Here is a 106,741-nt window from a genome sequence, read left to right as displayed (position 1 = left end):
GGCGGCGGAAGACGCCGTGCCAGCGGGGGGCGTGCTGGCGGCATGGGTGTTGTCGGTCTGCTGATCGTGCTGGCGATCGGGTATTTCACCGGCATTGATGTCAGTTCCCTGTTGCAGGGCGGCAATGCGCCACTCACTCAGCAGAGCCAGCAATCAAGTGCTGCTGATGACAAGGCCACGCAGTTCTCGGCGCAGGTGCTCAGCACCACGGAGGATGTCTGGGCCAAGATCTTTGCCGAACAGTTGGGGCGCGAATATGTGCCGCCAAAGCTGGTGGTGTTCAAGGGTGTCACGCAAAGCCCCTGCGGCGGCGCAAGTGGCGCGACGGGGCCGTTCTACTGTCCGGCAGACAGCAAGGCCTACCTGGATACATCGTTTTTTGTGATGCTGGATCAACGTATGGGCGCAGGCGGCGATTTTGCAGCCGCCTATGTGATTGCCCATGAGGTGGCCCATCATGTGCAGAACCAGCTGGGCATCCTGCCCAAGGTCAACGCCGCCCGCCAGCAGGCCAGCCAGACAGAGGCGAATGCCCTTACGGTCAGGCTGGAACTGATGGCCGATTGCCTGTCGGGGATCTGGGCGGCGAACGTGCAGTCCTTGATGGAGCGGGGCGATTTGCAAGAGGCGTTAAATGCCGCGCGCAAGATCGGGGATGATCACCTGCAACGGCAGGCAGGCCGCGTGCCGCAGCCGCATACCTTTACCCACGGCACATCCGAACAACGCGCCCGCTGGTTCGCGCGCGGCTGGGAGACCGGGCAGGTAGGTCAATGCGATACCTTTGCGGCGGCACGGCTTTAGATCTGTCTGTTGGGGAGCATGTGTGTCGGAGCGTTAGTAGTACAAGAACGCCTCGAAACACTGGTGAGAGATTGATAACGACCCAAGCGGGACTCGTTGTGGCTGCTTCCTTCCGGATCTGACCAGGTTGGCGAGGCGCCTGCCCGCACCAACCTCTCACGCAGCGATATAAGACGGCATTCAGCCAAGCGCAAGCGTCAGAGCGTGATCTGCACTTCAAGAAAGCCCGCATCATCAATGCCGAGTGGCTTTGGCGCAAAGTCGGCCAGATCGTGCAGGAATGGCGTGGCATCGGGTGAGGTGGTCAGCACAGCCGTTGTTGATCCGGTGCAGGCCAGTCTCCATGGCGTCGGTTGTGGCCATGCCAGATCTTCTGGGTGGTTCAGCGCATCCACCAGCGCCTCTGTGAGGGACACAGGGGTGCAGCGCATGATCTGGTCCGCGCAGGCCGGACTGTATCCGCCACCCCCGGCGATCCTGAACTGGTTCGTGGCGAGGATGAACGGCTGGTCGTCTTCCACCCGCTGGCCGCCATAGTGCAGGCGGGTCACGCGCTGACCAACCCGGCGGGTGGGGTCGACGGTGTAGTCCAACCCATAGACGGTATCAAAATCAAAGCTGGGTATCCGGGCATCTACAAGCCTTTGCGCCTGCGCACCGGGCTGGAGCGGCGCATAGATCCGGGATGTGTGTTCCAGCAATCGTCTCAAGTCTGCGCCGGTCACGCGCTGGGCCCAAACCTCGTTCAAATAGGGGTCGAGGCCCGCCACATGCCGCCGCAGCACCGGACCTTGCAGGATATTGAGGTAGTGATCGGCCCCTTCGCGCCCCCCCGCGGTATGGGCAGAGGCCGTGGCCAACAGGGGCAAATCCGCCTCGGGCCGTCCCGACAGCGCATCGCGGATTACTCTGGCCTTGGCGCGGGCAACAAGGGCCGCAGTAGCGGTTGGTGTGGCGAGAGAGAAGTAGTTCTGAAGCCGGGCCGCAGTGGTGGCAACCGGAGTTGCCAGATGCGCGCGCGTGGCCTCATGCGCCGGGGCACAGGCGGCGTGAACGGCCGGGCAGGCCGGTGTGTCAGCACCGTTGCGCACAAGGCGGCTGATGTGGCCGATCACCTGCCATCGCCCACCTTCCACCCGGTTCAGCGTCAGATCAAGGATCGCCAGATCAGAAGCGGCATAGCCTGGCATGCTGGCCGGGCATTGCGCCAATGTCCCCCCTTCCGTGTCGATATCCGCACCGGCTGGGTGGTCACTGCCTGGAAACCGGCGATGGGTGTGGCCGGTTATGATGGCGTCAATGCCGGGAACCTTTGCCAGCGGCAACGCGCTGTCCCGTGTGCTGCGCCCGGTCACAGGTTCCTCGATCCCCATGTGCGCAAGCAGTACAATCAGATCGGCACCCTGCGCGCGCAGAACCGGTACGGCGGCCTGCACACACCCCAATGCAGGTGAAACGCTGGCCGATCCTTGGAGCACATGACGGTTCCACACAGCTGTCTGTTCCGGCAGCACAGACAACACACCGACCCGCAGGACCTCTCCCCTGCTGCCGGGCAGTGGGCAGTCGATCAGCGCGAATGGGTGCAACGGGGATGGCCCCGTCTGATGCAGGTTGCTGCTGATCACCGGCATCCTCAGATGCCTGGCGAGTTGGTTGAGGTAGAAAAGCCCATAATCCAGATCATGGTTGCCCAGCCCGACGGCATCATACCTCATCAGGTTCAGTGCTTTGGCAACGGGATGGGCGGCGGTAACGGCGCGCCCGGACAGCCAACTTCCAAGCGCCGTGCCCTGCACCAGATCACCGTTGTCCAGCAGCAGTGTCGCGCGTCCCTGTGCGGATGCTTCGCGCCGTGCGTCCTCCACCAGCGTGGCGATGCTTGCCAGTCCGCTGTGAGCCATTGGCCGATCAGAAACATAGGCATGTCCCAGCATCTGCATGTGCACATCTGTTGTCGCCAGCACGCGCAGCTGTGCGGAAGTGTCATCCCGCGGATGGGCGTGGTTCAGAGCATTCGCTCTCCCCTCGTTCACAGCGACTCCCTCTAAAATTGTGCTCACGCAACCTTTAATTGAGCAGACAATGACAAGTGAGACAAGCCCACACGGGATTGCCCCGGCGTCACGGATCAGGCACACCCATGGCAAAAGACGGCACGCACACAGGTTGAGGGCTGGCAGATGAAACATGCAGAAGACGTCACGTTCGGGGGCTCCGCGCTGGACCGCGCAGGAGAGTTGCGCAGCGATCCCGAGGCTGTTGCCGCATGCAAGGCAGACCCGGAAGCCCGTGCGATCCTGTTGTGGCGTGGCAAGCCGCTGATCCTCAAGCAGCGCCCCGCGTCCCTGGTCCGACTGCACATGGATCACCCCATTTTACGCGATGCGGAGGAGGAACCAATTCTGCTGGGCCGCGAAGAGGGTGCTGCGCGTTTTGCGTTTGATCTGGGGGGCTGGACGCCTGAAAACATTGATCATTCTCAATTGGGCGCGTTTCTGGACCCAAGCGAGCAGCAGCATCCTGAACTGCCGGACGGCATGGTGTTCGCGGAGCTGCGCCGCGTGATGACATGGCTGTCTGCCCGTGATGCCGAATTGGCCGCGACCGCCAAGGCCATTCAGGGCTGGCACCTGTCGCATGGGTTTTGTGCCCGTTGCGGCGCCCCAAGCGACATCACCCAGGCCGGATGGCAGCGGGTCTGTCCGGCATGTAACGCAGGCCACTTTCCTCGCACGGACCCGGTTGTGATCATGCTGATCACCCATGGCAATTCCGTTCTGATGGGCCGCTCGCCGGGATGGCCCGAAGGAATGTACTCCCTGTTGGCCGGGTTTGTGGAGCCGGGAGAGACGCTCGAAGCCGCCGTGCGCCGCGAGGTCTTCGAAGAATCAGGCATCGAGGTTGGTGAAGTCAGCTATCTGTCGAGCCAACCCTGGCCGTTCCCCGCCTCGTTGATGTTTGGGTGCCAAGGCAAGGCACTTAGCCATAAAATCACCATAGACCCGGTAGAGATTGAGGACGCAATGTGGGTCAGTCGGGAGGAGATGATGGAGGTTTTTGCAGGCAACCACCCTGATATTCTGCCGGCACGCAAAGGTGCGATCGCGCATTTCCTGCTCGAAAACTGGCTTGCAGACAGATTGGATTGACCACAGAAGAAAAGCCCGCTTTTGCGGCCGTGATCGTGTATGATCCTCTTAGGCACAGGTGACATGAATGAAGTTTAGCACCAAGGAAGATATCGAAGCGCCGATAGATGCGGTCTTTGAGATGCTGTGCGATTTCGAAAGTTTTGAAAGGGCAGCGATGCGCCGGGGCGCGGAGGTGCAACGCCTTGATAACCGGGAGGAACCGGGGGTCGGCGCAATGTGGGAGGCGTCCTTCACGATGCGGGGGAAACGCCGGGAACTGCAACTGGAACTGGTAGAATTTGACCGGCCCAACGACATGGCTCTTGAAAGCACTTCACCGGGTGTTCTGGGCCGCACCAGTTTTGAGTTGATTGCCTTGTCGCGCACCCAGACGCGGATCATGGTGTCCCTAGAGCTCAAGCCGCTTAACCTCAGTGCACGTCTGCTGGTGCAATCGCTGAAGCTGGCCAAAGGCACATTGACACAGCGGTTCAACAAGCGGGTGGCGGAGTATGCCTTGGGCATGCAAGACCGCTACGCGCTGGAAAGCGGGAAAAGCAACGCGGGTCAGGGCCTCAGCTAAGTGCTTTCGGCGCGGCCGGGATGGGCAGGGTAGACGCCAAGAATGTCCACGCGGTTGGTGAAATAGGAGAGCTCCTCCAGGGCGCGGCGCACCGGCGCGTCGTCGGGGTGCCCTTCGATGTCTGCGTAGAACTGTGTCGCGGTGAAGGACCCGCCCACCATATAGCTTTCCAGCTTGGTCATGTTCACGCCATTGGTCGCAAATCCGCCCATCGCTTTGTACAGAGCGGCCGGAATGTTGCGCACTTCAAAAACGAATGTGGTCAACATCGTTTCCGCCCGCGGGCTCAGATCAATCTGGGGAGCCATCAGCAAGAAGCGGGTGGTGTTATGCGCCTGATCCTCGATATCGCTGGCCAGCACTTCAAGCCCGTGAATGTCAGCCGCGACAGCGCTTGCCAGTACGCCTTCGTGGGTCAGGTCGGATGCGGCAAGGTCTGCTGCGGCACCGGCGCTGTCCGCGGCGGGTTCGGATGTGATACCGTGCTGATCCAGAAACTTGCGGGCCTGCGGCAGCAGCACCAGATGCGCCCGCACGTGTTTGACATCCGCAAGCGGCACTCCGGGGCGGGCCATCAACGCAATGCGCACCCGGACAAACGCTTCACCAATGATATGCAGTCCACTTTCGGGCAGCAGGCGGTGGATGTCTGCAACCCGGCCATAGGTCGTGTTCTCAACCGGCAGCATCGCAAGGTCCGCGTCGCCGTTGCGCACAGCGCGGATCACCTCTTCGAAGGTTGTGCAGGGCACGGGGATCATGTCTGCGTTGGCCTGCAGGCAGGCTTCATGACCATACGCCCCCAAAGCACCCTGAAATGCGATACGTGGGGCAATTTCTTCAGACATCTGGGTTACCTTTGAAAGAATGTCACCCATAAGGGCGATTGGTCGCGGTAAGTACACCTTGCCTGTGCCAAGGGAAAGCAATAGATACGCGCCAGCAAGCGCAACCAATGCCAGTAGGACCCAAAGATGTTCGACACAATGACAATGACAAAACTCGCCGCAGGTCTTTTCGGGGCCTGGCTCGTCCTTTTGTTGGGCAAGTGGGTCGGCGAAGAACTGTACCACGCCGAAGCCCATGGCGAACAATCCTATGCTATTGAAGTTGAAGGCGCCGAAGAAGCCGAGCCGGAAGAAGAGATCGATTTTGCAGCATTGATGGAAGCCGCTGATCCCGCAAGTGGCGAACGCGTGTTCCGCAAATGCTCCGCCTGTCACAAGGTTGCGGCGGGCGACAATAACGTTGGTCCGTATCTGCACGGTGTCGTCGGACGCCAGATCGCCGCCGCTGATGGGTTTGGCTATTCCGGCGTATTGGCCGGGATGACAGATGTCGCCTGGACCCCGGAAGAGCTGAGCGCGTTTCTTGAAAATCCAAAGGGCTACGCACCCGGCACGACGATGGGGTTCGCTGGCCTCAAAAAGCCGGAAGACCGTGCAAACGTCATTGCCTACCTCGACAGCCTGGACGACTGATCCAGCGCTGCGCGAACAGACAGGCCGCCCACAACCGGGCGGCCTTTTTCGTTTCTGACCCCAGATCACATATTCGCAACTTGTGTCTTGGCAGAGCGCGTCGTTAGCTTACATGGTGAAAAACGCCGAACGACGCTTAAGAAGGATGTGCCTGATGACACCACCCCGGACCCGCGCCAAAACCTCAACCCGACTGCCAGCAAAAGACGCCATGCGGATAGGGTGGAGCGCCTTACTGGTTCTGGGACTGTCGCTTGTCATCGCCACGGCTGCCTGGGCTGAGGAAAAAACCATCAAGAGCCACGGCTACAGCTTCTTCGGCGACCTGACCTATGGGCCGGACTACCCGCATTTCGACTATGTGAACCCGGATGCCCCCAAAGGTGGCGAGATTTCGATAGCGACTCTGGGCACATTCGATTCGATGAACCCCTACACCCGCAAGGGCAGGGGCGGTGCGCTGTCCACCGTCATGTTCGAAAGCCTGCTCGGGGAAGGGGTGAACGCCCCTGCACCTGCGGATGTCTACGCTGAATACTACTGTCTGCTGTGCGAAACGCTGGAGTATCCGCCCAGCAAGGATTGGGTCATTTTCTACATGCGGCCGGAGGCCCGTTTCTCTACCGGGGATCCGGTCACGGCCCATGACATCGCGTTTTCTCACAACCTGCTGCTGGATCAGGGCCTGCAAAGCTATGCGCAAGCCGTGCGCCGCCTCATCCCCAAGGTCGAGGTGATCGATGATCACACCATCAAGTTCTACTTCGCCGAAGGTGTATCACGGCGCAGCTTGATCGAGCAGGTGGGCGGCGTGCCTGCGTGGTCCAAGAAATGGTACGACGAAAGCGGCGCGCGTCTCGACGAAAGCCGTCTCGAAACCTCACCGGGATCAGGGCCTTACATGATCGACGATGTCGATGTGAACCGCCGCATCGTCTATAAGCGGAACCCGGACTACTGGGGCGCAGACCTGCCGTTCAATCAGGGACGGGGCAATTTCGACAAGATCCGGATTGAGTACTTTGGTGACGAGAATTCAGCGTTTGAGGCCTTCAAAGCCGGTGAATACACCTTCCGCAACGAAGGCAATTCCAAACAGTGGGCCAGCAACTACGACTTCCCCAAGGTGCAGAGCGGGCAGGTGGTCAAGAATGAATTGCCCGATGGCTCCCCGCCGACGCCCAACGGGATCGTATTCAATCTGGGCCGCGAGGTGCTTCAGGACAAGCGCGTCCGGCAGGCCGTGGCGCTGGCCTACAACTTCGAATGGACAAACGAATCCTTGCAGTATGGCTTGTTTGAGCAGCGCGCTTCTTTCAGTCAGGACACCCCGCTGATGGCGATGGGTGCCCCGGAAGGGGGCGAATTGGCTTTCCTGAAAAGCCTCGGCGATCTGGTGCCCCCTGAGATGCTGACAGACGACGTCACCGTGCCGCATACCTCCAAACCTGACCGTCTGCTGGACCGCCGCAACGCGCGCCGCGCCATGAAGCTGCTGGACGAAGCGGGCTGGGCCGTGGGTGATGATGGCGAACGCTACAACGCGGATGGCGAACCCCTCCGCCTGACATTTCTCTTGAACTCCGCAGGGTCGGCAACACTGTCTGCGGTAGTGGAAAACTTCATGTCCAACCTGACCGCCATGGGCATTGATGCGGTGCTGGAGAAGGTGGATGCCTCCCAATACACCTCACGAGAGCGGGACCGCGACTACGATCTGGTATTCGATTCCTACGCGGCATTTCTGGGAACGGGCACCGGTCTGATCCAGCGCTTCGGATCCGAGGACGCGGCGTATTCCCTGTTCAACCCCGCCGGTCTGGCCAGCCCGCTTGTCGATGCGATCATCGAGGCATCATTGCGGGCGGAGGATTCTGAAACCGAAGCGGCGACCCTGCGGGCGCTGGATCGGGCCCTGCGGTACGAATTCTTCATGATCCCCGTCTGGTACAAGGCGGTGCATTGGACCGCCTACTATGACCAATATGAACATCCCGAAACGATCCCGCCTTACGCTTTGGGTTTCCTCGACTTCTGGTGGTACAATGAAGAAAAAGGTGCCGCTCTGCGCGCCGCTGGTGCGTTGAGGTAATCCGCCCATGGGCGCCTATATTTTTCGACGGCTGCTGCTGATCATTCCCACGCTGATCGGCATCATGCTGATCAACTTCACCCTCGTGCAATTTGTCCCCGGTGGGCCGGTGGAGCAGGCCATTGCCCGTATTCAGGGCGGCGGGGATGTCTTCGAAGGGTTTGCCGGAAACGGCAATGATGCAGGCGCGACGGAGGTCACAGCAGGTGCTGAAACCTACGTTGGCGCAAGGGGATTGCCGCCGGAGTTCATTGCAGAGCTTGAGAAAGAGTTCGGCTTCGACAAACCCCCTGTGGAGCGGTTTTTCAACATGATGTGGAACTACATGCGCTTCGACTTCGGGGAAAGTTACTTCCGCTCCATCAGCGTCATCGAGTTGATCAAGGAAAAGCTGCCTGTTTCCATCACGCTGGGCCTTTGGTCGACCCTTATTGCCTATCTGGTATCGATCCCGCTGGGCATCCGAAAAGCGGTGAAAGACGGCACCAGTTTTGACACCTGGACGTCAGGTGCGATCATCGCCGCCTACGCGATCCCCGGCTTCCTGTTTGCGATCCTGCTGCTGGTGTTGTTCGCGGGCGGTTCATATTGGCAAATCTTCCCCTTGCGGGGTCTCACGTCCGACAATTTCGATCAACTGAGTCCGCTGGGCAAGGTCGCGGATTACTTCTGGCACATCGCCCTCCCGGTGCTGGCTTCCACCATTTCCGCCTTTGCGACGCTGACGCTGCTGACGAAGAATTCCTTTCTGGATGAGATCAAGAAACACTACGTGATGACCGCCCGTGCCAAGGGCCTGGCGGAGAGCCGTGTGCTCTATGGTCACGTCTTCCGCAACGCGATGCTGATCGTCATCGCAGGTTTCCCGGCGGTGTTCATCGGGGTCTTCTTCGGCCAGTCGCTGTTGATTGAGACGATCTTCTCCCTCGACGGGCTGGGGCGGCTGGGCTTTGAAGCGGCGGTGGCGCGGGACTATCCGATTGTCTTTGGCACGCTGTTCATCTTTGCGCTGATGGGGCTGGTGGTGGGCATCATTTCAGACCTGATGTACGTGCTGGTCGATCCACGCATCGACTTTGAGCGGAGGGAAGGCTGATGGCGCTTTCCCCTCTCAACCAACGTCGCTGGCGCAACTTCAAACGTAACCGGCGGGCCTATTGGTCCTTGTGGATCTTCGCGATCCTCTTCGGCATCTCCTTGTTTGCGGAGTTTGTGGCCAACGACAAACCCATCGTCGTGAACTATCGCGGCGAATATTACGTGCCGATTTTCAACTTCTATCCTGAGACGGCCTTCGGCGGCGATTTCCAGACCGAAGCGGTTTATCGCGATCCGGAGGTGAAGTGCCTGATCGCCACCGGTGGGCTGGACCTGTGCTTTGATGATCCCGAGGGCTACATCGAAGATGCGCAGGACGGCATGATTGAGGGCGAGGCGATTGAGCAGGGGTGGAGCATCTGGCCCATCATTCCCTATTCCTTCAACACCGCCGTCGACCGGCCCGGTGCGGCACCGTTGCCCCCAAATGAGCAGAACTGGCTGGGCACGGATGGCACCAAACGTGACGTGATGGCGCGGGTGATTCATGGGTTTCGGTTGTCGATCTTCTTCACCCTCATGGTCACCGGGCTGGCCAGCCTGATCGGCATCATTGCAGGCGCGGTGCAGGGTTTCTTCGGCGGTTGGACAGACCTGATCTTCCAACGGATCATCGAGATATGGTCCTCCACCCCGTCGCTCTATGTGATCATCATCATGTTCGCGATACTGGGGCGAAGTTTCTGGCTGCTGGTCTTTTTGCTGGTCCTTTTCAGTTGGACTGCCCTTGTCGGCGTTGTGCGTGCGGAATTCCTGCGGGCGCGCAACCTTGAATACGTCCGGGCTGCCCGCGCGCTGGGTGTCAGCAACACCACAATTATGTTCCGCCACATGCTGCCTAACGCCATGGTCGCCACGCTGACCATGCTGCCTTTCATCATCACCGGGACCATCAGCACACTGGCGGGTCTGGACTATCTGGGCTTTGGCCTGCCGTCCTCCGCCCCGTCGCTTGGCGAACTGACACTTCAAGCCAAGCAGAACCTGCAAGCGCCATGGCTCGCCTTCACTGCATTTGTGACTTTCGCTGTGATGCTGTCATTGCTGGTGTTCATCTTCGAAGGCATCCGTGACGCCTTTGATCCCAGAAAGATCTTCGCATGACCGCGCTTCTGGACGTCAAAGACCTGCGGGTTTCCTTCCGGCAGGATGGCCAACTGACTGAGGCCGTCAAAGGCGTCAGCTTCGCAGTGGAGCGGGGAGAGACCGTGGCGCTGGTGGGCGAATCTGGTTCAGGCAAATCCGTTTCTGCGCTGTCGACCGTGGCGCTGCTGGGGGAAAGTGCGGAAGTTTCCGGTTCCGTCACCTATGACGGGCAACAGATGATCGGCGCGGATGAAGCGATGCTGCGCAAGGTGCGCGGCAATGACATCAGCTTTATCTTTCAGGAACCGATGACCTCGCTCAACCCGCTGCACACCATCGAAAAGCAGTTGAACGAAAGCCTCGCCCTGCATCAGGGGCTGACCGGTGACGCCGCGCGCGCGCGCATTCTGGAACTGATGGACAAGGTAGGGATCAACGATGCCGAAAGCCGTCTGGGGGCCTATCCGCACCAATTGTCCGGCGGGCAGCGACAACGCGTGATGATCGCGATGGCGCTTGCGAACAAACCCGATGTCCTGATTGCGGATGAACCGACAACCGCGCTGGACGTGACCATTCAGGCGCAGATCCTTGAACTTCTGGCGGAACTGAAAGCCAGCGAAGGTATGGGATTGCTGTTCATCACCCACGATCTGGGGGTGGTGCGCCGCATCGCTGACCGCGTCTGCGTCATGCAGCACGGAGAGATCGTGGAGCAGGGGCCAACCGCGCAGATCTTTGACAATCCCGCACACCCCTATACGCAAAAGCTGCTCGCGGCTGAGCCCTCGGGCACGCCCGAGCCTGTCCCGGAGCGGGCTGAAGTGATCGCTGAGACGCAGAACCTCAAGGTCTGGTTCCCGATCCAGAAGGGGCTGCTGCGCCGCACGGTCGGCCACGTCAAAGCCGTCAACGACGCAACCTTTAGCGTCCGCGCCGGGGAAACGATTGGCATCGTCGGCGAAAGCGGATCAGGCAAGACCACGATGGCATTGGCAATCATGCGGCTGATTGCATCCGAAGGGGGCATTACCTTCATGGGGCAGGACGTGCGCAAATGGTCGACCCGGCAATTGCGCAAGCTGCGGGCAGAGATGCAGATCGTGTTTCAGGACCCCTTCGGCTCCCTCTCCCCGCGCATGACCTGCTTCCAGATCATCTCCGAAGGGCTTGGCGTGCATGGCATCGACAAAGGCCAGGATCAGCGCGTGCTGGTGCAGGACGTGATGTTGGAAGTGGGCCTCGACCCCACAACAATGGATCGCTACCCGCATGAGTTTTCCGGCGGCCAGCGCCAGCGGATCGCCATCGCCCGCGCGATGGTGCTGCGCCCGAAACTGCTGGTACTGGATGAACCGACATCGGCGCTCGACATGACAGTACAGGTGCAAATTGTGGAATTGCTGCGGGAATTGCAACGGAAGTACGGGCTGGCCTACCTCTTTATCAGCCATGACCTGAAGGTCGTGCGGGCCATGTCGCATCAGGTTATCGTGATGAAACGCGGCGACGTGGTCGAACACGGCGCGGCGGATGATCTTTATGAGCGACCCAAGTCTGACTACACGCGCACCTTGTTACAGGCCGCCACCTGAGACTGGTCCTTGCAACACCGGTTTGATTTCCTCGGAATAATTGCAATACTTACGCCATGACAGAAAGACCCCATGGCGTTCCCACAATACGCGCACCACATTTTGCCGACATCCGCAGCAGTCTGACCGCCGCCTTCGGCGATTTTGCAGCAGCCCCAATGGCCGATCTGTTCTTCGCCAGCTTCTTTGTGATTGCAGGGCTGCTGATGACGGGCATCACCTATGCAACCGGCCACACCTTCTGGCTGATCCTCGCGGTGATGGGCTTTCCGCTGGTAGGGGCCTTGGCGGCGCTTGGCTTTTATGAAGTCAGTCGTCGCCGCAGCTTGGGCGAACCCTTGGCCCTGTCGCAGGTCATGGGCGTGGTCTGGCGCGCGCGCACGGGGCAATTGCCATGGCTGGCCGTGATCATCATCGTGGTATTCCTGTTCTGGTTTTTCCTTGGCCACATGATCTTTGCCCTGTTCTTGGGCCTCTCGCCGATGACCAATGTCTCGTCCTCCCTCGACGTATTCTTCACGTCGGAGGGGCTGAGCATGCTGGCCTTCGGCACAGCAGTCGGCGCGGTCTTTGCGATTGTTGTCTTCTCCATCAGCGTGTTGGGGATGCCGATGCTGCTGGACCGGGATGTTGATTTCATGTCTGCGCTCCTGCGGTCAATCGTGGCTGTGCAGGAGGCGCCGGTGGTCTATCTGTTCTGGGGCGTGCTGATTGCAGCCGCCACGCTGGCTGCCATGGTGCCGTTGTTTCTGGGCTTGTTTCTGGTGATGCCGGTGCTGGGACATGCGACCTGGCATCTCTACAAGGCGGTGACAGCGCCGGAGGAAGCTCCTTAACTTGCGGCCCCCAGCAATCCGGCAACCATGGCACCAAAGGCCACCACATGGATCAGCATGATTGCCCGGTCCTGCCAAAGAACCCCGACAATGAACCACCCAATCAGGCCGGCGAAGAACAGATAGATGTTCAACGGGGTCATGCCAAAGGCAGTGGCTCCATATCCCATGATCTGAAAGATCGAAGCAGCCCATTTGATCAGGGCCGTCCCGGTCATACGTTCCCCGGCCTGAGGGGAGAGGTCTTGTGTAAGTTCAGCCATGTGCCGACTCCAGCATTGAATTTGTGAGATCAGAGTTTTGTCAGATCAACGCAGACCTGCCTGCGCGACTGCCACCAGCGCCGACGTTTCTCAGCATTGGCAGGCGGCACATCGTGGAGCCTTGTGCAGTTGGTTCTTGTGGCGGTCATGAACGAGTGTGCATAGATGTTCAGCATGGTGTCTCTCCTGCTCTGATTGTGTTGGTGAACCTATCATTGACCTAAGACGGCGTTATATGCGACTCATGGATCCTGATATTATGTAAGCTGAGGTTTAATATGGATTGGCGTGATCTACCGCCCCTGTCATCCTTGCGCGCCTTCGCGGCCTTTGCCGAAGAAGGCTCTGTCGTGGCTGCGGGTGATGCCCTTGGCGTCAGCCATGCCGCGATCAGTCAGCAGTTACGCAGCCTCGAAGCGCATCTTGATCTTGTCCTGCTCGATCGCAGCGGTCGGGCACTTGCCCTGACCCCTGACGGGATACAGATGGCAGATGCGGTGCGACAAGGCTTTGGCGGGATGATCTCCATGGCGCAGGTGCTGACGGGCGCACGGGCGGCCCAGCCTTTGCATATCTCGCTGACACCAACCTTTGCGGCATCCTGGCTGATGCCCCGCCTGCCGCGGTTTCGTGAGAAATTCGCCAATGTCGACCTGATGCTGAACCCAACCCCGAAGCTGGCCGATCTTGGCCCGGACGGTGTGGATCTGGCGATCCGCCATGGCACCTGCGATTGGCCGGGGCTGGAGTGTGAGATGCTGGTCCAATCCCCGATTGTGGTGGTGGCAGCACCTTCCCTTGTAGGTACAGATGGCCCGGTGCCGAAACCGGCCGATCTGGCGCGTCTGCCCTGGCTCGAAGAGCTGGGCCGATCAGAGGCGGACAGCTGGCTGGAGCAACAGGGCGTTCATCGCGAAGCCGGCTTCGGCATGACGCAGTTGCCCGGAAACCTGCTGCTGGAAGGCGCGCGTTCCGGTCAGGGGATCGCCGTGACTGTGCGCTGCTTTGTGGAGGATGATATCGCCGCAGGCCGCCTGCGGGTGGTCGCGCTCGAGGATGCGCCGGGTGCGGGATACTACCTTGTCACGAAACCCGGTGTCATGCGGCCTGCACTGAAGTCTTTTGTGCAATGGTTGCGCCGGGAGGCAAAAGCTGACCTCAACCGGGACCAATCATAAAGCAGCTGACATTGCGCGCGGCCAAGCGACGGCATGCCAGATCCGCGCTTTCACGGGTCATGCCAAGGAAGTTGGCATCAAACCCCTGTGGACGTTTCACGACCTTGCGCAGGCTGCCATCCAGCGTTGCCATTTCAGCCAATGCGGTCTTCAGCAGGATCTTCTCAGCCGCAAAGCGGTTGGGGAACCGGCCCACATTGACGCCCCAGTGCCGCCCGCCGGAGGTCGAGACGCGGGTTACGACTTCCTGCTCAACGGGTTTGGCGGCGCGGGCCTGCACTGTCTTGGGCCGTGCTGCGGGGCGGATTGATGTGGTCGCTGCCGCCAGTTTCACACTGCCGTCCGATGCAGCCACCGGAACGGTCGCGGGTTCAGGTGCGCTTGCAACAGCCTCTTTCAGTGCGGCGGTCACGTCGGCATTGGTCACAGCAGGCGTGCTTTCTTGTGCGACAAGAACCGGCACCATCGCGCCCGGTCTGACCTTGGGCCGCTTCGATGTCTTCACAGCACCCACAAGCCGAATGGTCTTGCCTGCGCCTCCCACCGTCCCGGCAGAGGCGATGCGGGGTGAATCGTCAGGGATATACGCCGGTGGCTTGGGCTTGCGCAGCGGTGCACGGGATGGCGCACGACGGAATCCCAGATCCATCAGTTCCGCCACCTTGGCATTGCGCGACGTGGTTGATTTGCCACCAAAGACGGTCACGATGATCCGCTCATTCCCGCGCTCTGCTGACGCGGTGAGGTTAAAGCCTGCGGCACGGGTATAGCCCGTCTTGATGCCGTCCGCGCCTTTGTAGGCGTTCAGAAAGCGGCGGTTGGTATGGCTAACCTTGCGCACGCCTGCATCTGCCGTCTTGCGGGAGAACAGGTTATAATACTCAGGAAAATCATAGAGCAGATGCCGACCCATGATCGTCATGTCGCGTGCGGTGGACAGGTGCCCGGCTTCGGTCAGCCCGTGCATGTTCTTGAAGGTGGTGCGGGTCATGCCAAGCTGCTTGGCCGTGCGGTTCATCCGGCGCGCGAACTTCGCCTCCGACCCCGAAATGGCTTCACCAATCGCGGTGGCGGCATCATTGGCAGACTTCACCGCAGCCGCGCGAATGAGGTAGCGCAGAGCAATGCGCTGCCCCGGACGCAGGCCCAGCTTGCTTGGTGGCTCTGCTGCGGCTTTCTTGGAGATCGTCACCTTGGTATCCAGCGAAATCTCACCCCGTTCCACCGCCTGAAAGGCGATGTAAACCGTCATCATCTTGGTCAGGGATGCCGGATGCAGGCGGGTATCGGCATTCCGCGAATGCAGAACCTTCCCCGTGCGCGCATCAATCACATAAGCCGCATAGGGCGCTGCCATCGCGCTCAGCGGCACCACCACCAAAAGCCAAATTGCCGAAAAAATAAATAGCCCCAATCGGGCCGGCTGCACGCGCCGCACCTTCATTCTAAACCTGCCTTTTTCTGCCTCAGATCGTCGATTTTTCGACTGACCACTTTTATTTATTACAAATACCGTAACATACCCGGCGTTTTCAATAAACCCACGGCAGGAGCTATGTTGCGGAAAAAACGCGCTTTTCGCTGTCCAGATATTGCGGTGCAGCATGGGCTTCCCACAACCTGCGCGATTAAGGCGAGAATGAGGCGAAATTCAGGCAGTCTGCCCAGATTCGAAGACAGACTCAGACGGCGGTGATCCGCTCAATCAGATCAGGCAGTGCACCCAGACCTGCGATTTCATGGAACCGATCGCTGTGCGGGGCTGGCGCGGTTTCCAGTGCCCATGTCAGGTCATGCGGCACATGCACCCCGACACCCCCCGCTTCGATCATCGGCACCACGTCGGAAGCAAGCGAATTGCCCACCATCAACCCCTGATCCACGCCCGTGCCGTGGTGCGCAAAAAGTGTGCCGTAGACTTGGGTGGTCTTGTCCGACACAATCTCAACCGCGTCGAAGTGATCTCGCAACCCCGATTGCGCCAACTTGCGCTCCTGATCCAGCAGATCCCCCTTGGTGATCACGATCAACTTGTGATCTGCCCGCAGCTTCTCCAGGACCGCCACCACATCCGGCAGAATATCCACCGGATGAGACAGCATATCCCGCCCTGCATCCAGCAATTCTGCAATGACGGTGCCTGATACGCGCCCTTCTGTCACCTCTATCGCGGTTTCAATCATCGACAGGGTGAAGCCTTTGATTCCAAATCCATAATGCGGCAGGTTCCGACGCTCTGCCGCTTCAAGACGGGCCATCAGGGTGGCGCTGTCGGTGTAGTCCGCCAAAAGGGTCGCGAAATGCGTTTGGGTCGGGGCAAAGAACCGTTCATTGTGCCAAAGCGTATCGTCGGCATCAAAGCCGATCGTGGTCAATGCGACGCTCATTTCAGGCACCCTCTTTTCTAACGCCCTGCACAGGTTATATAGACAACCCATAGCACAACAGATTCCCTTCACCCGATGGAGCAGCAATGCGCCCTGAAGACAACATGACACAAGACGATATGGACAGCCTTTGGGCCGCCCTGACCCCTGTGGCGATGTCGGAAGACGGCTCGGACGGGGAGGATCAGACCGATCTGCTGACCAAGACCAAACCCAAGACCAAGCGCCCGCCGCTCTATAAGGTGATGTTGTTGAACGACGACTTCACCCCGATGGAATTCGTCGTTCATGTGCTTGAGCGTTTCTTTGGTCTCAACCACGCGCAGGCGTTTGAGATCATGCTGACCGTACACAAGAAAGGTCTGGCCGTGGTCGGTGTCTTCAGTCACGAGATTGCGGAGACCAAGGTCGCGCAGGTGATGGATTTTGCCCGCCGCCACCAGCATCCGCTGCAATGCACCATGGAAAAAGAAGAATAGCGTGATCGACGCACGATTGCAGTTGGCGATCAGCGGCGGTGCAATGGACCTGGCCGACGAAGGGCTGATTGCCATTTTCAATCCGCCTGACGACGCGGATCTGCCGGGGCTGCCGCCGGAGCGCTGCCACATTATCCACGATTTCAAACCCAGCTTTGACGCCTGGTCTGCACGCGGCTTTGAAGTCATGCACAGCCCCAGCGCCCGCTACGCCGCCACCATCGTTTGCCTGCCTCGCGCCAAGGCCGAAGCCCGCGCCATGGTGGCAGAGGCCTGTACACTGAGCGATGGCATTGTCGTCATCGACGGACAAAAGACCGATGGCGTCGATTCAATCCTCAAGGCGATGCGGGCGCGCGTCAGTGTCGAAGGGCCGATCTCCAAGGCACATGGCAAGCTTTTCTGGATCAAAGCACCGGCTGCAGATTGCTTTGCCGATTGGGAAGCGGGCCCGGCGCTGACCGATGGCGGGTTCTGGACCGCGCCTGGCGTGTTTTCCGCCGATGGGGTCGATCTGGCTTCGGCCCTTCTGGTGGACGCGCTGCCCGACAAGATGAAGGGGGAGGTCGCCGATCTTGGGGCGGGCTGGGGATACCTTGCCGCCCATGTGCTGACCCGTGACGCCGTCACCAAGGTGCATCTTGTCGAAGCGGGGCACATGGCGATGGCCTGCGCCCGCCACAATGTGACCGATGACAGGGCCGTTTTCCACTGGGAAGACGCAACCACCTGGGCGCCGCCGCACCGCATGGATGCCGTGGTGATGAACCCACCGTTTCACCGTGGGCGCGCGTCAGAGCCGCAGATCGGACAGGCTTTCGTTGCGTCAGCCGCGCGGATATTGTCCTCTCACGGGGATTTATGGATGGTCGCGAACCGCCATCTGCCCTATGAAGCCGAGCTGAAAAAGCGTTTTGCAGAGGTAAGCGAGATTGGCGGCGACGCCCGGTTCAAGCTTTTTCATGCAACACGACCTTTGCGCCCCCGGCGCTGAGCATTTGCAAGGGACAGGTCCATGGCATTTTCGATCAAGGGCAAGACAGCAATTGTAACCGGTGCCGCGGACGGTATCGGATTGGCCATCGCCCGTCATCTGGCGGATCGCGGGGCCAACGTCATGGCCGCCGACATGAATGAGAAAAAGCTGATCGAAGAACTGGGCAGCGAACCCGAAGACGGCAACATCCGCGTTTTTGCGGGCGACCTTCGGCAACGGCTGACCATTGCCAATCTCATCTCTGCGACCATTGATGCCTATGATCAGGTGGACATTCTGGTCAATGCGTCCCGGCAGGTCATGGTCACGGACGCGCTTGATATGGAAGATACCTCTGTCTCCACCCTGCTGGATCAGAACCTGATGACGGCGCTGACACTGTCGCAGCTGGTCGCCAAACGCATGATGAAGCAGGCAGAGAAACAAGCAGACGGACAGGTCGGCGCAATCGTCAATCTCAGCTCTATCGCCGCGCGACAGACACGGCCTGATCTGATGGGATACGCCATCGCGGCGGCCGCCGTGCAGCAGATGACCCGGTCGATGGCCATGGTCCTTGCCGAACACCGCATTCGCGTCAACGCCATCGCATTCGGATCGGTGATGAGCGCGTCGCTGCGCACCGCTGTGGCAGAGAATCGCGAATGGCGCGATGACATCCGCCAAAACACCCCCCTTGGCCGCATCGCCGCCCCAACGGAGCTGTGCGAAACCGTGCAGTTCCTCGCGGCAGAGAGTTCGTCTTTCATGACCGGCGAAGTGATCACCGTGGACGGCGGGCGCAGCCTCCTGGATGTTGTGGCCTCGCCTGCGCATTGATCTGGACAGATTGCACTGGTTTAGGGCTTGACGGATCGTCGGTGCTGGCCTAATCCACGCGCTCACGGCGTTATAGCTCAGTTGGTTAGAGCGAACGACTCATAATCGTTAGGTCCCTGGTTCAAATCCAGGTAACGCCACCACCTCCCCCTTTCCATCTCTGTTCAGGTCGCTGAGGCTGTGCGTTTCCGCCCATTTCTGGCAGGAATGCGGCTGATGGCACATTTTTCACCCATTCCCGCCTCAGCTTGATTGACGCGGCACGGCAGGTGCTGTCTGATTACAACCTGAACACGATGATGCACGCCCGATAACGGGGTGGCACCACGCTCATATCAAAGGGAGAGACCAATGATTTTTCGCCGCACTTTGCTGGGCCTTGCGGGCGCCACTGTTGCCGCTGCGCTGACGGCGACGACAGCCATGGCGCAGGACGTGACGCTGCGCATGCACCAGTTCCTGCCACCACAGGCCAATGTGCCCAAGCTGGTGTTGGATGTCTGGGCCGACAATGTTGAGAAAGACAGCGAAGGCCGGATCAAGGTCGAACGCTACCCGTCGATGCAGTTGGGCGGCAAGCCACCGGAGCTGATGGATCAGGCAATCGACGGCGTGGCCGACATCGTCTGGACCGTGGTTGGTTACACGCCCGGTCGGTTCCCGCGCACCGAAGTCTTTGAATTGCCGTTCCTTGTGACCGACGCCAAAGCGGCAAGCGCTGCCTACTGGCAGATGTTCGAGACGCACATGAAAGACACCGAATTCAAGGATGTGCACATTCTTGGCACATGGGTCCATGGCCCCGGCCTGATCCACGCCAACAAGGAAATCCGCACACCTGCGGATATGACCGGTATGAAACTGCGCGGCGGCTCCCGGCTGGCGTCCAAGCTGATCGAGCAATTGGGCGGCACGCCCGTTGGCATGCCCGTCCCCGCGATCCCTGAAGGCCTGTCCAAAGGCGTGATTGACGGCGCGACGATCCCTTGGGAAGTCACCAAGGCCCTCAAGGTGCCGGAACTGGTCACCAACCACACCGAATTCACTGGCAACATGCTCTATACGCTGACCTTTGTGCTGGCGATGAACAAGGACCGCTACGAAGGCCTGCCCGATGACCTCAAGAAAGTGATCGACGACAACTCCGGGCTGGAGTTCTCGGTCTTCGCAGGCGGCACGATGGAAGCCTCTGATGGACCTTCACGCAAGCTGGCGGTGGATGCGGGCAACAACATCGTGGCGCTGAACGCAGAGGAAACGCAGGTCTGGATCGACGCGGCTGCACCCATCTATGACCAGTGGCTGGCGGATATGACCGAAAAGGGCATCGACGGTCAGGCGCTCATCGATGAGGCGCGCGGGCTGATCAACGGCTACGACGGCGGCTGATCCTTCGTGCGTTAAGAACGACTGGTGCGCGCGAACGTGCGCACCTGACCTGGCAGGCAGGGACAACAGGACATATCATGCACCGCTTTATCCACGCGCTGGCGCGGCTCACGGCACTTGTGGGTGGTCTGGTTCTGATCGCGCTGATCGCGCTTGTGAGCATTTCCATCACGGGCCGCTGGTTTGGTGTGGGGGAAATCACCGGCACCTACGAACTGCTTGAGGCAGGCGTTGCCTTTGCCATCTTTTCCTTCCTGCCGATCACCCAGTTCTACGGCGCCCATGCAACGGTGGATGTCTTTACCATGGCTCTGCCGGACCGCGTCACCCGCTGGATCAAGGCGTTCTGGGAAGTGGTGCTGGCATTGGTGATCCTGCTGATCATCTGGCGGCTCTTTGAAGGGATGCAGCGTTATATCGGCAATGGGGAAACCACGTTCTTTCTCCAGTTCCCGGTCTGGTGGGGTTATGCGGCCAGCTTCGCCTCGGGCCTTGTGGCCTGCACGATCGCCATCTACTGCGCATTCGCGCGCATCAAGGAAGCGGTGCTGGGCCAGAACATCCTCCCCTCCGAGCAAGAGAGCGCCTGAGCATGAGCAACCTTGAGCTTGGGTTCTACTCCTTCCCCGTCCTGCTGCTGCTGATCTTCCTGCGCGCGCCGATTGGTCTGGCAATGCTGCTGTGCGGCTTTGGCGGCTGGTACTGGGCGATGGGCGGCAACCCGACGCCGCTGCTGGCCAAGTTGAAGTCGGAAACCTACACAACGTTCTCCAGCTACTCGCTGTCGATCATCCCGCTGTTCCTGCTGATGGGTCAATTCGCAACGCTGTCAGGCATGTCGCAATCGCTGTTCCGCGCGGCCGAAGGCTTCCTTGGCCACCGCCGCGGCGGTGTGGCAATGGCGGCGGTAGGTGCCTGCGCTGGGTTTGGCGCGATCTGCGGATCGTCACTGGCCACGGCAGCCACCATGTCGAAAGTCGCCCTGCCGGAGTTGAAACGCTACGGCTATTCGGGGGGGTTCTCCACCGCCACACTGGCGGCAGGGGGGACGCTGGGCATCCTCATCCCGCCGTCTGTCATTCTGGTGATCTACGCCATCCTGACCGAACAGAACATCGCCAAACTGTTCCTTGCCGCCTTTGTTCCCGGCTTGCTGGCTGCACTTGGCTACATCATCACTATTTCCATCTATGTGCGCCTGAACCCCGAGTCCGCAGGCACCCGCCCACCGGTCCCGATGGTCGAACGGTTCACGGCGCTGCTTTACACACTTCCGGTTCTGGTGATCTTCCTGCTGGTGGTGGGCGGTATCTACCTAGGCGTATTCACGCCCACCGAAGGGGCAGCCGTTGGGGCCGCAGGAACGGGTCTTGCCGCGCTCTTTTCCGGACGCCTCACATGGGCGGGCCTGCGTGACAGCCTGCTGGGCACCGCGCGCACCACGGCGATGATTTTCTTCATCGTGCTGGGGGCGGGCTTTTACAACGGCTTTCTCGCGCTTTCGGGCGTGCCGCAATTCATGGCCGACTGGGTGGTGGGGCAGGCCTTCAGCCCGTGGTTCGTGCTCAGCATCATCCTGCTGTTCTATCTTATCTTCGGCTGCCTGATGGACAGCCTGTCGATGATTCTGCTGACCGTGCCGATCTTCTTTCCGGTGATCACCGCGATGGACTTCGGGATGAGCCCGGAACACGTGGCGATCTGGTTCGGCATTCTGGTGCTTATTGTCGTCGAAGTGGGGTTGATCACGCCGCCGGTGGGGATGAACCTGTTCATCATCAACTCCATGGACCGTGAAACGCCGATGACCCAAACCTACCGAGCGGTTCTGTGGTTTGTCGGTTCCGATATCGTGCGGGTGGTCATCCTTGTGATGTTCCCCGCCATTACGTTGTTCTTACTGCCCTGACCCCGCGTGAGCGCTTGAACGCCGATCCGGGATAAGCTACGCGCCATAGTTGAAATTACCTGTTAAAGGGGCAAACTGGTCTGAGTCGAAGGGGGAACTATGCTATCTGTTCATGCCAATGCCGCCACATTTTTTGTGGACCGCCACCCGTCGGAGGGTCGCGGAGACAAATGCGCCTACCTTGAAGTCCAGACAGGCCGCAGCCTGACCTATGCCCAGATGGCTGAAGGCAGTGACCTTGTGGCGGGTGCGCTTGCCCGCGCGGGTATTCGTCCCGAAGAACGGATGGCACTGCTGGTGCTGGACCAGATCGAGTTTCCACAGCTCTTCTGGGGTGGTTTGAAAGCGGGCGTTGTCCCGATCCCCCTGAACACGCTGCTGGCCACGCCGATCTATGACGCGATCCTGCGCGACAGCCGTGCAGCCATTCTGGTCGTCTCAGCCGACCTCTGGCCCGTGGTCGCGCCCATCGTGGCCGACAACCCCTACCTGCGCGAGATTGTCGTGATCGGTGAAGCCCCCGACGGCACCCGGTCGTTTGATGATTTCACCGCAGGTGCCACCCCTCAACCCACCCGCGCGGTCAGCCCTGATGAGGTGGCGTTCTGGCTCTACTCCTCCGGCTCCACCGGCAGGCCAAAGGGTGTCACGCATGTGCATTCCGCGCTCAAAGCATCGGCGGATACCTATGGGGCGCATATCCTCAACATCCACGAAAGCGATCTTGTCCTGTCCGCTGCCAAGTTCTTCTTTGCCTATGGCCTTGGCAATGCGCTGACCTTCCCGCTGTCCGTTGGGGCCAGCGTGCTGCTTTATACCGGACGGCCCACGCCGCAGGTGATGCTGGAGACGATTGAGCAATACAAACCCACGCTCTTTTGCGGGGTGCCGACGCTCTATTCCGGGATGGTTGCGGAAATGGATCGCACCGGCGCGCCGGACGCGCTTCTGCGGTTGTCCATCTCTGCCGGTGAGGCGCTGCCTGCCGATATCGGCAGCCGCTGGGCGGAACATATGAACGTGACGGTCCTCGACGGTGTGGGCTCGACTGAGATGTTGCACATCTTCCTGTCCAACCGGGAAGATGACTTTGAATATGGCACGTCTGGCATTCCGGTGCCGGGCTATGACATGCGGCTGGTTGATGAAACCGACCGCGAAGTGGGCGCGGGAGAGATTGGTGAACTGCTGGTCAACGGCGCCTCCTCCGCGCAGGGCTATTGGAACCAGCGTGACAAAACCCGCAGCACCTTCGAAGGCGTCTGGACCCGCACGGGCGACAAATACGAACGCCGTGCGGATGGGCGGCTGATCTATTGCGGGCGCACGGATGACATGTTCAAGGTCTCCGGCATCTGGCTGTCCCCGTTTGAGGTCGAAGGCGCGTTGGTCAGCCATCCGCAGGTGCTTGAGGCCGCAGTGGTTGCGGCGCGGGATGAGGACGGGCTGGAAAAGCCAAAGGCCTACATCATCCTCCAGAACGGCACCGCGGATGATGCGTTCAAAGAAGCGTTGAAGAGCCACGTGAAAGAACGGATCGGGCTGTGGAAATACCCCCGCTGGATCGAAGTGGTGGATGAGCTACCTAAGACAGCGACTGGCAAAGTGCAGCGTTTCCGCCTGCGCGAAGCCAGCTGACAATGAAACAACCGACAAGACAGGGCGTCCTGAAATGGGTGAACTGAGAGAACTCCCCCCCGGCGTGCCGGTGCCGCCCATGGCCTATTTGCCAGGGATCGGAGAAGATGAGCCCGCCAAGGAGTGGTTCGCGCCGATCAAGGCCAGCGTCACGGCCACTGTTGATGTGCAGGATCTGCCCCAGACTCAGGCCTGGATTGCAGGACGTGCCTATCTGCAAGCAGGGTATTTCTGGGAATGTCACGAGGTGCTGGAAGCCGTCTGGACCCGCACGCCTGAAGGATCGGCAGAACGCGACATGGTGCAGGCCTTGATCCAATTGGCCAACGCCCGGATGAAACACCGCATGGACCGCCCCCGGGCGGCGGCACGGCTTTGCGCGATGGTGCGGGCGCAATTGGCGCGATGCCCGTCAGATCGGGTGATCCTGGGTCTGACCCTGCCGCAGGTCCGCGCTTGGGTGTCCCAGACCGAGACAGCCTTGAAAATCCGCTGAACGCCAACAAAAAGGGCCACGCAGATGCGCAGCCCTTTGTTGATTTCCACTGACAGACAGTGTCGCTTAAGCGGACCAAGCCATCCGTGCAGGGTGATACTCGAACGAGATATGGTGCGCTGAGCCCAGCAGTCCGTCTTTGGTGTGGTTGTAGAGCGACCGCCAGTACGGCTGGATCGTCACACCATCTTCCTGCAGCAACGCCTGGCCTTCGGCCATCAGCGCACGACGCTTTTCAACATCTGCTGTGGCAAGGGCTTTGGTCAGAATGGCGTCGAACGCTTCGCTGGAATATCCAAACTCGTTCCATGCTTCGCCGGTGCGATAGGCCAGCGCCCAGATCTGCACGCCCAGCGGGCGGTGGTTCCAGTTGGTGGAGCTGAACGGATACTTCGCCCAGTCGTTCCAGAAGGTGGAGCCGGGCAGAACTGTCCGTTTCACCTTGATGCCTGCGTCGCGCAGCTGTGCGGCCACCGCGTCTGTGGTGTCCTTGCGCCATGCGTCGTCGATGGACATCAGCTCATGCTCGAAATCTGCCATGCCGGCTTCTTCCATCAGCGCCTTGGCCGCTGCGGGATCAACCTTGCGTGGGGGCAGTTCAGCATACTCAGGGTGCATGGGACCGACGTGGTGGTTTTCTGCCACGATCCCGCGCCCGGCATAACCCAGCTCAAGCAGGATCTCATTGTCCACGGCCATGCCGATGGCCTGACGCACACGCTTGTCCGCATAAGGCTGCATGCCATCCACTTCGGCCAGCTGGTTGGGACGGATCACGATGGTTGCCGCTGTGGCAATCTCATGCTCGACCCAGCCGTCCAGCGTGGACATGATGTCGATGAATTCACCTTCCATGGAATAGAACGCATCCACTTCGTCCGCTTCCGCCGCCGCAATCCAGGCAGAGGGGTCGGTGCCGTAGTCGATGTATTCCAGACGGTCGATGTAAGGGCCGCCGAACACATCTGTGCCCCACCATGCGTGGTCAGGGTTCTTGACCAGCACACCCTTGACGCCCACTTCGAGCGATTCAGGCAGGTAAGGGCCGGTGCCGATGGGGTTGTCCATCATGGTCGCCGGATCAAACGAACTGTGCACAATCGCCGCAGGATAATCCGCCATGCCCGCAATCAGCGTGATGTCGGAGGCTGGCAGCTTCAGCTTGACGGTATGGCTGTCTACAACCTCAATCGCGCCTTCAATGGCCTTGTTGGTGTCCGCATCAATCAGTGTTCCGAAACGACCTGCCATGGAATTGGCTTCGACGTCCTTGTCACACCAGCCCGCGATGTTCCGCGCCACGTCATCGGCGGTGAAGTCGTCGCCGTTGTTCCACTTCACGCCCTTGCGGACGTTCAATGTGTATTCTGTCGCGTCTTCGTTGATCTCCCAGCTTTCCAGAAGCGCAGGAGAGAACGTCCCGTCGTTCTCATAGATCGCCAGATACTCCAGCCAGCCGCGTGAGAAGTTCGCGATCTGGGACCAGTCGTAGGTCCGTGGGTCCTTCAGCGCGCGCACTTCCATCTGCATGCGGACAGTGCCGCCTTCGGATTTGTTGCCGTGGCCATCCGCATGCGCGGGGGGCGCCATGCCGATCATGGCATAGGCGGTTGCCGTTGTTGCACCAAAGGCGCTGGCAAGGGCCAGGAACTCACGGCGGTTGACCGGGTCCTTCTTGGCCGCTTCCGCGGAATTCAGCACTGCTTGGGGCAGTGGCTTACCGGTACGTGTCAAATAGTTCATGTTCTTCCTCTCTGTTGAGCCGCGGGCTCTTGTGGCCCTGTGCAGCGTCCCTCGTATCGCTCACGGGGGTTTTGGTGTACTCTCCGTCATGCGCCCTTCTTTCAAAAACAGATCAGGTAGAAGCTGCCATGAAGAGCGCCCGTGCAGCCTAGGTGAATGACCTAGACGATAAGGTCGAATAACGGCACAAATGAGCGAAAAACGCCACCCCTTTCGAAAGGTAAAAATAACCGCGAGGGGTCTGCCATGGGTGAGCCAGCTTTACTTGTACCCGGAATGGGGGCAGGTAAAGCCATGTCTGATCAAGCAAAAGGCCTGTTGATCACCTTTCTGGGGGTCTTGTTTGTGGTCCCGGATTCCCTTTTTGTGCGCCTGATCGATGCCGAGGCGCTGACCATCGCCTTCTGGCGGTTGTTTCTGGCAGGCGGCCTCTCCGGTCTTTTCCTGTTGGTGACGCAAGGGACGGCGCCGTTCCGCGCGGTGTTGGGCACGGGAAGCTACGGTGTGGTGTACCTGATCGGAGTGGGCGCCAGTGGCGTCTTGTTCGTCATGGCTGTCAGCCTGACATCCGTTGCAAACGTGGTTTTCATCATCGCCTCCCTGCCGGTCTTTGCGGCGATTCTCAGCCGGGTGTTTCTGGCTGAACCCTTCACGCTGCGAATGCTATTGACGATGGCCGCCGTCGCACCGGGTCTCGCGGTGATTGCCTACGGATCAGGAGAGACCGAAGGCGCGCGGTTGGCAGGCGATCTGTTGGCCTTGGGGGTCTCTGCCCTGTTTGCTGCCGCTCTGACGGCGGCGCGCAAGGTGCGTTCTGTCTCCATGGTGCCGGGTGTGTCGATGGCCTACCTTGGTGCGGCGATCCTGATTGCACCCTTTGCAGCGCCTTTGTCGATGCCGGTGTCTGAAACGGGGCTTGTCCTGGGGCATGCGGCGGTGATTCTGATCAGCTCCGTGCTGATCTCCATCGGGCCGCGTTACATCACGTCGGCGGAGGTCGGGCTGCTGGTCTTGCTGGAATCCGTTCTGGCGCCGCTTCTGGCCTGGGCGGTGATCGGCGAAAACCCCGGCGTCTACACGCTGATCGGTGGTGCCATTGTCATCGGGGCGCTGGTCGTCTCGAACACCGTCCTGCTGTTGCGGCAGAAGGTCCGCTAGAAATCCACCGTCACACCGGGCAGTTTCAGCGCTTTGATCAGATCGCGCAACTCCTGACGCGCCGCCACGTTCGAGATGTTCAGCTGTTTGACGCCAATGTCCTTGAGATCCAGCAAGGTCAGCCCGCGTGGGAACAGCTCCCGGAAGATCACCCGCTCGTTAAAGCCTGGCGCCACGCGGAAACCGATACGTTTGGACAGGTTGTTGATCACCCGCTCCATCTTCTCCTTGTTGACCATGCGCTGCGCACCCAGACGGTTGCGCACCACGATCCAGTCAATCGGTGGCAGTTCGGCGCGGGCGCGCAACTGGCGGGCATTCCAGACCATTTCGGAATACACCGACGGGCCGGTGATCTCTTCCCCGGTGGGGTCTGTGTGGGCCAGCAGATCAAAGTCGATGAAGCTGTCGTTCAGGGGTGTGATCAGCGTGTCGGCAAGCGAATGCGCCACTTGACTGAGCCGCGTATGCGAGCCAGGGCAGTCGATCAGGATAAAGTCGTTGCTGGCTTCCATCGCTGCCACCGCAGCGCTGAGCCGATGGTCATACACGTTCTCACCCGGCCGCAGGGAGGAGACGTCAATCTCAGGCAGTTCATTGATGCCGGGGCAGGGCAGCGCCAGTCCGGCGTCCTTGTTAAAGGCAATGCGGTTTTCGATGTAGCGGCCGAATGTGCGTTGGCGCAGGTCCAGATCCAGACCGCTGACCTTGTGGCCCATGCGCGACAGGGCAGTTGCGACATGCATCGACACCGTCGACTTGCCCGCACCGCCCTTTTCGTTCCCCACGACGATAATATGCGCCATCTCAAGCCCCTTTGCCTGCCCTGCTCATAGTCAGGTTGTTGTTGAACGGCACTATATGTGGGGTTTTATCCTTTGGGAAGGGACCCAATCCTTGCAATGCGCCACCCGCAGTGACGGGCAAAACTTATGACTTTTTTGCAACGGGAGGTATAACCTGTCTGGGATTCCGCCGATGCGCCGCCCGGCCCGTTGTGGCGTGCCCGGGGGAGGGCCATATGACGTCCCAAAGGCGACGCAGGAAAGGAACCGCAGATGGACACATCACGCTCAAATGGCAATCGCCTGCTCTGGACCGCGCTGGAGTTTGTGCTGCTGTGTCTGCTGCTCGCTGCGGTGCCTTTTGTGGTCTATCTTGATACCAACGTTCTGGGTCAGGAGATGAGTGAAGAATCCCTCACGGAGCTTCTGCACAACATTGGCGCGTTCATAGCGATGGTCTGCTTTTACCGGGGCGCACAGACCCACCCGGACAAACGGGCATTTCTGGTCCTGGGCGGCACCCTGTTTGCCATCCTGAGTATTCGGGAGCTCGATTTCCTGTTCGACTACATCACACACGGTTTCTGGCTGTATCCGGCCTTGGCTATGCTGGCGCTGGGTATCATCATCGCTTTGCGCAACAAGGGCACCTTTGTGGCGCCCATGCTGCAATATCTGACCGGGCGGGAGGCGACGTTTGTCTATCTGGGGTTCGCTTTGCTGATCATCTTCACCCGGCTGTTCGGCACCGGCGACCTCTGGGAAGGTGTCATGAAAGAAAACTACCAGCCCGGCGTCAAAGCCGCCATTCAGGAAGGGCTGGAACTGCTGTCCTACATGCTGATCGCCTATGGTGCGGTGGCGTCCCTGCGGGCGGGTTTTGCCGGGGCAGAGCGACAGCCGACCTAAGGTGCTGCCTCAGCGTTTGTTGCGCACCCGCACAAGGGCCAGACCGCTCAACCCCAGCAGCAACAGGGGCAGACCCGCGGGCAAAGGCACAGGCGCGGTCACGCGCAGGGTATCAATATCGGTCTCGAAATTCGCATCACCCACGAAATAGCCATCTGACAGCCCGGTAAAATCAATCTCGAGGGTTGAGAACAGATCCCCCTGTACAGGTGCAGCACCAATGCTGACGCTGCCGGAGTAGCTGGCGGTCACGCTGCCCTCTGGCGCGACGGTGGTTTCACCAAAAGGCAGAAGCGCCCCGAAAAAGCTCACCTGTGCAAATGACTTGTTGTCGAACCGCACCGGGAACCCAAAAGCGGAGCTGGGCGTGTTGCCGGGCTGTCCCGTGTCAGCGGTGAGCACATCGAAGACCGACCGTCCGGACCCATCCACGATCGAGAAAGACAGGCTCAGATCGATGCGCAACTGCGTGAGTTGCTTGGTGGCGCGGATGTCGAAGCCTTCGAAGTCCATGTAAATCGCGAAATCCGTGCCGCGCGCCTCTCCGGCGGTGAAGGCGTCAAGCGCCCCCCAGGTCATGACTTCGCGCGTGGTGTCCGCGTAGGTCGCGGTGACTTGAGCGCCCGCCAGATCCACACCGCGCGACCCGGTATCAGCCCGTACCTCAACGGGCGACACATACGGTGTGCCGGTCTGCGTCGTGACATGGACTGTCGTGGCTGATGTCGTGGTAACCGATCCAATAATCGCCGCCATGCTGAGGGCTGCTGTCAGGCTGATGTTCATAGTTGTCCCCGGTCAATCAAACGAAACACATATTTTACAATAACTTGGGGCACTGTCACATTCCTGTGTGTGCCAAACAAGGCGGTGCTTCAGCTAATATCTGACCTTTGATGCGCGCTTGGATACGGGCTGCGGACATGCCGGTGAATTGGCGCGAGATTTGCAACAATGGCGGACACCTTGCACCAAAGCAGCCCCTGACCAACACAAAAAGCGCCCCGGAACCGAGGCGCTTTTCCATGTGATTCTGTGACGGAGGGAGGGTTTAGAAACCCAGACCTGCGTACTTGTTCTTGAACTTGGACACGCGGCCACCGGTGTCCATCAGGCGGGAACTGCCGCCGGTCCATGCAGGGTGCACGGTAGGATCAATGTCCAGCGCCAGTGTGTCGCCTTCCTTGCCCCAGGTTGATTTCATTTCCACCATGGTGCCGTCGGTCATCTTGACGTTGATGGTGTGATATTCGGGATGTGTCTCGGCTTTCATCGCACCGCTCCTTTAGGCTTTTTTGGGCTTGTAGTTGGCGTTCTCTGCGATCCGCGCGGACTTGCCGCGGCGGGCGCGCAGATAGTACAGCTTGGCACGACGCACGCGACCGCGGCGGACCACGGTGATGCTGTCGATGTTGGTGGAATGCAGCGGGAACACACGTTCCACACCTTCACCAAAGCTGATTTTGCGCACGGTGAATGACCCGGCAATGCCATGGCCATTGTTGCGCGCGATGCACACGCCTTCGTAATTCTGCACACGGGTGCGGGTGCCTTCGGTCACGCGAAAGCCTACGCGGATGGTGTCGCCGGCGCGGAAATCAGGGATTTCCTTGCCCAGTTCGGCGATCTGTTCCGCCTCTAGTTCTGCGATCAGGTCCATTGACCTTACTCCTATGATGCTCGTGGTATGCCACGAAGTTGTTTACGCGATCAGAGCTTCGGTCTGTATGTCGGGCTTCACCGCAGTGGCCCACCGGAGGGTGCATCGTCATTCCTTGTGCCTTTGCGAAAAACGCAAAGCACCGGAGCCGCGACAAAGCGATTCCGGATGGGCGGGGTATAGGCAGGATTGCTGCGGGGATCAAGCTCCGTCATCCCTGCGCAAAATTGATTCAAATCAAAGTGCGACAAGCTGCCGCTGGTGTAGTGTTGAAGCGCTCAAAATCATCCCAAATGGAAAAGAGGCTACTGATGCTCAAAAAACCCGATGTGTCCGAAAGCGCACCTGAAATCGAAGAGAAAGTGAAAGAGGTCACCGGGTTTGAAAAAGGGACCTATCCCTACAAGACAAAGCTCGACACCAAGACATATGAGGCAGAGAAATCTGCCCTTCAGGTGGAATTGCTGAAAGTGCAGCACTGGGTGCAGGAGACAGGTCAGAAATACGTGCTGCTGTTCGAAGGCCGGGATGCAGCGGGCAAGGGCGGCACGATCAAGCGGTTCACCGAACACCTCAACCCCCGCGCCGCACGGGTGGTGGCGCTGAACAAGCCCACGGACGAAGAGCGCGGCCAATGGTTCTTTCAACGCTATATCAAACATCTGCCCACGGCGGGTGAAATGGTTCTGTATGACCGTTCCTGGTACAATCGGGCAGGTGTCGAACGGGTGATGAACTTCTGCGCCCCTGCCGAATACCTCGAATTCATGCGCCAGACGCCGGAGTTCGAGCGGATGCTGACCCGGTCGGGCATCAAGCTGTTCAAATACTGGTTCTCCGTCACGCAGGATGAGCAGAAGAAACGCTTTGCCTCCCGCGAGACTGACCCGTTGAAGCGCTGGAAGCTGTCCCCGATCGACCGCGCCAGCCTGGATAAATGGGAGGACTACACCGAAGCCAAGGAAGCGATGTTTTTCTATACCGACACCGCCGATGCGCCCTGGACGGTGATCCGCTCCAACGACAAGAAACGCGCGCGGCTGACGTGCATGCGGCACTTCCTGTCCCAATTGGACTACCCCGGCAAGGACCCCGAGGTCGCCACACCGCCCGACCCGCTGATCTACCATCAGGCACAGGCGGTTCTGCAACAAACCGATCATATCCTCGCGTCATCTCTGCATCCCAAGCAGTGATCCACGAGAGCCCCACACAACAACAAGGAGTTACCCACAATGTCACACACCCCTCATGAACTGGCCGAAGAGTTCCCGGAGATGGCAGACCAGATGGCGCAGCTACGCCAGACGGATCAGCATTTCGCCAATCTGGCGGACCGCTACCACACCCTGAACCGCGATGTGCACCGGGCAGAAACAGACGTCGAGCCGACGTCAGACACGCATATGACCCAGATGCGCCGGGAACGTATGGCGCTGAAGGATGAGATCTACGCCTATATCAAGGCACATGCTGAAAGTGTCTGAGCAAATGCGTCGGGTTCAGGCCCGACGCTCGGGTTGCTTCAGCTGGCGGTTGTGTCTGGTGGAGGGGGCGGAATCTCGGGGGGCTCGCCCCCCGGACCCCTGAGGTTTTTTGAACCATTTGGAAGGGGGTCAGTCGGTGTCCTGGAGGCGCTCCCACAAATCCGGCCGCCGTTCCTGCGTCAGTGCCTCGGATTGCGCGCGCCGCCATTTCTCAATCTCGCCGTGGTGGCCGGACATCAGCACTGGGGGGATTTCGCGGCCTTGCCATTCGGCGGGTCGGGTATATTGCGGATGCTCCAGCAGCCCCGCCGCATGGCTTTCCTCAACGGTGCTTTCGGCATTGCCCAGCACACCTGGCAGCAGGCGCACAGTGGCGTCGATCATCGCCTGCGCGGCCAATTCGCCGCCCGTCATCACGAAGTCACCCAGTGACACCTCTGTCATGCCGTAGTGTTCAATCGCGCGTTCATCCACGCCCTCGAACCGTCCACACAGCACCGTCACCCCGTCGCAGCGCGCCAGATCGCGGGCCATCGCCTGATCAAACCGCCGTCCGCGTGGCGACATGTAGAGGATCGGCCATTGCCCGCGTGCATGCGCCTGCGCGGCTTCTATCGCGGGGCCAACCACATCGGCGCGCAGCACCATGCCAGCGCCCCCGCCTGCAGGGGTGTCGTCCACGTTGCGGTGTTTGCCGATCCCGTATTCCCGCAGATCATGGGTGTGCACCTGCCACTTCCCGTCTTGCAAGGCCTTGCCAGTCAGGCTGGCCCCCAGCGCGCCGGGAAAGAGGTCGGGAAACAGCGTCACGATCCGCGCCTGCCAGACGTCGACATACTCCGGCGGATCGTCCATCAGCGCGCGCGGTTGCAGCGTGGGGCGGATGGCCTGCCTGCCGTGGGAGCGGGTGGGTTTCATGGCGTGCCCGCTGTCCGGCGGAGCGCCTCTTTGGCCGCTTGCCGGGCTTTCGGATCCGCGTATGTGCGGTTCGCATCGAGCAGGGCGTGCAACAGCGCGGGATCCTCCGCAGGCGGCGGTGGCGCGGCGGGGTGGAGCCCCTTGCGCATCGCGTCAGGCAGTTTGCACAGATCCAGCAGCGGACCCGCGGGGCCAAGCGGCAGATCGGCACAGGCCTCAAGGGCTGCATGATGGACGGGCGCGGGCACCCGGCTGGCAATCTCTGTCACCATCCCGGCAAGGTCTGCGCTGGCGGCGTATTGCGCGGCATAGGCGCTGTACTCCAGCGTCAGGTCAGAGGCGGCCAAATGTTGCGCATAGACCGACGCCAACCAGGCCTCGGGCGCGCGGGTGGTCAGGAAAAATTGAATGTCTGCGGCGGGATAGTGCTTCTTGGCAAGCTCCCAATAGACATAGAAAAGCTCCGGCGCGGCCGCGTAATCCATCAGTCCGGGACGTCCGGGCATATGGCCAGCAAGCTCCGGTGCAGACAGGATAAGGGTGCGGCGCGGCATGCCGGGAAGGTCGGTCATGAGCGTGTCGAACTGCGCCTGCACGGCTTCCAGCGCGTTTGCGTCGCGGGCGTTGGAATAGGCATGGGCTGCGGCAATCAGATCCTTGAGATGCCAGCGCAGGCGCAGGGCAATCTGGGTTTTCATCGCCACGCGGTTGTCCCGAAGGGTGCTTTGAACGGTGGAGGTGCCGGTTTTGTGAAAGCCGCCATGGATGATGATGCGGCGCGGCATCAGTCCTGCTCTGCTTCGGGCAAAACGCCCAGCGGCGGATCCGCGACAATGCGGCCGGAGGCCAGATCAACCGTCGGCACCGCGGCTTTGGTGAAGGGCAGGAAGGTGGTGTCCGAACTGCCTGCAAGCTGGAGTTCCAGCAGGTCGTCCGCACCATGGTTCTGCACGGATTTGACACGGCCCAACAGGGTGCCGCCCGTGTCATGCACTGCAAGCCCGATCAGATCCGCGTGGTAGAATTCATCATCCGGCAGCGCAGGCAGCTGGTCGCGGTGGGCATAAAGGGCGGTGCCTTTGAGGGCATCGGCCTCTTCCTTGGTTGCGACCTCCGCGATGCGGGCGGCAAAGCCGTTCTTGATGGGATGCAGCAGGGCCAGCGTGAAGGCTTGCGTGCCGTCTTCGCGGCGCAGCGGGCCGTAGGTGGCCACGTCTTCGGGTGCGGCGCAGTAGCTTTTGACCCGCACCTCACCGCGCACACCGTAGGCGCCGGCAATTGCGCCCACACAGACCATATCGCTCATCAGGATCCCTCCGCATTGGCGCAAATGGTGCCGTTCCAATCGCCCGACATGGCATCACATACGCGCTGCATCTGCCCGTCCTTATAGCTGATCCCAAGATAAAAACCGAAGCCCACCAACACCGAAACACGCAGAATGAGAAACATCAGACAGCCCCCGTCATTGCGCCAACTCGGAATTGAGGCAAATCGTGACGCGCCATTCGCCTTCGCCGTTGGCGCATTCGATCTGCATTTGTTGGCGGTCGTACCAGATGCCTGTGCCGAAGCCGACGGAAAAGATAAGCAAGGCTATGATCAGGCGCAGCATCAGCGGGTCTCTATGTGCAGGGCGGGGGCGCGGGCCTCCCAGCCTTTGGTTTCAAGTTCAGGGGTCAGGGTGTGCGCGCGCGGCCACCCCAGACAAAGGTACGCCACCAGCGTCCACCCCTTTGGTATCGCAAGATCAGCGTTGAGACGCAAAGGGTCAAGCACGGAGACCCAGCCAACCCCCAGACCCTGCGCCCGCGCGGTGAGCCACATCAGCGTGATGGCCCCGACCACGGAGTAGCGGCGCATTTCGGGCATGGAGCCGGCCCCAAGGCCTGCGCCTTTGTCGGTGCTGTCATCGCAGTAGATCGCCAGATGCTCCGGCGCCTCCTGCATGCCCGAAAGCTTCAAGCTGGCATAAAGTGCGGCCTTGTCGCCATCATAGCCTTCAAGGGCTTTGGCATTGGCGGATTTGAAATTCTCGATCGCCTGCGCCCGCGCGGCGTCAGAGGTGACCCGGATGATGCGCCAGGGTTCTGACAGGCCCACGGAGGGGGCCAGGGTGAAGGTGTTAAGGCATTGATCCAGAAGGGTTTGATCAACCGGATCGGTGCGAAAATGGCGCACGTCGCGGCGCCATCGCATCAGGTCGTGCAGCCCGGCACGGAAGTCGTCAGAAAAGGTATCCATGCCGGGCGCTGTCTTTTGCTTACTCGGAAGCGGCTTCTTCGGCGGGGGCCTCTTCGGCTGCGGGTGCCTCTTCGGCAGGGGGGTTTGCAGCTTCCTCAGCGGCGGCAGCCTTGTCGGCTTTTTCCTGCGCGCGCTCCTGGGCTTTCTTGCCCGGTGTGCCTTTGTTGGGGTTGTTCCGTTCAGTCTTGGGCAGGGCGCCTGCGGCTTCGAGCATGCGGCGCACGCGGTCTGTGGGCTGCGCGCCTTTGGAGATCCATTCCTGAACCTTTTCGACGTCCATTTTCACCCGCTCTTCGCTGTCTTTGGGCAGCAAGGGGTTGTAAGTACCCAGTTTTTCGATGAAGCGGCCGTCGCGTGGCATGCGGCTGTCCGCTGCAACAATACGGTAGAAGGGGCGTTTTTTGGAGCCGCCGCGGGCGAGACGAATTTTCATAGCCATGGTGTGTAGTCCTTTAGGTTTGTTGGGTGTGAAGGTGGGTTTCACCCACCCTACGATTGGTGTTTTTTGTGGTGCTGAATGACTTCAGCGATGATGAAGTTGAGAAACTTCTTGGCAAATTCGGGGTCGAGATCGGCCCGGTTTGCCAAATCTTCTAACCGCGCGATCTGATCCGCTTCGCGGGAAGGATCGGACGGGGGAAGGTCGTGTTCGGCTTTGAGTTTCCCCACAGCCTGAGTGTGTTTGAACCGCTCGCCCAGCGTGTAGACGAGGATCGCATCAAGGCGGTCGATGGACGCGCGGTGATCTGACAGGACATCAGCGGCACGTTTTACGGCATCGGTCATTTTGGCCTCCGAAAGGTCTGTGAAGGGCGGGCACAGCCTGTGCACAGGCTGTACACAACCTGTACACCGCCGCAGCGCAGCATTTGGTTTTTTGGAAGTGAGCGCGTCATGCGGCCTCCTTCGGGTGGCGGTAGACGTCGCAGGGCGCGCCGCGCCAGTCGTCATGTGTTGTCTCAAGCGTCGCACCCAGACGTCTGGCCATTGCGGCCGAGCGGGTGTTCGTCGGGCGGATGTAGCTGATCACCCCGTTCAGGCCCAGATGGCGCGCGCCGTAGCTGCGGGCGGCAAGCGTGGCTTCGGTTGCGATGCCTTTGCCTTCGGCCTCGGTGGTGACGGCCCAGCCCAGTTCGGGCTCTTCCCAACCGGGCGCCATGATGAACCCGGTGCGGCCCAGATAGGCGTCACTGTCCCGCTCTGCTATGAACCATGAGCCAAACCCGTAAAGCACCCATTGGCCGAAGGTGGCGTTCATCGACATCGCACTGCCCAGATCATCACGCGGGCCGCCAACCGTGTGGCTTTGCGCGGAGGCAAAGAAAGCGGTGACCGCAGGCAGATCGTCCAGCTTGGGCGCGCGCAGGATGAGGCGGTCTGTCTCCACCGTGGGGATCAGATCAATCGAGGCGGTCATGCCAGATCCTCCGGGGCGGGATGGCGGTAGACCTCAAGGTGCAGGCCGTCGCGGGTGGTGAAATCCTCTTCCCGTGTGCAGCCCAAGCGGCGCGCCAGCGCCACCGACCGGGTGTTGCCGGGGCTGACGCAGCTGATGGCGGTGGTCCAGCCCAGCGTGTCATAGGCATAGCGCCGCGCGGCAAGGGAGGCTTCATAGGCCACACCGCGGCCTTCGGCGGCTTCAAAGACGGACCATGCGATTTCAGGCTCTGGCCAGTCGTCGGGGAAGAACAGGCCAACCACGCCAAGCGGCGCATCGGTTGTCTTGTCCGCGACCATCCAGCGGCCATAGCCACGCAGGTGCCAGTGGCCGATGATCTCACCCAGTTTGTCGAAGGCCTGCGTGCGGGTGCAGGCACCGCCCACATGTTCGGCGCGGTTGCTCATCCGGAAGGCGGCGAAGGCGTCGAAATCCGACCAGTCGGGGCACCGCAGGCGGAGGTTTTCCGTCTCCACCGTGGGGATGGTGAGGGTGGTGGTCATCCGGCCCTCCGGTGTCGGTAGACAAAGGTGTCGCTGTGGGTGTCGCCATCGGGCAGGGCGGCGTTGGGGTCCTGAACCGCGCCGAGTTTGGTGGCCAGTGCGATGGAACGGGTGTTTTGCCGGTCAATATAGCTGACCAGCGTATCATGGCCATTGGCCCAGGCCCAATCGAGGCCTGCGCGCGCGGCCTCAGCGGCGTATCCCTGACCTTCGAAGTCTTCCAGCAGCACCCAACCCATTTCCACTTCGGGAAAATGATGGGGTTTGTTGATGCCCAACTGCCCCATGAAAGCGCCATCGCTGCGCCGTTCGATGCCCCAGCTGCCAAAGCCCTGAAGCGACCAGCTGCCGACTTCCGACGCGATCCAGTACCACATCTGTTTGGGGCTGAAAGGGCCATCCATGAACCGCGCGCGGGCGGAGCCAAAGAGCGCGTAGAGCGGCGCGAAGTCCGCCATCACATGGGGCCTCAGGGTCAGGCGGTCTGTGGTGAGGGTGGGGGCTGTGGTCATGGCGTGACCGCGCGGCCGCCCTGAAGGGCGACGACATTCCGGGTGCGGGTTGTGGGGTGAGCCAATCGCGGAGAGGCTGTGTGTGGCGTGAAGGGAGCCCTTTTTGCTGAGAGGTGATTCAGCGCCAGGTCTGCGCTGAATGCACCTGTGCCAGGGTGGGATGCGATTCCATCCGGCCTCAAGGACAAGCCAATCGAAGATTGGTCGCTGCGCGATCCTTGACCCCGGATAGAATCACGGGTTGGCGTATGGGGGAGCGGGTGCGTCATATCAGGCCCAGTTCCGCCGGGGTCGCGCCGTCCAGGACGGGGCGGGTGAAGCTGCGGTCATAGCTGAGGATGCAGCGGGTTTTTTGCGCGTGCGCGAAGGCGGCCTGGCATTCGGCGTCTTGTGCCATTTCGGTGCGGTAGGTCTCATAAGCGGTGAGCGAGGGGAAAGAGAACATCGCCCAGGCCACATCGTTGGCCCCTTCATGGGGCAGGAAATAGCCGTGATGCTGACCACCCATCCGGTTGACCAGATGGATCCAGACCCTTGCATAGGTCTCAAACGCGGCGACCTGATAGGGGTCGATGCGATATGTCAGCGTGCAGGTGATCACTTCTTCTTACCAAAGCCCGACAACCCGGAAGGCAGTCCCATACCGCCGCCCATGCCGGGCATCTTGCCGCCCATCTGGCGGGCAGCCGCTTCCAGCGCCTTGGGGTCCATACCCTGCGCCATGGCTGCCGGGTCCATCCCGCCTTTGCCCATCATGCCTTTCATGGCTTGCTTGAGCATCCCGCCTTTGCCCATTTTGCCCATCTTCTTCATCATGTCGGACATTTGACGGTGCATTTTCATCAGCTTGTTGAGGTCAGACACCTCCATGCCCGCACCGCGCGCGATGCGTTTCTTGCGGGAGGCTTGCAGGAGCGCGGGGTTGGCGCGTTCCTTCTTGGTCATGGACTGGATCAAAGCGATCTGCTGTTTGAGGATCTTGTCATCAAGGCCCGCGTCCTCGACCTGTTTGGCCATTTTGCCCATGCCGGGCATCATGCCCATCATGCCCTGCATGCCGCCCATCTTGATCATCTGTTCCAGCTGCATCTTGAGGTCATTCATATTGAAATGACCCTTCGCCATGCGCTTCATCATCTTTTCGGCTTGCTCAGCCTCGATGGTTTCCTGCGCTTTTTCCACGAGGGCCACGATGTCGCCCATGCCGAGGATGCGGCCCGCGACGCGCTCAGGCTCGAAGGTTTCCAGCGCGTCCATTTTCTCGCCGAGACCGACGAATTTGATGGGTTTGCCGGTGACAGCACGCATGGAAAGCGCCGCACCGCCGCGGCCATCACCGTCCATCCGGGTGAGGACCACGCCCGTGATGCCGATGCGTTCGTCGAAGTTTTCAGCCGTATGCACGGCATCCTGACCGGTCAGGCCATCGACCACCAGCAGGGTTTCACGCGGGTTGGCCACGTCACGGACGGCTTCGACCTGGGCCATCAGTTCTTCATCGATGGAAAGGCGACCGGCCGTATCCAGCATATAGACGTCATAGCCGCCCAGACCCGCCTGCGTTTTGGCGCGTTTGGCGATGGCGACAGGGTCTTCGCCTTTGACAATCGGCAGGGTGTCGACGCCGATCTGCATACCGAGGATGGCGAGTTGTTCCATCGCAGCGGGGCGGTTCACGTCCAGTGACGCCATCAGCACGCGTTTGCCTTCCTTTTCGGTCAGGCGTTTGGCGAGTTTCGCGGTGGTGGTGGTTTTGCCGCCGCCCTGAAGGCCGACCATCAGGAGGGGTGCGGGTGGATTGTCGATCTTCAGCGATCCGGGCTCACCTTCGCCTTTCAGCACGTCAATGAGCGCGTCGTGGACGATCTTGACGACCTGCTGGCCCGGTGTGATGGATTTGGTGACGGCCTGGCCGGTGGCCTGTTCCTGCACCGCTTTGACGAAATCACGCGCGACGGGGAGGGAAACGTCCGCCTCCAGCAGGGCCACGCGGACCTCGCGCAGGGCGGTTTTCACATCGTCTTCAGACAGCGCGCCTTGCTTGGTCAGGCGGTCAAAGACGCCGGAGAGGCGTTCGCTGAGGTTCTCAAACATGGGCCAGGCCCTTTCGTCGGTTCGGTTGCGGGGATGCCTCCAATGTAGGAAGCGCCGCGTGAATGCACAAATGCCAAGACCCCAACTGGACGGGGCAAAGCAGGTTTGCCCGCCCTTCGTTTCGGAAGGGGCAAAGCAGGTTTGCCCCAGTGGGCGCAACGCGCTGACTGAGGGCGATCCCGGCTGAATGCCAAGGGACCGGAAGGCTGTGCTTCCGGGAATTAGGGGCCGTTTAGGCCCTTCGCGCGGGTCTGTCAATCACGGGCGGGTCTGATTGAGCCAATCGTTGATCAGTGTCACGGCCTGCGCAGGACCCGAGCCAGAGGTATAGACCAGTGTCACCGGATGAACTTCGTCACGGCCATAGATATGCACGTTCAGCGCGGCCCGGTGGGTGGGGCTGTCGCCGCTCATGCTGGTTTGCACCGTGGCACCCGTGACGTCCGCGATGGTCCAGATCTGGCGGTAGTAGGCCAGCAGCGACCGGCGGCGCAGCTCAATCCGGTTGGCGGGACGGTCGAGGATCAGCTGGGTGCGGCGCGCGAAGGCAAGGTTGAACGCGACCGCGATCAACAGACCGCCAAGGGTAAAGGCGATGCCGATCAGCAGCGCGTCCGGGAGCATGAACAGGCCCACGGCGATGAAGATCAGCGCAAAGGCGTTGATGAAGACCACCAGCCAGATCGGGTTGTTTTCAAGGATCAGCTGATCAGGAGTGTTGCGGGTGGCTTTCATGGCGTGTCCTCCGGACGAGGGCCGTGGCTGGCCAGCCACGTATTGATCACGGTGGCGGCACGGCGCGGCCCGTCGCCTGCGAAGCTGCGCTGGGTGACGGGCCAGGGCGGGCGGTCTTCGAACATCAGGAGCACCCGTTTCATGGCGTAAGGGCTTTGGGGGTCGGTTTCTTCCTCCGCTCCATGCAGCATCGCCAGAGGTGCGCTGCGCACCCTGCGGCGGGTCAGCGGGCCATTGTGGACATGCACGATGCCGAGCGGGGCGTCGAGGATCAGCGTCACCCGGCGGGTCGTGACGGCGCAGATCGCAAAAGCGGGCAGGGCAGCCATCAGCAGCACGGCGGCGCCTTCCAGAACAGCGCCCGACACCAACCGATCCACCCCGGCGAAGAGCAGCGCAGCCCCCACGATCCCGATCAGGACACCGGGATACCATTGCAGATAGGTCAGGCGCAGCCGCTCCGGGCTGCGCTCACTCACTTTCATCTTGCCGAAATCACTGCGCATCCCGGCAGTATGCTTCGCCCTTTTTGAGGGCTCAAGCCGCCTCTTGCCGCGCAGGCAGGGCCGCAATCGCGGCATGGGCGCGGGCAAGGGTGCCATCCGCGTCCCTGGCCAGCGCATCGGCGGCAACCAGCGTGACATCGGTGATGCCCACAAAACCCAGCACATGGCGCAGATAGCCGCTGGCGAAATCAATGTCGGACCCGGCTGCCGTGCCACCGGAGGCCATCGCGATGATCGCGCGCTTGCCTTTGAGCAACCCTTCGGGGCCGTCTTGCGTATAGCGGAACGTCACACCGACGCGGGCGACCAGATCAATCCACGCCTTCAGCGACGCAGGCACGGAGAAGTTGTAGACCGGCAGTCCGATCACCAGCGTATCGGCCTGCATGATCTCTTCCACCAGCGCGTCCGAAAGGGTCAGTTCAGCCCGCTGGGCTTCGGTGCGGTCAGCCTCGGGCGTGGCGCGGGCTGTGACCCAGTCTTCGGTGATCTGCGGCAGGGGCGTCAGGGCCAGATCACGGGTGGTGATCTCCGACGAGGCCAGCATCGCGATGATGCGATCGGTCAGATCACGTGTCACGGACCCTTGGGTGGCAACGGAGCTGTCAATGCGAAGAAGTTTCATGGCGTGTCCTTTCCTAATGTCTGCCCTTGATATTGACCCTTGCATTTATGAACGCAACGGCGACAATAGCGCAGCTTATGTTGAAAATTGCACAGGTGCCCAAATGGAAAACTGGGATGAAATTCGAACCGCCTATCAGGTTGCCCGCAATGGCACCGTCAGCGGTGCGGCGGAAGTGCTGGGCGTGCATCATGCCACGGTGATCCGCCATATCGATGCGCTGGAAGGGCAGTTGGGCGTCAAGCTGTTCCAGCGCCATGCGCGCGGGTACACGCCGACCGAAGCCGGTCAGGACCTGTTGCGGGTGGCGCAAACCACGGATGACCAGTTCAGCCAGCTGGCCGGGCGCATCAAGGGGCGCGGCGCCGATGTGTCGGGAGAGCTGGTGGTGACCTCGCTTGCGTCGATGTCGCGGATGATGGTGCCGCTGCTGACCGCGTTTCAAGACGCTTACCCGGACGTGATCCTGCGGTATCTGACCGGGGACCGCCTGTTCCGGCTGGAATACGGGGAGGCACATGTGGCGATCCGCGCAGGCACCGCACCCGATCAGCCCGACAATGTCGTCCAGCCGCTGGCGGATATGTCGATGGCCCCCTACGCCAGCCGCAGCTACGTTGAGAAATTCGGCATGCCCGAAGGGCCGGAAGATTACGCCAAACACCGCTTTATCGGGGCCGATGACAGCAACAGCCGCGCGCCGCAGTACATCTGGCTGCGTGAGAACGTGCCGCTGGAGGCGGTCACATTCCGCTGCACCGAAAGCCATGTGGCGGATGCGGCCCTGCTGTCGGGGGCGGGGATCGGCTTCATGGGCGTGGCGCTGGCCGAAAGCCATCCCGACCTTGTCCAGATCCACCCGCCGCGCCCGGAATGGGTGGGCCCGCTGTGGCTGGTCACCCATGTCGATCTGCACCGCACCAGCAAGGTGCAGGCGCTGCTGGGGTTCATCAAGGACCACCTGCGCGGGCAATCTGTATGAGCCCTGCGGCACGCGGACATCTGGCGATGCTGGCATTTTCGGCGCTGGTGGCGGGGTCGTTTTCACTGGGTTCGCGGTCTGCCAATGACATTGATCCGGCGGCGTTCACCGCTGTACGGTTCGTGCTGGCCTCTGTGCTGCTGGGGCTGTTGGTCTGGCAACGGGGTGGTGCGCCCAAGGGCAGCTTTGCCGCGCCCTGGCGGTTCGCGGTCCTGGGGGGGCTGTTCGGCGTCTACTTTGTGCTGATGTTCGAGGGGCTGAAGACCGCGCCACCGGTGTCGGCGGCGGCGGTGTTCACGCTGGTGCCACTGATGTCCGCGCTCTTTGGCTGGATGCTGCTGCGGCAGATCCTGACCGCACGCATGGCCACAGCGCTGGGCATTGGCGGGATCGGCGCGCTTTGGGTGATTTTCCGCGCGGATTTCGCGGCTTTTGCGGCCTTTGATGTGGGGCAGGGGGAGATGATCTATTTCGTCGGCTGCATCGCGCATGCGATCTACACGCCCATGGTCGCCCGCCTGAACCGGGGGGAGACGGCGGTGATCCTGTCCTTTGGCACCACGGTCGCGGGGGGCATCCTGTTGATGCTCTACGCCTGGCCTGTGCTGATGGCGGTTGAGTGGACTGCGCTGCCTGGCCGCGTCTGGGTGACGCTGTTCTATACCTGCGTTTTTGCCACGGCGATCACGGTGGTGCTGGTGCAATACGCCACGATGCGCCTGCCGTCCGCCAAGGTCATGGCCTACACGTACCTGACGCCCTCATGGGTGATCGTGTGGGAGATCATGCTGGGCGGCGGCGCGCCGGTGGCGCTGGTGCTGGTGGGGGTGGCCCTGACGGTTGCCGCGCTCTTGATGCTGCTGCGCGATGACAGCCCGGCGGTCAGGGTTTCGCCGGGGGATCCGGCAGTTCCGCCGCCAGAAACCGCTCAAACGCGTCCAGATTGACGGGTTCGAACTGGCCAAACCCCTGCATCCAGATGGAGGCATCGCGCATCGCGTCGGGTTCCAGCTTGCACCATTTCACCCGCCCGCGTTTCTCCTGAGAGATCAGACCAGCGGTTGTGAGAACGCCAAGGTGTTTGGAGATCGCCGCCAGTGACATGTCAAACGGATCGGCCACGTCCGTGACGGCCATATCATCCTCCAAGAGCATCGCAAGGATCGCACGGCGGGTGGGATCGGCAAGGGCGGCAAAGACCTGATCAAGCGGGGCTGTCATGGCCATGTCATACCGCGCGCGCGGTGCAAGGGAAAGCCGCCTCAACCGCGCGGGTGATGGGTGGTCTGGGACGGATGCTGGTGGGTGTGGCGGGCCATGTCGGCCTCCGTGAGGCCGATGTCACGGGCGTGATGCGCCGACAGATCGCGGATGTGGGGGTGGCGCAGGTGGGCGCGCCAGCGGTTCCAGCCCGCCAGAAGGTGTTTGATATATGTCATTTCGGCACATCTTTCCCGGTCACGCACATGCGTGTTCGCCTCTGCAAAGGTCATTGGTCTGGGTCCAGTATGGTTGGGTTATCCTGCCTTCATTATCGCTGAATCGCCTGACGGCCACAAAGACAATTGCTTGACACCACATGTGCCTAAAACGCACAGATGGGCGATGTCCTTACCCTTGCCCCCTCTGAACGCCCTGCGCGCCTTTGAAGCCGCAGGCCGCCATGAGAGCTTCAGCCGTGCCGCCGAAGAGCTGAACGTCAGCCATTCCTCCATCAGCCGCCATGTGCGCGGGTTGGAGGACCGTCTGGGCATGCAGCTGTTTCGTGTGATGTCGCGCGGGCTGGTGCTGACCCGTGAGGGCGCGGCTTATCTCGCGGAAATCTCCCCGGCACTGGAGGCGATTGCGCAGGCGACCGAGGACATGGCCGAAATCCCCGAAGGGGTGGTCTGGATCAATGCCGAGCCGCTCTTTGCCGCGAAGTGGCTGATCCCGCGACTGGCATCGTTTCACGCGCTGCATCCGGAGGTGGAGGTGCGGGTTGAGGCGTCAAAACGGCTGGCGGACGTGCAGCGGTATGAAACCGACCTGGCGCTGCGGTTTGTGCACCCGGGCGGCAAGTATCCCCTGTCTGAACTGGTCAGCGACGCGCCGCTGTATCCGTTTGCAGCACCGTCGCTGGTGTCCGGCGCGTTGACCGACCCGGCGGAGGTTCTGACCTACCCGCTGCTGCGCGACCGGGGCAGTGACATCTGGTCCCGCTGGTGCAAGGTGGCTGGCCTGCCTGAGGACGACGCGCCACAGTTCAACTGGTACATGCGCTCGCCCATGGCCTATGAGGCTGCGCTGACCGGGCAGGCGATCATCCTGATCTCGGCCGAGGTGGTGGATCATGACGCCAAAGCGGGCCGGCTGGTGCGCGTGTCCGACGTCGGGTTTCAGTCGGGCGGCTTCTATCTGGTGCGCTCCGAAGGGGCGATGCGGCGCAAGGCGGTGCGGGTGTTCCGGGACTGGCTGCTGTTGGAAAGCGCGCCGTGGCGCAGTGCGGGATGAGGTAAGATCAACCATTTGGTTGAATAACGAATATAGGGGATTTGGTGCTGCATCGCGGCAATCCACCTCACGTTGCGCTCAATTAATTGCATGCGAAACAAATGGTTATGGTAAATTTGCCCCGCGTTGACTCCCATCCCGCTGAGCGGTATCCCCTCCCCAAGCATTCAAGTGGGGAAAGCGGCGTGACCGACCCGGACCAACAGCGGCAGTTAGAGCAGCTTGAGGCCAAAATCGACGCTGCGAAACGGCGCACAGAGCCGACACCCCGCGCGGATGAGCATTATTCGCAAGCGCAGCTTGCCTGGCGGATGGTGATCGAACTCGTGGCCGGTCTTGGGATCGGTTTCGGCATGGGATACGGGCTGGACTGGCTGTTTGGCACACTTCCCCTCTTCATGGTGGTGTTCACCATGCTGGGCCTGGCGGCCGGGGTGAAGACGATGATGAACTCTGCACGTGAAGTGCAGGAGAAGATTGAGGCGGATACCGCCGAAGACGACACGCCGCACAGCGGCAAAGATGAGGGAGCCTGAGAATGGCGGACGCAAAAGGCGAAGAAGGCGGTCTGGTTTTCCACCCGATGGACCAGTTTGAGATTAAGTCCTTCTTTACAGATGGCGCAGTTGGCATGTTCACCGTGACCAATGCGACGGTCTGGATGGCATTTGCTGTCCTTGCCACCTTTGCTCTGTTGGTCTTGGGCAGCTCCAAACGCGCGATTGTCCCGTCGCGGATGCAATCCGTCGCCGAACTCGCCTACGGCTTCGTGCACAAGATGGTCGAAGACATCTGTGGCAAGGAGGGGCTGAAATACTTTCCCTACATCATGACGCTGTTCATGTTCATCGTCTGCGCCAACTTCCTGGGCCTGATTCCGACCGCCTTTACGCCCACGTCCCATTTCGCGGTGACTGTTGTGCTGGCGATGGCGGTCTTCCTTACGGTGACCATCCTAGGCTTCGTCAAGAACGGCGCGGGGTTCCTGAGCCTGTTCTGGGTGGCCTCCGCCCCCCTGGCACTGCGCCCCATTCTGGCGATCATCGAACTGATCTCGTACTTCGTGCGGCCCGTGAGCCACTCCATTCGTCTGGCGGGCAACGTCATGGCGGGCCACGCGGTGATCAAGGTTTTCGCAGGCTTCGCGGCCATCACCGCCGTCAGCCCCATCGCGATCCTTGGGATCACGGCGATGTACGGTCTGGAGGTTCTTGTGTCCTTCATCCAGGCTTATGTTTTCACCATTTTGACGTGTGTCTATCTGAAAGACGCGCTTCACCCGCATCACTAACGAACGGTGGGTTTCACCCACCCTACGCAACTTCCAACGCATAGGAGAATATCATGGAAGGCGAACTCGCACACATCGGCGCAGGTCTGGCAGCAATCGGTTCCGGGGCAGCAGCCATCGGGGTTGGCAACGTGGCCGGCAACTATCTGGCAGGCGCATTGCGCAACCCCTCTGCCGCCGCTTCCCAAACAGCAACACTCTTCATCGGCATCGCCTTTGCCGAGGCTCTGGGCATCTTCGCCTTCCTCGTCGCGCTGCTGCTGATGTTCGCTGTCTAAGACCTTTAGAGACTGACATCCCTATGCACGGGCAGATGCGCAACACTTGCGTATCTGCCCCGCACCGGGTCCAAGTTCCCTAAGGAGACGCCAAGATGGCAACTGAAACACATTCCGCAGCCGCTGACGCAGCCCCCGGCATGCCGCAGCTGGATTTCTCCACCTGGGGAAACCAGATTTTCTGGCTGGTGCTGGCGCTGATTGCGACCTACCTGATCCTGTCCCGCGTGGCGCTGCCGCGTATCGGTGCGGTTCTGGCCGAACGTCAGGGCACGATCACCAATGACATTGCCGCGGCTGAAGATTTGAAAGCCAAGGCTGTCGACGCTGAAGAGGCCTATAACAAGGCGCTCGTGGATGCCCGTGCCGAAGCACAGCGCATCGTGGCGGAGACCAAAGCAGAAATTCAGGCGGACCTTGATACCGCCATTGCCAAGGCCGATGGAGAGATCGCCGCGAAAGCCGCCGAATCCCAGAAAGCCATCGAAGAGATCCGCGCCGGTGCCATGGACAGCGTCAAGGTTGTCGCCAAGGACACCGCCAAGGAAATCATCGCTGCAATGGGTGGCAAGGCTGACGCCAAGACCGTGACCGCCGCCGTCACCGCACGGATGAAAGGGTAAGACATGCTGAATGCCATGCGTACAAGCGCCACTGCCCTGATGATCACGGTTCTTGCCTCCCCCGCCTTTGCCGCCGGGGACAAACCGTTCTTCTCGCTCAAGAACACCGATTTCGTGGTGCTTCTGGCGTTCCTGCTGTTCATCGCGGTGTTGTTCTATTTCAAGGTGCCCAGCCTGCTGGGTGGGATGCTGGACAAACGTGCCGAGGGCATTAGCTCGGAGCTTTCCGAAGCCCGCGCCCTGCGCGAAGAAGCACAAACCTTGCTGGCCAGCTATGAGCGCAAGCACAAGGAAGTGCAGGATCAGGCGGACCGGATTGTATCCGCCGCCAAGGAAGAAGCCCGTCTTGCCGCAGAGCAAGCCCGCGTCGATCTGGGCAAATCGCTGGAGCGCCGAATGGCCGCTGCTGAAGATCAGATCGCCTCTGCCCAAAGTGCTGCTGTGAAGGCGGTGCGGGATCAGGCGGTGACGGTTGCCGTCGCTGCGGCGCGCGATGTGATTGCCAAGCAGATGAGTGCTACGGATGGCAATGCGCTGATTGACGATGCCATCAAGCAGGTGGATGCGAAGCTGCACTGAAGCGGTTTGGTTCGAGAGGTTAGGAAGGCCCCGGTTTTGCCGGGGCTTTTTTGTTGGGGTGGGTTCGATACTGCACACCGCGCGCTGGGCGGCGGACGCGAGCGGCCTTGATACCGGGCGGGGATGGGATGACCGCTATGAGTCCAAAGTCACAGGTTTGTCACGAACGCTAAGCCGAGTTCTTGGACTCATACGAAACTCTTAGGTCTTCATAGCCATCAGTCTTCAGATTGGTGCGAATGCGGGCATCCAACATAGGAATAGTTACATCTGCTGACCCTATCATTGCCTGTTCTCGCCTGTGGCATCGAAGAGCCAATGCGTGTATTTCTTGGTAGAATGACCACGCCACTAGTTTGATTAAGTCATTGTTTTTAAATTTAACTTCAACGGCAAGCTCCGCTTCGTCGTTGGCTTTGACGAGTTCAGAGAACCGACCGGAATTCTCACTAAAAATGACCGCATCAGTGATGTCTATTTGATTTGGCCAGAGAGTTTGAATGGTTTGGTGGAGTGCTTCAATTTTCATATCTCTATGTTAACAAACGCCTTCGTCCATGTAGATGGTTAATCAAGTTCCAAGACCCGCAAAGTCCCGCAAAGCCGACACAAACCCTCACCCCTCCACCTCATGCGCCAGCCGCAACCGCGCCACCTCCTCATTCCGCTCCGCCTTCTGCTGGTCCATCAAACACGCGCCCACATAATCCAGATGCGCCTCAACCGCCGCCCGCGCCCCTGCCTCATCGCGCGCCTGTAACGCCGCGTTGATCGCCCGGTGCTGCTCCAGCAAAGCCGCCCGGCTGGTGCGTTGCTTGAACATCACCTGCCGGTTGTAAAACACACCTTCGCGCAGCAGCTCATACATCGACCGCATCATATGCAGCATCACCACGTTATGACTGGCCTCGATGATCGCCATGTGGAACTGCGCGTCGAGCTGCGCTTCTTTCTCGGCGTTGCGTTTGGTGTGGACCGCTTCCATCTTCTCCAGAATCGCCGCAATCACCGCCAGATCTGTGTCAGACGCCAGCTTCGCCGCGCGCGCCGCTGCCAGCCCTTCCATATCCCGGCGGAAGGACAGGTAGTCGAACACCGCCTCGTCATGCCGCGCAAAGAGCGCCACCAAAGCGGGCGAAAACGCCCCGCCCAGCACTTCCGCAACATAGACCCCGGCACCGGCCCGCGCGGTCAGCAACCCGGTCTCCTGCAAGTGGGAGATCGCATCGCGCAGCGATGGGCGCGACACCGCCAGCCGTTCGGCCAGCTCCCGCTCCGCTGGCAGCCGTTCACCGGGGCGCAGGATGCCGCGCAGGATCAATTGTTCGATCTGGCGGATCACCGCGTGTGAGAGCTTTTCAGGGGTCACAGGCTGGAAGGGCATCGGGTTTTCCTTGGATTGGTCAGATTATATGACCGCAGAGGCGATGCGGTAAAGCCCCGCAAGGTTTTTCACAGATCGTAAGGTTTTGTTAACCCTGATCGCCCCATGATCTCTCATGCTCCGATGCATCTTCTCTCTTCTGATTTTGACTGTCCTGACCGCCTGCAATACCCCCAGCCCCGCATTTCGGGGCCTCCCTCCGACGCGTGTGACTGTCGACGGGTCAACCTTTGATGTGCGCGTGCGGGAGGATCGGGCGGAGGCGATCCGCATCAACCCCGAATACGCCCCCCGTTTCGGTCCCATCCGGACCCGTGCCGCTGCCGCCATGGCGCAGGTCAGCGGGTGTGAGGTCAAAGCCGTTGGTGGCGATCAGGCGCTTGCGGTGGGCATTCTGGACTGCGATTGAGCCTGCACCTGACCCTGCGCCGGCGAAAATCCGCAATATCTTGTGGATAAAACCACCCTGACCCCTCCTGATTGTGCCGCCCGGTTGACTTGACCCCTGTTGAGGCGTCATTTTCACCTGATAATCCGGAATCAACCGGACCCCTATCAGGAACCCCCGCCCGTTGCGTTTTTCCAAACTCAGGCTGACCGGCTTCAAAAGCTTTGTGGACCCCACCGATCTGATCATCGCCGATGGTCTGACCGGTGTTGTGGGGCCAAACGGCTGTGGCAAGTCGAACCTGCTGGAAGCGCTGCGCTGGGTCATGGGGGAGAACCGCCCCACGGCGATGCGCGGCGGCGGGATGGAGGATGTGATCTTTGCCGGCGCTGCCACCCGGCCCGCGCGCAACTTCGCCGAAGTCGCCCTGCACATCGACAACAGTGACCGTCTGGCCCCTGCGGGGTTCAACGACAACGACCAGCTTGATGTCATTCGCCGCATCACCCGCGACGTGGGCAGCGCGTACAAGGCGGCGGGCAAAGACGTGCGGGCGCGGGATGTGCAGATGCTCTTTGCCGACGCCTCCACCGGGGCGCATTCCCCCGCGTTGGTCCGGCAGGGCCAGATTGCCGAACTGATCAACGCCAAACCCAAGAACCGCCGCCGCATTCTGGAAGAGGCGGCCGGCATCTCCGGCCTCTACCAACGCCGCCATGAAGCCGAACTGAAACTCAACGCCGCCGAAGCGAACCTGCTGCGCGTGGACGACGTGATTGAACAGCTTGCCACGCAACTGGCGCAACTCGCCCGCCAGGCCCGTCAGGCGGCGCGTTACCGCGAAATCGGCGATCAGCTGCGTCGCACTGAAGGCATGTTGCTCTACCGCCGCTGGCGCGAAGCCGATGACGCCCGCGCCACCGCCGATGAGGCCCTGCGCAGCCACACGACCCTTGCCGCACAGGCCGAAGCACAAGTGCAACAGGCCGCCAAACTGCGCGCTCAGGCCGAAGAGGCGCTGCCGCCCCTGCGCGAAGAAGAAGCCATCGCGGCGGCCATCCTGCAACGCCTCGCCGTGCAGCGCGACACGCTGGCCGATGAAGAGGCCCGCGCCGCCGCGACCATCGACACGCTGACACACCGCATCGACCAGCTGACCCGCGACATCGACCGCGAAGGCGGGCTGAACCGCGATGCAGGCGACACCATTGAACGGCTGGAATGGGAAGCGACCGAACTGGCCAAAGCCAGCGAAGGCCATGCAGACGCGCTGGAAGCTGCCAATGAAGCCGCGCGGGAGGCGGCATCGGTTTTGCAAGAACGTGAAGGCGATCTGGCCACCCAGACCGAAGATGCCGCCCGGTTGGTTGCGAAACACGGCTCCGCCGAACGGCTGCTGCAAGACAGCCGGAAAACCCAGGCCAAATCCGAAGCGGAAGCAGACAAGGCGCGGCAGGCTGTGGCCGATGCGCAAGCCGCCCTCGCCAAAGCAGGCGAGGATTACGAGACCGCGCGCACAGCTGAGCAAACCGCAACCCGCGCTGCCGCTGCCGCGGACGCCGCCCTGATCGCCGCCGAAGACGCCCGCGCGGACACCCAGGCGAAAGAGGCGGACGCACGCGGCGAACGATCAGAAGCCGAAGGCGAGATGAACGCCCTGCGTGCAGAAGCCGCCGCCCTTGCCAAACTGGTGGAACGGGACACCGCCGAAGGGGGCCAGATCCTCGACCGGTTGCAGGTTGAACACGGGTTTGAAAAGGCGCTGGGCGCCGCCCTTGCCGATGATCTGCGCGCGCCCGAAGTGGATGCCGATGGCCCCTCCGGTTGGGCCGTCCTGCCCGGTTATGACAGTGCGCAGCCTTTGCCCGCGGGCGTCACCCCGCTCAGCCAGCATGTATCGGTGCCGGATGTCCTCACCCGCCGCATGGGCCAGATCGGACTGGTGGACGCGGACGAAGGGGCGGCGCTGCAACCCTTTCTCAAACCCGGCCAGCGGCTGGTGTCTACCGAAGGGGACCTGTGGCGCTGGGACGGGTTCCGCGCCTGGGCCGAAGATGCGCCCTCAGCGGCCGCGTTGCGTCTGCAACAGCTCAACCGGCTTGAAGTGCTCAAACAATCGCTGGAGCAGGCCAGCCAGCGGGCCGAAGGCGCGCGCGCTGCCCATGACAGCCTGACTGCCGATCTTGCCGCCCGCACCGAAGCCGACCGCGCGGCCCGTACCGCCCGTCGCGCAGCGGATGCTGCCGTTGCGGATGCCGGCCGCGCCCTCAGCCGCGCCGAAGCGGACCGCAACCTGTCACAGGGCCGTCTGGAAAGCCTGGGCCTTGCCGTGACGCGCCATGAGGAAGAAGCCATGGCCGCCCGTGGTCGCCTGCTGGAAGCGGAACGGGCGCTGGCCGAATTGGGGGATCCGTCGGAGGCCCGCGCCGCCGTCGAAGACCTGCGCATGACTGTGGAGGCCGCGCGGATCACCATGATGTCCCGCCGCTCCGCCCATGACGAGTTGCGCCGCGAGGGGGAGGCCCGCACCAGGCGCGCGCAGGAAGTCACCAAGGAGATCAGCGGTTGGAAGCATCGCCTTGAGACGGCAGAAAAGCGCAGCGCCGAACTGGTCAGCCGGAAAGAGGACTCCGAAGCGGAGCTGATCAAGGCGCAAGCTCTGCCCGATGAGATCGCCGCCAAACGGGAGGCGTTGTCCGAACAGATCCACACCGCAGAGACCCGCAAGGCCGACGCCGCCGATGCGCTCTCTGCCGCCGAAAGCGCTTTGCGCGACGCGACATCGGCCGAACGCGAAGCCGCCCGCACAGCCTCAGAGGCCCGCGAAGCCCGCGCCGCCTCCGAAGCCCGCTCGGAAGCCGCCCGCGACAGCGTCGCCATCGCCGCGGAGCGCATTGCGGAGGAATCGCAGCAGACACCGAACCAACTGCTCACCTCCCTGGGGGTGGTCCCCGATCAGATGCCCGGTGCCGATGCGCTGGAGGGCGACGTGAATCGCCTCAAACGCCAGCGTGACGCGCTGGGCGCGGTGAACCTGCGCGCGGAGGAAGACGCTGCCGAAGTGCAGACCGAATACGACACGCTCACCACCGAAAAGGCCGATCTGGAAGAAGCAATCGCCACGCTCCGCTCCGGTATCGCCAGCCTCAACCGGGAGGGGCGCGAACGGCTGCTGACCGCGTTTGAGCAGGTCAATGCCAACTTCTCCCTCCTGTTCCGCCATCTCTTCGGCGGGGGTGAGGCGAATTTGGTCATGGTCGAATCTGATGACCCGCTGGAAGCTGGTCTTGAGATCATGTGCCAACCGCCGGGCAAGAAACTCAGCACCCTCAGCCTGCTGTCAGGCGGGGAGCAGACGCTGACCGCGATGGCGCTGATCTTTGCCGTGTTCCTCGCCAATCCCGCACCGATCTGTGTGCTGGACGAAGTTGACGCGCCGCTGGATGACGCCAATGTGACGCGGTTCTGCGACCTGCTGGATGAGATGTGCCGCCAGACCGACACACGGTTCCTGATCATCACCCACCATGCGGTGACCATGGCGCGGATGGACCGCCTGTTTGGCGTGACCATGGCCGAACAGGGCGTGAGCCAGCTGGTCTCCGTTGATCTGAAGAAAGCTGAAACGATGGTGGCCTGACGGCGTGCCGCACGCAGAGGTGATCGCAAGGGGCTGGATCGCGCGCAGCACAGCACGTAGCCTGCACCTCATGCGCGCCCTGTTTGCTTTCCTCCTCTTCACCACCCCCGCCCATGCGGAGACTTTCACGCTTCTCAGCGGCGATGAGGCGCTCGAACGGGCGGAGGTTATCGCCATGACCGCCAACAACGACGTGGCGTTCTTCGAGGGGGGCGTTTCCCGATACTCAGTCGGTGGCGCCTACAGCTACACCTATGCCAACGACGGCGGCACGGCCTATGGCCGCTTCAACGTGGCCCCCGACGGGCTGATCTGCATCGCGTTCCGCAACGGCCGCAGCCGCTGCGACCGGTTTGTGCGCAGCCACGGGCGGCTGGTGATGATCACCGAAAACGGCGACCGCTTCCCGGTCCGCCCCTGAGACGGGAATCTCACCCCTTCTCCCCATGATGCCTGCCCGGTCTGCGACAAACACAAGGGCCCGCCACCCTATCACCGCCCTGGCCCCTCTTTTTGGCCAAAAATATCCCTGCGCAACAGACTGAACAGGCGCCGCGCTAGAGTTTGGACAGTAACGCAGGCGTCGGCCAGCCATCCACCGGCATCCCCAGCCGGGCCTGTTCGGCCCGCACCGCAGCCCGTGTGCCCGCGCCCAGAATGCCATCAATGCCGCCCACGTCATGCCCCAGGGCCTGCAACCGAGTCTGCAACCGCTTCATCTGCGCGCCATCCAGACCCGGCTCGGGAGAGCCTGCATCAAACACCTCCGCCCCGTTCAGACGGGTCGCGAAATAGGCGGCGGTCATCACATAGGTAAAGCTCTGGTTCCAATCGAAATAGACCTGAAAATTCGGATAGGCGAGGAAGGCCGGCCCGCGCCGTCCCTGCGGCAGCAGGATCGACGCTGACAGCCCCTCCCGCAACGCGCCATTGCGCGGCTGCACGCCCATCGCCTGCCAGTCGGCCACGGGTTTCACCACCTGTAACCCGGTCTGCGACCAGTCGAAATCACCGGGCAAGGCCACCTCCGCAATCCACGGCTCCCCTGCGCGCCATCCCAGCGATTGCAACATCTTGGCCCCCGACATCAGCGCATCCGGCGCGGAGGTTTTCAGCGACACGTCCCCGTCGCCATCGCCGTCCACACCATTCTCCAGAATGTCGCGCGGCAGCATCTGCACCATGCCGATCTCACCTGCCCATGCGCCTGTGGTGCGGCGGGGATCAAACCCGCCGCGCGCATACAATTCCATCGCGGCAAAGACCTGCGGGCGGAAGAGCTCTGGTCGGCGGCAATCATGCGCCAGCGTCACCAGCGCATTGGCGGTGTTGAAATCCCCCTGAAAGGTGCCGTAGTCCGTTTCAAACGCCCAGAAGGCCAGCAGCACGCCCCGGTCCACGCCGTATGTCGCCTCGATCCGGTCAAACACCGCATCATAGCGGTCGCCATTGGCCCGCCCCCGGTTGATCCTGTCGTTGGAAATCAAACGCCGTGCGAAATCCACGAAAGGGATCTGAAACACGCCTTGCTTGCGGTCCGCGCTGAGCACGGCAGGGTCTTGTCGGATGCCTTTGAGGAATTGATCCGCCGTTTCCGGCGCAATGCCGTGGCTGGCGACGGCCTCCGCCTTCAAGCCGCCGATGAACTCGGAAAACGAACCGCCGCATTGGGCCAGGGCAGGCAGGGCCAAAGCAGGCATGAGCAGGGTGCAAAACGGCAAAGCCAACAGAAAACGTCGCATGTAAATCCTTCACATCATCACAAGGCCCAGCACCAGCGCCAGCCCGACCATCAGCCCCCACGCCCGCCACAGGCAAGCGATGGCCGCATCAATATCCACCGGCCCCAAGGCCCGTTTGCCATCCGCATTCACCCAAGCGAACGGCTGCATCACCCCATCATAGGCGCGCGGCCCGGCAAGAGCCACTGCGATGGCCCGCGCCATCGCCGCCTCCGGCCAGCCGGCATTGGGAGAGCGGTGTTGCCCCGCATCCGCGCGGATCGCCACCCACGCACGCAGCTGCCGCGCAGGCAGGGCGATCAGCGCCGCCGTCAGCCGGGCGGGGATCCAGTTCATGACATCATCCATCCGCGCGGCGGCCCAGCCAAAAGCCGCATGGCGCGGGGTGCGGTAGCCGATCATGCTGTCGGCCGTGTTCACCACCTTGTAGATCAGGATCCCCGGCAGCCCGCCGATCAGAAACCAGAAGGCAGGCGCGATCACCCCGTCGCTGAGGTTCTCTGCCGCGCTTTCAATCGCAGAGCGGGCGACCGCAGGTTCCTCCATCGCGGCGGTATCGCGGCTGACGATCATCGCCACATCGCGGCGGCCCTGTTGCAGCGACATCCGCAAGCCGCGGGCCACGGCGGCGACATGATCGACCAGTGACCGTTGGGCCAGCAGCACAGCAGCGGCCAGGATTTCCACCACCGGGCCAAACAGCGCCAGCACCGCGCCAACCCCGCCAGCACCGGCCATGACACCAAGCAAAACGAAAACGCCCTTCAGCCTCCGGCCCTCGCCTGTGTTGAACCGCGCATCCGCCCAGCCGATCATCCGGCCCATCACCACCGCCGGATGGGGCGCGCGGGACCAGAGCCACCGGGGCTCTCCCATCACCGCATCCAGCAGCAGGGCGCAGACAAGGATCAACGCGCTGTTCATGCCAGGGCGCGGGTGAGCCTGTCCCACCCGTCAGGCCCCGGCAGGCCCAACCGCAGCCAGCGGGCATTGTAGGGAAAAACCCGGCTCCAGATGTGATGCCGGGCAAGGCGGTCCTGCCACGCCGATGCCTCAGCCACATCATAAAGCCGGAACAGCGTGGTGCCGCCAACGCCTGCCGCGCCGGCGCGTTGCATCATGTCATCAAGGCGCGCGCTGTCTTCTGCCAGCCGGGTGCGTGTCTGCGCGGCCCAGGTTGGATCTTCCAGTGCGGTGCGCCCGATTTCCACCGCGGGTCCGGCCACCGCCCAGGGGCCCAGCATCGCGTCCATTGCTGCCACTAACGCAGGATCACCGATCACAAACCCCAACCGCACCCCGGCCAGCCCCCAGAACTTGCCAAAGCTCTTCAGGACCAGCGTGCCGGGATGCGTTGCCGCTTCGATCAGGCTCTGCTCCGGGGCGATGTCGCAAAAGCTCTCATCAAGGATGCGGAGCGTGCCGGTCAGATCATCCACTTGCCACAGGCGGCCATCGGGATTGTTGGGGTGCACATGCACGCTGGCATCGGCGCTTTGCACATCCTCCAGAACCTGCCAGCCTGCTTGCGCAAAACTGGCCGCATGTTCGTTGTAGGTGGGGGCGGGGATATGGACGCGCCCTTTGGGCATCAGCGCCGGGATCCGCGCAATCGCGGCGGATGCGCCGGGCACCGGCAAAACCGCGCAGCCTTCCGGCACGCCCCAGAACTGCCGTGCCGCCGCGATCAAAGCGTCCCGCGCGCCCCGGTCAGGCAAGGCCGTCCAGGCGTCAGGTGACAGCGCAGGCAAAGGGTAAGGCACCGGGTTGATCCCGGTCGACAGATCCAGCCAATCGCCGCGCGCGCCGCCATAAAGCGCCGCCGCCCCGTCCAGCCCGCCGCCGTGATCTCTCGTGTTGTGCTGGCTCACCCATCTCTCCCGGATTGCTGGTGTTTTTACCACCGCGCTGATCCAAAGCGGAAATCTGCCTCCTGTGCAAGGAACGAGGTTGAGTAAGAAATTATTTTGAGTGTAAAGTTTCGCGCAGCGGGTCAGGATGACGTATGGTCAACATCGATCTTTGCGCAAAACAGAACCGCTTCGGATATTTCGATGAACGTGTTGATTGTAGAAAGCCGGAGCGAGCTTGGCACGCTTTGGAAAACCCACTTGCAGCGGCAAGGTATGGACGTCACGCTCGTGGGCGACCAGGAGGGTGCGATCAACCATCTGACGACCCAGCCCACCGACATCATTGTTCTTGATCTGGTGCTGGAAGACGGCGCCGCCCTTGCCGTTGCGGATTACGCCAACTACCGCGTGCCGGAGGCGCGCGTGGTGTTTGTCACCAACACCACGTTCTTTTCGGATGGGTCAATCTTTGCCCATTCCGCCAATGCCCGTGCATTCTTGCCCAGTGACACTTCACCCGAAGATCTTGCCGCGATGATCGAGCATTACGCCGCCGAGGCGAGCTGACGTCACCCCCGCCCATGTGGCGCATCGAAGTCGAGCACCGGGTTGGTCGGGATGATCCGGTGCGGATTGATGCTGTCATGGCTGTAGTGGTAGTGCCGCACGATGTGGTCAAAATTCACCGTCTCCGCCACCCCCGGCACCTGATAGAGTTCCCGCGTGTAGGCCCAGAGGTTGGGATAATCGATGATCCGCTTGCGGTTGCATTTGAAGTGCAGGTGATAGACGGGGTCAAACCGCACCAGCGTCGGAAACAGCCGCCAGTCGGCTTCGGTCAGGGCATCCCCCATCAGGTAGCGATTCTGCGACAGGCGGTCTTCGAGCCAGTCGAGCGTGTCAAAGAGCGGGCCAATCGCGTCGTCATAGGCTTCCTGCGTGGTGGCAAAGCCGCAGCGATAGACGCCATTGTTGAAGGTGTCATAGATCCGGTCGTTCACCGGCTCGATTGCCGCGCGCAGGTTCTCGGGCCAATAGTCATCCGTGTTCCCGGTCACCCCGTTGAAGGCGTCGTTGAACATGCGGATAATCTCGGAGCTTTCGTTGGAGACGATGGTGCCCTCCTGCGTATCCCACAGGATCGGCACGGTCACGCGGCCCGAAAAGGTGGGATCCGCGCGGGTGTAGATGTCACGGGCAAACGGCAGGCCGAATTGCTGGTCTCCGGTCGCACCCTTGTGGTCTGTGGCGAAGGTCCAGCCGTCGTTCAGCATATCGGGATGGACAACGGAAAAGCCGATGTGCGGGGCAAGGCCCTTGATCTGGCGGAAGATCAGCGTGCGGTGCGCCCAGGGACAGGCATAGCTGACGTAGAGATGGTAGCGGCCTGATGCCGCAGCAAACCCACCGCGCCCCGAAGGGCCAGCGCTGCCATCCGTTGTCACCCAGTTGCGGAATTTGGCCGCGGCGCGTTCAAATTTCCCCCCAGTGCTGGAGGTGTCGTACCATGTGTCGTGCCACTGTCCGTCTACCAAAAGGCCCATTGATCGCGCTCCCGTCTGCTGTGTCTGCTTTTAACTAGAGCCTGCGGATCAGGCTGCACAGACCTGTTCCAGCGCACCTGACCTGCGCAAATGCACAAGATCACGCCGGAGGCCCTTGAATACTGTTGACTCCCTCCAGCAATGTCCCATCTCTTGGCGCGGGGGGAAAGACTATGGAACCGACGTTCTCGAAAGAGATTCGCGACGCACTTGATACTGCGCGGCGGCTGACATCACAGAAATCATCGCGGTTGCGGGTGATGGCAAACGACCGGGTCTTCGCGCTTGATGCGATGTGGAAGACCGGTTTTGCGATTGACCTCGCCGATGCGCCACGCCTGCGTGGACGGGTTGATGTCTTCGAGGGGTCACATCATCTGTTTCAATGCCTGATCGTCGCCAACCGCGAAGAGCAGGGCAAGATGTGCTACGATTTCAAACGCGCAACACCCGTTGCCACGGGGGCTGCCCTTGATTTCGTGAAAGAGCCCACAGCGGATGTACCCCGCCTGCCTCGGCCGATATTAACCTGAAGAACGCCGCGCAAGGCGCTGATTTGTCATCAGTAACAAAAGGTTAACGGCTGTCCCCGCGGGGACAGATGGCTGTTTTTGGGCGTCAGAGTGGGTGTTTCACACCGTCAGCGCCAGCCGTGCGACCCTGTCCACATGGGCGCTGCACGACAGGTTTGGGCCTTCAATATCATCCAGTGTGAACCATCCCGCATCGCTCACATCGTCGCGCGCCTGTGGCGTGCCAGAGACATAGCGGCACAGGACCGCCGCCAGCAGGAAATGGTACTGCACCTGTCCGTCATCACCGGGCAGGATCACGTCGATGTTGGTCAGATAGGTTTCGGGGGTTGCGACAACCCCGGTTTCCTCATGCAGTTCCCGCGCAGCGGCGGCCAGAGCGGTCTCACCAAGCTCCACATGGCCGCCGGGGAACCCCCACAGCCCTGCGTCAGGCGGATTGCGGCGCTGCACCAGCAGGAGATTGTCTCCCCGCCGCACAACAGCCAGCGCGGCGAGCTTGGGCAGGGGCCGGGTCACGCGCGCGGCTACTGTAAATCGCCAAACGCCTTCGCCAAGCGGTCACAGGCCTCTTCAATCCGGGCGCGGGGCGTGGCGATGTTGAACCGCAGGAAGCTTTCCCCGCCCTTGCCGAAGGTCGGGCCGTGGTTGGCGGCGATGCAGGCAGTCTGCTCCACCCGTTTGGTGAATTCATCCCGGTCCATCCCGGTGCCGTCAAAGTCCACCCAGCTGAGGTATGTCGCCTCCAGCGACATGGACCGCAGGCCGGGGATGGCATTGACCGCATCGTCGAACATCTTGGCGTTCCCGGCGAGGTAGCCGACCAGCTCATCGACCCACTCCGCCCCGGCCGGCGAATAGGCGGCGGTGGCCATGAACAGCCCGAAGGAGTTTGCCGACAAACCCAACGCCGCCATCCGCGCCCCGAATTTTGCGCGCAAATCCGGGTCTGCGATGATCACATTCCCCGAATGCGATCCCGCGATGTTGAAGGTCTTGGTGGTCGCGGTCATCATCACCAGCCGGTCGGTGATCCCGTCGATATGGGCCATGGGAATATGGGTGTGACCGGGCATCACCAGGTCATGGTGGATTTCATCCGACACCAGCACCAGATCGTGCCGCTTGGCGAAATCCGCCACGCCTTGCAACTCGGCCCGCGTCCAGACGCGACCGCCGGGATTGTGGGGGGAGCACAGGATCAGCATCTTTTCCGCGCCGGTCATCTGCGCATCCCAGGCGTCGAAATCCATCGCGTATCTGCCATCTGCCTGGGGCATCTCACATTCGACAACCTTGCGACCGGCGGCGTTAATCACCTTGGCAAAGGCGTGATAGACGGGCGTGAACAGCACGATGCCGTCGCCGGGGGCCGTAAACGCATCCACACACAGCGCCGTGCCGTTGACCAACCCATGGGTGGTGAAGATCCATGCAGGATCCACTTTCCAGCCGTGGCGGTTTTCCATCCACCAGCCGATGGCATCCAGGTATTTGCTGTCATCGCCGAAGTAGCCATAGACGCCATGGTCCACCATCTGCTGCACGGCATCCTGCACCACCTGCGGCGGGCGGAAATCCATGTCAGCCACCCACATCGCCAAACCTGTCTCTGTGGGGACACCGTAGAGGTCCTCCATCTTGTCCCATTTTGCGCAATGGGTGCCGCGGCGGTCGATGATCTCGTCAAAACTCATGGGGGTGCTCCTACGCTATAGGGCCGGAAACTAGCGTGCTCTGCGCTGCCCGCAAGCCCCCGGTTGCACGGGGTGTCGGGTTGACTTACATCACGGGGCATGAAGCGCACGATCCTATTGCACCCCGATCCACGGCTGAAAAAGATGGCCCAACCCGTTGATGACCTCAGCGATGACCTGCGGACACTGGCCGATGACATGCTCAAGACCATGTACGAGGCACCGGGCATCGGCCTTGCCGCGCCGCAGGTGGGTATCCTGCAGCGGCTGATCGTGCTGGATTGCGTCAAGGAAGAAGGGCAGAAACCCCGGCCTTTGATCATGTTCAATCCGCAGGTGATCGCGTCGTCGGACACCGAAAACACCTATGAGGAAGGCTGCCTGAGCATCCCGGATCAATACGCCGATGTGACCCGCCCGGCGGAGGTCGATGTGCGCTGGATTGACCGCGACGGGACTGAGCAGACAGAGCGCTTCGACGGGCTGTGGGCGACCTGCGTGCAGCATGAGATCGACCATCTGGATGGCAAGCTGTTCATCGACTATCTCAAACCGCTCAAACGCCAGATGATCACCCGCAAGATGGTCAAGCTGAAGCGCGAGTTGGCGCGGGGATGAGCGTTCGGGAGATTGTTCTCTGGCCTGATCCGCGGCTGACGGAAACCTGTGCGCCCGTGGCGGAGATCACGCCGGAGATCGAGACACTTGCAAGCGACATGCTGGAGACGATGTATGCCGCACCGGGGCGCGGTTTGGCGGCGCCACAGGTGGGTGTGTTGCAGCGGTTGTTCGTGATGGACGTGGGCTGGAAGGAAGGGAAATCCGACCCGCTGGTCTGCATCAACCCGATGCTGCAAGAGGTGAGCGAGGACCGCGCGTCAAGCGAGGAAGGCTGCCTGAGCATCCCCGGCGTGCTGGCCGAGGTGACCCGGCCTGCGCAGGTGCAGATGGTCTGGACCGGGCTGAACGGTGCGCGTTATGTGCAGAGCTTTGACGGATTTGCCGCGGCTTGTGTGCAGCATGAACTGGACCATCTGGACGGGGTGGTGACCTTTGACCATCTGGCCGCTGAAGACCGGGAGGCGCTGATGGCAGCGTATGCAGCGCAATGACTGTCCGGCGTTTCATTCCCTGGCCCGACAAACGATTGCGTACCCCCTGCGAAGAGGTGGCGGAGGTCACCGATGAGACCCGCGCGCTCTGGGCGGATATGGTGGAGACGATGGACGCCATGCCGGGCGTGGGGCTGGCCGCCTGCCAGATCGGGGTGATGCAACAGGTCGCGGTGGTCGACGCCTCAGCGGAGCGGAACAAGCGGATCTATCTCGCCAATCCGGTGGTGCTGGAAAGCTCTGCCAAGATGAATGTGCATGAGGAAGGCAGCCCGAACCTGCCGGGTGTCTCTGCCAAGGTGACGCGGCCACGCGCGGTGACGGTGCGCTATCTGGATGAGACCGGCACGGTCACACGGCGCGATTTTGTGGGGCTGGAAGCGACAAGCGTGCAGCACCAGATCGACCATCTGGCGGGCAAGATGTATTTTGACCGTTTGAGCAAGGTGAAGCGCGACATGCTGCTGCGCAAAGCCCGGAAGGTGAAGTGATGCGGGTTGTCTTCATGGGGACGCCGGATTTTTCGGTGCCGGTGCTGGAGGCGTTGGTTGAAGCGGGGCATGAGGTGGTTGCCGTCTATTGCCAGCCACCGCGCCCGGCGGGGCGCGGGCAGAAAGAGCGCCCCAGCCCGGTGCAGGCGCGGGCCGAGGCTTTGGGGTTGCAGGTGCGCTATCCGGTGTCGCTGAAGACGGCGGAGGTGCAGGCGGCGTTTGCAACGCTGGGTGCCGATGTCGCGGTCGTCGTCGCCTACGGGCTACTCCTCCCCCAGGTGGTGCTGGATGCACCGGTGCAGGGGTGTCTGAACATTCACGCCAGCCTGCTGCCACGCTGGCGCGGAGCCGCGCCGATCCACCGGGCGATCATGGCGGGGGATGCGGAGACAGGCGTGTGTATCATGCAGATGGAAGCAGGGCTGGATACCGGGCCTGTGTTGCTGCGGCGAGAGACACCGATTGGTGCGGTGGAGACGACGGCGCAGTTGCATGATCGGTTGAGCGTGATGGGCGCAGCGGCGGTGGTCGACGCGCTGGGCAGACTGGATAGTCTGACGCCCATGCCGCAACCGGAGGACGGCGTGACCTACGCTGCCAAGATCGACAAGGCCGAAGCGCGGATTGATTGGAGCCGCGATGCGGTGGAGGTGGATCGCCTGATCCGGGGCCTGTCGCCCTTTCCGGGGGCATGGTTTGTGCATGAGGGTGTGCGGGTTAAGGCGCTGGGCTCGGTTCTGGAGCGGGGGACCGGTGCGCCGGGAGAGGTGTTGGATGACGCCTTGTGCGTGGCCTGTGGGCAGGGTGCCGTCAGGTTGACGCGCTTGCAACGGGCAGGCAAGGCGGCGCAGGATGCGGATGTGTTCCAGCGCGGGGCGCAGATCGCTGCGGGTGCGCGGCTGGACTGAGGAGAGTGCGATGTTTTTGACGCTGTTCGGGACGGTCGTGATTGCCGGCATCATTGGCTATGCCAGCGAGAAGACCGGCTGGACGCAGAATGGTTACATCCAGTCGATCATCATCTGCGTGGGCGGGGCGTTCCTGTTCTACTTCATTCGCATCATGTTCGGGTTCGGATTTGCCTCACCGGGGATGAATGCGATTGTCTCCTCGATCGGGGCGCTGATCATTGTGCCGTTTCACTGGCGGCGCTGACGGTGCCGTCGCCACGGGGGGCGACGGGTGAGGGTTTTCCACCCTCACACTCCCGAGGTTTTTGAACCATTTGGAAGTGGGGTTCAGGTCTTGGGCGGCATGCTTTTGTAGACGGGCAGGTGCCAGCCGAAGGCGAGGGAGCCTGCGCGCAGGGTCCAGCAGGCGCCGGCGCAGGCCAGCAGGGCGATGGTGCTGTCCAGATCGAAGGCACGGGCAAGGGCGGCGGTGGCGGCTCCGACAAAGGCGGCGGTGACGTAAAGCTCGCCCTGTTTGAGGACAATGGGCACTTCATCGACCACCACGTCGCGCATCAGACCGCCCATGCAGCCGGTGATCATGCCCATCAGGATCACGATGATTGCCGATTGGTCCAGTGCGATGGCCACACCTGCGCCGGCGGCCACGGCGATGGACAGGGCAAAACTGTCGAGCCATATGAGCGCGCGCAGGCGGCTTTCAAAGAGATGCGCAGTGAAGAACACCGTGAGTGCCGCTGCGGCGGCGACGGCAAGGTAGGTGGGGTTGTCGATCCAGAAGATCGGGTTGCGGTCCAGCAGCACGTCACGGGTGGTGCCGCCGCCAAGGGCGGTGAGGCTGGCGATAAAGGCAAAGCCGACAATGTCGAGCTGCGCGCGGCTGGCCACCAATGCACCAGTCAGGGCAAAGATCAGCACGGAGGCGTAATCGAGCAGGGCAACTAGGGTCATTTGGGCTTGAACGGCGCCATGCCCGCCCGCGCCAGCGCGTCAGCGCGTTCGTTTTCAGGGTGGCCTGCGTGGCCTTTGACCCATTCCCATGTGACGCTGTGCTGCGCGGTCGCCGCATCCAGGCGTTGCCACAGTTCGGCGTTTTTGACGGGTTTCTTGGCCGCGTTCTTCCAGCCGTTCTTTTTCCAGCCGAAGATCCAGCCGGTGATGCCGTTCTTGACGTAGTTGCTGTCTGTGACCACCGTGATCTCTGTCGGGCGCTCAAGGGTCTCGAGCGCGTGGATGGCGGCAAGAAGCTCCATGCGGTTGTTGGTGGTGTTGGCCTCCCCGCCCTTGAGTTCGCGTTCCTTGACGACCGTGTCGCCGTCGCGGGCCTGCATCAGCGCACCCCAGCCGCCCGGACCGGGGTTTCCTGAGCACGCGCCGTCTGTGTATGCAAAGAGCTTAGCCATATGCGCGCAGGGCTAACCAATCGGCGGGGACGCCGTCCAGCCCTTTTTCGCGCCCCGTGGCACGGGAGGTGACGGTGAAGCCCGCGTCTGCCAGCAGGCCGGAGAGTTCTGCGTCGGTGTAATAGGTGTAAAGCCGCCCGATGGGGTCGCGTTTTTCGCCTGTCCCGGTCTTCAGCGCGATGTGCAGCAGGCCGTTGGCCTTCAACGCGCGGTGCAGGGCAGAGAGGTGGCGGGGCATGTCGGCGCGGGGGGCGTGGAGCAGGCTGAAGTTGGCCCAGATGCCGTCGTAGGCCGCTGCCTCGGAGATGTCATCGAAGGTGGCGACACGGGCGGTCACGCCGGGGTGTTGCGCGGCGATCTCGACCATTTCAGCCACGGCGTCGGTTGCCGTGACGTGCAGGCCCGCTTCTGCCAAGGTGGCCGCCGCGTGTCCCGGTCCGCAGCCGAGGTCAAGGACGTGGCCCCCTGTGGGCAGATCCGCGATGAACGCGCGCAGCAACGGGTCGCGGGTGGCGCCATCACCGGTCAGGGCGACGTAATCACCCACTTTGGCGGCATAGACGGCGAGGGTTTCAGGATCGCTCATGCCCAGATGCCAATCGCGAGGCAGATCAGCACGATCACGGTCAGCTGTATCCGCAGGGTCATCCACCAGCCGGGGGTTAGGTTCCAGCGGTGGAAGAAGAAATCAAGGATCAGCACCGCAAGAAACCCGGTGGCGAGGTTGGTCAGCGCGCTGACCGCACCGGTGCCGGGCATGAAGAACCACCACAGTGCAGGCAGCACTGACAGCGCGTAGGCCGCCACCGCGCGGCCGCCGCTGGCTTTGGTGGCAAAGCCCCAGAGCACCCCGGACATGAACGGCAGGATAATCCCGCCGTAGCGGATCATGATCAGCCGACCGTCGCCAGAGAGGGCAGGGGGCAGGTTTGCCTCCCGCCCGCCGGACAGACCAAGGATCAGCAGGGCGGCCCAGACAAAGGGGATCAGCCCGGCGATGCCAAGCAAAAGGGCTGGGGCGGGGATGCGGCTCATCAGTCAAGGGTCCTTTGGGTCATGCACGTTCCAGCGCCAGCCGCCCGGCCAGTGCGGCAAAGATGGCGGCGAAAGACCGGCTGAGCCAGCGCATCACCACCTCGGATCCCAGCAGCCAGGTCCGGGCGGCAGCGGCAAAACAGCCGTAGAGGATAAAGACCGCAAAGGTCATCAGCATGAAGATCGCGCCCATCATCACCATCTCAGACGTTGCCGTTGCCGCCGCGCCGCTGAGGAACGGGGGCAGCAGGGCCAGAAAGAAGATCGACAGTTTGGGGTTGAGGATATTGATCAACGCGCCGCGCCGGGCAATGCGCCAGCCGCTGTCGCGCGTTTGGGTGCCCGAGACGTTCAGCGCCCCGCCAGAGGACAGGCTCTGCCACGCCAGATAGAGAAGATAGGCCACCCCGGCGAATTTGATCACCGTGAACAGCAAAGCAGACGTATGCAGCACAGCAGCCAGCCCCAGCGTCGCGGCGGCCAGATGCGGGACGATCCCGAAGGTACACCCAAGTGCGGCCCAGAGGGCGGCACGGCGGCCTTGGCCAAGGCCCAGAGCAAGGGTGTATATCACCCCGGTGCCGGGCGCGATGACGACGACAAAGGCCGTCAGGAGGAATTGCAGGGTGATCATGATGAAGCCTTTGTTCGCTTGCAGACACCGGGATAGTCTGTGACCAGACCGTCTTTGTCGAGGGAAAGCAACGCTGTAAATCCACTGAGTGTGTTCTCGTACCGCCAGCCGTCCTCTACTTTGGTATAGCGTTGCGATACAATTCGCGGTGAGAGCGTTGGAACGGGAATAAAGAGCACGTCAATCGTCGCGTCCGCTATGCCCTGTTTTTCCAGTCTCCGAATGGGGTAAGTGTTGGTTAATGCGGTGCAGGCGATGTCCGGATCAAGGGCATTCCGACTGCAGGGCAAGATCAATCCGTTCGCATCTTTCCAGCCGTCCATTGTGCGGTGCAGCTTCAGTTCATGCTTGCCAGCATCAGTAGACGTGATGACGTTTACAAAAGTGCATTCGAAGGATGCCGTGCAGGAAAGCCAATATCGCGTCTGGCCCTGCTTCCCGGATGCACGCCATCCATCAGGGCCTTCGAGGATCACTGCGCGATCCTCTGTGCCGTCTGCCCATGACCAGCTGGCTGAAAGCCTTTTGATCGGATCATTCAGGCCGGTTCGCGCAGCACGCGGGGCACTTTGAACTCCACATTCTCCACCGCTGTCTCAACCAGTTGCTCGGTCACGGTATAGCGGTCCTTGAAGGCGTCGATGACTTCGTTGATCAGCACCTCGGGGGCGGAGGCACCTGCGGTGATGCCGATGCTGCTGATCCCGTCCAGCGCACGCCAGTCGATGTCCGTGGCGCGCTGCACCAGTTGCGCATAGGCGCAGCCTGCCCGCGCGCCGACCTCCACCAGACGTCTGGAGTTTGATGAATTGGGCGCGCCGACCACCAGCATCGCGTCGCATTTGGGGGCCATCGCCTTGACGGCTTCCTGACGGTTGGTGGTGGCGTAGCAGATGTCTTCCTTGTGCGGGCCGACAATGGCGGGGAACCGCGCCTTGAGGGCGGCGACAATGTCGGCGGTGTCGTCCACGCTGAGGGTGGTTTGGGTGACATAGGCAAGCTTGGCTGGATCGCGGACCTCGACCGTTGCCACGTCTTCGGGGGTTTCCACCAGCAGCACGTCGCCCTCGGGCAGTTGCCCCATGGTGCCCACGGTTTCGGGGTGGCCTTCATGGCCGATCATGATCATCTGCAACCCGTTGTCGGCGTGGCGCTGGGCTTCGATATGCACCTTGGAGACAAGCGGGCAGGTCGCATCGACATAGACCATGTTGCGGGCCTGCGCGGCGCTGGGCACGGATTTCGGCACGCCATGGGCGGAAAAAATCACCGGCCGGTCGTCGGGGCATTCCGAGAGTTCCTCGACAAACACCGCGCCCTTGTCGCGCAGGCTGTCCACGACAAATTTGTTGTGCACGATTTCGTGGCGCACATAGACGGGCGCGCCCCATTTCTCCAACGCCATTTCAACGATCTTGATGGCCCGGTCCACGCCTGCGCAAAAGCCACGGGGCGCGGCGAGGTATAGGGTCAGTGGCGATTGGGTCATGGCGCTCTCCTGTGTCACGACAGACCTAATACCTGCGCAGGCCAAGGTCCAGTTTCACCAGCGTCGCAGCTGCGAAGAAAACCCTTGGGTTTAGGTGCGGTTAACGGTTTCAACTTTAAGTGACAAAACCTGTGGATTTTGTCCTATATTAACATTACAACCGAAAGACCTCTCTATACGTACGACGGATAAATGCCTGACAGCCCATAGTTTTTCACCTTTGATCGGCTTCTGTGTGCTTTGGCGTGAGTCCCGGGAAGGGAAGAATAGATGCGCATACTTGTTGTCGATGATGATGTAATTATCCTTGAGATCATCGAGATTTTCCTTCTCTCCATTGGTTACGAAGATGTGCATTTCGCCCGATCGGGAGGAGAGGCACTCAGCCATATCGACTTTTCCGACACGCCGTTTGACTGCATCCTGCTGGATGTGAGCATGCCTCGGATGACGGGGATCGAGCTGATCACCCATATCCGCAGGATCAAAGGGTATGAGATTGTGCCGATCATCATGCTGAGCGCGCTCAGTGACAGACATCACATGGCGCAGGCATTTGTCGCGGGGGCATGGGATTACATCCCCAAGCCGTTCGAGATGTTCGAGCTTGAAACCCGCATCCACGCCGCGGAATTGCGCAATGCCGATCTGGCCCGCTGGATGCGCGCGCCGACGCAGGCGCCTGAACAGCTTGAGAATGCCTTTCGCCGTCACTGCGCAGCGCAGCGGCAGGGGGAGGAGGATCCGCAGACGGAAACCGGTATGGTCACCGATGATGTGTTCGAAAACTGCCTGCAACGGATTGCCAGGCCAACCCGCCAAAGCCTTTCGGTTGTGATGATGAAGATCGAAAACCTTGCAGCCATCACCAGCGCCCTGCGCACTGCGGAGGGGGAGCGGTATCTGGTGCATCTGTCACAACATCTGACCCAGGAAATGGCAGAGCTGGACGGGATCGTCTCTTATCAGGGGGAGGGGGTCTTCATGGGCCTCGCCCACAGCAGCCACGAAGGGGAAACTGCGTCGATGATTGCTGCTTTTGAACGGGCGGCCCTGAAAGCGGACACTCGGTTTTTCCCAGCCGCCCAGCACCGCACGATTTTCCGGTTGGGACAGGTGAAGTATCGTGATCTGCCCTATGACGCGGAGCCGCTTTTCCTGCTGCAAGCGGCATCACGTGATCTGGATGAAGCCGCAGATTCCGAAGTGCGCATCGCGCGGCGGCCGAACTAGGGTCTGTTGACATTCATCAGGGGTTCACCCCTTCTCCACCCCGTGCCTGCCACGCTCGGATCGCCGGACCACGGGCTGCTGCCGGCGTACCGACCTGGCCCCTCTTTTTGGCCAAAAATATCCCTGCGCACCATCAGACCCCGCGGGACAATTGCCTGTGCGCGCGCGGGTCCCTCAAACAGCAAAAAGCCCCGGTGACCGGGGCTCTTGGCAGATGGACCAGCTTGATGGGTCCTGACCCTACCGCCCGACGGTGTCGGCGCCGCCTTCACGGGGGGGACGGCCGATCACGTCGCGCAATTCTTCCAGCTCAATGAAGTTGTCCGCCTGACGGCGCAGATCGTCGGAGATCATCGGAGGCTGGCTGCGGATCGTCGACACCACAGAGACGCGCACGCCCTGCCGTTGCAGGCTTTCCACCAGCGGGCGGAAATCGCCGTCGCCGGAGAAGATGACAATGTGATCCACGCGCGGGGCCAGTTCCATCGCATCAACGGCCAGTTCGATGTCCATGTTGCCCTTCACCTTCCGGCGGCCCATGCTGTCGGTGTATTCCTTGGCGGGTTTGGTCACCATGGAAAATCCGTTGTAATTCAGCCAGTCCACCAGCGGGCGAATGGGGGAATATTCGTCATTTTCCAAAAGCGCGGTGTAATAGAACGCGCGCAGCAACTTGCCCCGGCGCATGAACTCCTGCCGCAGCAGTTTGTAGTCAATGTCAAACCCGAGGGTTTTCGCAGCTGCGTATAGGTTGGAGCCATCAATAAACAGCGCCAGACGCTCGTCCTTGTAAAACATATGTATCCTTTCAGCGTCGACCACGCCTGAAGATAGTGAAAATGTGTTGTGTCAGAGACTGAAGTAGAACCAATTAACAAACCAGCGCCTTCAATTCCGGCGCATCACTATGGATTTTTGATCATGTCGCAAGCCTTGGGTCACGGGGAAAACGGCGGTCTACCGCTCAAAACCAACGATGATGTCCTAATTGCACTTGGGTCTAACCTTACGTCATCTGCCGGTTCGCCCGCAGATACCCTCAATATGGCGCTGATTGCGCTAAAGGAAAAGGGGGCGGTGATTCGTTGTCGGAGTCCAATTTATCGAACCCCGGCGTTTCCCGCTGGCGCAGGCCCCGACTTTGCCAATGCAGCAGCGCGGCTGGCGTTGCCCGGCCCTCCTGAGGAGGTGCTGGCGGTGTTGCACGGGATTGAAGCCGATCTGGGTCGCGTACGCCGGGCCCGATGGGGCGAACGCATGATTGATCTGGATCTGATTGCCATCGGCGATTTGCTGTTGCCTGACCTCCATACCCATGCGCGCTGGCGTCAGCTTGAACTGTCGCAACAAATGGCCGAGGCGCCAGAGGAACTGGTCCTGCCGCACCCGCGTTTGCAAGACCGCGCCTTTGTGCTGGTGCCGCTTGCCGATGTCGCGCCGGACTGGCGCCACCCGGCCCTGAACCGCACCGTGACCGAGATGCTGGAGGCCCTGCCGCAGGCTGATCGCGACAGCGTTGTGGTGATGCAATAGACGCTTGTAAATCAGGAGAATCCGCCCTAGATAACCGTCTTCTGACCGCATTTGCTGAAATTGGAGTATTCCATGGCCCGCGTAACCGTCGAAGACTGTGTCGATAAAGTTCCCAACCGTTTTGATCTGGTGATGCTGGCCGCACATCGGGCGCGGGAAATTTCCGCGGGTTCTGCTGTGACTGTGGACCGCGACAACGACAAGAACCCGGTTGTCTCCCTGCGGGAGATTGCGGAAGAAACGCAGTCAGCCGATGATCTGCGTGAGCGTCTGATCGAAAGCAACCAGAGCCAGATCGAAGTCGATGAGCCTGAAGAAGACGCCATGGCGCTTTTGATGGGTCAGGAGCAGGACAAGCCTGAAGAAGACAGCATGTCCGAAGAGATGTTGCTGCGTCAGTTGATGGCGGCGCAAGGTCAGGGCTGACGCCGTTCTGACCGGAGGCTGAAAGGCACCGGCGATGCAGACCGCAGAGATCAGTGCTGATGCCTTGCTGGACCTTGTCAGGGCCTACAACCCAAAAACCAACGCGCCGCTGATCAAGGCGGCGTTTGACTATGGCGCGAAGATGCACGAGGGGCAGAGCCGCCACTCGGGCGAGCCGTATTTCACCCATCCCGTCGCTGTCGCTGCCATTCTGACCGAACAGCAGCTGGACGACGCCACGCTGATCACCGCATTGCTGCACGACACGATTGAGGACACCAAAGCCTCTTTCACGGATGTGGAGGAGATGTTCGGCCTTGAGGTGGCGGAATTGGTCGACGGCGTGACCAAGCTGACCAACCTGCAACTGAACTCAACCGAGACCAAGCAGGCCGAGAACTTTCGCAAGCTCTTTATGGCGATGTCCAAGGATCTGCGGGTGATCTTGGTCAAGCTGGCAGACCGGCTGCACAACATGCGCACCATCAAGGCGATGCGCCCCGAAAAGCAGGCCCAGAAAGCACGCGAAACGATGGACATCTATGCACCACTGGCAGGCCGGATGGGCATGCAGTGGATGCGTGAGGAGCTGGAGGATCTGGCGTTCAAGGTGCTCAACCCTGAAGGCCGCGCCAGCATCATGCGCCGCTTCATCACGCTGCAACGCGAAAGCGGCGATGTGATCCAGCGGATCACCACCGACATGCGCCATGAGCTGGAGCGCGCGGGCGTGATCGCTGATGTGTTCGGCCGCGCCAAGAAACCCTATTCCATCTGGCGCAAGATGGAGGAGAAGGAGCAAAGTTTCTCCCGGCTCAGCGACATTTATGGCTTCCGCGTGATCACCGGCACCGAAGAAGATTGTTACCGCACGCTGGGCGCGATCCATCAGCGCTGGCGCGCGGTGCCGGGGCGGTTCAAGGATTACATCAGCCAGCCCAAATCCAACGGCTATCGGTCGATCCACACCACGGTTTCGGGCCGGGACGGCAAGCGGGTCGAGGTGCAGATCAGAACGCGGCAGATGCACGACGTGGCCGAAACCGGCGTGGCGGCGCATTGGTCCTATCGCGACGGGGTGCGCACGCAGAACCCCTTTGCCGTGGACCCGGCCAAGTGGATTTCGCAACTGACCGAACAATTCGATGCCGAGGATGATCACGAGGATTTTCTGGAAGCGGTGAAGTTGGAAATGTACGCCGACCAGGTGTTCTGCTTCACGCCGAAGGGGGATGTGGTCAAGCTGCCGCGTGGAGCGACGCCGATTGATTTTGCCTATGCCATTCACACCCGCATCGGCAACGCCTGTGTGGGCGCCAAGGTGGACGGCATGCGCGTGCCCCTGTGGACCCGCGTGAAGAACGGCCAGAGCATTGAGATCATCAGCGCCGAAGGCCAGACTCCGCAAGCCACATGGCTGGACATTGCCACCACCGGCAAGGCCAAAAGCGCCATCCGCCGGTCGCTGCGCGCGGTGGACAGGGAGCGGTTTGTGAAGCTGGGGCAGGAGCTTGCCCGCTCTGCTTTTGCGCAGGTGGGGCGCAAGGCCACGGACAAGGCGCTGCGCACAGCCTGCAAGAACATGCGGCTGGAAAGCGTCGAAGACCTGTTGGCGCAGCTGGGCAGTTCGGAGCTGACAGGCCGCGAGGTGGTGCAGGCGGTTTATGCCGATCTTGCCCCGCGCAAGAGCGACCAGATCAACGCGCAGGAAGCGGTTGTTGGTCTGGAACCCGGCCAGTCTTTTGACCGCGGCACCTGTTGTCGCCCGCTGCCCGGTGAGCGGATCATCGGCATTACATTTCGCGGCAAGGGTGTGACGGTCCATACCATCGATTGCGAAAAGCTGAGCGTGTATGAAGACCAGCCCGAGCGCTGGATCGACCTGCGCTGGCATGAGGGCAATCACCCTGCGGTATACGATGTGACCATCGATCTGACCCTCGGCAACGGCACCGGCAATCTGGGGCGCATCTGCACCTTGATCGGCGAGGCCGCCGCCAATATTTCAGACTTGGAATTTATCGAACGAAAACCTGACTTTTACCGCCTTCTGATCTATGTCTCATTGCGAGACATTGAACACCTTCATGCCCTGATGCTGACACTCGAAGCCGATAGTGATGTTGCGCAAATCAGGCGGCATCGGAATGGGGATGCGTCTAAACGAGAGAAACAGAGTGTCTGACACATGCGCCGGTCAGGGATTTTGAATAGCAGTGGAAACCAGATTTGATTTTCAAGCGCCGCGATCCGAAACCAGCTTTGCGCGCGGTGGCCGAATTTCTGTGGCCGCGCGGCGGCTGGACGCGCGCGTTCTACTACGTCCGGCATCGGATGAAGCGGCTGCCCGACAGCCCTGACCGCATTGCGCGGGGCGTCTGGGCGGGTGTTTTCACGGCCTTTACGCCATTCTATGGCATTCACTTTCTGATCGCTTTCCTCATTGCCCGCGCGATGAAGGGCAATGTGCTGGCGGCCTTGATGGGCACGTTTTTTGGCAATCCGCTGACCTATGTGCCCATTGGTGTGGTCGCCTTGCAGACCGGTCATGTCATTCTGGGCACCAAGATGGACGAAGCCGTGCATCGGTCGCTGGGCGGTAAGTTTGTCGATGCGGGTGCGGATTTGTGGCATAACCTCAAGGCAATTTTCACCGATGAGAAGATGGATTGGGCCGGTCTTGCGGTGTTCCGCGAAGAGGTGTTCTACCCCTATCTGATCGGAGGCATTCTGCCGGGGCTGATCTGCGCCACGATTTGTTACTACCTGATGGTGCCGCTGCTCTACGCTTATCAAAAGCGCCGCCGCGGGATGCTGAAGGCGAAATTCGAAGAATTGAAACAGAAGGCCGCCGCCAAGGCAGATGCCAAGCGCAAGGCCAAGGGACCGGGGGAAGGGACACCATGACCACGACTGAGAAACTGCGGCTGGGTGTGAACATTGATCATGTGGCAACCGTGCGGAATGCGCGGGGGGGCGATACGCCCGATCCGCTGCGCGCGGCGCGCATCGCCGAAGAGGCGGGCGCGGATGGCATTACCGCGCATCTGCGCGAAGACCGGCGCCATATCTCTGACGCGGATATCGAAGGGCTGATGGATATGCTGACCGTGCCCCTTAATTTCGAGATGGCCGCGACAGAGGAGATGCAGCAGATCGCATTGCGTCACAGACCGCATGCGGTCTGCATCGTGCCCGAGAAGCGGGAAGAGCGCACAACCGAAGGTGGGCTGGAAGTGGCACGTGACGAGAACCGTCTGGCCCATTACATCGCCCCCCTGCGCGATGCCGGATGCCGCGTGTCGATCTTTATTGCAGCCGATCAGCGGCAGGTCGACGCCGCGCACCGCATTGGTGCCGAAGTGATTGAACTGCATTCGGGTGCCTATTGCGACGCCCACCACGAGGGCCGTTTTGAGGATCGCGACCGGGAGTTGCAGGCCCTGCGGGAGATGTCGACCTACGCCCATGGGTTGGGCCTTGAGGTGCATGTGGGCCACGGTCTGACCTATGAGACCGTGCAGCCTGTCGCCGCTTTCCCCGAAGCGCGGGAGCTCAACATCGGGCATTTCCTGATCGGAGAGGCGATTTTCCGGGGATTGCAGCCCGCCATGGCAGAGATGCGGCGGTTGATGGATGAGGCGCGGGGGTGACGGGTACCACGACCGCTACGGATCTTGAGTGGGAGGTGATGGAGAGCATCAATCACTGGGCTGTGGAAATTGGCGCGACGGAGACGGGTCCGGCCTTCACTGCTGCCATTCTGCATGAGGGCCGCGAACTGGTCCGTGGACGCAACACCGCACGGGCGGATCAGGACCCCACGCACCACGCCGAAGTTGTGACCATCGCCAAAGCCGCTGCTGCGCTGGGCCGCAGGAACCTGTCGGGCTGTACGCTGGTTTCCTCCTGCCAGCCCTGCGAGATGTGTCTGGCCGCGATGCGCTGGGCCGGGATCGACCGGGTGATCTTTGGCGCGCGGCAGGAGGACATCGACGCGGAGATGTTCCGCTTTCCAGACCTGACCCTGCCGCAGTTTCACGCCGCCTGCGGGGGCGCGTTCGACTATGCGGGTGGGGTGCATGATCAGGTGGTGCTGCATCTTTACCGCGATACGGCAAAGCGGTGGAGCAAGGAATGAGCGCCTGATGCGCCCCAGTTGATCAGGCGCGTGCGTGCGTATATATTCAATATGAATAATTCACTGGAGGCATGACATGGCGACCACAAGTTTCAGTCTGGGCGAACATTGGGACAAATTCATCAAAGAGCAGGTCGCGGAAGGGCGATACGGCTCTGCCAGCGAGGTTGTGCGCGAAGCGCTGCGGCACATGGAGATAGAGCGCGACAAGCTGGCGGCCCTCAGGGCGCATGTGCAGGAGGGGATCCGGGATGCGGATGAGGGGCGGTTTGTGGAGAACTACGACATTCAGGACGTGATTGCGCGTGCCAAAGTGCGCGTATGAGTAAGGTGTTTCGCGTCTCTGACCGTGCCGGTCAGGATCTTGACGACATAGCTGATTATTCAATCGAGACCTGGGGCATCAAGCAGATGGAATCCCACATGGCCATGCTTGATGCCCGGTTCCATTGGCTGGCAGAAAATCCGAATCTTGGTCAGGCACGACCAGAGATCGGCCCGGATATTCGCGGCTTTGTCGCCGGGACCCATGTCATTTACTATCGTGGTTCGCGAAATGCGGTTGAGATCGTTGGGGTCCTTCATGCGGCGCGAGATGCGGCCAAGGCATTAAAAGGCCCTCAATAACCCTCGACCCGAGTGCGGATCGAAGCGCGCCCGGTAACGTGACGCCGGCTTGCCTTGACAGTGCTGTCCCCCACCCGCATGTAACGCTAAGACCCGAGCACAAGGAACATGGCGTATGGCCGAGACCGAAAAAAGCGGCAACGCCTTTGTCGAGACGATCAAGACAATTGTTTATGCGTTGCTGATTGCGGGCGTGTTCCGCACCGTCTTTTTTCAGCCCTTCTGGATCCCGTCCGGGTCGATGAAGGAAACGCTGTTGATCGGGGATTTCCTGTTCGTCAACAAGATGGCCTACGGCTATTCCTATGCCTCTTGCCCCAGCCTGATCCTGCCGCGATTTGGCATCAATGTGGATGCCGAAGACATCTGCGGGGTCTTTGACGGGGAAAACACCCGCCTGTTCGGCGGTGAGCCGGAGCGCGGCGATGTGGTGGTTTTCCGCCATCCGGTATCGGGGCGGGATTACATCAAGCGGCTGGTCGGTCTGCCGGGTGACCGGGTGCAGATGAAGGACAGTGTGCTGAACCTCAACGGGCGGCCTGTTCAGGTAGAGGATGCAGGTGTCTTCGAAGAAATGATGCAGGCGCAGGGCCCGCAACGGCTCAGGCCGCGCTGTCAAAACGGGGCAGTGGGCGAAGGCGGTACCTGTGAGAAAGGCCGCCAGATTGAAACGCTGCCCAACGGCGTGCAGCACACGATTTTGAACATTGGCCCCCAACAGGTAGACAACACCGGTGTGTTCACCGTGCCCGAGGGGCATTTCTTTTTCATCGGTGACAACCGTGACAATTCGCTCGACAGCCGGGTGCCTGCGGTGGCCAATGGTGTGGGTTTCGTGCCCTATGAAAACCTGATTGGCCGGGCAGACCGGATCATGTTCAGCTCGGCCGGGCGGTCGATGCTGTTTTTCTGGACCTGGCGCAGCGACCGGTTCTTCAAAGCGGTGCAATGAAGCTGAGCGGCGATCTGCGCGATTTTCAGGCCCGGATCGGCCATACCTTTGCGGAGCCTGCGCTGTTGGTGCGCGCGGTCACCCATGCGTCGATGTCCTCGGCCAATCGGGATGACAACCAGCGGCTGGAATTTCTGGGGGACCGGGTGCTGGGGCTGGTGATGGCCGAAGCGCTGCTGGCACTGGATGCAAAAGCCACCGAAGGGCAGTTGGCCCCACGGTTCAATGCGCTGGTGCGCAAGGAAACCTGCGCGGATGTGGCGCGGGAGGTGGATCTGGGCAAAGTGCTGAAGCTGGGGCGGTCTGAGATGATCTCAGGCGGGCGGCGCAAACAGGCATTGCTGGGCGACGGGATTGAGGCGGTTATTGCAGCCGTCTATCTGGATGGCGGTTTTGAGGCAGCCAAAGCGCTGGTGCTGCGGCTGTGGGGCGACCGCACGCAGGCCGTGGAGGAAGACGCGCGCGACGCCAAGACCGCCTTGCAGGAATGGGCGCAGGCACGCAAGCTGTCGCCTCCGGCTTACGTTGAGCTCAAACGCAGCGGGCCGGATCACGCGCCGGTCTTTACCATTGCCGCGCGGCTGGAAAACGGGGCGGAAGCCACCGCCACCGCCCCCTCAAAACGCCGCGCCGAACAGGCCGCTGCCGCCAGCTTGCTGGCTGATCTGGAGAAGTAACATGTCCACACGCGCCGGTTTTGTCGCCCTGATCGGAGAGCCCAACGCGGGCAAATCCACGCTGCTTAATCGTATGGTCGGCGCGAAGGTGTCGATTGTCACACACAAGGTCCAGACCACACGCGCCCGCATCCGCGGCGTGGCGATGGAAGGCGAGAGCCAGATCGTTTTTGTGGATACGCCTGGGCTGTTCCAGCCGCGTCGTCGGTTGGACCGCGCGATGGTGGCCGCCGCCTGGGGCGGAGCGGCGGATGCGGATGTGGTGGTGCTGATGGTCGAAGCGCATCGGGGTGTGACCGAAGGGGTGGAACATATCCTTGAGGGGCTGGGCAACATCGGGCAGGGGCGCAAGGTGGCGCTGGCCATCAACAAGATCGACCGAGTGGAGGCGCCGGTTCTGTTGGGGCTGACCAAGGATCTGAACGAACGGTATGATTTTGCGGAAACCTTCATGATTTCCGCTGAACGCGGGCATGGGGTGGATATGCTGCGCACATGGCTGGCAGGGGAGCTGCCGGAGGGACCGTGGCTCTATCCAGAGGACCAGATCGCCGATCTGCCGATGCGCATGATTGCCGCAGAAATGACCCGGGAAAAACTGACGCTGCGCCTGCATCAGGAACTGCCCTATCAGCTGACGGTGGAGACGGAGAACTGGGAAGAACGCCCTGATGGATCGGCCCGGATTGACCAGCTGATCTACGTGATGCGCGATGGGCACAAGGGGATTGTGCTGGGCCACAAGGGCGAGACGATCAAATCGGTGAGCAAGGCGTCGCGGATGGAGCTGGAGGAGTTCCTGGGCCGCAAGATCCATTTGTTCTTGCAGGTCAAGGTGCGGCCGAATTGGCTGGAGGAATCGGAGCGGTATTCGGAGATGGGCCTGGATTTCAAGGATGGCAACGGGTGACGCTTGACTTCTGAGGAGGGGCGCATGGGGCGAAACGGCCCTTCGGGGAGGTTTTTTGAACCATTTGGAAGGGGGGCGTTGGCATGCCCCGGCTGACGGCGCGCTTCTGGGTGGATGCCTATTTGATGCGTCTTGGGCTGGAGAACATCCCGGCCTTTGTGGTGGCCCATGGGGATGACACCGGGGGCGCGGTTTTGGTGAAACTGGCGACACTGGACGGGCAGGCGCGGGTGTTTCAGCGGTCCTTTGATCTGGAGACAGGGGGGCAGGTCTGGATGGAATTGTCGTCCGGGGCGGAAGGGGATGTGGACGAGCTAATTGCCAGGCAGCGCGGATTTGATCCGGATCTTTGGGTGATCGAGGTGGAGGACCGCGCCGGACGGCATTTGCTGGATGCGCCGGGGCTGGACTGATGGAGTGGCGGGGGCAGGGGATACTCTTGAGCACGCGCCGCCATGGAGAGACCTCGGCCATTATCGAGATGTTCACGCCTGAACAGGGCCGTCACATGGGCGTGGTGCGCGGCGGCACCAGCCGCAAGGTGGCTCCGCATTTGCAGCCCGGTGCGCAGTTGGATGTCGCATGGCGGGCGCGGCTGGAAGATCACATGGGCAGTTTCACCGTGGAGCCGGTGCGCAGCCGGGCGGCGGTGGCGATGGGGGATCGGCTGGCGCTGGCAGGTTTGAATGCCGTGACGGCGATGTTGTCGTTCTGCTTGCCGGAGCGGGAGCCCTATCCCGCCTTGTACCGCCGCACCGAAAACCTGCTGGATTTGCTGGACCACCCTCAAATCTGGCCGCTTGGATACCTGCGCTGGGAGCTGAGCCTGCTCGAAGAGATGGGATATGGGCTGACGTTGGATGCCTGTGCCGTGCGGGGGACGAACGAGGATTTGGCCTTTGTTTCGCCCAAGACAGGGCGGGCGGTGTCAAGGCAGGCTGCCGGGGAATGGGTGGATCGGTTGTTGCCGCTGCCCCTTGTGTTGCGGGGGATGGGGGACGGGCCTGATGAGGAGGTGGCGCAAGCCCTTCAGACAACGGGTTATTTTCTGGAGCAGCATCTGGCGCGAGACCTTGGCAACAATCCCCTACCGGAAGCGCGGGCGCGGTTTGTGGATACGTTTAATCGGCGGATCTGAACACCAGCAGCGGATCGCCCGCTTCGTTGGACAGCGTCAGGGTGTCCTGGCCGACGTTGGAAAGGCTGGCTTCTTTCAGGGCAGCGAAAAACGCCGTTTCAGCCGCAAGTTCCGGACAGATGCGTTTTGTGGAAGCGATCTGGCTCACACCAAACCAAGGGTAGGGGATGTGCATCTCGGCGCGGTAGCTGTTGCAGGGCGCTTTGCCGGTGATCACGCCGATATGGGGAAAGTGCAGGGTGGCATGGGCGGTGAATGGGCTGTCGCGCAGTTCGATCAGCTGCCAGATGTGATCATCCGCACCGTAAGCGCGCACGGTCTGGTCCTGATTCTGGAAGGCCACTGACATCACGACCAAGAAGATCAGCAGACCCACGCGCGTTTAGCTCAGCGCCAGCACCGTATCGACGAGCGTATCGAAGGCGCTGGTTTGCGTGGCACCATCGCCGGGCGCGTATTGCGGCAGGCCGATGAGCGTCGCCTGAAGGGCGCGGGCGAAGTTTTCGTTCCGCAGGCCCATTTTCTTGAGCAGAAAGGTCAGGTAGCCCAGCCGTTCGGCATCCACCTCAGCCAGGACACCGGCGACATCCGCGTTGTTTTGCGCCCAGATGCGCAGGCTCGCCTCAATCTCATCGCGCAGGATGGCTTGGCCAAAGTCGCGCAACTGCTGATCGGGGGCACCTGTTGCAATCAATTGCTCCATCACCCGTTCCAGCGCATCGGCGCGCCATTTGGAGAGCAGAGCGGCGTGGTAGGCGGGCACGTCTTTGTAGTGCCAGTAGAACGAGCCCTTCGTCGTGCCCATCCGGCGGGCCAGAGGTTCTGCCGCCAAGGCGTGCGGCCCCTTGGCTTTGAGCGCGTCAAAGCCAGCGTGCAACCAATCGGTTTTTGTGAGTCGAGATGTCGCCATGCCTGTAAGGTAGGGACCGACATGGGGTCGAGCAAGGCAAGATTTGCTGCGCCGCAGAAATATCTGTGGATAACCCCGGACGGGCGGCGGGATCTTTCCTACCGCCCGTGGGAAATTACAGCAAACGGCGGGCGATGACCTGCGCCTGGATCTCTGCCGCACCTTCAAAGATGTTCAGGATCCGCGCATCACAGAGCACGCGGCTGATCTTGTATTCCAGCGCAAAACCGTTGCCGCCGTGGATCTGCAAGCCGTTGTCTGCCGCCGCCCATGCGACGCGGGCACCCAGCAGTTTGGCCATCCCGGCTTCCACGTCACAGCGGCGGCCTTCGTCTTTCTCGAATGCGGAGAAATAGGTCAGCTGACGGGCGATCATGATCTCCACCGCCATCATGGCGAGCTTGGAGGAGACGCGGGGGAAGTTGATCAGCGATTTGCCGAATTGCTTGCGGTCCTGCGCGTATTGCATGGAGATATCGAGCGCGGATTGTGCGACACCAATGGCACGCGCGGCGGTCTGGATGCGCGCGCTCTCAAAGGTTTCCATCAGCTGCTTGAAACCTTTGCCCTCTTCCCCGCCGAGCAGGTTCTCACCCTTGACGTGGAAGTTGTCAAAACCCAGTTCGTATTCCTTCATGCCGCGATAGCCGAGCACTTCGATCTCGCCGCCGGTCATGCCGTCGGTGGGGAAGGGGTTGGCATCGTCCCCCGGCGTTTTCTCCGCCAGGAACATCGACAGGCCTTTGTAGTTGGAGGTCTCCGGATCGGTGCGGGCCAGCAGGGTCATCACGTGGGTCCGTGCGGCATGGGTGATCCAGGTCTTGTTGCCGGTGACCTTGTAATCGCCATTGTCATCCTTGACCGCACGGGTGCGCAGGGAGCCGAGGTCGGAGCCGGTGTTTGGTTCCGTGAAGACGGCGGTGGGCAGGGTTTCAGCGGAGGCGATCTGGGGCAGCCATTTCTGTTTCTGCTCTTCCGTGCCGCCGGCGATGATCAGTTCTGCCGCTATTTCCGAGCGGGTGCCGAGGGAACCGACACCGATATACCCGCGCGACAGTTCTTCGGAGACGACGCACATGGAGGCCTTGGAGAGGCCAAAGCCGCCGTATTCTTCGGGAATGGTCAAGCCGAAAACGCCCATTTCGGCGAGTTCTTCGATGACTTCCATCGGGATCAGCTCATCCTTGAGGTGCCAGTCATGGGCGAAGGGTTCCACCTTTTCCACGGCATAGCGGCGGAACTGGTCGCGGATCATTTCCAGTTCCTCATCGAGACCGGAGGCCCCGACGGTAACATTGGCGGAATGTTCCTGCATCAGCTCAACAAGGCGGGTGCGGGCGGCTTGGGTGTTGCCCCCTTGTGTCAGGGTCATCACGGCGGGGTCCATCATGCCGCGCATGTCGTCCTGGCTGAGGCCAAGGTCCTGAAGGCGCAGGATTTCGCCCTGGTTCATCTGGATACCGCCGTAAATCTGCCAGAGGTATTCGCCAAAGGCGATCTGGTGGATCAGCTGTTCGGTTTCGCCGAATTTGCCCTCAGCGTTCAGCTTTTCGGCCCAGCCCTGCATCTGGCGCAGCGATTCTGTGTAGGTGGCGAGCCATGCAAGGCCGTGGGCCGCGGTCTGGTTGGCTTCGACGAGGTCGTTTGACACCCGGTCCCCGACGCTGACCAACTGGCGCACGGCGTCCTTGGCCTTGTCCAATATGGTTTCAACCGGCTGGACTGCGGCACCTGTAAGGGCCAGCAGATCATCCAGCAGAACCGGCGTGTCCATCCTTGTCATGTCCTGACCGTCATGTGCCATCGTCATAATCCTTTTCAAACCTGGCCGCTGATACCGCCTTCGCAGGTGCAGCACAATAAAGATACGTTTGGATGCGTCAATTTGTTCGATAGTTGCGTGGCTATTTGGGCCGTGCACCGCATTCAAGGCGTGGTATGTAGAGCCATGGAGGCGCTTTTCCCCTTTTTAACACCTTTTACGCTGATCTGCGCCCTTGGAATTGCCGCATGTGCAGGATTCGTCAAAGGCGTGGTGGGATTCGCGCAGCCGCTTGTCATCATTTCGGGCCTGACCCTGTTTCTGTCGCCGGAACTGGCACTGGCGGGGCTGATCGTGCCAACGCTTGTCGGCAATGCGGTGCAATCGCTCAGACAGGGGGTGGCAGCGGCCTGGGCGTCGGCGCGGATGTTCAGGGTGTTTCTGATCACGGGCGGCATCACGCTGGTGTTGTCTGCTCAGCTGGTCCGTGTGGTGCCAGAGCGCTGGATGCTGCTCGCCATCGGTGTGCCGGTGGTGTTTTTCGTGCTGTTGCAATTGAGCGGCGTGCGCCTGCGGGTGCGGCCGGACAACCGGGTGGCGGAAGCCGTGACAGGTGCGTTTTCGGGGGTGACAGGCGGGCTGATGGGGGTCTGGGGGCCGCCTACAGTTGCCTACCTGACAGCCCGCGAGACGCCCAAGGCCGATCAGATGCGGGTGCAAGGGGTGATTTATGGCGCGGGGTCCGTGGCGCTGCTGGGTGCGCATCTTGGGTCAGGCGTTTTGCGCGCTGAAACCCTGCCGTTTTCGATTGTGATGATCTTGCCAGCGCTGCTGGGCATGTGGCTGGGCGGACGGGTGTCTGACCGTATTGATCAGAGCGCGTTTCGCAGGGCTACATTGATTGTGCTGCTGTTTGCCGGGGCAAACCTGATCCGCCGCGCGCTTTTCTAAGCGCAGACCCCGGTTTCTCCGGAGCGGCGGCGCTGGGTTCATCCGCGTTTGGCCACGGTCAGACCGGAGACATCTTCGATGAAGGTCTTGATGCGTGATTTGATCGCTTCGTCATCGATGGCGGCAAGGGCATTCACGATGTCCATGCCGGGGTCTTCGACCTGTTGCTTGGTGGGATCGTCATGCAGCCCATCAAAGAAATAGGCAGGAGAGACGTCCAGGATTTGGGATAGTTCGAACAGTCGGCTTGCCGCCACCCTGTTGGAGCCAACTTCATACTTCTGGATTTGCTGAAACGACAGGCTCAGCTTTCGCGCGACATCCGTCTGCGAGAGCCTGCGCAGTGTGCGGATCTGCTTTAACCGTTTACCGACATGTACATCTACGGGATGGGACATTTGATCATTAAGCCTCTGATTGAACATGCCACGTTTTCGCCATGTTTAAGACTTCGTTCAATTGGATAGATTTATTCTCTTTTGAGTTGAATATGTACGACCGATGGATGATTTTTGTTGCAACAATGGGTGATCTATGCACCGTACAACCTTATGACGAATACTCTCGAAAAAGACACGCAAACCGACACTCTGCCTGCGGAGGACCAACCGCCCCCGGCATTGCTGTTCGAGATGATTCGCTCCTTTGTCACCCTAGCGTCGACGTTGAACCTCAGCCATGCGGTCAAAGATCTGAACAGCACACGCCAGACCGTGCGTCGGCACATTGCCTCACTTGAAGCGGCGATGGGGGGACCCTTGTTTGCGGTCGATGACCGTCGGTATCAATTGACCGATATGGGGGAAAGCGTGCTGCCGGATGCCAAGGACATTCTGGCACGGGGGATCACCTGGCTGCGCGGGCAGACCAGTTCAAAAGGGCATTTGCAGAAACTGCGCGCCCATGTTGGGGATTGGGATTTTTATCAAGAACAACAACCACTTGGAAACATCTGGAAAGACCAGTCTATCCTGCTGCGGGAAACCATGCGGGCCTGGGCGGTGTCCTCTGGCCAGATCGAGGCGGAGACGTTTCGCCATGTGCGCCCTTACCTGATCATCTATCGTCGTTCGGAGGCGGGCTGGATATGTGTCGAGTTCGGGGAAAAGTCTGCTTACGTCAACTGGTTCGGGCTTGATTTTGCCCGCTCCAGCATCGGGCGTTCGCTGGGCCAGATGCCCGCGGGGGAGGAGTTTTCCCACCTCATTTATCAGGCTTTCGATGAGGCAGAATCAAAGCAGATCGCCCGGTTGGATCATGTTTTCACGCGAATGCCAGTGGGGTCTTCGCATGAAAATGCACCTGTTGCATATCAGCGAATGATCCTGAACGGGTTCTTCCCCGACGGATCACCCGCGGTCATGTCCTTGGTGCATCCGGTAAAAGACCTTAGAATCTCGGGTGTTGATGTCAGTCGGGTACAGGGATTGCTGCCGATGGAGCAGCCAGATTTCAGCGCAGAGATGGCGCGATTCGAGTATAAATAGAAATTGCAGTTGGGACACAATCGGCAGATTTGGGCGAAATTGTGTCAGATTTAAGTAAAGAACGGGTGTTTTTCTGGCATTTGTATTAACCTTCTAGGGGGACATGGCCAAGGAGACTGCTCAATGACGATTCAATTTCCGCAAGATGCGACTCCGTTCATCGCATCTAGCCGCAATATTTTGCGGTCTCACGGCATCGAAGTCACCATAGGCAGTAACTTTGAGAAATATAGCGAGATTATTCGTGAAGAGCGGAAGGTGCAGAATCTGGGTGCGCCCTTCAATCACGAGCTACAGGATCTGCAAAAAAGTGATTCTTTCTGGCTGATTGGGCGCAACGAAAGAGGCGAGCTGATCCACACGCAGGCGGCCAAAAAGGTGCCGCTCGGCGGTAAGTCGCTTGCTGGCCACCTGCTGCGCAACTTCCGTGATTTCCCGCCGCCGATCCCCGGCGTGCAGCTGTCCCAGTCCCGGTTCCGCGCCACGCCAGGCGCGCACAACATTCACGGCCACGTCGTCTATCACGGCGAAGTCTGGATGGCGCCGGAGGAAGGGCGGTATCGCGGGGTTGGCCTGTCGACGGTCTTGGCCCGCACCGGTTTGCTGGAAGTTCTGCGCCGCTGGGATCCGGATTACATCTACGGCTTCATGCTGCGCACGGTGGCCTTCAAGGGCTTTGCAGAGCGGATGGGCTACATGCACAACGAACCCGGTGCGCTGAAATGGGCCATCGCCGGGCGTGACAAGCCGATTGAAGCGTTCCTGACCTGGCTGAGCCGGGAAGACGCGCGGTTCTTGCTCGACATCCCGGTTGAGGAACTGGTGAGCCAGGCCGCCTGAGGTTTCACAGAGCGACCAACGCAAAAGGCCGCCCGGCAAGAGGCGGCCTTTTTTGTGCCTGTGTGGATCAATCAGCTGATCGCGGCTGCTTTCACGTCATCGTCGATGAAGGGCAGATACTGCGCGAAGTTGTCAGAGAACATGCCAACCAGTTTCGCCGCTTGACGGTCATAGCTTTCCGGGTTGTCCCATGTCCGGCGTGGGTCGAGCAGGATGTCTGGCACACCTTCCACGGCCACGGGCACGTCAAATCCGAAGTTGGGATCCTTGCGGTATTGTACATCCGCCAGATCCCCTTCGAGCGCTGCGGTCAGCAGGGCGCGGGTGGCCTTGATCGGCATCCGGGACCCGGTGCCATAGGCGCCGCCGGTCCAACCGGTGTTCACCAGCCAGCAGGTTGCGCCATGCTGGGCGATCTTTTCGCGCAGCAGGTTGCCGTAGACCTCTGGGCGGCGCGGCATGAAAGGCGCACCAAAGCAGGTGGAGAACGTGGGTTCGGGTTCGGTCACGCCCCGTTCGGTGCCGGCCACCTTGGAGGTGAAGCCCGACAGGAAGTGGTACATCGCCTGCGCAGGCGTCAACCGCGCGATGGGCGGCAGGACACCGAAGGCGTCGCAGGTCAGCATGATGATGTTCTTGGGGTGGCCACCGACAGCCTTGGCCGACGCGTTGGAGATATACTCCAGCGGATAGGCGCAGCGCATGTTGGCGGTGAGGCTGGAATCGTCGAAGTCGAGTTCCTTCGTCTCAGGGTCGAAGACCATGTTTTCGATGACGGTGCCGAATTTTCTGGTGGTCGCGTAGATCTCGGGCTCGGCTTCTTCGCTCAGGTTGATGGTCTTGGCGTAGCATCCCCCTTCGAAGTTGAAGGTGCCGTTGTCAGACCAGCCGTGTTCGTCATCGCCAATCAGCGTCCGCGCAGGATCAGCCGACAGCGTGGTTTTGCCCGTACCCGACAGGCCAAAAAACACGGCCGTGTCGACAGGATTGTTGTGCGCGTGGTTGGCAGAGCAGTGCATCGGCATGATGCCGTTCTCTGGCAGCAGATAGTTCAGCAGGGTGAAAACGGATTTCTTGTTCTCGCCCGCGTACTCCGTCCCGCCGATGAGGATCATCTTGCGATCAAAGTTCATCGCGATGACGGTCTCGGACCGGCAGTTGTGCTTTTCGGGATCGGCCTTGAAGCTGGGGCAGTTAATGACGGTGTAATCCGCGATGAATTCATCCAGCTCTGCCCGTTCCGGACGGCGCAGCATGTGGCGGATGAAAAGACCATGCCATGCCATCTCTGTCACCATGCGGACGTTGATGGCATGGCGTGGGTCGGCGCCGCCCACCAGATCCTGAACGAAGTATTCGCCCCCCTGCATGTGCGCGACCATATCGGTGTAGAGGGCATCAAACCCCTCTTCGGACATCGCGGCGTTGTTGTCCCACCAGATGGTGTCGGCAACGCTGGCGCTTTTGACGACGTGCTTGTCCTTGGGGGAGCGCCCGGTGAATTTGCCGGTGGTGACCAGAAAGGTGCCACCCTTGCCCAATGTGCCTTCGCCGCGACGCAGCGCTATTTCGATTAGCGCAGGCTCGATCAGGTTGTAATAGACATTGCCCAGCCCGGTGATCTGTTGATCTTCAAGCGTGAACTGCGGGTTAACCCGTCCAGATGTCATGCGATGTCTCCTCAAAGCGCAGGTCGCCCCCGCGATCGTGCCGGTTGCGCCTCAGAGAGTGGCGTTTTCGGCGGCTCAACGGCCTCTTAACACGATGATTTGCGAGATGAACAGGCGACTTGTCTCAGTTAGCGCCATCATTGTGCAGATTGCCGCCAGCCTGACCTGTTCTGCACCCGCACATGAATTGCTGCGACAGCAGGCATACGACAAAAGTGCGGCAATTTAGCCATCCCTAACCAAATTGTGGCCCAAATGCCTGCATATAAAGCTCTGATTCGCAGTTAGAGATTGATTCGACCGCGCGAACCCGTGATCAATGGCTCAAAAAACGATCAATTGAGCAGCATAAGGAAACAGGCAATGTCAAAGATTGCATTGGTAGATGATGACAGGAACATCCTGACATCCGTCTCAATGACGCTCGAAGCCGAAGGGTTCGAGGTCGAAACCTACAACGATGGTCAAGCCGCACTGGACGCGTTTAACAAGAACCTGCCGGACATGGCGGTGCTTGACATCAAGATGCCCCGTATGGACGGGATGGATCTGCTTCAACGGTTGCGTCAGAAGACAGCGATGCCGGTGATCTTCCTGACCTCCAAGGATGATGAGATCGACGAAGTGCTCGGCCTGCGCATGGGCGCGGACGATTACGTCAAAAAACCCTTTAGCCAGCGCCTGTTGGTCGAACGCATCCGCGCGCTGTTGCGTCGTCAGGATGCCGTGGACAGCGGCGAAGTGGGCGACACCGAAGAGACCAAGGTGATGGAGCGTGGCTTCCTGCGGATGGATCCGCTGCGCCATGCGGTGGCCTGGAAGGGCAAGGACGTGTCGCTGACAGTGACCGAGTTCCTGTTGCTGCAGGCACTGGCCCAGCGTCCCGGTTTCGTGAAATCCCGCGACCAGTTGATGGACGTCGCCTATGACGACCAGGTCTATGTGGACGACCGCACCATCGACAGCCACATCAAGCGTTTGCGCAAGAAAATGCGGACCGCTGATGATGAGTTCTCAGCGATTGAGACACTCTACGGCATCGGGTACAGATATAACGAAGAATAATCACCGTTTTCAGGTGAGGGTGGAAGGGACGTCGTGCGGGACTTGAGCACCACGACACGCGACGGGGACGTTGTCCTGGGCGACGATTGGGTTGCGCCGGACAACACAGGCCCTGACGAGATGCGGGTCAGCCGGGAACGGCGCGGCCTGTTCTCGCTGCGCGCGTCCCCTCTGACCCGGAAGATTATCACGTTCAACCTGATTGCCCTGAACGTCCTTGTGGCGGGCATCCTGTATCTGAACTCATCACGGGATTCACTTGCGGTTCAACGGGCGGCGGCATTGGTGTCCGAAGCTGAACTGATTGCAGATGTTTTCGAAGCCCAACTGCCGGTTGGTGCGGCGATTGATCTGGCAGCCACGTCTGATCTGGACGCTGCCGCAACGCTCGCAGCACTTGATCTGCGCAGCGGCGTCGATGTGTTTGTCTACGACCCCGCCGCCACGCTGGTTGCGCAATCCGCAGGGCGACAAGCGGCGGAAGGCACTGCTGCGGATGAAGGCAGCCGGACCATTTTGACCGACGGGCTGACCTGGGTCTGGAACCAGGTGTCAGCCCCGTTCAGCGGCACGGAAGACACCCAGTCCGTCGCACCCATCGAAGAACAGCTGGAGGGGCTGGTCCCCAATACTCTCTCCGCCGGGACCCAGATACAGAACAATCTGGATACCGAAGGGGGCACGCTCTTTACCGTGATGACCCCTATTGTACAGGGCGAGACCGCTGTCGGCGTTGTCGCCATCGCCTCCGCTGCGGGGGAGATTGACCAATTGGTGCGCAGCGAACGTGAGCGTGTCTTGCAGATGTTTGTCGTGGCAACACTGGTGTCCATCGGGCTCAGTCTGGTGCTGGCCTCCACCATCGCCAACCCGCTGGCCGATCTGGCTGCCGCCGCAGAGCTGGGCCGGGACAAGGACGCCCGCAAGATGAACCCCGGCCGCATTCGCATCCCGGACCTGACCGCGCGCCCCGATGAGATCGGTCGTCTGTCCGGTGCGCTGCGCGGTATGGTGTCGGCGCTTTACAACCGCATCGACGGCAACGAACAATTCGCCGCTGACGTGGCACATGAAATCAAGAACCCGCTTGCCTCTCTGCGGTCCGCCGTGGGCACCCTGCGGCTGGTCAAACGGGACGACCAGCGCGAAAAGCTGCTGGATGTGATTGACCATGACGTGCGCCGTCTGGACCGTCTGGTCAGCGACATTTCCAATGCCTCCCGGCTGGATTCCGAACTGGTCAAGGAAGAGGAAGAGCAGTTCGATCTGCTCACCATGGTGTCCAATCTGGGCCAGTATCTGGGTGAAGATGCCAAGAAGAAAGGCGTTGAATTCATCACTGACCTGCCTGCCGATCCGATCCTTGTGCATGGGCTTGAGGCCCGGCTGGCGCAGGTGTTTGTGAACCTGATCACCAACGCGATCTCTTTCTGCGAAGACGGGGATGCGATCCGGGTCTGGGCGCGAAAGCGGCAGAACCGCGTTTTGGTGGTGGTCGAAGACACCGGCCCCGGTATCCCCGATCAGGCCCTGTCGAAAATCTTCAAACGGTTCTATTCCCAGCGCCCCGACGAACACTTTGGCAACAACTCCGGCCTTGGCCTTGCGATCTCCAAACAGATCATTGAGGCGCATGGCGGCGTGATCTGGGCTGAGAACATCCGCCCCACCGAAGCCGACATCACGTCAGAGCCGTTGGGCGCACGTTTTGTCGTCGGCCTGCCGACCTGATCGTCCAGACTTATGCTGTCTCCTGAAACGATCCTGCACGCGACTTCGGTGGCGTATGAAGGACGTGCGGTCTTGATCATGGGGCCATCCGGGTCGGGCAAATCCGCGCTGGCGCTTGACCTGATCAGCCGCGGCGCGCAATTGGTCAGCGATGACCGCACCGTCGTCACCCGTGAAGGCGATGGCCTGATCGCCGGCGCGCCGGATGCGATCGCAGGTCTGATCGAAGCGCGCGGTATTGGCATTCTGAATGCGCCCACCGCAGGCCCCACACCCCTCACACTTGCTGTCGAGCTGAGTGAGACGGAAACCGCGCGCCTGCCCCAAACGCACAGCATTTCTGTGCTGGAGCGCCCGCTGCGCTGCCTGCGGCGTGTAGAGGCGGCGCATTTCCCGGCCGCGATCTTGCTTTGCCTGTCGCATGGCATATCTGACCCAACATGACAAAATCCGACATGCCAGCGCTTGAAAGGGATAGCCCGCGCCGCTTTGTGCTGGTGACGGGGCCCTCTGGTGCCGGGCGATCCTCTGCGCTGAATGTGTTGGAGGACGCGGGGTTTGAGACGATTGACAATCTGCCCCTGCGCCTGATGCCCGCGCTGCTGGACGGGCCGGGGCACGATGGCCCGGTGGCGCTGGGCATCGACACCCGCAACCGCGATTTCACGACCGATGCGGTGCTTGATCTGATAGGCCAGCTTGCGGTGCGTGCCGATACCACGGCTGAACTGCTCTATCTGGATTGCGCCACGGATGTGCTGCTGCGCCGCTACTCTGAAACCCGCCGCCGCCATCCCATGGCACCCGAAGACCGCCCCGCCGATGGGGTTGCACGCGAACAGGATCTTTTGCGCCCCCTGCGCGCCCGCGCCGACGTGCTGATTGATACCTCATCGCTGAATGTCCACCAGCTGCGCGCGGAAGTGGAGCGTTGGTTCGCCCCCGGCGGCCAGCACCACCTGACGGTATCGGTTCAGTCGTTTTCCTACAAACGCGGATTGCCGCAATCGGTGGACATGGTTTTCGACTGCCGTTTCCTGCGCAACCCCTACTGGTCACCTGATTTGCGCGCGATGGATGGTCGGGATGCTGTGGTCGCTGACTATGTCAGCGCAGACCCAAAATACGCAGCCTTCGCCGACAAGGTCTTTGACCTGTGCCAGCTGATCCTGCCTGCCTGCCGCGAAGAGGGCAAATCCCACGTCTCCATCGCGTTTGGGTGCACGGGGGGGCAGCACCGCTCGGTCACATTGGCGCAAGCACACGCTTTGCGCCTTGCGCAAGCGGGCTGGCAGGTGTCAATTAGACACCGCGAGCTGGATGGCCAGCAGAAATCAGAGGCACCCACGTGATCGGGATCGTAATTGTCGCACATGGCGGTTTGGCGCAGGAGTACCTTGCGGCGATTGAGCATGTTGTGGGGTCCCAGAATGGCGTGCAGGCCATCGCGATCCGGGCGGATCACGACCGCGCTGCCAAGGAAAAAGAGATCTGTCAGGCCGCAGATGCGGTCGACAAGGGCGACGGCGTTGTGGTGGTGACGGACCTGTTTGGCGGCTCCCCCTCGAACCTGTCCCTGTTGGCGTGCCGTCCTGAAAACCGCCGCATCCTGTACGGGGCAAATCTGCCGATGCTGATCAAACTGGCCAAATCCCGCCACATGGCCGTCCCGGATGCCGTGCGTGCGGCACTTGAAGCAGGTAAGAAATACATCGACAGCCAGAATGTCAGTGCCAATTAAAAGGCCCCCATGCCCATGACCGACGTCTCCCTCCAGATCGTGAACATCAAAGGGCTGCATGCCCGCGCTTCTGCCAAACTGGTGGAAGTGGTCGAAGCCTTTGACGCGCGGGCCGAGATCAGCAAGGATGGCATGTCCGCATCAGGTGACAGTATCATGGGGCTTTTGATGTTGGCAGCCAGCTGTGGAAGCACTATTGACGTGCAAACCTCTGGCCCGGATGCAGACGCCTTGGCGGATGCACTGACCGTGCTGGTTGCGGACCGGTTTGGTGAAGACGACTGACCGGAGCGGCCTAGACAAGCAGGATAATCCATCGTGATGGACGACGCGCACTCATTGAAGGGTACCACCGGGACACCCCCGGAGGAGGAGAAGGTCACTTTCACCAAGTACGACCGCCGCAGCCTTTCGTATGCCTCTACCTTCGACAACCCGTTCCAGTCGCGCGTGATCAGCCTGATGGAGCTGTTCACCGGCAAGCTGTCGATCCTGCGGATGATCCGCAAATTCGAAAAACGCGGCGCGCCAAGCGGGCAGGCGTTCTGGCGCGCGGCCCTTGATACCATGGGCATCGAACTGCAAACCCCGGCAGAGCAATTGGCCCGCATCCCGAAAGACGGCCCCGTTGTCGTGGTGGCCAACCATCCGCATGGCATGGTTGACGGGATGATCTTTGCTGATCTCATTGGCCGCGTGCGCCCCGACTACCGCATCCTGACCCGGTCCCTGTTGACCTCCATCGATGAAGTTGCGGGCAGCTACATGATCCCCGTGCCTTTCCCCCATGACCCCGACGCCCAACGCAAAGGGGTAGAGATGCGCGCCAAGGCGATGACGCACCTCAAGGAAGGTGGGGTTGTGGCGCTGTTCCCGTCCGGCGTCGTTGCCAGCTCGGAAACATGGTGGGGCCCGGCGATCGAAGCGGAATGGAACGTCTTTACCGCGAAAGTCATCCGCCGTTCCGGCGCAACCGTGGTGCCAATTCGTTTTCCAGGTCAGAACAGCCGCGCGTATCAGATCGCCAATCAGGTCAGCCCGATGCTGCGTCAGGGCCTGTTGCTGCATGAAGTGGTCCACAGCTGCAACAAACCACAGGCCCCGGTGGTGGGGCACCCGATCCCGCAGGAAGAAATCGACAAACGCGCCGATGATCCCCGCGCCTTCATGGCCTGGTTGCGGGCGCATACGATGGCGCTCAAGGACTAGGTTCAGCCGCGTCTTCCAAATGGTCTAAAAAACCCCACCGGAGGTCTGAAATCTCTTTTGGTGCTCCAGAAGAGATTTTAACGCTCCGCGGGGGTTTCTTTAACCATTTGGAAGACGCGGCGATGGTGTCCTGCGCCTAATGACCATTCAGCGGGTCGGCACCGGCGCATCACCGCGATAGTCGTAAAACCCGCGCTGGGTCTTGCGGCCGAGCCATCCTGCTTCGACGTATTTCGTCAGCAGCGGGCAGGGGCGGTACTTTGTGTCGGCCAGCCCATCATGCAGCACGTTCATGATGGCAAGGCATGTGTCCAGCCCGATGAAATCGGCCAGCTCCAGCGGTCCCATGGGGTGGTTTGCCCCCAGCTTCATCGAACTGTCGATGGATTGTACATTCCCGACCCCTTCATAGAGCGTATACACCGCCTCGTTGATCATGGGCATCAGGATGCGGTTGACGATAAAGGCGGGGAAATCCTCGGCAGAGGCAGCGGTTTTGCCCAGTTTGTCTACCACCTGTTTGCAGGCGGAGAAGGTTTCCTCATCGGTGGCAATGCCGCGGATCAATTCGACCAATTGCATCACAGGCACCGGGTTCATGAAGTGAAACCCCATGAATTTTTCCGGCCGGTCGGTGCGGCTGGCCAGCCGGGTGATGGAGATGGACGATGTGTTCGACGTCAGGATGGTCGTGGGTTTCAGATGGGGCAGCAGGTCTTCGAAGATCGCCTGTTTGACTGTTTCACGCTCTGTCGCGGCTTCGATCACCAGATCGCTTTGGCCCAGATCAGTAAGGGTCGGCGTTGTCTTGATGCGGGCCAGCGCTGCGGTCATGTCTGCTTCGCTGACTTTGCCGCGCCCCACCTGGCGGGCCATGTTGCCTTCGACCAGCTCAACCGCCTGCTTGAGGGCATCTGTGCTCACGTCATTCAGTTGCACGTCGTATCCAGCCAGCGCCATCACATGGGCGATCCCATTGCCCATCTGTCCCGCACCCACGATGCCGATTGTCTGGATTTCCATGTGCTGTCCTTTGCAAGAGTTGCGTCACAATAGGGTGGGGGCCTGCGCCACTGCAAGGGCCGCTTTTGACGAAAACCTGTCGAAAACCCGCCTGTTAAGCGAATCGTAGCGGGCCTGCCCCATCCTGCATTTCGGGTGAGTAAAACAAGGTGGGTATGATGACCTTTGATGCACTGGGGCCAGGGGCCCTTGACTATTTGCCGTGCCGCTATGGCGCGTCGCGGCTGCTTTTTCGCGGCCCGCGCCGGGATTTGAACGCGCCCTATGTGGCCTTTGTCGGTGGGACGGAGACATACGGGAAGTTTATCGCCAAACCCTTTCCGGCTTTGGTAGAGGAACAATTGGGCATGACTTGTGTCAATTTCGGCCTGCCCAACGCGGGCATTGATGCCTTTGCCCATGATCCATTCGTGCCGGGCGCGACCGCAAAAGGCGCCATCACCGTCTTGCAGGTGATGGGTGCCCAGAACATGACCAACCGGTTCTATACGGTGCACCCGCGCCGCAACGACCGATTTGTGTCCGCGTCCAATCTGTTGCGCACGATCTATCGTGAGGTGGATTTTGCCGACTTCCACTATAACCGCCATCTGGTGACAGAGCTTGCGCGGGTCTCGCCAGATCGGTTTGCCACCGTCCGGGCCGAACTTCAGGCTGCGTGGAGCGCGCGGATGCGGTTGATGTTGAAACAGATTTCGGGCCGGTCGATTGTCCTGTGGTTTTCAGATCATGCGCCGCAGAGCCAGGATGCAACCGTCAATGACGGCGATCTGTCAGGCGATCCCCTGTTCATCACACGGGAGATGATGGATGAGGTGCGCGCGCTGGCCACCCATGTGGTTGAGGTGGTTGCCTCTCCCGAGGCATGCGCGGCCGGAACGGATGGGATGGTATTTGCGGAAATGGAATCTGTCGCAGCGGCAGAAATGCTGGGGCCCGACGCCCATGCGGAGGCGGCGGATGCCTTGCTCCAGACCATCAGGTACATGATGCCTTAGGGCCCTGACCCAAAGCAAAAGGCCCGCCACATTGGCGGGCCTTGCACTGGATCTGGGACGCAGCGTGATGCTGTGTTCAGAGCTTTTCCGTCAGCTCTGGCACCGCGTCGAACAGGTCTGCCACGAGGCCGAAGTCCGCCACCTGAAAGATCGGCGCTTCTTCGTCCTTGTTGATCGCGACGATGATCTTGCTGTCTTTCATGCCCGCCAGGTGCTGGATCGCACCGGAGATGCCGACAGCAACATAAAGCTCAGGGGCGACGACCTTGCCGGTCTGACCAACCTGCCAGTCGTTGGGGGCGTAGCCGGAATCGACCGCCGCGCGGGACGCGCCAACAGCCGCACCCAGTTTGTCCGCCAGCTTTTCGATCAGGGCGAAGTCTTCCTCAGACCCGACACCGCGACCACCGGAGACAACAACGCCTGCCGATGTCAGCTCCGGGCGGTCGCTTTCCGCAACCTTGTCTTCGACCCAGGAGGACAGGCCGGGATCAGCCGCCGCTCCGATGGTTTCCACTGAAGCCGAGCCGCCTTCGCCTGCCGCGTCAAAAGATGCGCCACGGAAGGTGACAACCTTCTTGGCATCCGTTGATTTGACAGTCTGGATTGCGTTGCCTGCATAGATGGGGCGTTCGAACGTGTTGCCATCCACAACGCCAGAGGCGTCTGAGATCACCATCACATCCAGCAACGCCGCCACGCGGGGCATGACGTTTTTGGCATCGGTCGTGGCCGGAGCCACGATATGCTCATAATCGCCAGCCAGAGACACGATCAGCGCCGCCGTGGATTCCGCCATACGGTGGCCCAGGGACGCGTCTTCGGCGACCAGCACTTTGGACACGCCGTCGATCTTCGCCGCAGCTTCGCCCGCAGCGGCGGCAGAACCGCCTGCGGCCAGAACAGTCACATCGCCCAATTGCTTGGCAGCCGTCACGGCCTTTGCCGTGGCGTCCATCGCCAGTTCGCCATCGGTTACTTCTGCAAGGAGTAGAACAGCCATTACACAGCCCCCGCTTCTTTGAGTTTCTCGACCAGCTCATCCACAGAGCCGACCTTGATGCCTGCCGCACGCTCTTCCGGCTCGGACGTTTTGACGATCTCAAGACGGTTGGCGACATCGACGCCGTAATCCGCCGGAGTTTTCTCATCCAGCGGCTTTTTCTTTGCCTTCATGATGTTGGGCAGCGACGCATAGCGCGGCTCGTTCAGGCGCAGATCAACCGTGATTACGGTGGGCATGGAGACCTCGATGGTCTGCAAACCGCCGTCCACTTCGCGGGTGACTTTTGCCTTGTCGCCTGCGATCTCAACTTCGGATGCAAAGGTTGCCTGTGACCAGCCCATCAGCGCGGAGAGCATCTGCCCGGTGGCGTTCATGTCGTTGTCGATGGACTGCTTGCCGCAGAGCACGAGGCCGGGCTGCTCTTCGTCGACGATCCCTTTGAGGATCTTGGCAACGGCCAGCGGCTCAATATCGTTGTGCACATCGTCGGTCGCAACAACCAGGATCGCGCGGTCTGCGCCCATGGCCAAAGCGGTCCGCAGGGTTTCCTGGGCTTGCTTCACACCGATGGAAACCGCCACAACCTCATCCGCCTGACCCGCTTCCTTGAGGCGGATCGCCTGTTCGACGGAAATCTCGTCAAACGGGTTCATCGACATTTTCACGTTGGCAAGATCAACACCCGATCCATCCGCTTTCACGCGGACTTTCACGTTGTAATCAATCACGCGTTTGACAGGTACAAGCACCTTCATGAGCGTCACTCTCCTTGGTTTTTTCAATGCGCCAGAGTCCCGGCACGGCAAATCTCTGGCATGTGATATAGCGTTCGCATCGGTTGAAACAGTGAAAAATCGTCCGTAAAATGTGTTAGAACGTCACGTCTGATGCGCTGTTAGCGCCAACCTCATGCACCCATGTGCAAGAAGGGAGATCGGGATGGAGAAAGTTCTGGGATTCGGGGGGCTGTTTTTTCGCGCCGCAGCGCCGGAAAAACTGGCGCGGTGGTATCTGGATCATCTGGGCATCGATCTGGTGCCTCAAACAGCCGAAGGGCAACCTTGGGTTGCCAGCGGAGGGCCGACGGTGTTTGCGCCTTTCGCGGCCGATACCACCTATTTCACGGTTGAGAAGGCGGTCATGGTCAATTTCCGCGTTGCCCGGTTGGAGCCGATGCTGGCGCAGTTGGAGGAGGCCGGGATTGCCTGCACACGGTTGGATGACATGCCGGGGATCGGTAAATTCGCCCATTTGCATGATCCCGAAGGCAATCCGATTGAGTTGTGGGAGCCAGAAGCGCCGTCAGCCTAGCGGTTCGCCCCCGGCACCCAAAGCACGTCGTCTTTGCCGGCATTGTTGGCCATCCGGGCCGCGACAAAGAACCAGTCGCTGAGGCGGTTGAGGTATTTCACGGCTGCCTCATTTACTGCGGTGTCTTCAGCCAGCAGGACGGCCAGCCGTTCTGCCCGGCGCGCCACGGTGCGGCAGACGTGCAGTTGTGCGGCCAAAGGGGAGCCACCCGGCAGGATGAAGCTGCGCAGGGGCTCAAGCGCTGCGTTCATCACATCAATTTCGGATTCGAGCCGATCCACCTGTTCGGGTGTCATGCGCAAAGGCGGGTATTCCGCTTCGGCATCTGCGGCCATGTCGGGGCGGCACAGATCCGCGCCCAGATCGAACAGGTCGTTCTGAATACGGGCGAGGGCATCATCCGTCTCCCCTTCGGCAGACAGGCGCGCCACACCGACAAAGCAGTTCAACTCATCCGAGGTGCCGTAGGCTTCGACGCGCGGGTCATGCTTTGCCACCCGGTCGCCATTGCCCAAAGCGGTTGTGCCACCATCGCCCGTGCGCGTGTAAATCTTGTTGAGTACAACCATCAGCCTGTGTCCTTTCGCAGATAGACAAATCCCACGATGAGCAGCACCGCAATCGCCTGTGCGATGATCCGGTAGCGCATCATCTTGTTGCCGTTCTTCTTGTTGAACGCACCGCCCCCGGCAAAGCCGCCAAGGCCGATCATCAGTACCACCATCACGGCCAGTACGGCCAGCAGCACCACGATAAACAGTGGATCTTCAAACATGGGTGTCCCCTCTCTTATCCGCGTGATGTAGGCGGAATGGCGGTATCAGCAACCCCCATTACCGCCGCAACACCCAATCCAGCGCGCGGGTGGGCAGCAATCGGCGCAGAGCACCGGCGAAATAGGTGGGCGTGGTGACATAGTACCGCGGCTGTGCGCGGCGCGCCTCAGTCGCGTGGATCAGGCGTTTCAGCACAGACGCGGGTGGCAGTTCAAACTGATCCGGCCCGCTGGAATGATAGAGCCGCTTGAGCAGGCCGCTGCGGTATTCATCCGCACGGGGGGAGTTTTCCCAATCAATCCAACGCTCAAAATGGGGGATGGATTTGACGCGGATGTCAGATGTAACGGGCCCCGGTTCAATCAGGGAGACCTGGATGCCCGTGCCGTGCATTTCGATCCGCAATGTGTCGGTCAGCCCTTCAAGTGCGAACTTGCTGGCGTTATAGGCCCCGCGCCAGGGCATGGTGATGATGCCAAGCACGGAAGAACACTGAACGATGCGCCCTGACCCCTGCGCCCGCATCACCGGCAGAACCGCCCGCGTCAGCGTGTGCCAGCCGAAGAAATTCGCCTCGAAAATCGCGCGCAGGGCATCGGTGGGCAGGTCTTCCACCGCGCCGGGTAACCCATGGGCGCCATTGTTAAAGAGCGCATCCAACGTCCCGCCGGTGGCGTCCAGCACCTCTTTCAGCCCGGCATGGATCGTGTTCTCATCGGTGTAGTCGATCAGCGGAGCCTCAAACCCTTCGGCGCGCAAACGGTCGCAATCGACGGCCTGACGGCAAGCAGCAAACACCCGCCAGCCGCGCGCCTTCATGCCGCGCGCGCATTCCAGACCGATGCCGCTGGAGCACCCTGTAATGAGGATGGATTTGCGCGTGTCAGGATCCGACATGAAAAAGGCCTCCACTTGGGAAGGCCTTCATCGCGGGTTCGCTCGCGTTTTGCAATCTGTGCTGTGGGTCAGCCGCTGGTCAGCAGAAAGTCTGCCATCCAGCCTTCGACGTCCCCATCCAAGGGGCGCATCAGAACCCAGCCGGTGCCATCGTCCTGCAACACTTCTACAGCATCACCGCGCACCAGGCGGGACACGATGCCGAAATCCGTGCCGGGTCCGCCACGCACGTTGACGCGGTTGCCCGATACGGTGCGGATATCGCCGGATGCCGTCGCAACGGTCAGGGCTTCGGTCACGGCTTCGTCCGAGCCGGTCAGCAGGCTGGGGATGATCGCAGGTGTATCGGCAGACGCTACGCTGAAGCCGGGGTTTACGGGCACGCCGGTGTCGTCTTCTTGTGCCGTCGCCACTTCCTCAACCACATCGGCGCTGTCATCCAGCACATCCTGCAATGTTGTCAGGTTCAGCGCCACGCGGGTGACGTCATTGGACGGTTCAGCCAACGGTGGATCGGTGTCCACGAAAGAGGTCTGCACATCGTCCTCAACCGCAGGTGTTTCTTCTGTGTCTGCGGGGAGGGCGGGTTCATCGGCGGAGACAACGGCCAGAACGGTTTCTTCCACGGGCGCAACCAAGGCGCTGGCAGGCACAAAATCGGCACCGCCGCTCATCTCGTAGAAAGCCCAGCCGAGAAAGCCAAAAGTGAGCAGAATGAACTTTTTCATCGGAATACTCCGGTAGCAGACATTTACGGAGCTTAACACAAAACTCCCCCCAAGGCATGTGTGTAACATTGATCTGGTGAGTCGTCGCAGGGGAAAAGGCAAAAATAAGTCCCCGTTGCGATCGGGCCGCAGTTAGCTGCGTCAGAATGCAAAGCGCCGCTTGTCGCCCCCCGCACAGATGGCTAAACACGGGATCAGCCTATGTCAGACGTCAATGATCCCCCCCAAGCAGAGCCACGCGACAGCTCTGAACCCCTGCGCCGGGCGCTGGGGGAGCGTTATCTGACCTATGCGCTGTCCACGATCATGCACCGCGCCCTGCCGGATGCCCGCGACGGGCTGAAGCCGGTTCACCGTCGGATTTTGTACGCAATGTCCCGGCTGCGGCTGACGGCGACAGGTGGCTTTCTGAAATCCGCCAAGATCAGCGGCGACACGATGGGGGATTTTCACCCCCACGGGGATGCCGCGATTTATGATGCGATGGCGCGTCTGGCGCAGGATTTCAACGTCCGCTATCCGCTGGTCGACGGGCAGGGCAACTTTGGCAACATTGACGGGGATAACCCGGCGGCGTCACGCTATACCGAAGCGCGGATGACCGCCGTGGCCGAAGCGCTGTTGCAGGGCATGGACGAAAACGCGGTTGATTTTCGGCCGAACTATGATGGCCGACTGACCGAACCTGTGGTCTTGCCTGCGCAGTTCCCGAACCTGCTGGCCAATGGCGCGGCAGGGATTGCCGTGGGCATGGCCACAAACATTCCACCGCACAACATTGCGGAGTTGTGTGACGCCTGTATTCACCTGATCAAGACGCCCGACTGCCGCGACGACACATTGCTGAATTTTGTGCCCGGACCCGATTTCCCCACGGGCGGCATCATTGTTGAACCGCCAGAGAACATTGCCACAGCGTACCGCACGGGCAAGGGCGGCTTCCGTCTGCGCTGCCGCTACGAGGTTGAGGATCTGGGCCGCGGGCAGTGGCAGATCGTCGTGACGGAGATCCCTTATCAGGTCCAGAAGGGCAAGCTGATCGAGAAGATCGCGGAGCTGATCCAGACCAAGAAAGTGCCGATCCTGGGCGACATCCGGGACGAAAGCGCTGAAGACATCCGCATGATCATTGAACCGCGGTCCAAGAACGTGGACCCGGAGGTGCTGATGGGCATGCTCTACCGCAACTCCGATCTTGAGGTGCGGTTCTCGCTCAACATGAACGTGTTGATCGACGGGGTGACGCCCAAGGTCTGCTCGATGAAGGAGGTGCTGCGCGCTTTCCTGGATCACCGGCGTGAGGTATTGCAGCGGCGCTCCACCCACCGGATGGAGAAGATTGATCACCGTCTGGAGGTGTTGGAAGGGTTCATCGTTGCCTTCCTGAACCTCGACCGGGTGATCGACATCATCCGCTATGACGACGATCCCAAACCCGCGTTGATGCGCGAGGACTGGAGCAAAGACCACGTCCGCGCGATGGATGAGAAGGATTACGTCTCCCCCGCGCCGGGTGAGGGGGAGTTGAGCGATGTGCAGGTCGATGCGATCCTGAACATGCGTCTGCGGTCCTTGCGTCGCTTGGAAGAGCTGGAATTGCTGCGCGAGCAGAGCGCGCTGATGGAAGAGCGCGCGGGGCTGGAGGATTTGCTGGAAAGCGAAGACCTGCAATGGGCCGCGATCACTGACCAGTTGCGCGCGACCAAGAAGCAATTCGGCAAGGATTACGCAGGGGGCGCGCGGCGCACGACCTTTGCTGTGGCGGGCGAAGTTGAAGACGTGCCGCTGGAAGCGATGATCGACAAGGAACCGATCACCGTTGTCTGTTCGGAGATGGGTTGGATCCGCGCGATGACCGGCCATATCGATTTGGAACGCGAGTTGAAATTCAAGGACGGCGATGGCCCGCGCTTCATCTTCCATGCGGAGACAACGGACAGGTTGCTGGTCTTCGGCTCAAACGGACGTTTTTACACGGTTTCTGCCGTGAACCTGCCCGGCGGGCGCGGCATGGGCGAGCCTTTGCGCCTGATGGTCGACCTGCCGAACGAGGCGCAGATCGTCGCGCTGTTTATCCACAAGCCGGGGCGCAAGTTGTTGGTGGCGTCCAATGCGGGTGACGGGTTTGTCGTGCCGGAAAATGAGGTTGTGGCCCAGACCCGCAGCGGCAAGCAGGTGCTGAACGTGCGCGGAGAGACCCGCGCGCTGGTCTGTCATCCGGTCGCGGGCGACATGGTCGCCTGCGTGGGCGAGAACCGCAAAGTGCTGGTGTTCCCCCTCGAAGAATTGCCTGAGATGGGCCGCGGCAAGGGCGTGCGGCTGCAAAAGTACAAGGACGGCGGATTGTCGGATGCCACGACCTATTTCGCGGCAGAGGGGCTGAGCTGGCATGACCCTGCCGGGCGGACGCGCACTGAGAATGATCTGAGCGAATGGACTGGCAAGCGCGCGACGGCGGGCCGAATGGCGCCACGCGGTTTCCCTCGTGATAACACATTTACCTGACAGCTGACGGTCGATGAGCGACACAACAGCCCCCACAGGCCCATGGGCCGCCCCGCCAAGACCTGATGTTGCCCCTGCGGGGACAGGAATGAACGATTCAGTAACTTCCGGGGAAAGCACGGATAATCAGGGGCTTGAGGTTGATTTTGTGGGCAAGCGGGGCGCCCTGTTTGGCCTGGCTTTCCGCACAGGTGTCCTGACGGTTCTGACGCTGGGCTTCTATCGGTTCTGGATGAAAACCCGGTTGCGGCGCTGGTATTGGTCGGCCATGCGGCCCGGTGGTCACCCCTTGGAATACGTGGGCGATCCGTTTGAGAAGCTCCTTGGCTTTTTCATCGCCGTGGTGGTGCTGACGTTCTACATCGGTATTCTTAACCTGCTGTTGATGTTCGCCAGTTTCTCCATCTTCAGCGCTTCATGGGTGGGATATGCGGCCAGCTTTGCAGGCGTCATCCCGCTGTGGTTCTATGCGCGCTACCGCGCAAGGCGCTACGTGCTGGCCCGGACCCGATGGCGCGCGGTGCGCTTCGGGCTGGAGAAAGGCGCATGGGGCTATGCTGGCCGCGCCTTGTGGTATTGGGTACTGACCATCATCACCCTTGGCATCCTCTGGCCGCGCATGACGTTTCTGCTGGAGAAATATAAGACTGACCGGACCTTCTTCGGCTCTGCCAAGCTGGTGCAGGGGGGGAACTGGCCGATGCTCTACCGGGCCGCCTGGCCGTTTCTGGGTGGTGTTGCGATGACGGCGGTCATTCTTTTGTGGGTGATTGTCCTTGATCCGATATTGCCCGAAACGGCAATGGCGGATGGTGAATTCCTCCGCACGTTTGAGTTCATTTTTGATGGCGGGCGTCTGTTTTATGAATGGAACGCGCCAGAGCGGCTTTGGCTTTTGACGGTGTCGCTGTCGGTTGTGGGATACGGCATGATCTATTACCGCTGGGTGTCCAAACGGATCATGGCCAATCACAAACATGCGCCAGGGGTGAGGTTAGCCTCCGGACTGAGCGCGCCACGTGTCGCGATGATCTACAGCCTTGGCATTTTCATTTCTTACATGGCGCTTGTCGTGGGGATCGTGGCGCTGGTGATGGCCGCGTTCGGAATATTCGGTCCGAGTGTTGTTGAAAGCTATCTGGGCGTGGAGATCGGCGGTGTGGATTTGCCGCGCTGGCTGTCCTTTGTGGCGCTGGGTGCGATGTATCTGTTCGTCTTTCTGATGTGGGGCGTGTTGCACAACACTTTCGTGACCTTCCCGCTGATGCGGCACATGGCGCTGACCACGACCCTGCCTGACGTGTCGGGCCTGAGCCGCGTCAGCCAGCGCGAGCGGGACGCTTTTGCCGAAGCCGAAGGCTTTGCCGAGGCGCTGGATCTGGGGGCGGCGATATGAGCGGTCTGATACCGGACAGAGCCTCCTACTTTGATGGCGATACACCTGAACCCTTTGCGGTCTCTCCGCAGTTGCAGGGGCGAGAGGTGGTGATGGCGCTGTCAGATGGGCGTGAGGTGCGCTGGTCTTACGATGACATCCGCCGCTTGCCCGACAGCGCGGCCAAGACCAACGCGATCCTGCGGTCGATCCAAGATCCCGTTGCGCGGCTGATCGTCAAGGACACCGGCTGGCTCCGGGTCCTGCCGCACCTTAACCGCCGCGCCCCGCCCAAAGGCCGAGGCCGATTGGCGGCCTGGGCCGTTGGGGCCATTGCTGCGGTGGCGTTGCAGATCGGCGTGCTGGTGCCGCTGCTGGCCGATAACCTTGCCGGGTTCATCCCCCCCAAGGGGGAGCGCGCATTGGGAGAGACCACGCTGGGTCACATCCGCGAAGCACTGGATACCTCCGGTTTGGGAGAGATCCCGATTTGTGAAGCCCCCCAAGGGCAGGCTGCCCTTGCCGCCCTTACCGACAGGCTGACCGAAGGCACGGAATATGCGGATGGGCTGACCGTGCTGGTGCTGGATCACCCAATGGTCAACGCCTTTGCGCTGCCGGGGGGGTATGTTGTGCTGTTCAACGGGTTGATCCGGGCCGCAGATGGACCAGATGGCGTGACAGCCGTGCTGGCCCATGAGATTGGCCATGTTGCCAGCCGTGATCCGACGCGGCATGCGCTGCGCTCTGCCGGATCCATCGGTGTGCTGGGGCTGCTGTTTGGCGATTTTGCCGGCGGTGCTGCGGTGTTGTTTCTGAGCGAGCGGTTGATTTCCGCGCAATACAGTCAGGCGGCGGAAACCGGCGCGGATGCCTTCGCCTATGACTTGTTGGAGAACGCCGGTATCAGCCCCGGCGGGCTGGGTGACATGTTTGAGACGCTGCGCGCGCAGTCCGGGGACCGGGTTGGTCTTCAGGCCCATTTCCTGAGCCATCCGTCGCTTGGCAGCCGCATTGATGCGGCGCGGGCTGCGGTGAAAGAGGGTGTGGCGTATCAGCCGTCAATGTCGGACGCGGATTGGGAGGCGTTGCGCAGTATTTGCCGTTAAGAGTCGGAATTTTTGAAAAATTCCGTCCGTTTTCTTTGAAAGAAAACGATCTGCGTCAAACGGGTTCCGCTGTCAGCCAGACCCCGCCTTCTGGCCGCAGCGTCAGGATCATCACCGGCTCAGGCTCCTTGCCCTGCACGGCAGTGAATTTGAACCGCGACAGCATCGTGGCCAGGATGATCACCGCCTCTTGCACGGCAAAGGAGGCACCAATGCAGATGCGGGGCCCGTCGCCAAAGGGCAGATAGGCGTAGCGATCAATGGTCCTGCGGTCGGCAAAGCGTTCAGGCCGGAAGCTGTTGGGGTCATCCCACAAGGCTTCATGCCGTCCCAGCGCGTAGATCGGGATCATCACTGTGTCACCGGGCCGGATGTCCTGATCGCACAGCGTGTCCTTCTTCTGCGCCGTGCGGGAGATGATCCCGGCGGCGGGATACATCCGCAGGGCTTCGTCAATGATCATGCGGATGTAGGGCAGGTTCTCCACATCCACACCGGTGCAGGCGCGGCCTTGCAAGACCGCCTGCGCTTGCCCGCGCGCGCGGTCCTGAACCTCTGTATCAAAGGCCACCAGATACATCGCCCAGGCCAGGGTCAAAGCGGTGGTTTCATGGCCTGCCACGATGAAGGTCAGCAGATTGTCCCGCACTTCAGCCGTGTTCATCTGCCGTTTGGTTTTCGGGTCTTCGCCCGCCAGCAGCAGGTCCAGCAGGTCCGGCGTCCCATCTGGCCCGCGTGCCGCGCGGGCGGTCACAGCGTCATCTGCCATTTGCTTCATCTCATCCAAAGCCGCCGCAGACATGATCCGACCGGGCCGAGGCACCCAGTCCGGAAACCCCAGCACGTCAAAGAGCCCGATTTTCCCGGCCTCGGAGATATAATGATCTATCGCCTTGTGAACGGAATCGCGGTTAAACGTGTCATTGCCGGAAAACGTGACATCGCCAATGACATCAAAGGTGGTCTGCACCATCTCATCCAGCATGTTGACCGCCCGTGGGCCTGCATCGGCCACACGCGCCACAGCACGTTCCGCCGCGGCGGTCATGATCGGCGACAGGTTCATCACGTTGCGGTGTGAGAACACAGGCGCGGCGGCCCGCCGTTGCCAGCGCCAATGCGCGCCTTCGGCAATGAACAGGCTGTCCCCGATGGCGGGTTTCAGCAGGTTCTTGGTCACGACGGATTTGGGGTAATCCTCAACCCGGTTCAGCAGGATTTCGCGGATGGCGTCGGGGTCCATGACCATGTGCCAGCGTTTGCCGGTTCTGCCTGACACAATCGGCTGCCGCGTTGCCACGTCCGGAATGATGCTGAGCACATTGCGCCGTGCCTCGGACAGGCTTTTCAGCAGGCCCATGGGCTGTGTCACCAGCGGGACACGAACGGGGAGGGCGGGGCGGTGCATGGCGGCTCCTGTGGTCACACAGCAAGGATAGGTGGCCGCGCCGGGCCTGCCAACGCGGCATTTGATTGCACCCTGTCAGGGCATAAGGTATCCGCAAGGGCACAGGTATTCAGGGTAAAGGGGAACATCATGGGCCGTATACTGGCAGCTTTCGTGGCAGTGGCGATGCTGGCGGCATGTAACGGTGCGCGCGATCTGGATGAGGCGCCTGTTGCCCTTGGTGACTTCAATCTGGTGCACAACGTTGCTGTCGCCCCCAAGGCCGTCAAAGGTCCATTGAGCCGGGAAGTGAGCAAGGAGGTGCTCGCCAAGGCTCTGGCGGACGCCACCGAAGAGCGATTTGGCCGATATGAAGGTACGCGCAACTATCATTTCGGGATGAGCGTTGAGGGCTACGTTCTGGCTCAGCCCGGCATTCCGCTGGTGCTTGCGCCCAAATCCATCCTGATCATCAATTTCACCCTTTGGGATGATGCCAAGAACGAGAAGCTGACCCCGGAACCGCATCAGATCACTGTGTTTGAATCCTTCGATCAGGGGCCTGTGGTCGGCTCCGGCTACACCAAGTCCGCCGAGGAACAGTTGAAGAATCTCAGCCAGAACGCAGCGAAACAGATCGAGAATTTTCTGGTCAAGAAGAACAGCGAAGAAGGCTGGTTCAACGGTGCGCCTGCGGCAGAACAGCTGGAAGAAAGCGCTGTTCCGGCGGCGGAAGTAACACAATAGTCGTTTCGACTGCCATTGGTGCGAAGACCTGCTTGATTTTAGGGCGCAGACCAAATACATCGCGCGCCATATCAGACCGGGCCTGCGTGGCCCCTCAATATCAAAAAGGGTGCTACCACCATGGCAAAGGAAAAGTTTGAACGCACGAAACCGCACGTCAACATCGGCACGATTGGCCACGTTGACCACGGCA

General features: G+C 61.0%; 128 protein-coding genes, 1 tRNA gene and 1 other RNA gene (1 of these 130 cut by a window edge). 71 read left to right on the top strand and 59 right to left on the bottom strand.

Features of this window, described 5'->3' with window-relative positions; genetic code table 11:
• Positions 1-804, top strand: the 3' portion of a protein-coding gene (locus Q1A91_RS10350; protein ID WP_299876465.1) for a neutral zinc metallopeptidase. 51 nt of this gene lie to the left of the window's left edge; the window shows 804 of its 855 coding nt (coding positions 52-855); its start codon lies beyond the left edge, outside the window; the stop codon is at positions 802-804.
• A 61-nt stretch (positions 805-865) separates the two neighbouring features.
• On the opposite strand, the gene ffs is transcribed toward Q1A91_RS10350, so the two are convergent.
• Positions 866-963, bottom strand: an RNA gene (ffs, locus tag Q1A91_RS10345) — signal recognition particle sRNA small type.
• Between the two features lie 38 nt (positions 964-1,001).
• The gene (locus Q1A91_RS10340) at positions 1,002-2,840 is read right to left on the bottom strand and encodes a 5'-nucleotidase C-terminal domain-containing protein (protein WP_299876463.1); all 1,839 of its coding nucleotides are present in this window, start codon (positions 2,838-2,840) and stop codon (positions 1,002-1,004) included.
• 147 nt (positions 2,841-2,987) lie between these two features.
• On the opposite strand from Q1A91_RS10340, the gene nudC reads away from it, so the two are divergent.
• Together nudC and Q1A91_RS10330 are read left to right on the top strand one after the other, a co-directional pair.
• Positions 2,988-3,956, top strand: a complete 969-nt coding sequence (gene nudC, locus Q1A91_RS10335; protein ID WP_299876461.1) for an NAD(+) diphosphatase — start codon at positions 2,988-2,990, stop codon at positions 3,954-3,956.
• Between the two features lie 67 nt (positions 3,957-4,023).
• On the top strand, positions 4,024-4,521 hold the full coding sequence (locus tag Q1A91_RS10330) for an SRPBCC family protein (protein ID WP_299876459.1): 498 nt from the start codon (positions 4,024-4,026) through the stop codon (positions 4,519-4,521).
• On the opposite strand, the gene Q1A91_RS10325 is transcribed toward Q1A91_RS10330, so the two are convergent.
• Entirely contained in the window at positions 4,518-5,369 is an 852-nt protein-coding gene (locus Q1A91_RS10325) for a prephenate dehydratase (RefSeq protein WP_299876457.1), read from the bottom strand. The genes Q1A91_RS10330 and Q1A91_RS10325 overlap by 4 nt on opposite strands.
• A gap of 126 nt (positions 5,370-5,495) precedes the next feature.
• Here Q1A91_RS10325 and Q1A91_RS10320 point away from each other — a divergent pair, with 126 nt between their 5' ends.
• The 6 genes from Q1A91_RS10320 to Q1A91_RS10295 all read left to right on the top strand — a co-directional run bounded on the left by Q1A91_RS10320 (position 5,496) and on the right by Q1A91_RS10295 (position 12,709).
• Entirely contained in the window at positions 5,496-6,002 is a 507-nt protein-coding gene (locus Q1A91_RS10320; protein ID WP_299876455.1) for a cytochrome c family protein, read from the top strand.
• 211 nt (positions 6,003-6,213) lie between these two features.
• Positions 6,214-8,094, top strand: a complete 1,881-nt coding sequence (locus Q1A91_RS10315; protein ID WP_299877715.1) for an extracellular solute-binding protein — start codon at positions 6,214-6,216, stop codon at positions 8,092-8,094.
• A 7-nt stretch (positions 8,095-8,101) separates the two neighbouring features.
• A complete protein-coding gene (locus Q1A91_RS10310; RefSeq protein ID WP_299876453.1) occupies positions 8,102-9,190 on the top strand; it encodes a microcin C ABC transporter permease YejB in 1,089 nt (362 codons plus the stop codon).
• Positions 9,190-10,296 carry an ABC transporter permease gene (locus Q1A91_RS10305; protein ID WP_299876451.1) on the top strand — a complete coding sequence of 369 codons (1,107 nt, stop codon included), beginning with the start codon at positions 9,190-9,192 and terminating at the stop codon, positions 10,294-10,296. The genes Q1A91_RS10310 and Q1A91_RS10305 overlap by 1 nt, the downstream gene beginning before the upstream one ends.
• Complete coding sequence (locus Q1A91_RS10300) at positions 10,293-11,873, top strand: ABC transporter ATP-binding protein (protein WP_299876449.1); 1,581 nt, start codon at positions 10,293-10,295, stop codon at positions 11,871-11,873. Before Q1A91_RS10305 ends, Q1A91_RS10300 begins: the two co-directional genes overlap by 4 nt.
• Positions 11,874-11,929: 56 nt before the next feature.
• Positions 11,930-12,709, top strand: a complete 780-nt coding sequence (locus Q1A91_RS10295) for a DUF2189 domain-containing protein (RefSeq protein ID WP_299876447.1) — start codon at positions 11,930-11,932, stop codon at positions 12,707-12,709.
• Here the strand turns inward: Q1A91_RS10295 and Q1A91_RS10290 are convergent.
• Both Q1A91_RS10290 and Q1A91_RS10285 read right to left on the bottom strand, forming a co-directional pair.
• Positions 12,706-12,927 (bottom strand): DUF6552 family protein, encoded by a 222-nt coding sequence (locus tag Q1A91_RS10290; RefSeq protein WP_299877712.1) that lies wholly within the window; start codon positions 12,925-12,927, stop codon positions 12,706-12,708. The two genes, Q1A91_RS10295 and Q1A91_RS10290, sit on opposite strands and share 4 nt — an antisense overlap.
• A gap of 74 nt (positions 12,928-13,001) precedes the next feature.
• Entirely contained in the window at positions 13,002-13,148 is a 147-nt protein-coding gene (locus Q1A91_RS10285) for a hypothetical protein (protein ID WP_299876445.1), read from the bottom strand.
• 102 nt (positions 13,149-13,250) lie between these two features.
• Here Q1A91_RS10285 and Q1A91_RS10280 point away from each other — a divergent pair, with 102 nt between their 5' ends.
• Entirely contained in the window at positions 13,251-14,150 is a 900-nt protein-coding gene (locus Q1A91_RS10280) for a LysR family transcriptional regulator (protein WP_299876443.1), read from the top strand.
• Here Q1A91_RS10280 and Q1A91_RS10275 read toward each other — a convergent pair.
• Both Q1A91_RS10275 and Q1A91_RS10270 read right to left on the bottom strand, forming a co-directional pair.
• On the bottom strand, positions 14,131-15,594 hold the full coding sequence (locus Q1A91_RS10275; protein ID WP_299876441.1) for a D-alanyl-D-alanine carboxypeptidase family protein: 1,464 nt from the start codon (positions 15,592-15,594) through the stop codon (positions 14,131-14,133). The genes Q1A91_RS10280 and Q1A91_RS10275 overlap by 20 nt on opposite strands.
• Positions 15,595-15,832: 238 nt before the next feature.
• The gene (locus tag Q1A91_RS10270; RefSeq protein WP_299876439.1) at positions 15,833-16,537 is read right to left on the bottom strand and encodes an HAD family hydrolase; all 705 of its coding nucleotides are present in this window, start codon (positions 16,535-16,537) and stop codon (positions 15,833-15,835) included.
• A 155-nt stretch (positions 16,538-16,692) separates the two neighbouring features.
• Here Q1A91_RS10270 and clpS point away from each other — a divergent pair, with 155 nt between their 5' ends.
• The 9 genes from clpS to Q1A91_RS10225 all read left to right on the top strand — a co-directional run bounded on the left by clpS (position 16,693) and on the right by Q1A91_RS10225 (position 24,264).
• Entirely contained in the window at positions 16,693-17,016 is a 324-nt protein-coding gene (gene clpS / locus Q1A91_RS10265) for an ATP-dependent Clp protease adapter ClpS (protein ID WP_299877709.1), read from the top strand.
• 1 nt (position 17,017) lies between these two features.
• Positions 17,018-18,010, top strand: coding sequence for a class I SAM-dependent methyltransferase (locus Q1A91_RS10260; RefSeq protein ID WP_299876437.1), 993 nt, complete (start codon positions 17,018-17,020; stop codon positions 18,008-18,010).
• 21 nt (positions 18,011-18,031) lie between these two features.
• Positions 18,032-18,832, top strand: coding sequence for an SDR family NAD(P)-dependent oxidoreductase (locus Q1A91_RS10255; RefSeq protein ID WP_299876435.1), 801 nt, complete (start codon positions 18,032-18,034; stop codon positions 18,830-18,832).
• 66 nt (positions 18,833-18,898) lie between these two features.
• Positions 18,899-18,975 (top strand) — tRNA-Met (locus Q1A91_RS10250).
• Positions 18,976-19,183: 208 nt separating this feature from the next.
• A complete protein-coding gene (locus Q1A91_RS10245; protein WP_299876434.1) occupies positions 19,184-20,221 on the top strand; it encodes a TRAP transporter substrate-binding protein in 1,038 nt (345 codons plus the stop codon).
• A 77-nt stretch (positions 20,222-20,298) separates the two neighbouring features.
• Entirely contained in the window at positions 20,299-20,811 is a 513-nt protein-coding gene (locus Q1A91_RS10240; protein ID WP_299876432.1) for a TRAP transporter small permease, read from the top strand.
• Positions 20,812-20,813: 2 nt separating this feature from the next.
• Positions 20,814-22,130: a TRAP transporter large permease gene (locus Q1A91_RS10235; protein WP_299876430.1), complete on the top strand. Its 1,317-nt coding sequence runs from the start codon at positions 20,814-20,816 to the stop codon at positions 22,128-22,130.
• A gap of 99 nt (positions 22,131-22,229) precedes the next feature.
• Complete coding sequence (locus tag Q1A91_RS10230; RefSeq protein WP_299876428.1) at positions 22,230-23,768, top strand: benzoate-CoA ligase family protein; 1,539 nt, start codon at positions 22,230-22,232, stop codon at positions 23,766-23,768.
• 34 nt (positions 23,769-23,802) lie between these two features.
• Positions 23,803-24,264: a DUF309 domain-containing protein gene (locus Q1A91_RS10225; protein ID WP_299876426.1), complete on the top strand. Its 462-nt coding sequence runs from the start codon at positions 23,803-23,805 to the stop codon at positions 24,262-24,264.
• A gap of 66 nt (positions 24,265-24,330) precedes the next feature.
• Here the strand turns inward: Q1A91_RS10225 and Q1A91_RS10220 are convergent, their stop codons facing one another.
• Entirely contained in the window at positions 24,331-26,007 is a 1,677-nt protein-coding gene (locus tag Q1A91_RS10220; RefSeq protein ID WP_299876423.1) for an ABC transporter substrate-binding protein, read from the bottom strand.
• A gap of 294 nt (positions 26,008-26,301) precedes the next feature.
• On the opposite strand from Q1A91_RS10220, the gene Q1A91_RS10215 reads away from it, so the two are divergent.
• A complete protein-coding gene (locus tag Q1A91_RS10215; RefSeq protein ID WP_299876421.1) occupies positions 26,302-27,165 on the top strand; it encodes a DMT family transporter in 864 nt (287 codons plus the stop codon).
• Here the strand turns inward: Q1A91_RS10215 and Q1A91_RS10210 are convergent.
• Positions 27,162-27,971 (bottom strand): division plane positioning ATPase MipZ, encoded by an 810-nt coding sequence (locus Q1A91_RS10210; RefSeq protein ID WP_299876419.1) that lies wholly within the window; start codon positions 27,969-27,971, stop codon positions 27,162-27,164. The genes Q1A91_RS10215 and Q1A91_RS10210 overlap by 4 nt on opposite strands.
• Positions 27,972-28,223: 252 nt before the next feature.
• On the opposite strand from Q1A91_RS10210, the gene Q1A91_RS10205 reads away from it, so the two are divergent.
• Positions 28,224-28,859 carry a hypothetical protein gene (locus tag Q1A91_RS10205; RefSeq protein WP_299876417.1) on the top strand — a complete coding sequence of 212 codons (636 nt, stop codon included), beginning with the start codon at positions 28,224-28,226 and terminating at the stop codon, positions 28,857-28,859.
• Positions 28,860-28,868: 9 nt separating this feature from the next.
• Here Q1A91_RS10205 and Q1A91_RS10200 read toward each other — a convergent pair whose 3' ends face one another.
• The 3 genes from Q1A91_RS10200 to rplS form a co-directional block, all read right to left on the bottom strand.
• Positions 28,869-29,645, bottom strand: coding sequence for a VPLPA-CTERM sorting domain-containing protein (locus Q1A91_RS10200; RefSeq protein WP_299876415.1), 777 nt, complete (start codon positions 29,643-29,645; stop codon positions 28,869-28,871).
• Positions 29,646-29,910: 265 nt separating this feature from the next.
• The gene (rpmE, locus tag Q1A91_RS10195; RefSeq protein ID WP_299876413.1) at positions 29,911-30,132 is read right to left on the bottom strand and encodes a 50S ribosomal protein L31; all 222 of its coding nucleotides are present in this window, start codon (positions 30,130-30,132) and stop codon (positions 29,911-29,913) included.
• A gap of 12 nt (positions 30,133-30,144) precedes the next feature.
• The gene (gene rplS / locus Q1A91_RS10190) at positions 30,145-30,519 is read right to left on the bottom strand and encodes a 50S ribosomal protein L19 (RefSeq protein WP_299876411.1); all 375 of its coding nucleotides are present in this window, start codon (positions 30,517-30,519) and stop codon (positions 30,145-30,147) included.
• Positions 30,520-30,830: 311 nt separating this feature from the next.
• Between rplS and ppk2 the strand changes: the two genes are divergently transcribed.
• Positions 30,831-31,715, top strand: coding sequence for a polyphosphate kinase 2 (gene ppk2, locus Q1A91_RS10185; protein ID WP_299876409.1), 885 nt, complete (start codon positions 30,831-30,833; stop codon positions 31,713-31,715).
• Between the two features lie 39 nt (positions 31,716-31,754).
• Positions 31,755-32,006, top strand: a complete 252-nt coding sequence (locus Q1A91_RS10180; RefSeq protein WP_299876407.1) for a YdcH family protein — start codon at positions 31,755-31,757, stop codon at positions 32,004-32,006.
• 129 nt (positions 32,007-32,135) lie between these two features.
• Here Q1A91_RS10180 and trmD read toward each other — a convergent pair whose 3' ends face one another.
• The 16 genes from trmD to Q1A91_RS10100 all read right to left on the bottom strand — a co-directional run bounded on the left by trmD (position 32,136) and on the right by Q1A91_RS10100 (position 41,581).
• A complete protein-coding gene (gene trmD, locus Q1A91_RS10175; RefSeq protein ID WP_299876406.1) occupies positions 32,136-32,924 on the bottom strand; it encodes a tRNA (guanosine(37)-N1)-methyltransferase TrmD in 789 nt (262 codons plus the stop codon).
• Positions 32,921-33,709: a hypothetical protein gene (locus Q1A91_RS10170; protein ID WP_299876405.1), complete on the bottom strand. Its 789-nt coding sequence runs from the start codon at positions 33,707-33,709 to the stop codon at positions 32,921-32,923. The genes trmD and Q1A91_RS10170 overlap by 4 nt, the downstream gene beginning before the upstream one ends.
• The gene (gene rimM / locus Q1A91_RS10165; protein ID WP_299876404.1) at positions 33,709-34,230 is read right to left on the bottom strand and encodes a ribosome maturation factor RimM; all 522 of its coding nucleotides are present in this window, start codon (positions 34,228-34,230) and stop codon (positions 33,709-33,711) included. Before rimM ends, Q1A91_RS10170 begins: the two co-directional genes overlap by 1 nt.
• Positions 34,230-34,376: a hypothetical protein gene (locus tag Q1A91_RS10160; RefSeq protein WP_299876402.1), complete on the bottom strand. Its 147-nt coding sequence runs from the start codon at positions 34,374-34,376 to the stop codon at positions 34,230-34,232. Before Q1A91_RS10160 ends, rimM begins: the two co-directional genes overlap by 1 nt.
• A gap of 13 nt (positions 34,377-34,389) precedes the next feature.
• Positions 34,390-34,539 carry a hypothetical protein gene (locus Q1A91_RS10155; RefSeq protein WP_299876400.1) on the bottom strand — a complete coding sequence of 50 codons (150 nt, stop codon included), beginning with the start codon at positions 34,537-34,539 and terminating at the stop codon, positions 34,390-34,392.
• Positions 34,539-35,168, bottom strand: a complete 630-nt coding sequence (gene bluB, locus Q1A91_RS10150; protein WP_299876399.1) for a 5,6-dimethylbenzimidazole synthase — start codon at positions 35,166-35,168, stop codon at positions 34,539-34,541. Before bluB ends, Q1A91_RS10155 begins: the two co-directional genes overlap by 1 nt.
• Before the next feature lie 19 nt (positions 35,169-35,187).
• Positions 35,188-35,607 carry a 30S ribosomal protein S16 gene (gene rpsP / locus Q1A91_RS10145; protein WP_299876398.1) on the bottom strand — a complete coding sequence of 140 codons (420 nt, stop codon included), beginning with the start codon at positions 35,605-35,607 and terminating at the stop codon, positions 35,188-35,190.
• Positions 35,608-35,657: 50 nt separating this feature from the next.
• Positions 35,658-35,954: a chorismate mutase gene (locus tag Q1A91_RS10140; RefSeq protein ID WP_299876397.1), complete on the bottom strand. Its 297-nt coding sequence runs from the start codon at positions 35,952-35,954 to the stop codon at positions 35,658-35,660.
• Positions 35,955-36,060: 106 nt separating this feature from the next.
• Positions 36,061-36,585 carry a GNAT family N-acetyltransferase gene (locus Q1A91_RS10135; RefSeq protein ID WP_299876395.1) on the bottom strand — a complete coding sequence of 175 codons (525 nt, stop codon included), beginning with the start codon at positions 36,583-36,585 and terminating at the stop codon, positions 36,061-36,063.
• Positions 36,582-37,109, bottom strand: a complete 528-nt coding sequence (locus Q1A91_RS10130) for a GNAT family N-acetyltransferase (RefSeq protein ID WP_299876393.1) — start codon at positions 37,107-37,109, stop codon at positions 36,582-36,584. The genes Q1A91_RS10135 and Q1A91_RS10130 overlap by 4 nt, the downstream gene beginning before the upstream one ends.
• On the bottom strand, positions 37,106-37,621 hold the full coding sequence (locus Q1A91_RS10125; RefSeq protein WP_299876391.1) for a GNAT family N-acetyltransferase: 516 nt from the start codon (positions 37,619-37,621) through the stop codon (positions 37,106-37,108). The genes Q1A91_RS10130 and Q1A91_RS10125 overlap by 4 nt, the downstream gene beginning before the upstream one ends.
• A gap of 265 nt (positions 37,622-37,886) precedes the next feature.
• Positions 37,887-38,222 (bottom strand): NIPSNAP family protein, encoded by a 336-nt coding sequence (locus tag Q1A91_RS10120; protein ID WP_299876389.1) that lies wholly within the window; start codon positions 38,220-38,222, stop codon positions 37,887-37,889.
• On the bottom strand, positions 38,219-39,715 hold the full coding sequence (gene ffh, locus Q1A91_RS10115; protein ID WP_299876388.1) for a signal recognition particle protein: 1,497 nt from the start codon (positions 39,713-39,715) through the stop codon (positions 38,219-38,221). The genes Q1A91_RS10120 and ffh overlap by 4 nt, the downstream gene beginning before the upstream one ends.
• 258 nt (positions 39,716-39,973) lie before the next feature.
• Positions 39,974-40,450, bottom strand: coding sequence for a hypothetical protein (locus Q1A91_RS10110; RefSeq protein WP_299876387.1), 477 nt, complete (start codon positions 40,448-40,450; stop codon positions 39,974-39,976).
• Complete coding sequence (locus Q1A91_RS10105) at positions 40,447-40,956, bottom strand: hypothetical protein (RefSeq protein WP_299876385.1); 510 nt, start codon at positions 40,954-40,956, stop codon at positions 40,447-40,449. The genes Q1A91_RS10110 and Q1A91_RS10105 overlap by 4 nt, the downstream gene beginning before the upstream one ends.
• A 31-nt stretch (positions 40,957-40,987) precedes the next feature.
• A complete protein-coding gene (locus tag Q1A91_RS10100) occupies positions 40,988-41,581 on the bottom strand; it encodes an NAD(P)H-dependent oxidoreductase (protein WP_299876384.1) in 594 nt (197 codons plus the stop codon).
• A gap of 103 nt (positions 41,582-41,684) precedes the next feature.
• Between Q1A91_RS10100 and Q1A91_RS10095 the strand changes: the two genes are divergently transcribed.
• Together Q1A91_RS10095 and Q1A91_RS10090 are read left to right on the top strand one after the other, a co-directional pair.
• The gene (locus tag Q1A91_RS10095; protein ID WP_299876381.1) at positions 41,685-42,563 is read left to right on the top strand and encodes a LysR family transcriptional regulator; all 879 of its coding nucleotides are present in this window, start codon (positions 41,685-41,687) and stop codon (positions 42,561-42,563) included.
• Positions 42,560-43,510: a DMT family transporter gene (locus Q1A91_RS10090; RefSeq protein WP_299876378.1), complete on the top strand. Its 951-nt coding sequence runs from the start codon at positions 42,560-42,562 to the stop codon at positions 43,508-43,510. The genes Q1A91_RS10095 and Q1A91_RS10090 overlap by 4 nt, the downstream gene beginning before the upstream one ends.
• Here Q1A91_RS10090 and Q1A91_RS10085 read toward each other — a convergent pair.
• Together Q1A91_RS10085 and Q1A91_RS10080 are read right to left on the bottom strand one after the other, a co-directional pair.
• Positions 43,446-43,784, bottom strand: coding sequence for a metalloregulator ArsR/SmtB family transcription factor (locus tag Q1A91_RS10085; RefSeq protein WP_299877706.1), 339 nt, complete (start codon positions 43,782-43,784; stop codon positions 43,446-43,448). The genes Q1A91_RS10090 and Q1A91_RS10085 overlap by 65 nt on opposite strands.
• A gap of 41 nt (positions 43,785-43,825) precedes the next feature.
• Entirely contained in the window at positions 43,826-44,002 is a 177-nt protein-coding gene (locus tag Q1A91_RS10080; protein WP_299876376.1) for a hypothetical protein, read from the bottom strand.
• Between the two features lie 166 nt (positions 44,003-44,168).
• Between Q1A91_RS10080 and Q1A91_RS10075 the strand changes: the two genes are divergently transcribed.
• The 6 genes from Q1A91_RS10075 to Q1A91_RS10050 all read left to right on the top strand — a co-directional run bounded on the left by Q1A91_RS10075 (position 44,169) and on the right by Q1A91_RS10050 (position 47,827).
• On the top strand, positions 44,169-45,056 hold the full coding sequence (locus Q1A91_RS10075) for a LysR substrate-binding domain-containing protein (protein WP_299876374.1): 888 nt from the start codon (positions 44,169-44,171) through the stop codon (positions 45,054-45,056).
• Between the two features lie 185 nt (positions 45,057-45,241).
• A complete protein-coding gene (locus tag Q1A91_RS10070; protein ID WP_299876371.1) occupies positions 45,242-45,592 on the top strand; it encodes an AtpZ/AtpI family protein in 351 nt (116 codons plus the stop codon).
• A 2-nt stretch (positions 45,593-45,594) separates the two neighbouring features.
• The gene (locus tag Q1A91_RS10065; protein WP_299876369.1) at positions 45,595-46,347 is read left to right on the top strand and encodes a F0F1 ATP synthase subunit A; all 753 of its coding nucleotides are present in this window, start codon (positions 45,595-45,597) and stop codon (positions 46,345-46,347) included.
• A 53-nt stretch (positions 46,348-46,400) separates the two neighbouring features.
• Positions 46,401-46,625, top strand: coding sequence for a F0F1 ATP synthase subunit C (locus tag Q1A91_RS10060; RefSeq protein WP_011567586.1), 225 nt, complete (start codon positions 46,401-46,403; stop codon positions 46,623-46,625).
• A 95-nt stretch (positions 46,626-46,720) separates the two neighbouring features.
• Positions 46,721-47,248, top strand: a complete 528-nt coding sequence (locus tag Q1A91_RS10055; RefSeq protein WP_299876367.1) for a F0F1 ATP synthase subunit B' — start codon at positions 46,721-46,723, stop codon at positions 47,246-47,248.
• A gap of 3 nt (positions 47,249-47,251) precedes the next feature.
• The gene (locus Q1A91_RS10050; RefSeq protein WP_299876365.1) at positions 47,252-47,827 is read left to right on the top strand and encodes a F0F1 ATP synthase subunit B; all 576 of its coding nucleotides are present in this window, start codon (positions 47,252-47,254) and stop codon (positions 47,825-47,827) included.
• Between the two features lie 169 nt (positions 47,828-47,996).
• Here the strand turns inward: Q1A91_RS10050 and Q1A91_RS10045 are convergent, their stop codons facing one another.
• Together Q1A91_RS10045 and Q1A91_RS10040 are read right to left on the bottom strand one after the other, a co-directional pair.
• A complete protein-coding gene (locus Q1A91_RS10045; protein WP_299876363.1) occupies positions 47,997-48,356 on the bottom strand; it encodes a hypothetical protein in 360 nt (119 codons plus the stop codon).
• 87 nt (positions 48,357-48,443) lie between these two features.
• The gene (locus tag Q1A91_RS10040; protein WP_299876362.1) at positions 48,444-49,211 is read right to left on the bottom strand and encodes a FadR/GntR family transcriptional regulator; all 768 of its coding nucleotides are present in this window, start codon (positions 49,209-49,211) and stop codon (positions 48,444-48,446) included.
• Positions 49,212-49,452: 241 nt separating this feature from the next.
• Here Q1A91_RS10040 and Q1A91_RS10035 point away from each other — a divergent pair, with 241 nt between their 5' ends.
• From Q1A91_RS10035 to Q1A91_RS10025, 3 genes are all read left to right on the top strand, one after another.
• Positions 49,453-49,620, top strand: a complete 168-nt coding sequence (locus Q1A91_RS10035) for a hypothetical protein (RefSeq protein WP_299876361.1) — start codon at positions 49,453-49,455, stop codon at positions 49,618-49,620.
• Positions 49,621-49,783: 163 nt separating this feature from the next.
• A complete protein-coding gene (gene smc / locus Q1A91_RS10030; RefSeq protein ID WP_299876359.1) occupies positions 49,784-53,239 on the top strand; it encodes a chromosome segregation protein SMC in 3,456 nt (1,151 codons plus the stop codon).
• Positions 53,240-53,243: 4 nt separating this feature from the next.
• Entirely contained in the window at positions 53,244-53,660 is a 417-nt protein-coding gene (locus Q1A91_RS10025; RefSeq protein WP_299876357.1) for a hypothetical protein, read from the top strand.
• A gap of 136 nt (positions 53,661-53,796) precedes the next feature.
• Here Q1A91_RS10025 and Q1A91_RS10020 read toward each other — a convergent pair whose 3' ends face one another.
• From Q1A91_RS10020 to cobD, 3 genes are read right to left on the bottom strand one after another with little or no spacing between them, the layout of a single operon-like run.
• Complete coding sequence (locus tag Q1A91_RS10020; RefSeq protein ID WP_299876355.1) at positions 53,797-54,981, bottom strand: lytic murein transglycosylase; 1,185 nt, start codon at positions 54,979-54,981, stop codon at positions 53,797-53,799.
• Between the two features lie 9 nt (positions 54,982-54,990).
• Positions 54,991-55,905: an adenosylcobinamide-phosphate synthase CbiB gene (cbiB, locus tag Q1A91_RS10015; protein ID WP_299876353.1), complete on the bottom strand. Its 915-nt coding sequence runs from the start codon at positions 55,903-55,905 to the stop codon at positions 54,991-54,993.
• Positions 55,902-56,852, bottom strand: a complete 951-nt coding sequence (gene cobD / locus Q1A91_RS10010) for a threonine-phosphate decarboxylase CobD (protein ID WP_299876350.1) — start codon at positions 56,850-56,852, stop codon at positions 55,902-55,904. The genes cbiB and cobD overlap by 4 nt, the downstream gene beginning before the upstream one ends.
• A 183-nt stretch (positions 56,853-57,035) precedes the next feature.
• Between cobD and Q1A91_RS10005 the strand changes: the two genes are divergently transcribed.
• Positions 57,036-57,401, top strand: a complete 366-nt coding sequence (locus tag Q1A91_RS10005) for a response regulator (protein ID WP_299876348.1) — start codon at positions 57,036-57,038, stop codon at positions 57,399-57,401.
• A gap of 2 nt (positions 57,402-57,403) precedes the next feature.
• On the opposite strand, the gene Q1A91_RS10000 is transcribed toward Q1A91_RS10005, so the two are convergent.
• Positions 57,404-58,378 (bottom strand): glutathione S-transferase family protein, encoded by a 975-nt coding sequence (locus Q1A91_RS10000; protein WP_299876346.1) that lies wholly within the window; start codon positions 58,376-58,378, stop codon positions 57,404-57,406.
• Between the two features lie 173 nt (positions 58,379-58,551).
• On the opposite strand from Q1A91_RS10000, the gene Q1A91_RS09995 reads away from it, so the two are divergent.
• Entirely contained in the window at positions 58,552-58,911 is a 360-nt protein-coding gene (locus tag Q1A91_RS09995) for a hypothetical protein (RefSeq protein WP_299876344.1), read from the top strand.
• A 99-nt stretch (positions 58,912-59,010) separates the two neighbouring features.
• On the opposite strand, the gene Q1A91_RS09990 is transcribed toward Q1A91_RS09995, so the two are convergent.
• On the bottom strand, positions 59,011-59,430 hold the full coding sequence (locus Q1A91_RS09990) for an NUDIX hydrolase (RefSeq protein WP_299876342.1): 420 nt from the start codon (positions 59,428-59,430) through the stop codon (positions 59,011-59,013).
• Positions 59,431-59,438: 8 nt separating this feature from the next.
• Positions 59,439-60,608, bottom strand: coding sequence for a MalY/PatB family protein (locus Q1A91_RS09985; RefSeq protein ID WP_299876340.1), 1,170 nt, complete (start codon positions 60,606-60,608; stop codon positions 59,439-59,441).
• Positions 60,609-60,707: 99 nt separating this feature from the next.
• On the opposite strand from Q1A91_RS09985, the gene def (Q1A91_RS09980) reads away from it, so the two are divergent.
• From def (Q1A91_RS09980) to Q1A91_RS09960, 5 genes are read left to right on the top strand one after another with little or no spacing between them, the layout of a single operon-like run.
• Positions 60,708-61,226 (top strand): peptide deformylase, encoded by a 519-nt coding sequence (def, locus tag Q1A91_RS09980; RefSeq protein ID WP_299876338.1) that lies wholly within the window; start codon positions 60,708-60,710, stop codon positions 61,224-61,226.
• Complete coding sequence (def, locus tag Q1A91_RS09975; RefSeq protein ID WP_299876336.1) at positions 61,223-61,720, top strand: peptide deformylase; 498 nt, start codon at positions 61,223-61,225, stop codon at positions 61,718-61,720. Before def (Q1A91_RS09980) ends, def (Q1A91_RS09975) begins: the two co-directional genes overlap by 4 nt.
• Positions 61,717-62,211: a peptide deformylase gene (def, locus tag Q1A91_RS09970; RefSeq protein WP_299876334.1), complete on the top strand. Its 495-nt coding sequence runs from the start codon at positions 61,717-61,719 to the stop codon at positions 62,209-62,211. Before def (Q1A91_RS09975) ends, def (Q1A91_RS09970) begins: the two co-directional genes overlap by 4 nt.
• Positions 62,211-63,119, top strand: coding sequence for a methionyl-tRNA formyltransferase (fmt, locus tag Q1A91_RS09965; RefSeq protein ID WP_299876332.1), 909 nt, complete (start codon positions 62,211-62,213; stop codon positions 63,117-63,119). The genes def (Q1A91_RS09970) and fmt overlap by 1 nt, the downstream gene beginning before the upstream one ends.
• A 10-nt stretch (positions 63,120-63,129) precedes the next feature.
• The gene (locus Q1A91_RS09960; RefSeq protein WP_299876330.1) at positions 63,130-63,366 is read left to right on the top strand and encodes a hypothetical protein; all 237 of its coding nucleotides are present in this window, start codon (positions 63,130-63,132) and stop codon (positions 63,364-63,366) included.
• A gap of 83 nt (positions 63,367-63,449) precedes the next feature.
• Here Q1A91_RS09960 and Q1A91_RS09955 read toward each other — a convergent pair whose 3' ends face one another.
• From Q1A91_RS09955 to ispH, 7 genes are all read right to left on the bottom strand, one after another.
• Positions 63,450-64,073 (bottom strand): trimeric intracellular cation channel family protein, encoded by a 624-nt coding sequence (locus tag Q1A91_RS09955; RefSeq protein ID WP_299876328.1) that lies wholly within the window; start codon positions 64,071-64,073, stop codon positions 63,450-63,452.
• Complete coding sequence (gene rnhA, locus Q1A91_RS09950; RefSeq protein WP_299876326.1) at positions 64,070-64,525, bottom strand: ribonuclease HI; 456 nt, start codon at positions 64,523-64,525, stop codon at positions 64,070-64,072. The genes Q1A91_RS09955 and rnhA overlap by 4 nt, the downstream gene beginning before the upstream one ends.
• A complete protein-coding gene (locus Q1A91_RS09945; protein WP_299876324.1) occupies positions 64,518-65,111 on the bottom strand; it encodes a bifunctional 2-polyprenyl-6-hydroxyphenol methylase/3-demethylubiquinol 3-O-methyltransferase UbiG in 594 nt (197 codons plus the stop codon). The genes rnhA and Q1A91_RS09945 overlap by 8 nt, the downstream gene beginning before the upstream one ends.
• Positions 65,108-65,560 (bottom strand): DUF3429 domain-containing protein, encoded by a 453-nt coding sequence (locus Q1A91_RS09940; protein ID WP_299876322.1) that lies wholly within the window; start codon positions 65,558-65,560, stop codon positions 65,108-65,110. The genes Q1A91_RS09945 and Q1A91_RS09940 overlap by 4 nt, the downstream gene beginning before the upstream one ends.
• A 19-nt stretch (positions 65,561-65,579) precedes the next feature.
• Entirely contained in the window at positions 65,580-66,194 is a 615-nt protein-coding gene (locus Q1A91_RS09935) for a LysE family translocator (protein ID WP_299876320.1), read from the bottom strand.
• Positions 66,191-66,670 carry a putative glycolipid-binding domain-containing protein gene (locus Q1A91_RS09930; RefSeq protein ID WP_299876318.1) on the bottom strand — a complete coding sequence of 160 codons (480 nt, stop codon included), beginning with the start codon at positions 66,668-66,670 and terminating at the stop codon, positions 66,191-66,193. Before Q1A91_RS09930 ends, Q1A91_RS09935 begins: the two co-directional genes overlap by 4 nt.
• A gap of 62 nt (positions 66,671-66,732) precedes the next feature.
• Entirely contained in the window at positions 66,733-67,683 is a 951-nt protein-coding gene (gene ispH, locus Q1A91_RS09925; RefSeq protein WP_299876316.1) for a 4-hydroxy-3-methylbut-2-enyl diphosphate reductase, read from the bottom strand.
• A 270-nt stretch (positions 67,684-67,953) separates the two neighbouring features.
• On the opposite strand from ispH, the gene Q1A91_RS09920 reads away from it, so the two are divergent.
• Positions 67,954-68,916 carry a response regulator transcription factor gene (locus Q1A91_RS09920; RefSeq protein ID WP_299876314.1) on the top strand — a complete coding sequence of 321 codons (963 nt, stop codon included), beginning with the start codon at positions 67,954-67,956 and terminating at the stop codon, positions 68,914-68,916.
• A gap of 240 nt (positions 68,917-69,156) precedes the next feature.
• Here Q1A91_RS09920 and Q1A91_RS09915 read toward each other — a convergent pair whose 3' ends face one another.
• The gene (locus tag Q1A91_RS09915; protein WP_299876312.1) at positions 69,157-69,714 is read right to left on the bottom strand and encodes an NYN domain-containing protein; all 558 of its coding nucleotides are present in this window, start codon (positions 69,712-69,714) and stop codon (positions 69,157-69,159) included.
• Between the two features lie 123 nt (positions 69,715-69,837).
• On the opposite strand from Q1A91_RS09915, the gene folK reads away from it, so the two are divergent.
• The 13 genes from folK to recO all read left to right on the top strand — a co-directional run bounded on the left by folK (position 69,838) and on the right by recO (position 79,320).
• On the top strand, positions 69,838-70,449 hold the full coding sequence (gene folK, locus Q1A91_RS09910) for a 2-amino-4-hydroxy-6-hydroxymethyldihydropteridine diphosphokinase (RefSeq protein ID WP_299876310.1): 612 nt from the start codon (positions 69,838-69,840) through the stop codon (positions 70,447-70,449).
• 72 nt (positions 70,450-70,521) lie between these two features.
• A complete protein-coding gene (rpoZ, locus tag Q1A91_RS09905; protein ID WP_299876308.1) occupies positions 70,522-70,875 on the top strand; it encodes a DNA-directed RNA polymerase subunit omega in 354 nt (117 codons plus the stop codon).
• Between the two features lie 34 nt (positions 70,876-70,909).
• Positions 70,910-73,060, top strand: a complete 2,151-nt coding sequence (locus tag Q1A91_RS09900; protein WP_299876306.1) for a bifunctional (p)ppGpp synthetase/guanosine-3',5'-bis(diphosphate) 3'-pyrophosphohydrolase — start codon at positions 70,910-70,912, stop codon at positions 73,058-73,060.
• 44 nt (positions 73,061-73,104) lie between these two features.
• Positions 73,105-73,782, top strand: coding sequence for a DUF2062 domain-containing protein (locus Q1A91_RS09895; RefSeq protein WP_299876304.1), 678 nt, complete (start codon positions 73,105-73,107; stop codon positions 73,780-73,782).
• The gene (locus tag Q1A91_RS09890) at positions 73,779-74,528 is read left to right on the top strand and encodes a pyridoxine 5'-phosphate synthase (protein WP_299876302.1); all 750 of its coding nucleotides are present in this window, start codon (positions 73,779-73,781) and stop codon (positions 74,526-74,528) included. Before Q1A91_RS09895 ends, Q1A91_RS09890 begins: the two co-directional genes overlap by 4 nt.
• Positions 74,525-75,016 (top strand): nucleoside deaminase, encoded by a 492-nt coding sequence (locus tag Q1A91_RS09885; protein ID WP_299876300.1) that lies wholly within the window; start codon positions 74,525-74,527, stop codon positions 75,014-75,016. Before Q1A91_RS09890 ends, Q1A91_RS09885 begins: the two co-directional genes overlap by 4 nt.
• A 76-nt stretch (positions 75,017-75,092) precedes the next feature.
• Complete coding sequence (locus tag Q1A91_RS09880) at positions 75,093-75,341, top strand: type II toxin-antitoxin system ParD family antitoxin (RefSeq protein ID WP_299876298.1); 249 nt, start codon at positions 75,093-75,095, stop codon at positions 75,339-75,341.
• Positions 75,338-75,643 (top strand): type II toxin-antitoxin system RelE/ParE family toxin, encoded by a 306-nt coding sequence (locus Q1A91_RS09875; RefSeq protein ID WP_299876297.1) that lies wholly within the window; start codon positions 75,338-75,340, stop codon positions 75,641-75,643. The genes Q1A91_RS09880 and Q1A91_RS09875 overlap by 4 nt, the downstream gene beginning before the upstream one ends.
• A 115-nt stretch (positions 75,644-75,758) precedes the next feature.
• Positions 75,759-76,595, top strand: coding sequence for a signal peptidase I (lepB, locus tag Q1A91_RS09870; protein WP_299876295.1), 837 nt, complete (start codon positions 75,759-75,761; stop codon positions 76,593-76,595).
• A complete protein-coding gene (rnc, locus tag Q1A91_RS09865; protein ID WP_299876293.1) occupies positions 76,592-77,272 on the top strand; it encodes a ribonuclease III in 681 nt (226 codons plus the stop codon). The genes lepB and rnc overlap by 4 nt, the downstream gene beginning before the upstream one ends.
• Before the next feature lies 1 nt (position 77,273).
• Positions 77,274-78,182, top strand: a complete 909-nt coding sequence (era, locus tag Q1A91_RS09860; protein WP_299876291.1) for a GTPase Era — start codon at positions 77,274-77,276, stop codon at positions 78,180-78,182.
• An 83-nt stretch (positions 78,183-78,265) separates the two neighbouring features.
• Entirely contained in the window at positions 78,266-78,595 is a 330-nt protein-coding gene (locus Q1A91_RS09855; RefSeq protein WP_299876289.1) for a DUF1491 family protein, read from the top strand.
• A complete protein-coding gene (gene recO / locus Q1A91_RS09850; RefSeq protein WP_299876287.1) occupies positions 78,595-79,320 on the top strand; it encodes a DNA repair protein RecO in 726 nt (241 codons plus the stop codon). Before Q1A91_RS09855 ends, recO begins: the two co-directional genes overlap by 1 nt.
• Here the strand turns inward: recO and Q1A91_RS09845 are convergent.
• The 3 genes from Q1A91_RS09845 to Q1A91_RS09835 form a co-directional block, all read right to left on the bottom strand.
• Positions 79,304-79,696 (bottom strand): META domain-containing protein, encoded by a 393-nt coding sequence (locus tag Q1A91_RS09845; RefSeq protein WP_299876285.1) that lies wholly within the window; start codon positions 79,694-79,696, stop codon positions 79,304-79,306. The genes recO and Q1A91_RS09845 overlap by 17 nt on opposite strands.
• A gap of 6 nt (positions 79,697-79,702) precedes the next feature.
• Positions 79,703-80,230: a TetR/AcrR family transcriptional regulator gene (locus Q1A91_RS09840; RefSeq protein WP_299876283.1), complete on the bottom strand. Its 528-nt coding sequence runs from the start codon at positions 80,228-80,230 to the stop codon at positions 79,703-79,705.
• A 115-nt stretch (positions 80,231-80,345) separates the two neighbouring features.
• Positions 80,346-82,034, bottom strand: coding sequence for an acyl-CoA dehydrogenase family protein (locus Q1A91_RS09835; RefSeq protein ID WP_299876281.1), 1,689 nt, complete (start codon positions 82,032-82,034; stop codon positions 80,346-80,348).
• 144 nt (positions 82,035-82,178) lie between these two features.
• Here Q1A91_RS09835 and Q1A91_RS09830 point away from each other — a divergent pair, with 144 nt between their 5' ends.
• A complete protein-coding gene (locus Q1A91_RS09830) occupies positions 82,179-82,943 on the top strand; it encodes a sulfite exporter TauE/SafE family protein (protein WP_299876279.1) in 765 nt (254 codons plus the stop codon).
• 38 nt (positions 82,944-82,981) lie between these two features.
• On the opposite strand, the gene Q1A91_RS09825 is transcribed toward Q1A91_RS09830, so the two are convergent.
• On the bottom strand, positions 82,982-83,341 hold the full coding sequence (locus tag Q1A91_RS09825; protein ID WP_299876277.1) for a helix-turn-helix transcriptional regulator: 360 nt from the start codon (positions 83,339-83,341) through the stop codon (positions 82,982-82,984).
• Positions 83,342-83,458: 117 nt separating this feature from the next.
• On the opposite strand from Q1A91_RS09825, the gene Q1A91_RS09820 reads away from it, so the two are divergent.
• Both Q1A91_RS09820 and Q1A91_RS09815 read left to right on the top strand, forming a co-directional pair.
• A complete protein-coding gene (locus Q1A91_RS09820) occupies positions 83,459-84,430 on the top strand; it encodes a LysR family transcriptional regulator (protein ID WP_299876275.1) in 972 nt (323 codons plus the stop codon).
• A 123-nt stretch (positions 84,431-84,553) separates the two neighbouring features.
• Positions 84,554-85,270: a hypothetical protein gene (locus tag Q1A91_RS09815; protein ID WP_299876273.1), complete on the top strand. Its 717-nt coding sequence runs from the start codon at positions 84,554-84,556 to the stop codon at positions 85,268-85,270.
• A 71-nt stretch (positions 85,271-85,341) separates the two neighbouring features.
• Here the strand turns inward: Q1A91_RS09815 and Q1A91_RS09810 are convergent, their stop codons facing one another.
• Positions 85,342-86,940 carry a phosphoenolpyruvate carboxykinase gene (locus tag Q1A91_RS09810; RefSeq protein WP_299876271.1) on the bottom strand — a complete coding sequence of 533 codons (1,599 nt, stop codon included), beginning with the start codon at positions 86,938-86,940 and terminating at the stop codon, positions 85,342-85,344.
• A gap of 363 nt (positions 86,941-87,303) precedes the next feature.
• Between Q1A91_RS09810 and Q1A91_RS09805 the strand changes: the two genes are divergently transcribed.
• The 7 genes from Q1A91_RS09805 to Q1A91_RS09775 are packed head-to-tail and all read left to right on the top strand — an operon-like array spanning position 87,304 to position 92,686.
• On the top strand, positions 87,304-88,005 hold the full coding sequence (locus tag Q1A91_RS09805) for a response regulator transcription factor (protein ID WP_299876269.1): 702 nt from the start codon (positions 87,304-87,306) through the stop codon (positions 88,003-88,005).
• A 33-nt stretch (positions 88,006-88,038) separates the two neighbouring features.
• Positions 88,039-89,736: a sensor histidine kinase gene (locus Q1A91_RS09800; protein ID WP_299876267.1), complete on the top strand. Its 1,698-nt coding sequence runs from the start codon at positions 88,039-88,041 to the stop codon at positions 89,734-89,736.
• 12 nt (positions 89,737-89,748) lie between these two features.
• Positions 89,749-90,180 (top strand): HPr kinase/phosphorylase, encoded by a 432-nt coding sequence (locus Q1A91_RS09795; protein WP_299876265.1) that lies wholly within the window; start codon positions 89,749-89,751, stop codon positions 90,178-90,180.
• Complete coding sequence (gene rapZ / locus Q1A91_RS09790; RefSeq protein WP_299876263.1) at positions 90,177-91,088, top strand: RNase adapter RapZ; 912 nt, start codon at positions 90,177-90,179, stop codon at positions 91,086-91,088. The genes Q1A91_RS09795 and rapZ overlap by 4 nt, the downstream gene beginning before the upstream one ends.
• Positions 91,085-91,477, top strand: coding sequence for a PTS fructose transporter subunit IIA (locus Q1A91_RS09785; protein ID WP_299876261.1), 393 nt, complete (start codon positions 91,085-91,087; stop codon positions 91,475-91,477). Before rapZ ends, Q1A91_RS09785 begins: the two co-directional genes overlap by 4 nt.
• A 15-nt stretch (positions 91,478-91,492) precedes the next feature.
• The gene (locus Q1A91_RS09780) at positions 91,493-91,762 is read left to right on the top strand and encodes an HPr family phosphocarrier protein (protein ID WP_299876258.1); all 270 of its coding nucleotides are present in this window, start codon (positions 91,493-91,495) and stop codon (positions 91,760-91,762) included.
• A gap of 36 nt (positions 91,763-91,798) precedes the next feature.
• A complete protein-coding gene (locus Q1A91_RS09775) occupies positions 91,799-92,686 on the top strand; it encodes a lysophospholipid acyltransferase family protein (protein WP_299876255.1) in 888 nt (295 codons plus the stop codon).
• Between the two features lie 147 nt (positions 92,687-92,833).
• Here the strand turns inward: Q1A91_RS09775 and Q1A91_RS09770 are convergent, their stop codons facing one another.
• Positions 92,834-93,709 (bottom strand): 3-hydroxybutyryl-CoA dehydrogenase, encoded by an 876-nt coding sequence (locus Q1A91_RS09770; protein WP_299876253.1) that lies wholly within the window; start codon positions 93,707-93,709, stop codon positions 92,834-92,836.
• 158 nt (positions 93,710-93,867) lie between these two features.
• On the opposite strand from Q1A91_RS09770, the gene Q1A91_RS09765 reads away from it, so the two are divergent.
• Positions 93,868-94,707: a DUF6473 family protein gene (locus Q1A91_RS09765; RefSeq protein ID WP_299876251.1), complete on the top strand. Its 840-nt coding sequence runs from the start codon at positions 93,868-93,870 to the stop codon at positions 94,705-94,707.
• Positions 94,708-94,783: 76 nt separating this feature from the next.
• Here the strand turns inward: Q1A91_RS09765 and Q1A91_RS09760 are convergent, their stop codons facing one another.
• Positions 94,784-95,710: an FAD-binding protein gene (locus Q1A91_RS09760; protein WP_299876249.1), complete on the bottom strand. Its 927-nt coding sequence runs from the start codon at positions 95,708-95,710 to the stop codon at positions 94,784-94,786.
• A complete protein-coding gene (locus tag Q1A91_RS09755; RefSeq protein WP_299876246.1) occupies positions 95,710-96,468 on the bottom strand; it encodes an electron transfer flavoprotein subunit beta/FixA family protein in 759 nt (252 codons plus the stop codon). Before Q1A91_RS09755 ends, Q1A91_RS09760 begins: the two co-directional genes overlap by 1 nt.
• Positions 96,469-96,652: 184 nt before the next feature.
• On the opposite strand from Q1A91_RS09755, the gene Q1A91_RS09750 reads away from it, so the two are divergent.
• Positions 96,653-97,024, top strand: a complete 372-nt coding sequence (locus Q1A91_RS09750) for a VOC family protein (protein WP_299876244.1) — start codon at positions 96,653-96,655, stop codon at positions 97,022-97,024.
• Here Q1A91_RS09750 and Q1A91_RS09745 read toward each other — a convergent pair.
• From Q1A91_RS09745 to Q1A91_RS09730, 4 genes are all read right to left on the bottom strand, one after another.
• Complete coding sequence (locus Q1A91_RS09745) at positions 97,021-97,593, bottom strand: cob(I)yrinic acid a,c-diamide adenosyltransferase (protein ID WP_299876242.1); 573 nt, start codon at positions 97,591-97,593, stop codon at positions 97,021-97,023. The genes Q1A91_RS09750 and Q1A91_RS09745 overlap by 4 nt on opposite strands.
• Positions 97,593-97,799, bottom strand: a complete 207-nt coding sequence (locus Q1A91_RS09740; RefSeq protein ID WP_299876240.1) for a twin transmembrane helix small protein — start codon at positions 97,797-97,799, stop codon at positions 97,593-97,595. The genes Q1A91_RS09745 and Q1A91_RS09740 overlap by 1 nt, the downstream gene beginning before the upstream one ends.
• 58 nt (positions 97,800-97,857) lie before the next feature.
• A complete protein-coding gene (locus tag Q1A91_RS09735) occupies positions 97,858-98,697 on the bottom strand; it encodes an SDR family NAD(P)-dependent oxidoreductase (RefSeq protein ID WP_299876238.1) in 840 nt (279 codons plus the stop codon).
• A gap of 68 nt (positions 98,698-98,765) precedes the next feature.
• Positions 98,766-99,425, bottom strand: coding sequence for an SH3 domain-containing protein (locus Q1A91_RS09730; protein ID WP_299876236.1), 660 nt, complete (start codon positions 99,423-99,425; stop codon positions 98,766-98,768).
• 201 nt (positions 99,426-99,626) lie between these two features.
• Between Q1A91_RS09730 and parC the strand changes: the two genes are divergently transcribed.
• The 3 genes from parC to Q1A91_RS09715 all read left to right on the top strand — a co-directional run bounded on the left by parC (position 99,627) and on the right by Q1A91_RS09715 (position 104,414).
• Positions 99,627-101,930, top strand: coding sequence for a DNA topoisomerase IV subunit A (gene parC, locus Q1A91_RS09725; protein ID WP_299876234.1), 2,304 nt, complete (start codon positions 99,627-99,629; stop codon positions 101,928-101,930).
• 88 nt (positions 101,931-102,018) lie between these two features.
• Positions 102,019-103,326 (top strand): DUF898 family protein, encoded by a 1,308-nt coding sequence (locus tag Q1A91_RS09720; RefSeq protein ID WP_299876232.1) that lies wholly within the window; start codon positions 102,019-102,021, stop codon positions 103,324-103,326.
• Positions 103,323-104,414, top strand: coding sequence for a M48 family metallopeptidase (locus Q1A91_RS09715; RefSeq protein WP_299876231.1), 1,092 nt, complete (start codon positions 103,323-103,325; stop codon positions 104,412-104,414). Before Q1A91_RS09720 ends, Q1A91_RS09715 begins: the two co-directional genes overlap by 4 nt.
• A gap of 55 nt (positions 104,415-104,469) precedes the next feature.
• Here Q1A91_RS09715 and Q1A91_RS09710 read toward each other — a convergent pair whose 3' ends face one another.
• Complete coding sequence (locus Q1A91_RS09710) at positions 104,470-105,822, bottom strand: cytochrome P450 (RefSeq protein WP_299876229.1); 1,353 nt, start codon at positions 105,820-105,822, stop codon at positions 104,470-104,472.
• 129 nt (positions 105,823-105,951) lie between these two features.
• Between Q1A91_RS09710 and Q1A91_RS09705 the strand changes: the two genes are divergently transcribed.
• Positions 105,952-106,548 (top strand): hypothetical protein, encoded by a 597-nt coding sequence (locus Q1A91_RS09705; RefSeq protein WP_299876227.1) that lies wholly within the window; start codon positions 105,952-105,954, stop codon positions 106,546-106,548.
• Positions 106,549-106,741 lie beyond the last annotated feature (193 nt).

Origin of the sequence: uncultured Sulfitobacter sp., from assembly GCF_947500075.1 — a bacterium.
Taxonomy (GTDB): domain Bacteria; phylum Pseudomonadota; class Alphaproteobacteria; order Rhodobacterales; family Rhodobacteraceae; genus Sulfitobacter.
The sequence above is the reverse complement of the archived record's forward strand: the minus strand, read 5'-3'. Positions and strand labels throughout refer to the sequence as shown.

What these genes read in the sequence shown, in the direction of transcription:
- rnc (WP_299876293.1), top strand. Translation starts at nt 76,592, where the DNA reads ATGAAGCTGAGCGGCGATCTGCGCGATTTTCAGGCCCGGATCGGCCAT.
- Q1A91_RS09890 (WP_299876302.1), top strand. Translation starts at nt 73,779, where the DNA reads ATGACCACGACTGAGAAACTGCGGCTGGGTGTGAACATTGATCATGTG.
- Q1A91_RS10140 (WP_299876397.1), bottom strand. Translation starts at nt 35,954, where the DNA reads ATGACCGATGCCGTAAAACGTGCCGCTGATGTCCTGTCAGATCACCGC.
- Q1A91_RS10050 (WP_299876365.1), top strand. Translation starts at nt 47,252, where the DNA reads ATGCTGAATGCCATGCGTACAAGCGCCACTGCCCTGATGATCACGGTT.
- Q1A91_RS10105 (WP_299876385.1), bottom strand. Translation starts at nt 40,956, where the DNA reads ATGCGCAGTGATTTCGGCAAGATGAAAGTGAGTGAGCGCAGCCCGGAG.
- Q1A91_RS10315 (WP_299877715.1), top strand. Translation starts at nt 6,214, where the DNA reads ATGCGGATAGGGTGGAGCGCCTTACTGGTTCTGGGACTGTCGCTTGTC.
- Q1A91_RS09760 (WP_299876249.1), bottom strand. Translation starts at nt 95,710, where the DNA reads ATGGCTGTTCTACTCCTTGCAGAAGTAACCGATGGCGAACTGGCGATG.
- Q1A91_RS09875 (WP_299876297.1), top strand. Translation starts at nt 75,338, where the DNA reads ATGAGTAAGGTGTTTCGCGTCTCTGACCGTGCCGGTCAGGATCTTGAC.
- Q1A91_RS09745 (WP_299876242.1), bottom strand. Translation starts at nt 97,593, where the DNA reads ATGGTTGTACTCAACAAGATTTACACGCGCACGGGCGATGGTGGCACA.
- Q1A91_RS10100 (WP_299876384.1), bottom strand. Translation starts at nt 41,581, where the DNA reads ATGAAACTTCTTCGCATTGACAGCTCCGTTGCCACCCAAGGGTCCGTG.
- folK (WP_299876310.1), top strand. Translation starts at nt 69,838, where the DNA reads ATGTCGCAAGCCTTGGGTCACGGGGAAAACGGCGGTCTACCGCTCAAA.
- Q1A91_RS10210 (WP_299876419.1), bottom strand. Translation starts at nt 27,971, where the DNA reads ATGGCGCATATTATCGTCGTGGGGAACGAAAAGGGCGGTGCGGGCAAG.
- rplS (WP_299876411.1), bottom strand. Translation starts at nt 30,519, where the DNA reads ATGGACCTGATCGCAGAACTAGAGGCGGAACAGATCGCCGAACTGGGC.
- Q1A91_RS10055 (WP_299876367.1), top strand. Translation starts at nt 46,721, where the DNA reads ATGGCAACTGAAACACATTCCGCAGCCGCTGACGCAGCCCCCGGCATG.
- Q1A91_RS10270 (WP_299876439.1), bottom strand. Translation starts at nt 16,537, where the DNA reads ATGAGCGTCGCATTGACCACGATCGGCTTTGATGCCGACGATACGCTT.
- Q1A91_RS09705 (WP_299876227.1), top strand. Translation starts at nt 105,952, where the DNA reads ATGGGCCGTATACTGGCAGCTTTCGTGGCAGTGGCGATGCTGGCGGCA.
- Q1A91_RS10310 (WP_299876453.1), top strand. Translation starts at nt 8,102, where the DNA reads ATGGGCGCCTATATTTTTCGACGGCTGCTGCTGATCATTCCCACGCTG.
- Q1A91_RS10075 (WP_299876374.1), top strand. Translation starts at nt 44,169, where the DNA reads ATGTCCTTACCCTTGCCCCCTCTGAACGCCCTGCGCGCCTTTGAAGCC.
- Q1A91_RS09935 (WP_299876320.1), bottom strand. Translation starts at nt 66,194, where the DNA reads ATGATCACCCTGCAATTCCTCCTGACGGCCTTTGTCGTCGTCATCGCG.
- Q1A91_RS09855 (WP_299876289.1), top strand. Translation starts at nt 78,266, where the DNA reads ATGCCCCGGCTGACGGCGCGCTTCTGGGTGGATGCCTATTTGATGCGT.
- Q1A91_RS10130 (WP_299876393.1), bottom strand. Translation starts at nt 37,109, where the DNA reads ATGACCACCACCCTCACCATCCCCACGGTGGAGACGGAAAACCTCCGC.
- Q1A91_RS10235 (WP_299876430.1), top strand. Translation starts at nt 20,814, where the DNA reads ATGAGCAACCTTGAGCTTGGGTTCTACTCCTTCCCCGTCCTGCTGCTG.
- rpmE (WP_299876413.1), bottom strand. Translation starts at nt 30,132, where the DNA reads ATGAAAGCCGAGACACATCCCGAATATCACACCATCAACGTCAAGATG.
- Q1A91_RS09740 (WP_299876240.1), bottom strand. Translation starts at nt 97,799, where the DNA reads ATGTTTGAAGATCCACTGTTTATCGTGGTGCTGCTGGCCGTACTGGCC.
- rapZ (WP_299876263.1), top strand. Translation starts at nt 90,177, where the DNA reads ATGACAAAATCCGACATGCCAGCGCTTGAAAGGGATAGCCCGCGCCGC.
- Q1A91_RS09765 (WP_299876251.1), top strand. Translation starts at nt 93,868, where the DNA reads ATGACCTTTGATGCACTGGGGCCAGGGGCCCTTGACTATTTGCCGTGC.
- Q1A91_RS09755 (WP_299876246.1), bottom strand. Translation starts at nt 96,468, where the DNA reads ATGAAGGTGCTTGTACCTGTCAAACGCGTGATTGATTACAACGTGAAA.
- def (WP_299876334.1), top strand. Translation starts at nt 61,717, where the DNA reads ATGACTGTCCGGCGTTTCATTCCCTGGCCCGACAAACGATTGCGTACC.
- Q1A91_RS09750 (WP_299876244.1), top strand. Translation starts at nt 96,653, where the DNA reads ATGGAGAAAGTTCTGGGATTCGGGGGGCTGTTTTTTCGCGCCGCAGCG.
- Q1A91_RS10205 (WP_299876417.1), top strand. Translation starts at nt 28,224, where the DNA reads ATGGACACATCACGCTCAAATGGCAATCGCCTGCTCTGGACCGCGCTG.
- Q1A91_RS10225 (WP_299876426.1), top strand. Translation starts at nt 23,803, where the DNA reads ATGGGTGAACTGAGAGAACTCCCCCCCGGCGTGCCGGTGCCGCCCATG.
- Q1A91_RS09710 (WP_299876229.1), bottom strand. Translation starts at nt 105,822, where the DNA reads ATGCACCGCCCCGCCCTCCCCGTTCGTGTCCCGCTGGTGACACAGCCC.
- Q1A91_RS10300 (WP_299876449.1), top strand. Translation starts at nt 10,293, where the DNA reads ATGACCGCGCTTCTGGACGTCAAAGACCTGCGGGTTTCCTTCCGGCAG.
- Q1A91_RS09960 (WP_299876330.1), top strand. Translation starts at nt 63,130, where the DNA reads ATGTTTTTGACGCTGTTCGGGACGGTCGTGATTGCCGGCATCATTGGC.
- Q1A91_RS10215 (WP_299876421.1), top strand. Translation starts at nt 26,302, where the DNA reads ATGTCTGATCAAGCAAAAGGCCTGTTGATCACCTTTCTGGGGGTCTTG.
- Q1A91_RS10110 (WP_299876387.1), bottom strand. Translation starts at nt 40,450, where the DNA reads ATGAAAGCCACCCGCAACACTCCTGATCAGCTGATCCTTGAAAACAAC.
- Q1A91_RS10320 (WP_299876455.1), top strand. Translation starts at nt 5,496, where the DNA reads ATGTTCGACACAATGACAATGACAAAACTCGCCGCAGGTCTTTTCGGG.
- Q1A91_RS09795 (WP_299876265.1), top strand. Translation starts at nt 89,749, where the DNA reads ATGCTGTCTCCTGAAACGATCCTGCACGCGACTTCGGTGGCGTATGAA.
- Q1A91_RS09955 (WP_299876328.1), bottom strand. Translation starts at nt 64,073, where the DNA reads ATGACCCTAGTTGCCCTGCTCGATTACGCCTCCGTGCTGATCTTTGCC.
- cbiB (WP_299876353.1), bottom strand. Translation starts at nt 55,905, where the DNA reads ATGAACAGCGCGTTGATCCTTGTCTGCGCCCTGCTGCTGGATGCGGTG.
- Q1A91_RS10045 (WP_299876363.1), bottom strand. Translation starts at nt 48,356, where the DNA reads ATGAAAATTGAAGCACTCCACCAAACCATTCAAACTCTCTGGCCAAAT.
- Q1A91_RS10040 (WP_299876362.1), bottom strand. Translation starts at nt 49,211, where the DNA reads ATGCCCTTCCAGCCTGTGACCCCTGAAAAGCTCTCACACGCGGTGATC.
- Q1A91_RS09915 (WP_299876312.1), bottom strand. Translation starts at nt 69,714, where the DNA reads ATGTTTTACAAGGACGAGCGTCTGGCGCTGTTTATTGATGGCTCCAAC.
- Q1A91_RS10240 (WP_299876432.1), top strand. Translation starts at nt 20,299, where the DNA reads ATGCACCGCTTTATCCACGCGCTGGCGCGGCTCACGGCACTTGTGGGT.
- Q1A91_RS10245 (WP_299876434.1), top strand. Translation starts at nt 19,184, where the DNA reads ATGATTTTTCGCCGCACTTTGCTGGGCCTTGCGGGCGCCACTGTTGCC.
- rpoZ (WP_299876308.1), top strand. Translation starts at nt 70,522, where the DNA reads ATGGCCCGCGTAACCGTCGAAGACTGTGTCGATAAAGTTCCCAACCGT.
- Q1A91_RS09805 (WP_299876269.1), top strand. Translation starts at nt 87,304, where the DNA reads ATGTCAAAGATTGCATTGGTAGATGATGACAGGAACATCCTGACATCC.
- Q1A91_RS09880 (WP_299876298.1), top strand. Translation starts at nt 75,093, where the DNA reads ATGGCGACCACAAGTTTCAGTCTGGGCGAACATTGGGACAAATTCATC.
- Q1A91_RS10200 (WP_299876415.1), bottom strand. Translation starts at nt 29,645, where the DNA reads ATGAACATCAGCCTGACAGCAGCCCTCAGCATGGCGGCGATTATTGGA.
- def (WP_299876336.1), top strand. Translation starts at nt 61,223, where the DNA reads ATGAGCGTTCGGGAGATTGTTCTCTGGCCTGATCCGCGGCTGACGGAA.
- trmD (WP_299876406.1), bottom strand. Translation starts at nt 32,924, where the DNA reads ATGAAACCCACCCGCTCCCACGGCAGGCAGGCCATCCGCCCCACGCTG.
- rpsP (WP_299876398.1), bottom strand. Translation starts at nt 35,607, where the DNA reads ATGGCTATGAAAATTCGTCTCGCCCGCGGCGGCTCCAAAAAACGCCCC.
- Q1A91_RS10000 (WP_299876346.1), bottom strand. Translation starts at nt 58,378, where the DNA reads ATGGGCCTTTTGGTAGACGGACAGTGGCACGACACATGGTACGACACC.
- Q1A91_RS10090 (WP_299876378.1), top strand. Translation starts at nt 42,560, where the DNA reads ATGAGCCCTGCGGCACGCGGACATCTGGCGATGCTGGCATTTTCGGCG.
- Q1A91_RS09730 (WP_299876236.1), bottom strand. Translation starts at nt 99,425, where the DNA reads ATGAAAAAGTTCATTCTGCTCACTTTTGGCTTTCTCGGCTGGGCTTTC.
- ppk2 (WP_299876409.1), top strand. Translation starts at nt 30,831, where the DNA reads ATGCTCAAAAAACCCGATGTGTCCGAAAGCGCACCTGAAATCGAAGAG.
- Q1A91_RS10290 (WP_299877712.1), bottom strand. Translation starts at nt 12,927, where the DNA reads ATGACCGGGACGGCCCTGATCAAATGGGCTGCTTCGATCTTTCAGATC.
- Q1A91_RS10020 (WP_299876355.1), bottom strand. Translation starts at nt 54,981, where the DNA reads ATGCGACGTTTTCTGTTGGCTTTGCCGTTTTGCACCCTGCTCATGCCT.
- bluB (WP_299876399.1), bottom strand. Translation starts at nt 35,168, where the DNA reads ATGGATACCTTTTCTGACGACTTCCGTGCCGGGCTGCACGACCTGATG.
- fmt (WP_299876332.1), top strand. Translation starts at nt 62,211, where the DNA reads ATGCGGGTTGTCTTCATGGGGACGCCGGATTTTTCGGTGCCGGTGCTG.
- Q1A91_RS09770 (WP_299876253.1), bottom strand. Translation starts at nt 93,709, where the DNA reads ATGGAAATCCAGACAATCGGCATCGTGGGTGCGGGACAGATGGGCAAT.
- Q1A91_RS10155 (WP_299876400.1), bottom strand. Translation starts at nt 34,539, where the DNA reads ATGCTGCGCCTGATCATAGCCTTGCTTATCTTTTCCGTCGGCTTCGGC.
- Q1A91_RS10060 (WP_011567586.1), top strand. Translation starts at nt 46,401, where the DNA reads ATGGAAGGCGAACTCGCACACATCGGCGCAGGTCTGGCAGCAATCGGT.
- Q1A91_RS10180 (WP_299876407.1), top strand. Translation starts at nt 31,755, where the DNA reads ATGTCACACACCCCTCATGAACTGGCCGAAGAGTTCCCGGAGATGGCA.
- ffh (WP_299876388.1), bottom strand. Translation starts at nt 39,715, where the DNA reads ATGTTTGAGAACCTCAGCGAACGCCTCTCCGGCGTCTTTGACCGCCTG.
- Q1A91_RS09815 (WP_299876273.1), top strand. Translation starts at nt 84,554, where the DNA reads ATGACGATTCAATTTCCGCAAGATGCGACTCCGTTCATCGCATCTAGC.
- Q1A91_RS09825 (WP_299876277.1), bottom strand. Translation starts at nt 83,341, where the DNA reads ATGTCCCATCCCGTAGATGTACATGTCGGTAAACGGTTAAAGCAGATC.
- Q1A91_RS10295 (WP_299876447.1), top strand. Translation starts at nt 11,930, where the DNA reads ATGACAGAAAGACCCCATGGCGTTCCCACAATACGCGCACCACATTTT.
- Q1A91_RS10285 (WP_299876445.1), bottom strand. Translation starts at nt 13,148, where the DNA reads ATGCTGAACATCTATGCACACTCGTTCATGACCGCCACAAGAACCAAC.
- Q1A91_RS10095 (WP_299876381.1), top strand. Translation starts at nt 41,685, where the DNA reads ATGGAAAACTGGGATGAAATTCGAACCGCCTATCAGGTTGCCCGCAAT.
- Q1A91_RS10280 (WP_299876443.1), top strand. Translation starts at nt 13,251, where the DNA reads ATGGATTGGCGTGATCTACCGCCCCTGTCATCCTTGCGCGCCTTCGCG.
- clpS (WP_299877709.1), top strand. Translation starts at nt 16,693, where the DNA reads ATGTCGGAAGACGGCTCGGACGGGGAGGATCAGACCGATCTGCTGACC.
- Q1A91_RS10160 (WP_299876402.1), bottom strand. Translation starts at nt 34,376, where the DNA reads ATGTTTCTCATTCTGCGTGTTTCGGTGTTGGTGGGCTTCGGTTTTTAT.
- Q1A91_RS09780 (WP_299876258.1), top strand. Translation starts at nt 91,493, where the DNA reads ATGACCGACGTCTCCCTCCAGATCGTGAACATCAAAGGGCTGCATGCC.
- Q1A91_RS09945 (WP_299876324.1), bottom strand. Translation starts at nt 65,111, where the DNA reads ATGAGCGATCCTGAAACCCTCGCCGTCTATGCCGCCAAAGTGGGTGAT.
- ispH (WP_299876316.1), bottom strand. Translation starts at nt 67,683, where the DNA reads ATGACCCAATCGCCACTGACCCTATACCTCGCCGCGCCCCGTGGCTTT.
- Q1A91_RS10065 (WP_299876369.1), top strand. Translation starts at nt 45,595, where the DNA reads ATGGCGGACGCAAAAGGCGAAGAAGGCGGTCTGGTTTTCCACCCGATG.
- rnhA (WP_299876326.1), bottom strand. Translation starts at nt 64,525, where the DNA reads ATGGCTAAGCTCTTTGCATACACAGACGGCGCGTGCTCAGGAAACCCC.
- Q1A91_RS10125 (WP_299876391.1), bottom strand. Translation starts at nt 37,621, where the DNA reads ATGACCACAGCCCCCACCCTCACCACAGACCGCCTGACCCTGAGGCCC.
- Q1A91_RS10080 (WP_299876376.1), bottom strand. Translation starts at nt 44,002, where the DNA reads ATGACATATATCAAACACCTTCTGGCGGGCTGGAACCGCTGGCGCGCC.
- recO (WP_299876287.1), top strand. Translation starts at nt 78,595, where the DNA reads ATGGAGTGGCGGGGGCAGGGGATACTCTTGAGCACGCGCCGCCATGGA.
- Q1A91_RS09920 (WP_299876314.1), top strand. Translation starts at nt 67,954, where the DNA reads ATGCGCATACTTGTTGTCGATGATGATGTAATTATCCTTGAGATCATC.
- lepB (WP_299876295.1), top strand. Translation starts at nt 75,759, where the DNA reads ATGGCCGAGACCGAAAAAAGCGGCAACGCCTTTGTCGAGACGATCAAG.
- Q1A91_RS09995 (WP_299876344.1), top strand. Translation starts at nt 58,552, where the DNA reads ATGGAACCGACGTTCTCGAAAGAGATTCGCGACGCACTTGATACTGCG.
- Q1A91_RS10275 (WP_299876441.1), bottom strand. Translation starts at nt 15,594, where the DNA reads ATGAAGGTGCGGCGCGTGCAGCCGGCCCGATTGGGGCTATTTATTTTT.
- Q1A91_RS09900 (WP_299876306.1), top strand. Translation starts at nt 70,910, where the DNA reads ATGCAGACCGCAGAGATCAGTGCTGATGCCTTGCTGGACCTTGTCAGG.
- Q1A91_RS10220 (WP_299876423.1), bottom strand. Translation starts at nt 26,007, where the DNA reads ATGAACTATTTGACACGTACCGGTAAGCCACTGCCCCAAGCAGTGCTG.
- era (WP_299876291.1), top strand. Translation starts at nt 77,274, where the DNA reads ATGTCCACACGCGCCGGTTTTGTCGCCCTGATCGGAGAGCCCAACGCG.
- Q1A91_RS10325 (WP_299876457.1), bottom strand. Translation starts at nt 5,369, where the DNA reads ATGTCTGAAGAAATTGCCCCACGTATCGCATTTCAGGGTGCTTTGGGG.
- nudC (WP_299876461.1), top strand. Translation starts at nt 2,988, where the DNA reads ATGAAACATGCAGAAGACGTCACGTTCGGGGGCTCCGCGCTGGACCGC.
- rimM (WP_299876404.1), bottom strand. Translation starts at nt 34,230, where the DNA reads ATGAGCGATATGGTCTGTGTGGGCGCAATTGCCGGCGCCTACGGTGTG.
- def (WP_299876338.1), top strand. Translation starts at nt 60,708, where the DNA reads ATGAAGCGCACGATCCTATTGCACCCCGATCCACGGCTGAAAAAGATG.
- parC (WP_299876234.1), top strand. Translation starts at nt 99,627, where the DNA reads ATGTCAGACGTCAATGATCCCCCCCAAGCAGAGCCACGCGACAGCTCT.
- Q1A91_RS09835 (WP_299876281.1), bottom strand. Translation starts at nt 82,034, where the DNA reads ATGGCACATGACGGTCAGGACATGACAAGGATGGACACGCCGGTTCTG.
- Q1A91_RS09775 (WP_299876255.1), top strand. Translation starts at nt 91,799, where the DNA reads ATGGACGACGCGCACTCATTGAAGGGTACCACCGGGACACCCCCGGAG.
- Q1A91_RS09735 (WP_299876238.1), bottom strand. Translation starts at nt 98,697, where the DNA reads ATGTCGGATCCTGACACGCGCAAATCCATCCTCATTACAGGGTGCTCC.
- Q1A91_RS09720 (WP_299876232.1), top strand. Translation starts at nt 102,019, where the DNA reads ATGAACGATTCAGTAACTTCCGGGGAAAGCACGGATAATCAGGGGCTT.
- Q1A91_RS09830 (WP_299876279.1), top strand. Translation starts at nt 82,179, where the DNA reads ATGGAGGCGCTTTTCCCCTTTTTAACACCTTTTACGCTGATCTGCGCC.
- Q1A91_RS09985 (WP_299876340.1), bottom strand. Translation starts at nt 60,608, where the DNA reads ATGAGTTTTGACGAGATCATCGACCGCCGCGGCACCCATTGCGCAAAA.
- Q1A91_RS10170 (WP_299876405.1), bottom strand. Translation starts at nt 33,709, where the DNA reads ATGCCGCGCCGCATCATCATCCATGGCGGCTTTCACAAAACCGGCACC.
- Q1A91_RS10305 (WP_299876451.1), top strand. Translation starts at nt 9,190, where the DNA reads ATGGCGCTTTCCCCTCTCAACCAACGTCGCTGGCGCAACTTCAAACGT.
- Q1A91_RS10255 (WP_299876435.1), top strand. Translation starts at nt 18,032, where the DNA reads ATGGCATTTTCGATCAAGGGCAAGACAGCAATTGTAACCGGTGCCGCG.
- Q1A91_RS10005 (WP_299876348.1), top strand. Translation starts at nt 57,036, where the DNA reads ATGAACGTGTTGATTGTAGAAAGCCGGAGCGAGCTTGGCACGCTTTGG.
- Q1A91_RS10330 (WP_299876459.1), top strand. Translation starts at nt 4,024, where the DNA reads ATGAAGTTTAGCACCAAGGAAGATATCGAAGCGCCGATAGATGCGGTC.
- Q1A91_RS10135 (WP_299876395.1), bottom strand. Translation starts at nt 36,585, where the DNA reads ATGACCGCCTCGATTGATCTGATCCCCACGGTGGAGACAGACCGCCTC.
- Q1A91_RS09810 (WP_299876271.1), bottom strand. Translation starts at nt 86,940, where the DNA reads ATGACATCTGGACGGGTTAACCCGCAGTTCACGCTTGAAGATCAACAG.
- Q1A91_RS09840 (WP_299876283.1), bottom strand. Translation starts at nt 80,230, where the DNA reads ATGGCGACATCTCGACTCACAAAAACCGATTGGTTGCACGCTGGCTTT.
- Q1A91_RS10085 (WP_299877706.1), bottom strand. Translation starts at nt 43,784, where the DNA reads ATGACAGCCCCGCTTGATCAGGTCTTTGCCGCCCTTGCCGATCCCACC.
- Q1A91_RS09715 (WP_299876231.1), top strand. Translation starts at nt 103,323, where the DNA reads ATGAGCGGTCTGATACCGGACAGAGCCTCCTACTTTGATGGCGATACA.
- Q1A91_RS10230 (WP_299876428.1), top strand. Translation starts at nt 22,230, where the DNA reads ATGCTATCTGTTCATGCCAATGCCGCCACATTTTTTGTGGACCGCCAC.
- Q1A91_RS09940 (WP_299876322.1), bottom strand. Translation starts at nt 65,560, where the DNA reads ATGAGCCGCATCCCCGCCCCAGCCCTTTTGCTTGGCATCGCCGGGCTG.